This is a genomic window from Aeromonas sp. S9(2024) (assembly GCF_041403185.1).
Lineage (GTDB): Bacteria > Pseudomonadota > Gammaproteobacteria > Enterobacterales > Aeromonadaceae > Aeromonas > Aeromonas enteropelogenes.
Genome location: NZ_JBGLRE010000001.1, coordinates 341626 through 456968, shown reverse-complemented (window position 1 = coordinate 456968; position 115343 = coordinate 341626). Strand labels below are relative to the sequence as shown.

General features: G+C 56.4%; 111 protein-coding genes and 1 pseudogene (1 of these 112 running past the window's edge). 80 read left to right on the top strand and 32 right to left on the bottom strand.

What is annotated here, in order from left to right:
* Positions 1 to 7 precede the first annotated feature (7 nt).
* Positions 8 to 1246, top strand: a complete 1239-nt coding sequence (locus tag ACB028_RS02030) for a uracil-xanthine permease family protein (protein ID WP_268854985.1) — start codon at positions 8 to 10, stop codon at positions 1244 to 1246.
* Positions 1247 to 1362: 116 nt separating this feature from the next.
* Here the strand turns inward: ACB028_RS02030 and ACB028_RS02025 are convergent, their stop codons facing one another.
* Positions 1363 to 1809, bottom strand: coding sequence for a GNAT family N-acetyltransferase (locus tag ACB028_RS02025; RefSeq protein ID WP_371143372.1), 447 nt, complete (start codon positions 1807 to 1809; stop codon positions 1363 to 1365).
* 150 nt (positions 1810 to 1959) lie between these two features.
* Between ACB028_RS02025 and ACB028_RS02020 the strand changes: the two genes are divergently transcribed.
* Entirely contained in the window at positions 1960 to 2460 is a 501-nt protein-coding gene (locus tag ACB028_RS02020; protein WP_042024815.1) for an SRPBCC domain-containing protein, read from the top strand.
* Positions 2461 to 2656: 196 nt separating this feature from the next.
* Here ACB028_RS02020 and glk read toward each other — a convergent pair whose 3' ends face one another.
* A complete protein-coding gene (glk, locus tag ACB028_RS02015) occupies positions 2657 to 3697 on the bottom strand; it encodes a glucokinase (RefSeq protein WP_371143371.1) in 1041 nt (346 codons plus the stop codon).
* 277 nt (positions 3698 to 3974) lie between these two features.
* On the opposite strand from glk, the gene ACB028_RS02010 reads away from it, so the two are divergent.
* From ACB028_RS02010 to ACB028_RS01800, 43 genes are all read left to right on the top strand, one after another.
* Positions 3975 to 4832, top strand: a complete 858-nt coding sequence (locus ACB028_RS02010; protein ID WP_040096037.1) for a MurR/RpiR family transcriptional regulator — start codon at positions 3975 to 3977, stop codon at positions 4830 to 4832.
* Between the two features lie 163 nt (positions 4833 to 4995).
* A complete protein-coding gene (gene pyk / locus ACB028_RS02005) occupies positions 4996 to 6435 on the top strand; it encodes a pyruvate kinase (RefSeq protein ID WP_026456067.1) in 1440 nt (479 codons plus the stop codon).
* Between the two features lie 226 nt (positions 6436 to 6661).
* Complete coding sequence (locus tag ACB028_RS02000; protein WP_201976922.1) at positions 6662 to 7441, top strand: hypothetical protein; 780 nt, start codon at positions 6662 to 6664, stop codon at positions 7439 to 7441.
* Positions 7442 to 7590: 149 nt separating this feature from the next.
* Complete coding sequence (locus ACB028_RS01995) at positions 7591 to 7974, top strand: hypothetical protein (RefSeq protein ID WP_224211297.1); 384 nt, start codon at positions 7591 to 7593, stop codon at positions 7972 to 7974.
* 123 nt (positions 7975 to 8097) lie between these two features.
* The gene (gene fliE / locus ACB028_RS01990) at positions 8098 to 8415 is read left to right on the top strand and encodes a flagellar hook-basal body complex protein FliE (RefSeq protein WP_026456070.1); all 318 of its coding nucleotides are present in this window, start codon (positions 8098 to 8100) and stop codon (positions 8413 to 8415) included.
* A gap of 11 nt (positions 8416 to 8426) precedes the next feature.
* Positions 8427 to 10130, top strand: a complete 1704-nt coding sequence (fliF, locus tag ACB028_RS01985) for a flagellar basal-body MS-ring/collar protein FliF (RefSeq protein ID WP_042024819.1) — start codon at positions 8427 to 8429, stop codon at positions 10128 to 10130.
* A complete protein-coding gene (gene fliG / locus ACB028_RS01980; protein ID WP_026456071.1) occupies positions 10123 to 11184 on the top strand; it encodes a flagellar motor switch protein FliG in 1062 nt (353 codons plus the stop codon). The genes fliF and fliG overlap by 8 nt, the downstream gene beginning before the upstream one ends.
* Positions 11185 to 11253: 69 nt before the next feature.
* Positions 11254 to 12057 (top strand): flagellar assembly protein FliH, encoded by an 804-nt coding sequence (gene fliH / locus ACB028_RS01975; RefSeq protein ID WP_371143370.1) that lies wholly within the window; start codon positions 11254 to 11256, stop codon positions 12055 to 12057.
* Between the two features lie 57 nt (positions 12058 to 12114).
* Entirely contained in the window at positions 12115 to 13446 is a 1332-nt protein-coding gene (fliI, locus tag ACB028_RS01970) for a flagellar protein export ATPase FliI (protein WP_371143369.1), read from the top strand.
* 25 nt (positions 13447 to 13471) lie between these two features.
* Positions 13472 to 13912 (top strand): flagellar export protein FliJ, encoded by a 441-nt coding sequence (fliJ, locus tag ACB028_RS01965; protein WP_026456074.1) that lies wholly within the window; start codon positions 13472 to 13474, stop codon positions 13910 to 13912.
* A 66-nt stretch (positions 13913 to 13978) separates the two neighbouring features.
* The gene (locus ACB028_RS01960) at positions 13979 to 15973 is read left to right on the top strand and encodes a flagellar hook-length control protein FliK (RefSeq protein WP_371143368.1); all 1995 of its coding nucleotides are present in this window, start codon (positions 13979 to 13981) and stop codon (positions 15971 to 15973) included.
* Positions 15974 to 16030: 57 nt separating this feature from the next.
* Entirely contained in the window at positions 16031 to 16552 is a 522-nt protein-coding gene (gene fliL / locus ACB028_RS01955; protein ID WP_042072164.1) for a flagellar basal body-associated protein FliL, read from the top strand.
* Positions 16553 to 16559: 7 nt separating this feature from the next.
* A complete protein-coding gene (gene fliM / locus ACB028_RS01950; protein WP_042024822.1) occupies positions 16560 to 17630 on the top strand; it encodes a flagellar motor switch protein FliM in 1071 nt (356 codons plus the stop codon).
* Positions 17631 to 17679: 49 nt separating this feature from the next.
* Positions 17680 to 18072 (top strand): flagellar motor switch protein FliN, encoded by a 393-nt coding sequence (gene fliN, locus ACB028_RS01945; protein WP_011705280.1) that lies wholly within the window; start codon positions 17680 to 17682, stop codon positions 18070 to 18072.
* A gap of 112 nt (positions 18073 to 18184) precedes the next feature.
* Positions 18185 to 18568 (top strand): flagellar biosynthetic protein FliO, encoded by a 384-nt coding sequence (gene fliO, locus ACB028_RS01940; protein WP_042024823.1) that lies wholly within the window; start codon positions 18185 to 18187, stop codon positions 18566 to 18568.
* Positions 18555 to 19304: a flagellar type III secretion system pore protein FliP gene (fliP, locus tag ACB028_RS01935; RefSeq protein WP_371143367.1), complete on the top strand. Its 750-nt coding sequence runs from the start codon at positions 18555 to 18557 to the stop codon at positions 19302 to 19304. The genes fliO and fliP overlap by 14 nt, the downstream gene beginning before the upstream one ends.
* A gap of 27 nt (positions 19305 to 19331) precedes the next feature.
* Positions 19332 to 19601, top strand: a complete 270-nt coding sequence (gene fliQ / locus ACB028_RS01930) for a flagellar biosynthesis protein FliQ (RefSeq protein ID WP_026457793.1) — start codon at positions 19332 to 19334, stop codon at positions 19599 to 19601.
* A complete protein-coding gene (gene fliR / locus ACB028_RS01925; RefSeq protein ID WP_201976925.1) occupies positions 19598 to 20395 on the top strand; it encodes a flagellar biosynthetic protein FliR in 798 nt (265 codons plus the stop codon). The genes fliQ and fliR overlap by 4 nt, the downstream gene beginning before the upstream one ends.
* Positions 20388 to 21518, top strand: a complete 1131-nt coding sequence (gene flhB / locus ACB028_RS01920; RefSeq protein ID WP_026457795.1) for a flagellar biosynthesis protein FlhB — start codon at positions 20388 to 20390, stop codon at positions 21516 to 21518. Before fliR ends, flhB begins: the two co-directional genes overlap by 8 nt.
* A gap of 107 nt (positions 21519 to 21625) precedes the next feature.
* Positions 21626 to 23728, top strand: coding sequence for a flagellar biosynthesis protein FlhA (gene flhA, locus ACB028_RS01915; protein ID WP_124240498.1), 2103 nt, complete (start codon positions 21626 to 21628; stop codon positions 23726 to 23728).
* Positions 23729 to 23744: 16 nt separating this feature from the next.
* The gene (gene flhF / locus ACB028_RS01910; protein WP_371143366.1) at positions 23745 to 25169 is read left to right on the top strand and encodes a flagellar biosynthesis protein FlhF; all 1425 of its coding nucleotides are present in this window, start codon (positions 23745 to 23747) and stop codon (positions 25167 to 25169) included.
* Positions 25170 to 25203: 34 nt separating this feature from the next.
* Positions 25204 to 26046 (top strand): MinD/ParA family protein, encoded by an 843-nt coding sequence (locus ACB028_RS01905; RefSeq protein ID WP_371143494.1) that lies wholly within the window; start codon positions 25204 to 25206, stop codon positions 26044 to 26046.
* Positions 26039 to 26758, top strand: coding sequence for an RNA polymerase sigma factor FliA (locus ACB028_RS01900; RefSeq protein ID WP_201976927.1), 720 nt, complete (start codon positions 26039 to 26041; stop codon positions 26756 to 26758). Before ACB028_RS01905 ends, ACB028_RS01900 begins: the two co-directional genes overlap by 8 nt.
* Before the next feature lie 111 nt (positions 26759 to 26869).
* The gene (cheY, locus tag ACB028_RS01895) at positions 26870 to 27253 is read left to right on the top strand and encodes a chemotaxis response regulator CheY (RefSeq protein ID WP_026457229.1); all 384 of its coding nucleotides are present in this window, start codon (positions 26870 to 26872) and stop codon (positions 27251 to 27253) included.
* Positions 27254 to 27265: 12 nt separating this feature from the next.
* Complete coding sequence (locus ACB028_RS01890) at positions 27266 to 28006, top strand: protein phosphatase CheZ (protein ID WP_026457228.1); 741 nt, start codon at positions 27266 to 27268, stop codon at positions 28004 to 28006.
* Positions 28007 to 28017: 11 nt separating this feature from the next.
* The gene (locus ACB028_RS01885; protein WP_371143365.1) at positions 28018 to 30228 is read left to right on the top strand and encodes a chemotaxis protein CheA; all 2211 of its coding nucleotides are present in this window, start codon (positions 28018 to 28020) and stop codon (positions 30226 to 30228) included.
* 32 nt (positions 30229 to 30260) lie between these two features.
* A complete protein-coding gene (locus ACB028_RS01880) occupies positions 30261 to 31379 on the top strand; it encodes a chemotaxis response regulator protein-glutamate methylesterase (RefSeq protein WP_042072155.1) in 1119 nt (372 codons plus the stop codon).
* 2 nt (positions 31380 to 31381) lie between these two features.
* On the top strand, positions 31382 to 32119 hold the full coding sequence (locus ACB028_RS01875) for a flagellar motor protein (RefSeq protein ID WP_371143364.1): 738 nt from the start codon (positions 31382 to 31384) through the stop codon (positions 32117 to 32119).
* A 2-nt stretch (positions 32120 to 32121) separates the two neighbouring features.
* The gene (locus ACB028_RS01870; protein ID WP_371143363.1) at positions 32122 to 33039 is read left to right on the top strand and encodes a flagellar motor protein MotB; all 918 of its coding nucleotides are present in this window, start codon (positions 32122 to 32124) and stop codon (positions 33037 to 33039) included.
* Between the two features lie 4 nt (positions 33040 to 33043).
* Positions 33044 to 33838 carry a ParA family protein gene (locus ACB028_RS01865; protein ID WP_026456541.1) on the top strand — a complete coding sequence of 265 codons (795 nt, stop codon included), beginning with the start codon at positions 33044 to 33046 and terminating at the stop codon, positions 33836 to 33838.
* Complete coding sequence (locus ACB028_RS01860) at positions 33835 to 34701, top strand: chemotaxis protein CheW (protein ID WP_224211304.1); 867 nt, start codon at positions 33835 to 33837, stop codon at positions 34699 to 34701. Before ACB028_RS01865 ends, ACB028_RS01860 begins: the two co-directional genes overlap by 4 nt.
* A gap of 69 nt (positions 34702 to 34770) precedes the next feature.
* Positions 34771 to 35259: a chemotaxis protein CheW gene (locus ACB028_RS01855; RefSeq protein WP_026456542.1), complete on the top strand. Its 489-nt coding sequence runs from the start codon at positions 34771 to 34773 to the stop codon at positions 35257 to 35259.
* Positions 35260 to 35277: 18 nt separating this feature from the next.
* Complete coding sequence (locus ACB028_RS01850; protein ID WP_124240523.1) at positions 35278 to 35664, top strand: DUF2802 domain-containing protein; 387 nt, start codon at positions 35278 to 35280, stop codon at positions 35662 to 35664.
* Positions 35665 to 35829: 165 nt separating this feature from the next.
* Entirely contained in the window at positions 35830 to 36465 is a 636-nt protein-coding gene (gene ccmA / locus ACB028_RS01845) for a cytochrome c biogenesis heme-transporting ATPase CcmA (RefSeq protein WP_026456544.1), read from the top strand.
* A gap of 4 nt (positions 36466 to 36469) precedes the next feature.
* Positions 36470 to 37138: a heme exporter protein CcmB gene (ccmB, locus tag ACB028_RS01840; RefSeq protein ID WP_026456545.1), complete on the top strand. Its 669-nt coding sequence runs from the start codon at positions 36470 to 36472 to the stop codon at positions 37136 to 37138.
* A gap of 170 nt (positions 37139 to 37308) precedes the next feature.
* Positions 37309 to 38049 (top strand): heme ABC transporter permease, encoded by a 741-nt coding sequence (locus tag ACB028_RS01835; protein ID WP_026456546.1) that lies wholly within the window; start codon positions 37309 to 37311, stop codon positions 38047 to 38049.
* A 2-nt stretch (positions 38050 to 38051) separates the two neighbouring features.
* On the top strand, positions 38052 to 38258 hold the full coding sequence (gene ccmD / locus ACB028_RS01830; RefSeq protein WP_005298845.1) for a heme exporter protein CcmD: 207 nt from the start codon (positions 38052 to 38054) through the stop codon (positions 38256 to 38258).
* Positions 38255 to 38746, top strand: a complete 492-nt coding sequence (ccmE, locus tag ACB028_RS01825) for a cytochrome c maturation protein CcmE (protein WP_026456547.1) — start codon at positions 38255 to 38257, stop codon at positions 38744 to 38746. The genes ccmD and ccmE overlap by 4 nt, the downstream gene beginning before the upstream one ends.
* Before the next feature lie 76 nt (positions 38747 to 38822).
* Positions 38823 to 40778, top strand: a complete 1956-nt coding sequence (locus ACB028_RS01820) for a heme lyase CcmF/NrfE family subunit (protein WP_042024837.1) — start codon at positions 38823 to 38825, stop codon at positions 40776 to 40778.
* Positions 40775 to 41305, top strand: a complete 531-nt coding sequence (locus tag ACB028_RS01815; RefSeq protein ID WP_026458715.1) for a DsbE family thiol:disulfide interchange protein — start codon at positions 40775 to 40777, stop codon at positions 41303 to 41305. Before ACB028_RS01820 ends, ACB028_RS01815 begins: the two co-directional genes overlap by 4 nt.
* A gap of 11 nt (positions 41306 to 41316) precedes the next feature.
* Positions 41317 to 41796, top strand: coding sequence for a cytochrome c-type biogenesis protein (locus tag ACB028_RS01810; RefSeq protein WP_042072145.1), 480 nt, complete (start codon positions 41317 to 41319; stop codon positions 41794 to 41796).
* Positions 41793 to 43058 carry a c-type cytochrome biogenesis protein CcmI gene (ccmI, locus tag ACB028_RS01805; RefSeq protein ID WP_371143362.1) on the top strand — a complete coding sequence of 422 codons (1266 nt, stop codon included), beginning with the start codon at positions 41793 to 41795 and terminating at the stop codon, positions 43056 to 43058. The genes ACB028_RS01810 and ccmI overlap by 4 nt, the downstream gene beginning before the upstream one ends.
* Before the next feature lie 83 nt (positions 43059 to 43141).
* Positions 43142 to 43951, top strand: a complete 810-nt coding sequence (locus ACB028_RS01800; RefSeq protein WP_371143361.1) for a VacJ family lipoprotein — start codon at positions 43142 to 43144, stop codon at positions 43949 to 43951.
* A 122-nt stretch (positions 43952 to 44073) separates the two neighbouring features.
* On the opposite strand, the gene sodB is transcribed toward ACB028_RS01800, so the two are convergent.
* Positions 44074 to 44658 carry a superoxide dismutase [Fe] gene (sodB, locus tag ACB028_RS01795; protein WP_026455806.1) on the bottom strand — a complete coding sequence of 195 codons (585 nt, stop codon included), beginning with the start codon at positions 44656 to 44658 and terminating at the stop codon, positions 44074 to 44076.
* A gap of 287 nt (positions 44659 to 44945) precedes the next feature.
* On the opposite strand from sodB, the gene ACB028_RS01790 reads away from it, so the two are divergent.
* Positions 44946 to 45290, top strand: coding sequence for a Grx4 family monothiol glutaredoxin (locus tag ACB028_RS01790; RefSeq protein WP_026455805.1), 345 nt, complete (start codon positions 44946 to 44948; stop codon positions 45288 to 45290).
* A gap of 62 nt (positions 45291 to 45352) precedes the next feature.
* Here ACB028_RS01790 and ACB028_RS01785 read toward each other — a convergent pair whose 3' ends face one another.
* Positions 45353 to 46564 carry an RsmB/NOP family class I SAM-dependent RNA methyltransferase gene (locus ACB028_RS01785; protein WP_042024841.1) on the bottom strand — a complete coding sequence of 404 codons (1212 nt, stop codon included), beginning with the start codon at positions 46562 to 46564 and terminating at the stop codon, positions 45353 to 45355.
* 281 nt (positions 46565 to 46845) lie between these two features.
* On the opposite strand from ACB028_RS01785, the gene pdxH reads away from it, so the two are divergent.
* From pdxH to ACB028_RS01770, 3 genes are all read left to right on the top strand, one after another.
* Complete coding sequence (pdxH, locus tag ACB028_RS01780; protein WP_224211308.1) at positions 46846 to 47484, top strand: pyridoxamine 5'-phosphate oxidase; 639 nt, start codon at positions 46846 to 46848, stop codon at positions 47482 to 47484.
* Between the two features lie 42 nt (positions 47485 to 47526).
* Positions 47527 to 48141: a glutathione S-transferase family protein gene (locus ACB028_RS01775; protein WP_371143360.1), complete on the top strand. Its 615-nt coding sequence runs from the start codon at positions 47527 to 47529 to the stop codon at positions 48139 to 48141.
* A 233-nt stretch (positions 48142 to 48374) separates the two neighbouring features.
* A complete protein-coding gene (locus tag ACB028_RS01770) occupies positions 48375 to 48911 on the top strand; it encodes a GNAT family N-acetyltransferase (protein ID WP_026455800.1) in 537 nt (178 codons plus the stop codon).
* Positions 48912 to 48956: 45 nt separating this feature from the next.
* On the opposite strand, the gene ACB028_RS01765 is transcribed toward ACB028_RS01770, so the two are convergent.
* The 10 genes from ACB028_RS01765 to uhpT form a co-directional block, all read right to left on the bottom strand.
* Positions 48957 to 49364 carry a hypothetical protein gene (locus ACB028_RS01765; protein ID WP_371143359.1) on the bottom strand — a complete coding sequence of 136 codons (408 nt, stop codon included), beginning with the start codon at positions 49362 to 49364 and terminating at the stop codon, positions 48957 to 48959.
* Between the two features lie 245 nt (positions 49365 to 49609).
* Positions 49610 to 50740 carry a JmjC domain-containing protein gene (locus ACB028_RS01760; RefSeq protein ID WP_371143358.1) on the bottom strand — a complete coding sequence of 377 codons (1131 nt, stop codon included), beginning with the start codon at positions 50738 to 50740 and terminating at the stop codon, positions 49610 to 49612.
* A gap of 216 nt (positions 50741 to 50956) precedes the next feature.
* The gene (purB, locus tag ACB028_RS01755; protein ID WP_371143357.1) at positions 50957 to 52327 is read right to left on the bottom strand and encodes an adenylosuccinate lyase; all 1371 of its coding nucleotides are present in this window, start codon (positions 52325 to 52327) and stop codon (positions 50957 to 50959) included.
* Between the two features lie 121 nt (positions 52328 to 52448).
* Positions 52449 to 53060 carry a high frequency lysogenization protein HflD gene (gene hflD / locus ACB028_RS01750; protein WP_268854947.1) on the bottom strand — a complete coding sequence of 204 codons (612 nt, stop codon included), beginning with the start codon at positions 53058 to 53060 and terminating at the stop codon, positions 52449 to 52451.
* Between the two features lie 171 nt (positions 53061 to 53231).
* A complete protein-coding gene (mnmA, locus tag ACB028_RS01745; RefSeq protein ID WP_026455795.1) occupies positions 53232 to 54338 on the bottom strand; it encodes a tRNA 2-thiouridine(34) synthase MnmA in 1107 nt (368 codons plus the stop codon).
* 157 nt (positions 54339 to 54495) lie between these two features.
* Positions 54496 to 54963 (bottom strand): NUDIX hydrolase, encoded by a 468-nt coding sequence (locus ACB028_RS01740; RefSeq protein ID WP_342016902.1) that lies wholly within the window; start codon positions 54961 to 54963, stop codon positions 54496 to 54498.
* A gap of 26 nt (positions 54964 to 54989) precedes the next feature.
* Entirely contained in the window at positions 54990 to 55826 is an 837-nt protein-coding gene (gene rluE, locus ACB028_RS01735; RefSeq protein WP_371143356.1) for a 23S rRNA pseudouridine(2457) synthase RluE, read from the bottom strand.
* A gap of 76 nt (positions 55827 to 55902) precedes the next feature.
* Entirely contained in the window at positions 55903 to 56670 is a 768-nt protein-coding gene (locus ACB028_RS01730) for a PTS sugar transporter subunit IIA (protein WP_371143355.1), read from the bottom strand.
* The gene (locus ACB028_RS01725; RefSeq protein ID WP_216992775.1) at positions 56670 to 56975 is read right to left on the bottom strand and encodes a PTS fructose transporter subunit IIB; all 306 of its coding nucleotides are present in this window, start codon (positions 56973 to 56975) and stop codon (positions 56670 to 56672) included. The genes ACB028_RS01730 and ACB028_RS01725 overlap by 1 nt, the downstream gene beginning before the upstream one ends.
* A gap of 231 nt (positions 56976 to 57206) precedes the next feature.
* Positions 57207 to 58613 (bottom strand): hexose-6-phosphate:phosphate antiporter, encoded by a 1407-nt coding sequence (gene uhpT / locus ACB028_RS01720; protein ID WP_042024852.1) that lies wholly within the window; start codon positions 58611 to 58613, stop codon positions 57207 to 57209.
* 615 nt (positions 58614 to 59228) lie between these two features.
* On the opposite strand from uhpT, the gene ACB028_RS01715 reads away from it, so the two are divergent.
* From ACB028_RS01715 to ACB028_RS01705, 3 genes are all read left to right on the top strand, one after another.
* Positions 59229 to 60167, top strand: a complete 939-nt coding sequence (locus ACB028_RS01715) for a LysR substrate-binding domain-containing protein (protein WP_371143354.1) — start codon at positions 59229 to 59231, stop codon at positions 60165 to 60167.
* A 172-nt stretch (positions 60168 to 60339) separates the two neighbouring features.
* Entirely contained in the window at positions 60340 to 61443 is a 1104-nt protein-coding gene (locus ACB028_RS01710; RefSeq protein ID WP_371143353.1) for an NAD/NADP octopine/nopaline dehydrogenase family protein, read from the top strand.
* A 40-nt stretch (positions 61444 to 61483) separates the two neighbouring features.
* On the top strand, positions 61484 to 62890 hold the full coding sequence (locus ACB028_RS01705) for a YfcC family protein (RefSeq protein WP_371143352.1): 1407 nt from the start codon (positions 61484 to 61486) through the stop codon (positions 62888 to 62890).
* A gap of 196 nt (positions 62891 to 63086) precedes the next feature.
* Here ACB028_RS01705 and ACB028_RS01700 read toward each other — a convergent pair whose 3' ends face one another.
* From ACB028_RS01700 to ACB028_RS01685, 4 genes and pseudogenes are all read right to left on the bottom strand, one after another.
* The gene (locus ACB028_RS01700) at positions 63087 to 64994 is read right to left on the bottom strand and encodes a fructose-specific PTS transporter subunit EIIC (protein ID WP_371143351.1); all 1908 of its coding nucleotides are present in this window, start codon (positions 64992 to 64994) and stop codon (positions 63087 to 63089) included.
* Between the two features lie 843 nt (positions 64995 to 65837).
* Positions 65838 to 66353, bottom strand: a pseudogene (locus ACB028_RS01695) (AAA family ATPase).
* A 36-nt stretch (positions 66354 to 66389) separates the two neighbouring features.
* Entirely contained in the window at positions 66390 to 66926 is a 537-nt protein-coding gene (locus ACB028_RS01690; RefSeq protein ID WP_371143493.1) for a GNAT family N-acetyltransferase, read from the bottom strand.
* A 160-nt stretch (positions 66927 to 67086) separates the two neighbouring features.
* The gene (locus ACB028_RS01685) at positions 67087 to 68028 is read right to left on the bottom strand and encodes a hypothetical protein (protein WP_371143350.1); all 942 of its coding nucleotides are present in this window, start codon (positions 68026 to 68028) and stop codon (positions 67087 to 67089) included.
* Positions 68029 to 68419: 391 nt separating this feature from the next.
* Between ACB028_RS01685 and ACB028_RS01680 the strand changes: the two genes are divergently transcribed.
* Entirely contained in the window at positions 68420 to 68650 is a 231-nt protein-coding gene (locus tag ACB028_RS01680; protein WP_371143349.1) for a hypothetical protein, read from the top strand.
* 118 nt (positions 68651 to 68768) lie between these two features.
* Here the strand turns inward: ACB028_RS01680 and rimO are convergent, their stop codons facing one another.
* Positions 68769 to 70097 carry a 30S ribosomal protein S12 methylthiotransferase RimO gene (rimO, locus tag ACB028_RS01675; RefSeq protein ID WP_042072122.1) on the bottom strand — a complete coding sequence of 443 codons (1329 nt, stop codon included), beginning with the start codon at positions 70095 to 70097 and terminating at the stop codon, positions 68769 to 68771.
* A 244-nt stretch (positions 70098 to 70341) separates the two neighbouring features.
* On the opposite strand from rimO, the gene ACB028_RS01670 reads away from it, so the two are divergent.
* Positions 70342 to 71466: an HD-GYP domain-containing protein gene (locus tag ACB028_RS01670; protein ID WP_371143348.1), complete on the top strand. Its 1125-nt coding sequence runs from the start codon at positions 70342 to 70344 to the stop codon at positions 71464 to 71466.
* Positions 71467 to 71545: 79 nt separating this feature from the next.
* Here the strand turns inward: ACB028_RS01670 and ACB028_RS01665 are convergent, their stop codons facing one another.
* The 6 genes from ACB028_RS01665 to ACB028_RS01640 form a co-directional block, all read right to left on the bottom strand.
* Positions 71546 to 71731, bottom strand: coding sequence for a hypothetical protein (locus tag ACB028_RS01665; RefSeq protein ID WP_371143347.1), 186 nt, complete (start codon positions 71729 to 71731; stop codon positions 71546 to 71548).
* A complete protein-coding gene (locus ACB028_RS01660; protein ID WP_371143346.1) occupies positions 71713 to 72261 on the bottom strand; it encodes a NifB/NifX family molybdenum-iron cluster-binding protein in 549 nt (182 codons plus the stop codon). The genes ACB028_RS01665 and ACB028_RS01660 overlap by 19 nt, the downstream gene beginning before the upstream one ends.
* Positions 72251 to 72571 (bottom strand): DUF134 domain-containing protein, encoded by a 321-nt coding sequence (locus ACB028_RS01655; RefSeq protein ID WP_371143345.1) that lies wholly within the window; start codon positions 72569 to 72571, stop codon positions 72251 to 72253. The genes ACB028_RS01660 and ACB028_RS01655 overlap by 11 nt, the downstream gene beginning before the upstream one ends.
* Before the next feature lie 186 nt (positions 72572 to 72757).
* Positions 72758 to 73939, bottom strand: coding sequence for a dicarboxylate/amino acid:cation symporter (locus ACB028_RS01650; protein WP_042072117.1), 1182 nt, complete (start codon positions 73937 to 73939; stop codon positions 72758 to 72760).
* Positions 73940 to 74131: 192 nt separating this feature from the next.
* The gene (locus ACB028_RS01645) at positions 74132 to 74665 is read right to left on the bottom strand and encodes a class I SAM-dependent methyltransferase (RefSeq protein WP_371143344.1); all 534 of its coding nucleotides are present in this window, start codon (positions 74663 to 74665) and stop codon (positions 74132 to 74134) included.
* A 79-nt stretch (positions 74666 to 74744) separates the two neighbouring features.
* A complete protein-coding gene (locus ACB028_RS01640; protein WP_225633064.1) occupies positions 74745 to 75386 on the bottom strand; it encodes a TetR family transcriptional regulator in 642 nt (213 codons plus the stop codon).
* A gap of 140 nt (positions 75387 to 75526) precedes the next feature.
* On the opposite strand from ACB028_RS01640, the gene ACB028_RS01635 reads away from it, so the two are divergent.
* The 23 genes from ACB028_RS01635 to ACB028_RS01525 all read left to right on the top strand — a co-directional run bounded on the left by ACB028_RS01635 (position 75527) and on the right by ACB028_RS01525 (position 101906).
* Positions 75527 to 76708, top strand: a complete 1182-nt coding sequence (locus tag ACB028_RS01635; RefSeq protein WP_042024877.1) for an efflux RND transporter periplasmic adaptor subunit — start codon at positions 75527 to 75529, stop codon at positions 76706 to 76708.
* A gap of 17 nt (positions 76709 to 76725) precedes the next feature.
* Positions 76726 to 79875 carry an efflux RND transporter permease subunit gene (locus tag ACB028_RS01630; RefSeq protein WP_371143343.1) on the top strand — a complete coding sequence of 1050 codons (3150 nt, stop codon included), beginning with the start codon at positions 76726 to 76728 and terminating at the stop codon, positions 79873 to 79875.
* 604 nt (positions 79876 to 80479) lie between these two features.
* Positions 80480 to 81565, top strand: coding sequence for a dTDP-glucose 4,6-dehydratase (rfbB, locus tag ACB028_RS01625; RefSeq protein WP_371143342.1), 1086 nt, complete (start codon positions 80480 to 80482; stop codon positions 81563 to 81565).
* The gene (gene rfbD / locus ACB028_RS01620; RefSeq protein WP_371143341.1) at positions 81565 to 82452 is read left to right on the top strand and encodes a dTDP-4-dehydrorhamnose reductase; all 888 of its coding nucleotides are present in this window, start codon (positions 81565 to 81567) and stop codon (positions 82450 to 82452) included. Before rfbB ends, rfbD begins: the two co-directional genes overlap by 1 nt.
* A 122-nt stretch (positions 82453 to 82574) precedes the next feature.
* Positions 82575 to 83453: a glucose-1-phosphate thymidylyltransferase RfbA gene (rfbA, locus tag ACB028_RS01615; protein ID WP_371143340.1), complete on the top strand. Its 879-nt coding sequence runs from the start codon at positions 82575 to 82577 to the stop codon at positions 83451 to 83453.
* A gap of 5 nt (positions 83454 to 83458) precedes the next feature.
* The gene (gene rfbC / locus ACB028_RS01610; protein WP_371143339.1) at positions 83459 to 84016 is read left to right on the top strand and encodes a dTDP-4-dehydrorhamnose 3,5-epimerase; all 558 of its coding nucleotides are present in this window, start codon (positions 83459 to 83461) and stop codon (positions 84014 to 84016) included.
* Complete coding sequence (locus tag ACB028_RS01605; RefSeq protein WP_371143338.1) at positions 84007 to 84408, top strand: FdtA/QdtA family cupin domain-containing protein; 402 nt, start codon at positions 84007 to 84009, stop codon at positions 84406 to 84408. The genes rfbC and ACB028_RS01605 overlap by 10 nt, the downstream gene beginning before the upstream one ends.
* Entirely contained in the window at positions 84409 to 84876 is a 468-nt protein-coding gene (locus ACB028_RS01600) for an acyltransferase (RefSeq protein WP_129146710.1), read from the top strand.
* Positions 84873 to 85991, top strand: coding sequence for a DegT/DnrJ/EryC1/StrS family aminotransferase (locus ACB028_RS01595; protein ID WP_371143337.1), 1119 nt, complete (start codon positions 84873 to 84875; stop codon positions 85989 to 85991). The genes ACB028_RS01600 and ACB028_RS01595 overlap by 4 nt, the downstream gene beginning before the upstream one ends.
* A 3-nt stretch (positions 85992 to 85994) precedes the next feature.
* Entirely contained in the window at positions 85995 to 86942 is a 948-nt protein-coding gene (locus tag ACB028_RS01590; RefSeq protein WP_371143336.1) for a glycosyltransferase family 2 protein, read from the top strand.
* A gap of 1 nt (position 86943) precedes the next feature.
* Entirely contained in the window at positions 86944 to 88209 is a 1266-nt protein-coding gene (locus ACB028_RS01585; RefSeq protein WP_371143335.1) for an oligosaccharide flippase family protein, read from the top strand.
* Positions 88206 to 89354 carry a glycosyltransferase gene (locus ACB028_RS01580; RefSeq protein WP_371143334.1) on the top strand — a complete coding sequence of 383 codons (1149 nt, stop codon included), beginning with the start codon at positions 88206 to 88208 and terminating at the stop codon, positions 89352 to 89354. The genes ACB028_RS01585 and ACB028_RS01580 overlap by 4 nt, the downstream gene beginning before the upstream one ends.
* Positions 89355 to 89366: 12 nt before the next feature.
* A complete protein-coding gene (locus tag ACB028_RS01575; RefSeq protein ID WP_371143333.1) occupies positions 89367 to 90269 on the top strand; it encodes a glycosyltransferase in 903 nt (300 codons plus the stop codon).
* A 2-nt stretch (positions 90270 to 90271) separates the two neighbouring features.
* Positions 90272 to 91297: an acyltransferase family protein gene (locus tag ACB028_RS01570; RefSeq protein WP_371143332.1), complete on the top strand. Its 1026-nt coding sequence runs from the start codon at positions 90272 to 90274 to the stop codon at positions 91295 to 91297.
* A 395-nt stretch (positions 91298 to 91692) separates the two neighbouring features.
* On the top strand, positions 91693 to 92487 hold the full coding sequence (locus ACB028_RS01565) for a hypothetical protein (RefSeq protein WP_371143331.1): 795 nt from the start codon (positions 91693 to 91695) through the stop codon (positions 92485 to 92487).
* Positions 92488 to 93143: 656 nt separating this feature from the next.
* On the top strand, positions 93144 to 94043 hold the full coding sequence (locus ACB028_RS01560) for a glycosyltransferase (protein WP_371143330.1): 900 nt from the start codon (positions 93144 to 93146) through the stop codon (positions 94041 to 94043).
* Positions 94044 to 94057: 14 nt separating this feature from the next.
* On the top strand, positions 94058 to 95017 hold the full coding sequence (locus ACB028_RS01555; protein ID WP_371143329.1) for an NAD-dependent epimerase/dehydratase family protein: 960 nt from the start codon (positions 94058 to 94060) through the stop codon (positions 95015 to 95017).
* A complete protein-coding gene (locus ACB028_RS01550) occupies positions 95011 to 95568 on the top strand; it encodes a sugar transferase (protein WP_371143328.1) in 558 nt (185 codons plus the stop codon). The genes ACB028_RS01555 and ACB028_RS01550 overlap by 7 nt, the downstream gene beginning before the upstream one ends.
* A gap of 59 nt (positions 95569 to 95627) precedes the next feature.
* The gene (locus ACB028_RS01545) at positions 95628 to 97589 is read left to right on the top strand and encodes a polysaccharide biosynthesis protein (RefSeq protein ID WP_371143327.1); all 1962 of its coding nucleotides are present in this window, start codon (positions 95628 to 95630) and stop codon (positions 97587 to 97589) included.
* Between the two features lie 97 nt (positions 97590 to 97686).
* Positions 97687 to 97815 (top strand): dTDP-4-dehydrorhamnose 3,5-epimerase family protein, encoded by a 129-nt coding sequence (locus ACB028_RS01540; protein ID WP_371143492.1) that lies wholly within the window; start codon positions 97687 to 97689, stop codon positions 97813 to 97815.
* Positions 97816 to 97939: 124 nt separating this feature from the next.
* Positions 97940 to 99058, top strand: coding sequence for an LPS O-antigen chain length determinant protein WzzB (locus ACB028_RS01535; RefSeq protein WP_371143326.1), 1119 nt, complete (start codon positions 97940 to 97942; stop codon positions 99056 to 99058).
* A 117-nt stretch (positions 99059 to 99175) separates the two neighbouring features.
* Positions 99176 to 100891 (top strand): Wzy polymerase domain-containing protein, encoded by a 1716-nt coding sequence (locus tag ACB028_RS01530; RefSeq protein ID WP_371143491.1) that lies wholly within the window; start codon positions 99176 to 99178, stop codon positions 100889 to 100891.
* A 607-nt stretch (positions 100892 to 101498) separates the two neighbouring features.
* Positions 101499 to 101906 carry an H-NS family nucleoid-associated regulatory protein gene (locus tag ACB028_RS01525; protein ID WP_371143325.1) on the top strand — a complete coding sequence of 136 codons (408 nt, stop codon included), beginning with the start codon at positions 101499 to 101501 and terminating at the stop codon, positions 101904 to 101906.
* A gap of 411 nt (positions 101907 to 102317) precedes the next feature.
* On the opposite strand, the gene ACB028_RS01520 is transcribed toward ACB028_RS01525, so the two are convergent.
* From ACB028_RS01520 to ACB028_RS01495, 6 genes are all read right to left on the bottom strand, one after another.
* Complete coding sequence (locus ACB028_RS01520; RefSeq protein WP_371143324.1) at positions 102318 to 103682, bottom strand: efflux transporter outer membrane subunit; 1365 nt, start codon at positions 103680 to 103682, stop codon at positions 102318 to 102320.
* Positions 103683 to 103684: 2 nt separating this feature from the next.
* Positions 103685 to 105643 (bottom strand): MacB family efflux pump subunit, encoded by a 1959-nt coding sequence (locus ACB028_RS01515; protein WP_371143323.1) that lies wholly within the window; start codon positions 105641 to 105643, stop codon positions 103685 to 103687.
* Complete coding sequence (locus ACB028_RS01510) at positions 105640 to 106803, bottom strand: efflux RND transporter periplasmic adaptor subunit (protein ID WP_371143322.1); 1164 nt, start codon at positions 106801 to 106803, stop codon at positions 105640 to 105642. Before ACB028_RS01510 ends, ACB028_RS01515 begins: the two co-directional genes overlap by 4 nt.
* A gap of 206 nt (positions 106804 to 107009) precedes the next feature.
* A complete protein-coding gene (locus ACB028_RS01505; RefSeq protein WP_371143321.1) occupies positions 107010 to 107900 on the bottom strand; it encodes a manganese-dependent inorganic pyrophosphatase in 891 nt (296 codons plus the stop codon).
* A gap of 230 nt (positions 107901 to 108130) precedes the next feature.
* Positions 108131 to 109795, bottom strand: coding sequence for a DNA repair protein RecN (gene recN, locus ACB028_RS01500; protein WP_371143320.1), 1665 nt, complete (start codon positions 109793 to 109795; stop codon positions 108131 to 108133).
* A gap of 138 nt (positions 109796 to 109933) precedes the next feature.
* Positions 109934 to 111247: a 6-phospho-beta-glucosidase gene (locus ACB028_RS01495; protein ID WP_371143319.1), complete on the bottom strand. Its 1314-nt coding sequence runs from the start codon at positions 111245 to 111247 to the stop codon at positions 109934 to 109936.
* A 162-nt stretch (positions 111248 to 111409) separates the two neighbouring features.
* On the opposite strand from ACB028_RS01495, the gene ACB028_RS01490 reads away from it, so the two are divergent.
* Positions 111410 to 112342 carry a LysR substrate-binding domain-containing protein gene (locus ACB028_RS01490; RefSeq protein ID WP_371143318.1) on the top strand — a complete coding sequence of 311 codons (933 nt, stop codon included), beginning with the start codon at positions 111410 to 111412 and terminating at the stop codon, positions 112340 to 112342.
* Here ACB028_RS01490 and nadK read toward each other — a convergent pair.
* A complete protein-coding gene (nadK, locus tag ACB028_RS01485; protein WP_026457306.1) occupies positions 112339 to 113223 on the bottom strand; it encodes an NAD(+) kinase in 885 nt (294 codons plus the stop codon). The genes ACB028_RS01490 and nadK overlap by 4 nt on opposite strands.
* 281 nt (positions 113224 to 113504) lie before the next feature.
* Here nadK and grpE point away from each other — a divergent pair, with 281 nt between their 5' ends.
* Positions 113505 to 114080 (top strand): nucleotide exchange factor GrpE, encoded by a 576-nt coding sequence (grpE, locus tag ACB028_RS01480; RefSeq protein ID WP_371143317.1) that lies wholly within the window; start codon positions 113505 to 113507, stop codon positions 114078 to 114080.
* A 312-nt stretch (positions 114081 to 114392) separates the two neighbouring features.
* Positions 114393 to 115343 carry the 5' portion of a molecular chaperone DnaK gene (gene dnaK / locus ACB028_RS01475; protein WP_042028401.1) on the top strand. 978 nt of this gene lie beyond the right edge of the window, so the window shows 951 of its 1929 coding nt (coding positions 1-951); its start codon is at positions 114393 to 114395; its stop codon lies beyond the right edge, outside the window.

Here is a 115343-nt window from a genome sequence, read left to right as displayed (position 1 = left end):
GACATCCATGTTTTCCTTAGTCAAGCAAAGCGTCGCCGGGCTGCAAATCCTGTTTGTCGCCTTCGGTGCCATGGTTCTGGTGCCCCTGCTCACCGGACTTAACCCCGCCATGGCCCTGCTTGGCGCCGGTGTGGGAACCCTGCTGTTCCAGCTCTGCACCCGCCGTCAGGTTCCGATCTTCCTCGGTTCCAGTTTCGCCTTTATCGCTCCCATCATCTATGCCACCCAGACCTGGGGTCTGCCATCCACCATGTTCGGCCTGTTTGCCGCCGGTTTCATGTATTTCATCCTGGCTGCCATCATCCGGGCTCGCGGCATGGGGTTTGTGCACAAATTGTTGCCGCCGGTGGTGATTGGCCCGGTGATCATGGTGATTGGCCTCTCCGTCGCCCAGGTTGCCTGCAACATGGCGATGGGCCGTGCCGGTGGTGAACAGGTAGTGCCTGCCACCACGGCGCTGACCCTGGCGGGCATCTCGCTGGCGGTGACCCTGATTGCTGCCGTGTTCTGCAAGGGCTGGATCAAGCTGATCCCCATCCTGTGCGGTGTGATTGCCGGCTATGTCTCTGCCGTGCTGATGGGTCAGGTGAGCTTCGATGGCATGGCCAATGCCCCCTGGCTGGCGTTGCCCCACTTCGAAACTCCCGAGATCAACTGGGCTGCTGCGCTGTTCATGCTGCCGGTGGCCATCGCCCCCTGCATCGAACATATCGGTGGCGTGCTGGCCATCGGCGGCGTGACCGGGCAGGACTACACCAAGAATCCGGGTCTGCACCGCACCCTGGCCGGTGACGGTATCGGGGTCTGCTTCGCCGGCCTTATCGGTGGTCCTCCCGTCACCACCTACGCGGAAGTGACCGGCGCCGTGATGATCACCCGCAACTTCAACCCGGTCACCATGACCTGGGCCGCCGTGTTCGCCATCATTCTGGCCTTCTTCGGCAAGTTCAATGCTCTGCTCACCTCCATCCCGATGCCGGTGATGGGCGGTATCATGCTGCTGCTGTTCGGATCCATCGCCGCCATCGGTCTCAAGACCCTGGTGGAGTCCAAGGTGGACCTGGGGTTGTCGCGCAACATCGCCATCGTGGCCGTGACCCTGACCGTGGGTGTCGGCGCGCTGGAGATGAAGATCGGTGACTTCGCCCTGGCTGGCGTAGGCCTGGCGTCCGTTGCCGCCATCCTGCTCAACCTCATCCTGCCCCAGCACTCCGAAGAGGGTGCCATGGAGTCCGCCAAGGATTGAGTGGCAACTTGATTGTTCGCATTGAAGGCCACCCTTGGGTGGCCTTCTTTATTGATGTGCTCCGGGGAATAATCAGGAGCGCCATAAAAGATGAGAGGCAAGAAGGCGTCGGGTAGTCAGGCTTGCAGAGTATCTTCTGACCAGGGGGCGACCAGTTTGCACCAGGGGCCGGTTATCTCGCAGTATCCGGTCTCTTCAGTCGTCTGCCACCCCAGGCGATGATAAAACGCCACGGCTGCAGTATTGCGGGTCGCCACCTTGAGACTGGGTTGGCGCCGCGCACTGGCCAGGCCCTGTTCGAGCAGGGCTCGCCCTATCCCCTGGCCGTGCCAGTCTGCGCTGACATAGAGATGATGCACAAAGTCATCGGGTTGCCAGATGGCAATGAAGCCACACAGAAATCCCCCTCGCTCTGCCACCCAGATGGTTTCTCCCTGGGTCTGGGTTGCAAAATCGTCGGCTCTGAAGCAGGCTGGATCGACCCAGTGAAAGGTGTCCCGACGGCTCTTGAGAAACAGGTTGGCAAGATGATGCCTGTCTTCTGGTGCCATGAGTCGGATCATGATGATCTCCCTGTTGAGGTGGTTGAGCGCTGGCAATACTTTGCAGCACGAGGCAGATAAGAAGGGTGTGATTAAGCGCTGTCCATTGTCTTTGCCCTGAGGCTATACTGCCGGAGTCCCCTGTATGGATGGCTTGAGGATCGCTGATTTATGGAAAATAAACAGATAGAAGGCAACATTTTTGTTCCTGCTCACATCGACGATGTCTGGCATGCCTGGACAACCGAGAGCGGTCTGCGCAGTTTTCTTGCTCCCGAGTGCCTGATGGTGGCGGAACCGAATGGTCCTTTCGAGATCTATTTCAGGCCAGATGCTCCGCTGGGAGAAAGAGGCAGCGAAGGGTGCAGGGTGATGGCGGTCATGCCCTATGACCTGCTCAGTTTCAGCTGGAATTTTCCACCTTTTCTGTCTCATATCCGCCAGCAAAAAACCCAGGTCAGCCTGCGTTTCGTGCCCGAAGGGCAGGGGACCCGGCTCTATTTCCTGCAAACCGGCTGGGCCAATGATCCTGATTGGGAGCAGGGCTATGCCTATTTCAGGGAGGAGTGGCTGGAACTCAGCCTGCCAAGGTTGCAGTACCGGTTTACCCACGGGCCCATCGACTGGAACAATCCCCCCGACAAATCCCAGCTCAAATCCCTGGCCCAGTAAGCCGAACATAAAAAAAACCGGCCAAAAGGCCGGTTGAAACAGTTCAGGCTTGTCAGGTGACAAACGTAACCAGTGGATGAGAGAGGTTTCCACTCCATGTGAAGTCCTGCCCTCTTGATTACGTGACGTCACTTTATGTCATGGTCACTGAATCGAGGCTGAACCATGGCATGATCCTTGCGGTGACAGGCTTTGCTCAGATCTTGAGTCCCATCGACTGGCGCAAATAAGCTCCCGCGCCGAGTAGTCCCGGACCCTCATGGGTGATCAGAAATACCGGGATATCCTTGAGGTAGGATTTGAAACGCCCCTTGTCTTCAAACGCCACCCGAAAACCCGAGCCGGTAAAAAACTCCTGGAAGCGCGGCACTATGCCGCCCGCAATATAGACGCCGCCAAAGGTGCCCATGTTGAGTGCTAGGTTGCCGGCAAAACGGCCCATCAGCACGCAGAACAGGCTCAAGGTGCGGCGACAGTCCAGGCATGAGTTGGCCAGGGCGCGCTCGGTAATGTCTTTCGGCGCCAGTGCTTCGGGTTCGCGACCATCGGATTTCACCAGGCCGCGATAGAGATTGACCAGCCCTGGGCCAGAGAGGAAGCGCTCGGCCGAGACATGACCCAGTTCGCCACGCATCACCTGCAAAACGGCGTCTTCCTCTTCGCTGTTGGCGGCAAAATCCACATGCCCCCCTTCGCCCGGCAGGCTCAGCCACTGCTCACCGGCCTTGACCAGATGGGCCACGCCAAGGCCGGTACCAGCTCCATAGATGGCGATGGGTTTGCCTGCCACGGGGGCACCTCCGCCCAGCTGGATGCGATCTTCTTCCGGCAGCACGGGAACAGCCATGGAGACGGCGGTAAAGTCGTTGATCACCAGCAGGCGCTCAAGACCGAGATTGGTCTGCATCTCCTTGATGGAGAATTCCCAGCTGTGGTTGGTCATGGCGACCCAGTCACCATTGATGGGGCAGGCAATGGCGATGCAAGCCTCGCTTACTTTTGCTGCGTGCTCATCCAGATAGAGGCGTACGACGGCTTCGAGAGAGGGGTGGGCAAGACCTGAATAGGTTTTTGCCTGGGAGATAGTGCCGGTGGCCAGCTCACACAGGGCCAGACGCGCATTGGTACCGCCGACATCGCCGACCAGCGCATGGGTATGCTGCATAACAACTCCTTCGTTACAGGCTTCGGACGACCATTGGCGTCCCGAGATTATTGTTGGATTGTGACGGGCCATTCTATCCGAGCCAGGCCCCGCTCACCCACCGGAACGGCACAAACGTGCGCCTGCTCACAGTGTTGTTGCTTTGCAACATTTGTAAGCGCTTTCAGGGCTAGGTGACGTTTTGTAACGAAAAGTACGAAATAATTAGAGATGAGTCATACTTTGTATGGCAGGTGTTAGTTGCGATAACCACTTGTCTTGTATAGTCATCAGGTTGATTGGAAACCTGCTTAGCCGTAAGTTGAGTGCAAAGACACTGAAGCTAAATTACAAAAAATGCCTGGTGGTGATGATGAATACCCTTGATAAAATTACAAATAACTTGGAAAGTTTCAGTAAATCAGAACGCAAGGTCGCCGAGGTGATCCTGGCGTCTCCCCAAACTGCCATTCACTCCAGCATCGCCGCCCTGGCCAAAATGGCCGACGTCAGTGAACCGACCGTCAACCGTTTTTGTCGTCGTCTCGATACCAAGGGTTTTCCCGATTTCAAACTGCACCTGGCCCAGAGCCTGGCCAATGGTACACCCTATGTGAACCGTCACGTAGAGGCGGAAGATGGCCCCGATACCTATACCGCCAAGATCTTCGAATCCACCATGGCCTGCCTGGATGCGGCCAAAAACAGCCTGGATATCTCAGCCATCAATCGCTGCGTCGATATCTTGACCCAGTCCAAGAAGATCAGCTTCTTCGGCCTTGGCGCCTCTTCGGCCGTCGCCCGCGATGCCCAGAACAAATTCTTCCGCTTCAACATCCCGGTAGTGAGCTTCGATGACATCGTCATGATGCGCATGAGCTGCATCAACAGCTCAGAGGGGGATGTGGTGGTGCTCATCTCTCACACCGGCCGCACCAAGGCGCTGGTCGAGATTGCCGCGCTGGCCCGCGAAAACGATGCCACCGTCATCGGCATGACCGCCAAGGATTCGCCGCTGGCCCGCGAGTGCAACCTGGTGCTCTCCATGGATGTGCCGGAAGACACCGATGTCTATATGCCGATGGCTTCCCGTATCGCCCAGCTGGCGCTGGTGGATGTGCTGGCGACCGGTTTCACCCTGCGCCGGGGGATGAAGTTTCGCGAAAACCTGAAAAAAGTGAAAGAGGGACTGCGCGAATCCCGCTTCGATACACCGCACTCTTCCTGAATCGTCGGGGGGTGACCCCCCGGCTGTCTATGCCACCCTGCTTTGGTGTAGTATTGTAATTTAATAACAAAAGCCACCCAGATGGCTGGCAAACGGATGCCTGTCGGCATCCGCTTGATGGGGCAGAATTTCAAGTCATATCAACTTCATATTGGAGTCTTTCATGCCTAGACGTACAAAGATTGTAACCACACTCGGTCCGGCTACCGACCGCGAAGGGATCCTGGAAGGGATCATCCGCGCCGGCGCCGACATGGTGCGGATGAATTTCTCTCACGGCACTCCTGAAGATCATATCCAGCGCGCCAACCAGGTGCGTGACATTGCTGCCAAACTCGGCCGCCACGTGGCCATCATGGGTGACCTGCAGGGCCCGAAAATCCGTGTTTCCACTTTCAAGGATGGCAAGATCTACCTGGCCATCGGTGACAAGTTCGTATTGGACGCCGCCCTCGGCAAGGGTGAAGGCTGCCAGGAGCAGGTGGGGATCGACTACAAGAGCCTGCCCAATGACGTAGTGCCTGGCGACATCCTGCTGCTGGACGACGGTCGTGTGCAACTGAAGGTAGAGCGTGTCGAAGGTACTCGCATTCACACCACAGTGACTGTTGCGGGCCCGCTCTCCAACAACAAGGGCATCAACAAGAAAGGGGGCGGCCTCTCCGCGCCGGCTCTGACCGAGAAAGACAAGGAAGATATCAAGACTGCCGCCCGCATGAATGTGGACTACCTGGCTGTCTCCTTCCCCCGCTGCGGCGATGACCTGCGCTACGCCCGCGAGCTGGCCCGCGAAGCCGGTTCCAACGCCAAGATCGTGGCCAAGGTCGAGCGCGCCGAAACCGTCGCCACCGATGAGGCGATGGAAGACATCATTCTTGGCTCCGATGCCGTCATGGTGGCTCGTGGCGATCTGGGTGTCGAGATCGGCGACCCCGAGCTGGTGGGTGTGCAGAAGAAGCTGATCCGCTACTCCCGTCGTTTGAACCGGGTGGTGATCACCGCGACCCAGATGATGGAGTCGATGATCAATGCGCCGCTGCCGACCCGTGCCGAGGTGATGGACGTCGCCAACGCCGTGCTGGATGGTACCGATGCGGTGATGCTCTCTGCCGAAACCGCCGCCGGCCAGTTCCCCATCGAGACAGTGACCTCCATGGCCAGCGTCTGCGTGGGCGCCGAGAAGCACCCGAGCCTGAACGTCTCCAACCACCGCATGAGTTACACCTTCACCTCGGTGGAGGAAGCCGTCGCCATGTCCACCATGTATGCGGCCAACCACCTGGAAGGGGTCAAGGCGATCGTGGCGCTGACCGAATCCGGTACTACCCCGCTGCTGATGTCTCGCATCAGCTCCGGTCTGCCGATCTTCGCTCTGTCACCGCACAACAAGACACTGGCCTGGACCAACCTCTACCGCGGCGTGACCCCGGTGCTGTTTGACGGCGACGAGACCAAGCCGGTCTACGAAGTGTGCCGCGATGCGCTGGACGTGCTCAAGGCCAAGGGACTGCTGCAAAGCGGCGACATGGTACTGCTCACTCACGGCGACAAGATGGAAACCGTCGGTAGTACCAACACCTGCAAGGTGATGATGGTCGAATAAGGCCTTTCATCCGCCAAGGCAACCAGAAAGCTGTTCACCGCGAGGTGAGCAGCTTTTTTATATTCGTCTGCCGTACCGGTTACGAGGACCCATTGGCGAAGAGGCCGGGGATATAATGTGGCTCTCTGGCCTAAGCGGCACCCCACGGCTAAAACATGGTATGGTTTGCTGTCACAGCTGAAGACAGATTGCTTGTTACACCGCGAAGCATACGAGGAGATCTGGCATGAATCCGGGTAAAAAATGGGTGATGGCCCTGTCGCTGGGGCTGGTGTTGTCACCGGCTCACGCGGACTGGGCCAAGTTGAAAGAGGCGGCGTCCGATCTCGGCACTGCGGTCAGCGAGACCAGCAAGGAGGTCTGGCAGGATGTCAGCGATTTTTCCAAGAAGAGCTGGGCCTCCGTCTCCGCCTGGGGCGAGGATGCCTTCAATACCGCCGGGGTCTGGACTGACAAGAGCATCGCCACCGGCAAGGAGTGGCTGGCGGTCGCCGACAAGAAGCTCGACGAGATGCTCGAACCCGAGACCCCGGAAGAGGCGCGCCTTGCCCTCAACACCATGGCCGATACCGCGCTGGTGAGGTTGTTCAACGAGCAACCTTCGGCCAAGTTGCTGTTTGACAAGGCATATGGCTATGCGGTGTTCGATTCGCGCAAGTTCTCCCTGATGCTCCATACCAACCAGGGGGCCGGGGTGGCAATCGATCGCACCACGGGCAAGCACACCTACATGAAGATGTTTGGCGCGGGTATTGCCGCGGGTCTGGGAGGCAAGTTTTACCAGCAGGTGATCCTGTTTGAAGACAAGGCGCGGTTTGATGCCTTCGTCACCCAGGGATGGGAAGCGACCTCAGAAGTGGGGGCCGTGGCCGGCAAGGAGAGCGCCGAGCTCACCGCCAAGTACAACGGTGGCATGGCCATCTACCAGATCGGCGAGAAGGGGTTGCTGCTGGACGCCAATATTTCCGGCTCCAAATACTGGATAGACAAGGATCTGACCCAGTGATTGCGCAGGCTTTGAGCAACCGCATCTTTTTCTTCGCTCACAGTGAATTGTTGTCTGTTTAAATGACGCAACTTGCAGTAAAAAGAGGGCCATCGGCCCTCTTTTTCATGGGCGCAAGCAGGATTTGTCAGCAGAACAAGGAGAGTGGCATGGCACAAGCAGCAGAACAGGGCGGGATGGACGCGGCCCCGAGCTGGGACAAGCAGAGCGTCTATCTGCGTCTGCAGGATGGGATCCCCATGGCCTTCTGGGTCAAGGGGGAGCAGGTCTCTCCCCTCGAGCCCAGCCCTGAAGGATCGCAATATCGTGGGCATTTCGGCTGGGGGCGTGCCGATGAGGCGACCATGGCCCTGGCGGATGCCATCGTTGCCAGGCTGGTGGTGGAGAGACTGATCCCTCCCGAGCTGGCGGCGAGCCGCGCGGGTTACCTTCACAACGAAGTGTTGGTCAAGCTGCCCGCCGGGGAACACTACGATCTGCATCTGAGCTATCTGAGGCTGTTGTTGGGCGAGGGGGCCGTGCCGCGGCCGTGACTGGCGCCGGTTCGTCATCGCCCTCTGCGACCACCCATTCCCCTGGCTTGAGGGCATTTTTCCTAATTGGCACTTTTATTGCTTGGAGCCTGTCAGCGTCAATGATTTGTCTGGGGATGAAAAATGGAAATTAGTGCAAGCAGCCTGATGCAAGAGATGCAGGCCCTCAAGATTGAGGCAGGCGCCACACCGCTGACACAACCCGGTCGCCAGGTGACTTCCGATTTTGGCCAGTTGCTGCAGCAGGCACTTGGCAACGTCAACGAATTGCAAGGGGCTGCCAACGATCTGCGCACCCGTTTCGATATGGGTGACAAGTCGGTGGATCTGTCGGAAGTCATGATCGCAGGCCAGAAGTCCTCCATTGCCTTCGAGGCAACGGTACAGGTCCGCAACAAGATGGTCGATGCCTACAAGACCATCATGAACATGCCAGTGTAAGGATTTGAATCGTGGCTACTGACCAAAACGGCGAACTGCTGATGAACGATGAGGGCACCGCCGCCCTCGATGAAAATGAGCAGAAGAGTTCGGCGCTGGGCTTCTTGTCCAACACCGACGTGCTGCGGCAAATCACCCTGATCCTGGGGCTGGCCATCTGCCTGGCCATCGCCGTCTTCATCCTGTTGTGGGGCAAGGAGCCGGACATGCGTCCCCTTGGCACCTACACCACCCAGGAGCTGGTCAAGACCCTCGATTTTCTCGATCAGCAGAAGATCCCCTATCAGGTAGATGGCAAGAGCGTGCTGGTCAGCGCCGAAAACTACCCCAGCATCAAGCTGGCCCTGACCCGTGCCGGTCTGGTCAATGCGAGCGACATGACCAATGACGGCGAAGATATTCTGCTCAAGGATTCCAGCTTCGGCGTCAGCCAGCGGATGGAGAGCGAGCGCCTGAAATTGAGCCGCGAGCGTCAGCTGGCCAGCGCCATCGAGCAGTTCCAGAGCGTAGCCAGTGCCCAGGTGCTGCTGGCCATCCCCAAAGAGAACGTGTTTGCCCGCAACGAGCGCAAACCCAGCGCGACCGTGGTACTCAAGCTCAAGGGCGCCGCCCTCAATCAGGGGGAGGTGGACTCCATCGTCGACATGGTCGCCTCCGCCGTGCACGGCCTGGTGCCGACTCGCGTCACTGTGACCGATCAGAACGGTCGTTTGCTCAACTCCGGTTCCCAGGATCCTGTCTCTGCCCAGACTCGCAAGGAGTTTGCGATGCAGCAGAAGCAGGAACTCGAATACAAACAAAAAATTGACGCCATCCTGATCCCGGTGCTTGGCGCTGACAATTATACGGCGGAGGTCGATCTCTCCCTCGACTTCTCCCAGCAGGAGCAGACCCGCAAGACCTACAATCCCGACTTGCCGGCGGTGCGCTCCGAAATGACTCTGGAGGAGAACAGCTCCAGCGGCAGCAACGGCGGCATCCCGGGGGCCCTCTCCAACCAGCCGCCTGCCGCCTCCAATATTCCCGAACAGGCGACCGGTGGCGAGTCCGGCTCCGCCGCCTCGGGTCGCTCCCGCAAGGAGGCGACCCGCAACTTCGAACTCGATACCACCGTCAGCCACACCCGTCGCCAGATGGGGGGCATTCGCCGCATGACCGTCTCGGTCGCGGTGGATTACAAGTCGGTGACCGGTGCCGATGGCAAGGTCACCCGCGAGGCGCGCACCCAGGCCGAGCTCGATACCCTGCGCCGTCTGCTCGGCGGTGGCCTTGGCTTTGACGTGACCCGGGGTGACACCCTGGAAGTGGTCGCCATTCCGTTCAACCGTCCCGAGCTGGAAGTGGTGGGTGAGCCGCCGCTCTACGAACAGCCCTGGTTCTGGCGCGCAGTGCGCATCGCTGCCTCCGTGCTGGTCATCATCGTCCTTATCGTCACCGTGGTGCGCCCCATGCTCAAGCGCCTGCTCTACCCGGATGCCAAGCCGGAAGGGGAGCTGGATTTCGACAACCACACCGTGCTGGGTGGCGACGACGAACTGAGCTTGTTGGCGGCCCAAGCAGAAGCCGAGCCTGTGTTTGGATTGCGCGATGGTCAGCTCAAGCTGCCTGATCTGCACCGGGATGAAGACTTGCTCAAGGCGGTCCGTGCGCTGGTGGCGAACGAACCGGATCTGGCCGCTCAGGTCATTAAAGAATGGGTAACCAAAGATGCCTGAAGAGAATAAAAGCCAGGTCACCGGCAACGATATCACCGAAAGCCAGCGTCTGATCCTGGATCAGATGTCCGGCATGGAGATGGCGGCGGTATTGATGCTGAGCCTCAACGAGGAGGATGCAGCCCAGATCTTCCGCCACCTCGAACCCAAGCAGGTGCAGCGGCTCGGCATGTCGATGGCCTCCATGTCCGACTTCAGTCACGATCGGGTGGCGGCGGTGCACCGCCAGTTTATCGACGACATCCAGAAGTACACCAATATCGGTATCGGCAGCGAAGACTTCGTGCGCAAGGCTCTGGTGGCCGCCCTTGGCGAAGACAAGGCGAGCAACCTGGTGGATCAGATTATCCTGGGGTCCGGTGCCCGCGGCCTCGATTCCCTCAAATGGATGGATGCTCGCCAGGTGGCCAGCATCATCCAGAACGAGCACCCGCAGATCCAGACCATCGTGCTCTCCTATCTCGAGCCCGAGCAGTCTGCCGAGATCCTGAGCCAGTTCCCGGAGCAGGTGCGCCTGGATCTGGTGATGCGTATCGCCAACCTGGAAGAGGTGCAACCGGCGGCGCTGCAAGAGTTGAACGACATCATGGAGAAACAGTTCGCCGGTGCGGCGGGCGCCCAGGCAGCCAAGATGGGCGGCCTGAAGGCGGCAGCCAACATCATGAACTACCTCGATACCAACATCGAAGGCCAGCTGATGGACTCCATCCGCGAGTCGGACGAGGAGATGAGCCAGCAGATCCAGGATCTGATGTTCGTGTTCGAAAACCTGATCGATGTGGACGATCGCGGCATCCAGACCATGCTGCGGGAAGTGCCCGGCGATCTGCTGCAACGGGCCCTCAAGGGCTCCGACGATCAGATGCGCGAGAAGATCTTCAAGAACATGTCCAAACGGGCCGCCGAGATGCTGGCGGACGATCTGGAGGCCATGGGCCCGATCCGGGTCTCCGAAGTGGAGGCCGCCCAGAAGGAGATCCTCTCCATCGCCCGCCGTCTGGCGGATGCCGGCGAGATCATGCTGGGCTCCGGTGGCGGCGACGAGTTCCTCTAAGCCATGATCAACAAGTGGTATGGTGATGGCGGGCCAGCAACTGGTCGCGACGAGGAGCGCTGCTGAAAGATGAACAACAAACTGCGTGGCTATGTGCGCCCGGACAACGACAACACCCAGGTAGAGACCTGGGGCTGGCCCGAGATGGAGGTCGAGTCCGAAGTCGAGACCAATGCGCTGGGACTCTCCCCTGACTGGTACCAGCAGGAAGAGGAGGTGGTGGAGCCTGAGCCCGAACAGGAGCCGACCCCCAGCATCACCGCCGAGGAGCTGGAGGCCATTCGCCAGGCCGCCTGGGAAGAGGGAATGGCCGAAGGCCGTGAGGCAGGATTTGCCAAGGGGCTGGAAGAGGGCAAGCTGGAGGGCTTGCAGCAGGGTCATGCCGCCGGTCTCGAGCAGGGACGTGAGGAGGGGCTGGCCATGGGCCGCGAGCTGGTGGAGCAGGAGATAGCCCACTGGCAGGAACTGGCCTCCCGATTGGCCAATCCCCTGAATGAGCTGGATCAGGCCGTGGAGCAGCAGCTCATCGCTCTGGTACAGCAGCTGGCCCGAGCGCTGATTCGCCATGAGGCCGAGACCTCGCCCCGCATGCTGCTGGAGGCGCTCAAAGAGGGGCTGGCCCTGCTGCCCGCCGCCGAGCAGGGAGTCACCCTGATGCTCCATCCCGACGATGTGGCCCGGGTCGAGCAGGCGTTCGGGGCCGAAGAGTGCGCCAAGCGCCACTGGCGACTGCAAAGCGATCCCACCCTCTCCCCCGGCGATCTGCAGCTGGCGACCGAACTCTCCAGCATCGATCTGACCCTGGCTGGGCGTATTGATCAGCTGCTGCGCAACTTTCTGCGGGACAACGCATCCCGGGATCCCCATTCATGACAGCGTCCGGGTTGGCCGAGGCCGGCCCGGGCGTTTTTTCGTATCAGAGGAGGCCAGATGAGCGACTCGTTGCTCAACCGGTTGCAAGGGTATCGGGTTCGCGATAGCGCGCCCAAGCCGCCCGTCGCCGGAAAATTGACCCGGGTGGTGGGGCTGACCCTGGAGGCCATAGGTTGCCGCGCCGCCATCGGGGCCCTCTGTCGCATCGATACCCTGGATGGCACCCTGGAGGCTGAGGTAGTCGGCTTTTCCGGCGATCGCCTCTATCTGATGCCGAGCGAGCAGCTCAAGGGGGTGATCCCGGGTGCCCGTGTGGTGCCCATCACCGAGGAGCACGGCATCCCGGTCGGCATGAACCTGCTCGGTCGGGTCATCGATGGCATCGGTCAGCCCCTCGATGGCTTAGGTCCCATCCTCTCCTCCCACTCGGTGCAGTTTGCCCAGCATCGCATCAACCCGCTCTCCCGCCGTCCCATTCATCAGCCGATGGATGTGGGGGTGCGCGCCATCAACGCCGTGCTGACCGTGGGTCAAGGCCAGCGGATGGGGCTATTCGCCGGCTCCGGCGTCGGCAAATCCGTGCTGCTTGGCATGATGACCCGTGGCTCGGTGGCGGACGTGGTGGTGGTGGGCCTCATCGGTGAGCGGGGCCGGGAGGTGAAAGAGTTTATCGAGGAGATCCTAGGGGAGGAGGGGCGTGCCCGCTCCGTGGTGGTGGCGGCCCCTGCCGATGCCTCGCCCCTGATGCGCCTCAAGGGGTGCGAGACGGCGCTCGCCATCGCCGAGTATTTTCGCGATCAGGGGCTCAACGTGCTGCTGCTGATGGATTCGCTCACCCGCTATGCCCAGGCCCAGCGCGAGATCGCACTGGCGGTGGGTGAGCCCCCGGCGACTAAAGGGTATCCGCCCTCTGTGTTCGCCAAATTGCCGGCGCTGGTGGAGCGGGCGGGCAACGGCAGCGACGGCCAGGGCTCCATTACGGCGTTTTTTACCGTGCTGACGGAAGGGGACGATCTGCAGGATCCCATCGCCGATGCGGCGCGAGCCATCCTCGATGGCCACATAGTGTTGTCGCGCGAACTCGCCGACTCGGGCCACTACCCGGCCATCGACATCGAGAAATCCATCAGCCGGGTCATGCCCATGGTCACCTCGCCGGAGCACATGGAGCTGGCCCGTACCCTCAAGCAGTTCTACTCCCTCTATCAGCAGAACCGGGATCTCATCACCATCGGTGCCTACAGCCAGGGCTCGGATCCCCGCATCGACCGCGCCATCATCCAGAAACCCTATCTGGATCAGTTCTTGCAGCAGGGTATGCGCGAGGTCATCCACTATGACGATGGCCTGCAAGCCTTGCAGATGGTGGCCATGCCGCTGATGCGCTGACGACGGATGAGGGGAGAGAGCGGCGATGAGTAAAGGGTTGGTGTTGCTGGCCGAGCGGCTGGTCGAGGCCGAACAGCAGTGTGCGCTGGCGCTGGTCAAGGCGCAGCAGGATCTGAAGCTGTTCATGGATCAGCAAAACGCCCTCAACCAGTACCGCCAGATCTATCACCAGCAGTGGACCGATCGCGGCCTGCAGGGGATCAGCGCCCAGCAGAATACCCAGTATCACGCCTTCATCAACAAGCTCGAACAGGCCGCCACCCAGCAAAGTGAAGGGGTGCAGCAGGTGCGCCAGGCGCTGGAGCAGCGGCGGGAAGCCTGGCTGGCGGCCCAGCAGCGGCGCAAGGCGGTGGAGCTGCTGCTGGAGAAGCAGGCCAGCCGCGAGCAGCAGAAGGCCCAGCGTCAGGAGCAGAAGATGCTGGATGAGTACGCCATACTGAGGCGTTTCCATCAATCTGGCCTGTAACTTGCTTTGAACTGAACATTGCCGGTGGCCCTGACGTGGGCACCTCCAGAATTCAGGGATCCCATCATGATGCAGACAGTGTTGACACAGGCGCCTTCGACTCTGACGAATGGCTTGGAAAATGCCTCCCTGAACGGCGTGGCGGAAACCGGCGGCAGCGATGGCGGCAATCCGTCCGGACAGAGAGGGGATTTCGCCACCGAGATCGCCAAGGCTCAGGGGACGGGCTCGGCGCCAGAGCGCGTAAAGAGTGCCCCCGAGGCTTCTTCTTCCCAGACAGCCAAATCTTTGGCGACCGATGAGGTGTCGTCCGAGGTGGAGGCTGCCGGCTCTGACAAACCCGCCAAATCCGATAAATCCGACACGAAAGCAGAGGATCTCCCCGCCAGCGATTTTCTGCTCCGTCTGCAAGACTCCCTCAAGCTCGACACCACCCTGGTCACGGCGCCGGCGGTGCCCTTGCCTGCACAAGTGGTGGCGGAACAAGACGCGGCCATCGACCCCGCTTTTGTGGCGAACGGCAATCTCTTGCCGCAAGAGGGGGAGGGTGACGTGCTGGCCGATAACGACGGGCTCTCGTCATCAGCGGGCAAGCTGGCCCAGACTCTGGCTGCCAAAGGCGGCGAGACTTCCTTGCCAGCTTCGAGTGCAACGCCAATGCCTTCCGTGTCGTCAGCCCTGACGGAGGGAAGCCTGCCTACCGCGTCCCTGGCGGATGAAGCCGAGGCTGTGCAGTCCAAGATGGTCCCGGCAGATGAAGGAAAATCCATATTGGCTGATGCCGTATTGGAGGGGGAAGATGACAAGGTCTCTCTCAAGGATGATCCGCGACTGTCTGGTGCCGTGAAAGGGGACAAGCCCCTCTCTGCCCAGGATCGTCTGGCCCAACTGGCTGGTCGCCTGCCCGGCGAGGAGCAGACGCCTCCCCTGAAGCAGGGTGAGGCGGTGCAGGGGAAAGAGGGCGAAGAGAGCAAGAGCAAACCCGACATCCCCCCCATGGCGAGCAAGGTGTCACCTGGCCAGGGCGCGCACCTGCAGGGGCCGGCCGCGGCGGCCAGGGCGTTCGGTGAAGGCATCAAGCAACCTGATGCCAGCGTGCAGGCCAGCGCCTCCGAGGCTCGGAGCAAGGGAAAAGAACCCGCGCAGAGTGGCCAGCAGGTCGTACCCGCCAATTCAGCCAGCAGTGATGCCAGCGCGGCCAAGGCGGCCAGCGCCAATGCCGCGGTACAGAGCAGCCCGGTGGCCGCCGGCGATGCGGGCACCACACCTCCTGTGATGACGGCGCCGCAACAGGCATTGGCCCAGGCTCAACCCCAGGGGCCCCAGGCACCGCTGTCGACCATCTCGGCCGGTATCCAGCAGATGGAGGTGACAGGTAGCAGCGAGCTGCGCAAGGCGATGGCCCAGGAGGTGAAGCAGAAGGTCGCCGAGGCGAGCAAGAGCCGGCCGGGCGCCGCCTCCGCCAGCACTGGCAATGATGCCCAGAGCGTGCAGCCGGGGCAGGGCAGCCAGCCGCAACCCCAGGTAACGGAGAGCAAGGGGCCAACCATGCCGGAGGCTGGTGTGCGCCGTGAGCCGCAATCCTTGCCCCATCTGAACCTGGCCAGCAAGGATGCTCCCGCCGAGCTGCACCAGAAGGTCAATGTGATGCTGGCGGACAAGCTGCAACAGGCGGAGATCCAGCTCGACCCCCTCGGCCTGGGCAAGATGAAGATCCAGATCCAGATCGGGGCCGATAGCCAGGCCAACGTCCATTTTGTGGTACAACATGGTCAGACCCGCGAGATGCTGGAGCAGACCATTCCCCGGCTGCGCGAGATGCTGGCCGGTCAGGGTATCCAGCTCGGTCAGACCCAGGTGCAGCAGCAGGCGCCCCAGCAGGGCCAACAGGGGCAGCAAGGCTTCAGCGGACAGGGTCAACAGGGTCAACAGGGTCAACAGGGCCAACAGGGTGGCCAGTCAGGCGCTTCCGAGGGACAAGGTGGCGTCGAGGTGGCGAGTTCCGGCCGAAGTTTGCTGGCGGAATCGACAAACGGTTCCGGAATTGATTTCTATGCTTGATGCAATCCCGAGTAAGTTTATGATACCGAACAAGTTTGAGACTAGGGTGGACAAGGGATGGCTGACGATAACGAACTGACGCTAAAAGACCCCGCTGCGGGCAAGAAAAAAAAGCTGATCATTATCATTGCCCTGGCCGTCATCTTGCTGGCCGGTGGCGGTGCAGGGGCCTGGTTTATGCTCTCCGGCTCTGACAAACCGGCAGAGGGTGAGCAGAGTGAGCAGGCCGATGGCGCAGCGGCGAAGGATGCGGCGCCCCAGCCGTCACTCTATGTCGGTATGCCCCGCCCCTTCGTGTTCAACGTGGCGGGGGCGCAGCGTGATCGACTGGTGCAGATCAAGATCCAGCTGATGGTGCGCGGCACCGCCGACGAGGCCCTGGCCAAGCAACATATTCCACTGATCGAAGGGACCCTGCTGCGGGTCTTCAGTGCCGCACCCGCCGAGCAGTTGATGACCTTCGAAGGCAAGGAGAAGCTGCGCAAGGATTCACTGGAAGAGTGCCGTCGGGTGCTCAATGACCTGGTCTCTTCCCCCGTTATCGAACAAGTGCTGTTTACCGGCTTTGTAATGCAATAGGTGAAGCGTGAGCGATCTGTTAAGTCAGGACGAAATTGATGCCCTCTTGCACGGTGTCGATGATGTCGAAGAGGAAGAGATAGGGGCGGCGGGGGATCCCGGCGTTGCCCAGTTTGACTTCTCCTCCCAGGACCGCATCGTCCGTGGCCGAATGCCGACCCTGGAGCTGGTGAACGAGCGTTTCGCCCGCCATATGCGCATCAGCCTGTTCAACATGATGCGCCGCACCGCCGAGGTCTCCATCAACGGCGTGCAGATGCTGAAATTCGGCGAGTATGTCCATACCCTGTTCGTGCCGACCAGTCTCAACATGGTGCGCTTTCGTCCCCTCAAAGGCACGGCGCTCATCACCATGGAGGCGCGTCTGGTCTTCATCCTGGTGGAGAACTTCTTCGGCGGCGATGGTCGCTATCATGCCAAGATCGAGGGGCGCGAGTTCACCCCGACCGAGCGACGCATCATCCAGATGCTGCTCAAGCTGGTCTTTGAAGATTACAAGGATGCCTGGGCGCCGGTGATGGACGTGGGCTTCGAGTACCTCGACTCCGAGGTGAACCCGGCCATGGCCAACATCGTCAGTCCCACCGAGGTGATCGTAGTGAGCTCGTTCCACATCGAGCTGGACGGCGGCGGTGGCGACTTTCACGTCGCCATGCCCTACTCCATGCTGGAACCGATTCGCGAGCTGCTCGATGCCGGTGTGCAGAGCGATAAGGGCGACACCGACGTGCGCTGGAGCAAGGCCCTGCGCGACGAGATCATGGACGTCAAGGTGGAGCTGAGGGCCAAGTTGCTGGAGACCGAGCTCACCCTGCGCGAACTGATGGAGCTGCAGCCCGGTGACATCATTCCGGTGGAGATGCCGGAGAACCTGCTGGTGTTTGTGGAGGATCTGCCCACCTTCCACGCCAAGATGGGTCGCACCAAGGACAACGTGGCGCTCAAGATCACCGACAAGCTCAAACGCCCGGAAGGGGTCAAGACAGAGATGCATCTGGTGACCCGGGGCGGTGTACGCATCGATGGCGAAGCCGAGCTGGAAGAGCTCGAGCGCAGCATCGAAGATCAACAGCCATAATCGGCCCCTGAAGCGATTCAGGGGTCACGAAGTAGCATAAGGAACCAAGATGAGCGGAACTGATGAAGAGGATCTGATGGCGGATGCCTGGGCTGCCGCGCTGGAGGAGCAGGTAACGGCTGAAGCCAAACCGGCCCCCCTCGAGGAGCTGAAGGACGATGCGCCAATCAGTGCCGAAGAGCGGCGCAAACTCGACACCATTCTGGATATTCCGGTCACCATCGCTATGGAGGTGGGCCGCAGCCAGATCAGCATTCGCAACCTGCTGCAGCTGAACCAGGGCTCCGTAGTGGAGCTGGATCGCGTGGCGGGCGAGCCGCTGGACGTGCTGGTCAACGGCACCCTGATCGCCCACGGCGAGGTAGTGGTGGTGAACGACAAGTTCGGTATCCGTCTGACCGATGTCATCAGCCAGATAGAAAGGATCAAGAAGCTCAAATGACAAGATTCATAGTGTCGCCGATATGGGCTCCCCGGATGCTGACCAAGAAGTTCGGCATCCCTTCTGTGTTGGCCGATGCCATCAGTCAGATTGAACGGATCAAGAAACTCAAATGATGCGCCTGCTCCTGTTACTGCTGTTGCCCCTGCCTGCGCTGGCCGACGTCGGGGGCGCGGCCAATCCCCCCAGCCTGAGCTCCTGGCTGCTCTCCAGCCTGATGGTGATCGGCCTCATTTTGGTGCTGGGCTTTTTGCTCAAGAAGAGCAAGATTGCCAACGCCATGGGGGGCGGGCAGATGCGGGTCATCGCCAGCCTGCCAGTCGGCTACAAGGAGAAGCTGATGGTGGTCAAGGTGGGCGAGCAACAGCTGCTGATCGGGGTCACCCCGCAGCAGGTCAACTTCCTCTATCGCCTGGAGGAGCCGCTGGACGAGAGCCAGCCCCAGGCGTTTTCCCAGCAGCTCGGCAAATTGATGGGCAAGCATGAACAAAGCTAACTGGATCTGGCTGCTGGTCGGCCTGCTGTCACCCCTTGCCATGGCCCAGGACGGCGGCATGTCGGCGGTGACCGTCAAGACCATGGCGGACGGCAGTCAGGAGTACAGCCTGACCCTGCAAGTGCTGGCCTTGATGACGGCGCTCTCTTTCCTGCCGGCCATGGTCATCATGATGACCTCCTTTACCCGCATCGTCGTCGTGCTCGGCATCCTGCGCCAGGCCATCGGTCTGCAGCAGAGCCCCTCCAACCAGGTGCTGATCGGCATCGCCCTGTTCATGTCGTTCTTCATCATGTCGCCGGTGCTGGATCGCATCAACAACGAGGCGCTGCAGCCCTATCTGGCGGAGACCATCCTGGCCAAGGAGGCACTCGAGCGGGCCCAGTTGCCCATCCATCAGTTCATGCTGGCCCAGACCCGGGTCAAGGATCTCAATACCTTCATGGAGATCGCCAACGTCCAGGTGGCCAAGCCCGCCGACGTGCCGCTGCGGGTGCTGATCCCGGCCTTCGTCACCAGCGAACTCAAGACAGCCTTCCAGATTGGCTTCATGCTGTTCCTGCCGTTTCTGGTCATCGACCTGGTGGTAGCCAGTATTCTGATGGCCATGGGTATGATGATGCTCTCCCCGATGATCGTCTCCCTGCCATTCAAGCTGATGCTGTTCGTCATGGTGGATGGCTGGAACCTCATTCTGGGATCGCTGGCCAACAGCTTCGGACTGGGTGCCGGCTAAGCCGGCCAAGCGCAAGGAGCCCTGCATATGAGTCCGGAAACTTTTGTCGACGTCTTTCGTGAGGCGCTTTGGCTGGTGAACATCATGGTGAGCGCCGTGATCCTGCCCAGCCTGTTCGTCGGCTTGATGGTCGCCATCTTTCAGGCTGCCACCTCCATCAACGAACAGACTCTGAGCTTCCTGCCACGTCTCATCGTCACCCTGTTTGCCCTGGGGGCGGGGGCCCACTGGGGCCTGCAGAGCCTGATGGACTTCTTTATCCTGATGGTCAGCCAGATCCCCGAGGTGGTGGGATGACCTATACAACCGCTCTTATCATGGAGTGGTTGTCTTCCATCCTTTGGCCACTGGCGCGGGTGAGCAGCCTCCTGATGGTGATGGCGGTGTTTGGCAGTCGCCTGACGCCGGCGCGCGTGCGCATGGGGCTGGCGCTGGCCATCACCTTTCTGATCTCGCCACTACTACCCAAGATGCCGCCGGTCGAGCTCTTCTCCGTCGGCAGTTTTCTGGTGCTGGCCCAGCAGCTGCTCATCGGTGTGGCGCTGGGTCTGATGACCCAGTTTCTGATGGAGAGCTTCGTGATGGCCGGCCAGGTCATCGCCATGCAGACCAGCCTGGGTTTTGCCACCCTGGTGGATCCCATGAATGGCCAGTCTGCCCCCGTGGTAGGCCAGTTTTATCTGATGCTGGCGACCTTGGTCTTTCTCGCGGTGGATGGCCATCTCATCATGCTGCGTCTGGTGATCTTGAGTTTCGAGACGCTGCCGGTATCGGACACCGGGCTGTCGCTCCCCTCCATCCGGACCCTGATCGGTTTTCTCGGGGTCATGTATCAGGCCTCTCTGGTGATGGCGCTCTCCGCCATCGTTGCGCTGCTGCTTATCAACTTTGCGTTCGGCGTCATGACCCGGGCGGCCCCCCAGCTCAACATTTTCAGCATCGGCTTTGCGGTCAGCATGATGTCGGGTCTGCTGATCCTCTGGCTCACCATCGGCGGCTTCCTCGGTCATTTCGATACCATGTGGGAGAGGGTGCAGGAGGTCAGCTGCGAGCTGATCGGCACCCAGTGCTTCGGAGGCACCCATGGCTGATACCGATCAGGAACGTACCGAACAACCCACGGGCAAACGACTGCAACAAGCCCGTGAAAAAGGGCAGATTGCACGCTCCAAGGAGCTGGGTACCGCCAGCGTGCTGCTGGCGGCCGTGTTCGGATTGCTGATGATCAAGGCTTCCCTGGCGACCGCCATGATCAAGGTGCTCACCATGGGATTCACCCTGGATCGGGATCAAGCCTTCGATCCCGCAGCCATGATCGCCATGGTGCCGGCCCTGTTGTCGGAATTGATACTTCCCTTGGGGATGCTGTTTGCGCTGGTGGCCATCGCCGCCTTCGTCGGCAACATCTTGATGGGGGGGATGAACTTTTCCACCGAGGCCATGATGCCCAAGTTCAGCAAGCTGAGCCCCATCAACGGCTTCAAGCGGATGTTCGGCGTTCAGTCCCTGATCGAGCTGGTCAAGTCCATCGCCAAGGTGGTCTTCATCAGCCTGTTCGCCTGGTGGATGCTGTCGAGCCAGTTCAACCACCTGCTCAACCTCTCCCTGGAGGGCTTCCCCGGTGGCATCATAGACGCGCTGGAGCTGTTTTTGTGGATGCTCATCATCCTCTGCTGCGCCCTCATTCCCATCGTGGCCATCGACGTGCCGTTCCAGCAGTGGAACCACATGCGCCAGCTCAAGATGACCAAGCAGGAGGTGAAGGACGAATTCAAGGACAGCGAGGGCAAGCCCGAGGTGAAGGGGCGGATCCGCCGTCTGCAGATGGAGATGGCAATGCGGCGCATGATGGGGGAGATCCCCAAGGCCGATGTGGTGATCACCAACCCGACCCACTATTCGGTGGCGCTTCAGTATGAGGCGGGCAAGCCCGGTGCGGCGCCCAAGGTGATCGCCAAGGGGACTGACGAGATTGCAATGAAAATTCGGGAAATTGCGCGGGAATATGAAATTCCCATCATGCCCTCTCCCGAACTGACCCGGGCCATCTACCACTCCACCGAGCTCGGGCGCGAGATCCCGGAAGGGCTGTTTGCCGCTGTGGCCCAGGTGCTGGCCTATGTCTTCCAGCTCAAGAAATTCCGCCGTGGCCAGGGGCGTCGTCCGCAACCGCTGGCCAAGGATCTCCCCATCCCGCCTGAATATCGCAAATGACAAACTTCTGACGTCGTCAAAATAAAATCATTCAAAATCAATGCATTGAATTGTTGGCTCAATGTTTGCTTTAATTTGCTATCTGCGAGTTGATATTGAGAATGACGATGGAATTCAAGGCATCATTGGGCCGCTTAAAAGAGTACAGAGGGCTGCTTGGCAAAGGGTTTGGCACCCCCTTGCTGGTGCTGGCATCCCTTGGCATGGTGGTGCTGCCCATCCCGCCGCTGATGCTGGATATCCTCTTCTCCTTCAACATCGCCCTCTCCATCGTCGTGTTGCTGGTGGCCGTTTATACCCGGCGCCCCCTGGAATTTGCAGCCTTCCCGACCGTGTTGCTGGTGGCTACCCTGTTGCGACTGGCCCTCAACGTCGCCTCCACCCGGGTGGTGCTGCTGGAAGGTCATAACGGTAGCGCGGCGGCCGGTCATGTGATCGAGGCCTTCGGCAACGTGGTGATCGGCGGCAACTATGCGGTCGGCATCATCGTTTTCCTGATCCTCATGATCATCAACTTCGTGGTGGTCACCAAGGGTGCGGGACGGATTTCAGAAGTTAGCGCCCGCTTCACCCTGGATGCTATGCCCGGCAAGCAGATGGCTATTGATGCCGACCTGAACGCCGGCCTTATCAATCAGGAAGAGGCGAAGAAACGCCGTCAGGAAGTTACCCAGGAAGCGGACTTCTACGGCTCCATGGACGGTGCCTCCAAGTTTGTGAAAGGGGATGCCATCGCGGGCATCATGATCCTCTTCATCAACATCCTGGGTGGTTTCATCATAGGGATGGCCCAGCACAATCTGACCTTCGGCGAATCGGCCGAAATCTATACCCTGCTCGCCATCGGTGATGGCCTGGTTGCCCAGATCCCTTCGCTGCTGCTCTCCATCGCCGCCGCCATTATCGTAACCCGCCAAAATACCGATCAGGACATGGGCACGGCCGTGCTGGGACAGCTGTTCGATAATCCCAAGGCGCTGATCATCTCCGCCGCCATTTTGCTGATGATGGGTCTGGTGCCCGGTATGCCGCACTTTGCCTTCCTGAGCCTGGGCGGCCTGGCGGCGCTGGGGGCCTGGTGGCTGCTGCGCCGCGAGAAGCTGGCTGCGGCCAAGGCGGCCAAGGGCGAGCTGATGCCTGCTACCGCAGAGCAGCCCCACGAGCAGAAAGAGTTGAGTTGGGATGACGTAATGCCGGTGGACATCATCGGTCTCGAGGTGGGTTATCAGCTCATCCCGCTGGTGGATCGCAATCAGGGCGGGGAGCTGCTCAACCGGATCAAGGGGGTGCGCAAGAAGCTCTCCCAGGAGCTGGGCTTTCTGGTGCCGGCGGTACACATTCGCGACAACCTGGATCTGGCACCCAACCAGTATCGCATTACCCTGATGGGGGTCAGCACCGGCGAGGCCAATGTCTACTATGACAAGGAGATGGCCATCAACCCGGGTCAGGTCTTTGGTCAGGTGCAGGGGATTGCCACCCGGGATCCCGCCTTCGGGCTGGAGGCGGTCTGGGTAGCCAAGGAGCAGGTCTCCCATGCCCAGACCCTGGGCTATACGGTAGTGGATACCGCCACCGTGGTGGCGACACATCTGAGCCAGATCCTCGCCAACCATGCGGCCCTGCTGCTGGGTCATGACGAGGTGCAACAGCTGCTCGACATGATCGGCAAGCATCAGAGCAAGCTGGTGGAAGGGTTGGTGCCCGAGGTGATCAGCATGGGCAACCTGGTGAAGGTATTGCAGAATTTGCTCAATGAGGGCGTGCCAATTCGCGACATGCGCACTATCCTGCAGACCCTGGTCGAATACGCGCCGCGTAGCCCGGATCCGGAAGTGCTCACGGCCGCCTGCCGGATTGCCCTGCGCCGCCTCATCGTCCAGGAGATTGCCGGTCCCGATCCCGAGCTGCCGGTGATCACCCTGGCTCCAGAGTTGGAACGTATATTGCATCAATCACTGCAGGCAGGTGGTGGTGATGGTGCAGGGATTGAACCTGGCCTGGCGGAGCGGATGCAGCGCTCGCTGGTGGAAGCCACACAACGGCAAGAGCTGGAAGGTCAGCCGGCCGTGCTTCTGACATCGGGGATCTTGCGCAATACCCTGGCCAAATTTGTCAAGAATGCCATTCCTGGATTACGTGTTCTGTCTTATCAGGAAGTGCCTGACGACAAGCAGATTCGCATCGTCAGTGCGGTGGGACAGAACTAGTTAGCGGAGACGACGGGTGAAGATTAAGCGGTTTTTTGCCAAGGACATGCGAACGGCTCTGGCCGAGGTCAAGGAGACTCTCGGGCCCGATGCCGTCATCATGTCCAACAAAAAGGTCACCGGTGGGGTGGAGATAGTCGCGGCTGTCGATTATCAGTCCCAGGTACCGGGGCCCAAAGATGCGCCAGTTCGCCGTCAGTTGAACGATGAGAGCGTCAATATTTCGTCTGCCGCGCGGCAGATGAATCGCCCCGAACCTGCCCAGCCTCAGGGGCAGAACGAACATTATGCCGATACCCTGGCTGCCCTGCTGGCCCGCCAGCAAAAGCTCAAACCGGCCAGCCAGGCACCGCTTGGTGGCCAGCAGTCCGCCGGCCTGGCGGCGGCGAGTAGTGCTCCCAAAACCCTGGCCGAACAGGGACAGTGGGGGGCGGCTCCCGAGCCTGCCAGGCCCAAGCCTCGGATGGTGGCCGGTGGGCGTTCTTCTCAGCCTGCCCAGCGGGATCAGGAGATGGAAGGGATGCGCAAGGAGATGGCCAGCATCCGCAAACTGCTGGAGCACCAGATCTCCGGACTGATGTGGCAAGAAGTGGAGCGCCGCGAGCCGATGCGGGCTTTGCTCATCAAGGAGCTCAAGAAAATGGGCTTTGATGACGCTTTTGCTGATCAGCTGGCAGGCCTCATCCCGGAAGACATGCCCATTCATCAGGCGATGGCCCAGCTGGCCGAGGTGCTCACCGCCCAGCTCAAGATCAGCGAAGACGAGATCTTGCGCCAGGGCGGGGCCGTGGCTCTGCTTGGCCCGACCGGGGTGGGCAAGACCACCACCATTGCCAAGCTGGCGGCCCGTTTTGCCATGAAGTATGGCGCTGAGCAGGTGGCGCTCATCACCACCGACAACTACCGGATCGGTGCCCATGAACAGCTGCAGACCTATGGCCGCATCATGGGCTGCCCGGTTCGCCAGGTGCGGGATGCCGAGGAGCTTGCCAATGCGCTCTATCAGTTCCGTCATCGTCGTCTGGTATTGATCGATACCGCCGGGGTTGGCCAGCGGGATGTGCGGTTGACCGAACAGCTCGATACCTTGGTCAAGAATGCCAAGGTACGGATCCGCAACTATCTGGTGATGTCGGCGACCTCGCAACGCCGGGTGATGCAGGAAGCGGTAGACCATTTCCGGCGGATCCCGCTCAGCGGCTGCATACTTACCAAATTGGATGAAAGTCTGAATCTGGGCGAAGTGATTAACGTGTGTATCCAGAACGCCTTGCCGATCAGTTACATCACTGATGGCCAGCGGGTTCCGGAAGATATTCAGGTTGCCGATGCGGCGCAGCTCGTCGGCGCGGCCATGGGTTCGCTGGAGCGAGAAACGCAAGAGCCCTATTTCTGGGGCACGGGCTTTGGCGAAGCCGAAGATTCGGAGTTTTATGAGTAACATGTATATGGATCAGGCAAGTGGTCTGCGCAAAATGCGTCAAAACAATCGAGTGAAAGTGATCGCCGTGTCCGGCGGCAAGGGTGGCGTGGGTAAAACCAACGTGACACTGAACGTGGCGGGCGCCATGGCGGCACAAGGCAAGCGGGTGATGGTGCTGGATGCCGACCTGGGTCTTGCCAACGTCGACGTCATGCTGGGGCTGAGGGTGCATCGCAACCTCTCTCACGTATTGGCCGGCGAGTGCACTATAGACGACATCATCGTTGAGGGGCCCTACGGCATGATGATAGTGCCGGCGACCTCGGGTACCCAGTCCATGGTGGAGCTTACGCCGGTGCAGCATGCCGAGCTGATCCGTGCCTTCAGCGAGATGAAGACCCAGGTCGACGTGTTGCTGGTGGATACCGCAGCCGGTATCTCCGACATGGTGCTGAGTTTCACCCGTGCGGCCCAGGACATCATGGTAGTGGTGTGTGATGAACCCACCTCTATCACGGATGCCTACGCTCTCATCAAGATCCTCTCCAAGGAGCACGGGGTGTTCCGCTTCAAGGTGGTCGCCAACATGGTGCGCAGCCTGCGGGAAGGACAGGAACTGTTCGCCAAGCTGACCCGGGTGACGGATCGTTTCCTGGATACCTCACTCGAGCTGGTGGCCTGCGTGCCTTATGACACCAACCTGCGGGCGGCAGTGCGCAAGCAGAAGCTGATTGTCGAGGCGTTTCCGAAGTCGCCGGCCGCCCTGGCCTTCCGGGCCCTTGCCAACAAGGCCGCCAGTTGGCCGGTGCCGAACCAGCCGGGCGGTCACCTGGAGTTTTTCCTGGAAAATCTGTTGCAAAAACCGGCCACCACACAGGAAGGTTCCCGTGAATAAAGCCCAAGCGTACTTGCGTCATCAGGATTCCTATGCGCTGGTGGAGCGTCACGCTCCCCTGGTCAAACGGATTGCCCAGCACTTGTTGGCTCGCCTGCCAAGCAGTGTCTTGCTGGATGACCTGATCCAGGCAGGTATGATTGGGCTGCTTGAAGCCTCCCGCAATTTTGACGGCAGCAAGGGCGCCAGTTTTGAAACCTATGCCGGGATCCGCATCCGCGGCGCCATGCTCGACGAGATCAGGCGTGGTGACTGGGTGCCTCGTTCCGTGCATCGCAACAGCCGAGCGATCGCCGAAGCCATCGAGAATGTGGAGCAGTCGCAGGGGCGAGATGCGCGTGATAGCGATGTCGCGGCTCATATGGGGGTCTCGATCAACGAGTACCACGCCATGTTGCAGGATGTTTCTTGTGGAAAAATTATCGGTATCGAGGATCTCGGGGTCAGTGAAGACGTGATCGGGCAGCCCGATGACACTCCTGCCGGATCCGGATTCGATGAATTGGCTGCAGAACGATTTCAGATTGAATTATCCGAGCAAATTGGTCGCCTGCCAGAGAGAGAAGCCTTGGTCCTCTCTCTTTACTACGACGAAGAGCTGAATTTACGCGAGATTGGCGAGGTTTTGAGCGTCAGTGAGTCCCGGGTGAGCCAGATCCATAGTCAGGCAATGCACCGACTGCGCGCCCGTTTGCGAGATTGGCATCTATAAGTGTCTGTACTGGCTACACTGAGGTGAAACACTAAGGCATAATCCGCAGGACACAACCCGTTTTTAGCATCATGTAAGTGAGCCGCCGAGGCGGCTATTTAGGAGGGAATTTTGGACAAGAACATGAAAATCCTCATTGTTGATGACTTTTCAACGATGCGCCGGATTATCAAGAACTTGCTGCGCGATCTGGGATACAACAATACCCATGAGGCGGATGATGGCAATACCGCATTGCCGATGCTGAAAAATGGTGATTTCCAGTTTGTGGTAACCGACTGGAACATGCCCGGCATGCAAGGTATTGACCTGCTCAAGGCCATTCGTGTCGATGACAAACTCAAGCACCTGCCGGTATTGATGGTAACGGCGGAGGCCAAGCGTGAGCAGATCATCGAAGCCGCTCAGGCTGGGGTCAATGGCTATATCGTCAAGCCTTTCACTGCTGCGACGCTCAAGGAAAAGCTCGATAAAATTTTTGAACGCATTGGCTAAGGGGTGGCAGGGATGATGGCCAAAACGAGAGCAATGATTTCGCTCGACCAGGCAAGGATGCTTGTTGCTCATCTGGAGCAAGGCGAATTTGAGTTGGCCGACGATTTGCTTGCGCAAGTGTGTGCCCCCAATGCCTCCGATCTGTTCGACAAGGTCGGTCAGCTGACACGACAACTGCACAATTCCCTGCAAGAATTTCGTCTCGATCCCCGTATTCCCGATCTGGCTACTCACGAAATTCCGGATGCGCGGGAGCGCCTCAGTTACGTCATCGACATGACGGACAAGGCTGCCAACCGCACCATGGATGCCGTAGAAGCCAGTTTGCCGATAGCGGATCGCCTCAACGACAATATCCAGCTGGTGTTGCCAAACTGGAATGCATTGATGTCCCGTGACATGAGCGTGGGCCAGTTCAAGGCGTTATGTCACCAACTCGATGATTTTATTAAGGCTTCTGAGGCTGATGCCGATAAATTACGGCAACTGCTGACTGAAATTCTGATGGCACAAGATTTTCAGGATTTGACCGGGCAGATGATCCGCAAGGTCATCAAGCTTGTTCAGGAAGTTGAAACAAAATTAATAGAAATGCTGACCATGTTTGGTGAAGCCTCTGCCGAGCATTCAACTCGTAGCCTTCCTGTCAACGGGATTGAAGCAGAAGGTCCCATCATGAACCCGGAAGCGCGTTCCGATGTGGTTAATGGTCAGGATGATGTGGACGATCTGCTGTCTAGCCTGGGATTCTAATGGAGTGACGCATGGCCTTCGAAGTTGATGAAGACATACTGCAAGATTTTTTGGTCGAAGCCTCCGAAATATTGGAACAGTTGTCTGAGCAGCTGGTCGACTTGGAAAAACGGCCAGATGACAAAAACCTGTTAAATGCCATCTTCCGCGGTTTCCATACCGTGAAAGGGGGCGCCGGGTTCCTGTCGCTGGGAGAACTGGTTGACGTATGCCACGGTGCGGAAAACGTCTTTGATATTTTGCGCAACGGCAAGCGTACCGTCACCGCAGAGCTGATGGATGTCATTCTGCAGGCACTGGATGCGATCAACGTTATGTTTGCCCAGGTCCAGAATCGCGAAGCACCAAGCCCTGCCTCCGACGATCTGCTCCATGACCTGCATGAGCTGTGCAAGCCTGAAGGGGAAGAGCAGTTGATCACTTCGGGTGGTGGTGCTGCGCCTGCTGTGGCAGAACCGGAGCCCGTAGTAGAACCTGAGCCCGTCATGGCTTCAGAGCCTGACGTCGCGGCTCCCATGGTTGACGATAATGAACCCGCACCGGTCAATGGCGGTGGTTCAATAGATGAAATTTCTGCGGACGAATTCGAACGTCTGCTGGACGAGTTGCATGGTGTCGGCGGCGCACCGACCAAGGTCGTTTCGGCCTCGGCCCCCGCTCCCGTTGCCAGCGATTCCGGTGATATTACCGATGATGAGTTTGAAGCTCTGCTGGATCAGCTTCATGGCCAAGGCCAGCATATTGGGGCGCCAGACATCAATCCGTTGAAATCGGTTCAAAAGGAAGTCGATGAACTGATTGATGATGACGAGTTTGAGCGCCTGCTGGATGAACTGCATGGCCGCGGCCAGGGGCCGCAGAGCACAATGGCATCTGCAGCCAAGACCTCTTCACCTGTAACATCATCGGCGGCGCCCGCACCTGCTGCACCGACACCTGCTCCAGTCGCCAAACCGACTCCAGCCGCTCCGGCGAAACCGGCCGAGACGCCCGCCAAAGCGGCACCAGCGCCTGCGAAGGCGCCTGCGCCGGCTGAAAACAGCGCGGTACAAAGCGATACCACGGTACGAGTCGACACCAAGACCCTGGACGTCATCATGAACATGGTGGGAGAACTGGTGTTGGTGCGCAACCGCCTGGTGAGTCTGGGGATTGCCAGCAATGATGAAGAGATGTCAAAGGCGGTCGCCAACCTTGATGTCGTGACTGCCGACTTGCAGGGTGCGGTCATGAAAACCCGCATGCAGCCCATCAAGAAGGTGTTTGGCCGCTTCCCCCGGGTTGTGCGCGATCTTGCCAGAACCCTCAAAAAAGAGATCGAACTGGTGATGGTCGGCGAAGATACCGACCTGGACAAAAACCTAGTTGAGGCGCTGGCGGATCCGCTGGTGCACCTGGTGCGCAACTCTTGCGACCACGGCGTCGAGATGCCGGATGTGCGCGAGAAAGCGGGCAAGCCGCGTCAGGGTACCATCACCCTGAGCGCTTCCCAGCAGGGAGATCATATCCTGCTGTGTATCGAAGATGATGGCGCAGGTATGGATCCCGAAAAACTCAAGTCCATCGCCATCAGTCGTGGTGTGCTTGATGCGGATACTGCTGCTCGCATGAGCGATAACGATGCTTATAACCTGATCTTTGCCCCCGGTTTCTCGACCAAGTCGGAGATTTCCGATATTTCCGGTCGAGGGGTCGGCATGGACGTGGTGAAGACCAGCATCGTCAGTCTCAACGGCTCTGTGCATATCGATTCCACCTGGGGCAAGGGCACTCGTCTTGAGATCAAGGTGCCACTGACATTGGCTATTCTACCGACCTTGATGGTTGAGGTTGGGGAACAGACCTTTGCACTGCCCCTTGGTTGTGTGAACGAGATTTTCCATCTGGATCTGAATAAGGCCAACATGGTCGATGGTCAGCTCACCATCATAGTGCGCGAGAAAGCCATTCCGCTGTTCTACCTGCACAAGTGGCTGGTGCGGGGGCCTAACAAGCGTTCCCGTCAGGATACGGGCCATGTGGTCATCGTCCAGATCGGTACCCAGCAGATCGGCTTTGTGGTCGACAGCCTGATTGGTCAGGAAGAGGTGGTCATCAAGCCGCTGGACAATCTGCTGCAGGGGACGCCGGGCATGGCAGGGGCAACCATCACCAGTGATGGCGGTATCGCCCTGATCCTGGACGTGCCGAGTCTGCTCAAGGCATATGCGCGTAGACATTAATCACCCAGCTCCGAGGAGTTAGAAAAATAACAATGGCAGTCAAGGTATTAGTTGTCGACGACTCGAGCTTTTTTCGCCGTCGAGTGAGCGAAATCATCGGTCAGGATCCCATGCTGACGGTGATCGATACAGCCCAGAATGGCCGTGAGGCAGTCGAGAAGGCGATGTCACTGCGTCCTGACGTGATCACCATGGACATCGAGATGCCCGTGATGGATGGCATCAGCGCGGTGCGGGAGATCATGGCCAAGTGCCCGACTCCCATTCTGATGTTCTCCTCACTGACCCATGAGGGTGCCAAGGCGACGCTCGATGCCCTGGATGCCGGTGCGCTCGATTTTCTACCGAAGAAATTTGAAGATATCGCCCGGGATAAAGATGAGGCGGTCAGGTTGCTGCAACAGCGGGTAAAAGAAATCTCCCGCAAGCGTTTCATGATGAGCTCGGCAGCTCGTCCCAAGGCTCCCGAGCCTGCCACTCGCAGCCCGCTGGGCGGGGTTGCTCCGACTCGTGGTATTGAACGTCAGGCGGAGCCGACCCGCGCAGCTCCCGCTGTGGCGTTTAAACGTAGTGGCAAGAGCTACCAGTTGGTGGCCATCGGTACCTCGACCGGTGGGCCCGTTGCTTTGCAAAACGTGTTGACCAAGTTGCCAAAGGATTTCCCTCATCCGATTTTGCTGATCCAGCATATGCCGGCGACTTTCACCGCCGCGTTTGCTGCACGCCTCAACGGCTTGTGCCAGATTGGCGTCAAGGAAGCCGAAGATGGCGACGTACTCAAACCGGGACATGCCTATCTGGCGCCGGGTGGCCGGCAGATGCTGCTGGAAGGCCGAGGTGCCGGCGCACGCATCCGGATTGTCGATGGCAATGACAAGGTCAACTACAAGCCTTGTGTCGATATCACCTTTGCCTCCGCCGCCAAAACCTATGCCGACAAGGTATTGGCCATCGTCCTGACCGGGATGGGTGCCGATGGCCGGGATGGCGCACGCCTGCTCAAAGAGCAGGGATCCACCATCTGGGCTCAGGATGAAGCGTCCTGCGTGGTGTATGGCATGCCCCAGGCCGTTGCCAAGGCAGGCATTGCCAGCGAATCACTCCCTCTGGACAAGGTGGCTCAGCGTATTCTGGTCGAGTTGGGGCGCTGATCATGGGCCTGCTCGGTCTGCTCCTTGCGCTGGGAGCCATTGCCGTTGCCCAGGTTTGGCATGGTGGCTCCCTGCTCACTCTGGTTGACGGACCCGCGTTTCTCATCGTGGTGGGCGGCACAATCGGTGCCGTGACACTGCAGACTCCCGCAAAATACATCATGCTTGCCATCCGGCAGACGTTATGGATGTTTTCCCCGCCCCATCAGGATCTCGCAACCCAGGCCGAGCGGTTGCAATCCTGGGCTGCATTTGCCCGGCAACAGGGATTGTTGGCGCTTGAGAACCAAGCGGAGCAGGAAGAGGATGAATTTACCCGTCTGGGGCTCGGCATGATAGTCGATGGGGTCTCGACGGAAGATATCCGCATGTTGCTGGAGGCGGATATCGATATCGAACAGGAACGCAACGAGCATGCCGCCAGAGTGTTTGAAGCCATGGGGGGATACAGCCCGACTATCGGCATCATAGGTGCCGTCCTTGGGCTTATCCAGGCCATGTTTCATCTGGAAGAGCCGTCAGCGCTGGGGGCGGGCATCGCGGTTGCGTTCGTGGCGACCATCTATGGGGTGGGGTTTGCCAACCTGATCTATCTGCCGCTCGCCAACCGGCTACGGGCTTTTCATTATCATTACGCGCTGTTCCAGGAGCTGACCCTGGAGGGGTTGATTGCCATTGCCCATGGTGAAAACGGCCTGCAGGTTGAACGGCGCCTCAGGGCCTATCTGAAAGGAGAGTAGCCATGCGCAAGCGCTATCGGTTGCACTTGCAGGGGCGTGAACACCTCGATCGCTGGCTGGTCTCCTATGCCGATTACATGACGTTGATCTTTGCCCTGTTCGTGGTGCTCTACTCGGTCGCGCTGGTCAACAAGGACAAGTATCGCGCCGTCATCGATGGCATGAGCCAGGCATTCAGTGTCATGCAATCTCCCACAGATGGTTTGCTGGAAGGACAAGGGGATTCACTGCTCTCCAACCCCGTTTCTGCGGCCCCCTCCATTCTGGATGGCGCCACGGCGCCAGCTCCGTCGCTTGCGCCTGTCTCGGGTGTACCGATACTGCAGGATGGTACTACGCTGGCCAAGCTCGACCTGCAACTGCAGGAGAACATGGGCTCTCTGGTGGACGCGGGGATCGTCAAGCTGACTCAGGATGAAAACTGGCTGACCATCGAATTGAGTGCCGGGCTGCTGTTTGGCAGCGGTAGCGCCTTTTTGGGCACAAATGCGGCACCCGTCATCAATACCATTTCAAGTATTCTCAAACCGGTCGATAACTATGTGAGAGTCAGGGGTTATACAGATAACCAACAGATTCATAATGAAATTTTTCGTTCAAACTGGGCTCTCTCAGCCGCCAGGGCCGAAGCGGTACTCAATGGGCTGATTGCCAATGGCATCGCGCCCGAGCGGCTTGCTTTCGAGGCATATGGCGAGTTCTCACCGTTTGCCGACAATGGTAGCGAACAGGGGCGAGTGCAGAACCGCAAGGTGGTGGTGGCAGTATCCAAGTTTGCATGGGTACCGCCCGCACCGGCCAAGGTCTCGCCGAGGACCGTTGAACCCGTGCCAGAGGTTCAGAAGGCGGTGGATGCAGGAGAGGTCAGGGTGATCGCCTTGCCCGGTGGCGGCATACGTATAACAACAAGGCAGGATTGATACAGTGATTGTTTGGACGGTTGCCAACCAGAAAGGCGGGGTGGGAAAAACCACCACAGTGGTCTCACTTGCCGGGATCCTGGCCCAACGTGGCCAACGAGTGCTGCTGATTGACACCGATCCGCACGCCTCACTGACATCTTATCTGGATTATGATTCCGATCGTCTGGATGGCACTCTCTATGAACTCTTCCAGTCGGTGAAGCCTACCGCCGAGCTGGTCAATAAACTGACACTCAGGACCAAGTTCGAGAATATCCACTTGTTGCCGGCCTCCATCACGCTGGCGACCCTGGACAGGGTCATGGGCAATCGGGAAGGGATGGGGCTGGTGCTAAAGCGGGCTTTGCTGCGCATTCAGGATCAATACGATTACGTGTTGATCGATTGCCCGCCCGTGCTGGGGGTCATGATGGTCAACGCGCTGGCGGCCTGCGATCGCATCCTGGTGCCGGTCCAGACCGAATTTCTCGCCCTCAAGGGGCTGGAGCGCATGATGAAAACATTCGAGATCATGCAGCGCTCCAAGCGGGACAAGTTCCGTTATACCGTGATCCCGACCATGTTTGACAAGCGGACCCGTGCCTCCCTGATGACCCTGAAATCGATCAAGGAGCAATACGGTGATGCGGTGTGGAACGCGGTGATCCCCATCGATACCAAATTCAGGGATGCCAGCTTGCTGCATATTCCGCCTTCCATCTATTCACCTGGCAGTCGGGGAACCTATGCCTACGAGACACTGCTCAACTATCTCGATGCCCTTGAACGGCAGCGGGCGCAGGAGGTGATGGCATGAGAGACACCATTCAAGTCCGTGCTATGGACGACTATTTCCACTCCCTGCTGCTGGATGAAGCCCTCTCGCTGGATGAGGCCGACGAGCCTGAGCTGGCTCCCGTGGTGCAACTGCAGCGCCAGAGTGTGGTTGAACCACTGGTTGAGGCAGCCCCTTATCTGGAGGCGGATGCACGCCTGGCCCAGTTGAGTGAATTGCTGGCGCAAGTGGGTCAGGTGCAGTTCGAAATTGACGCCCTGTCCCATGAGGAACCCGTCAGCGAGCCGCTTGAAATCGTCGCCGAAGAGTCCTTGCTGCCCGTCGAGCCTGCCTGGCCTGAAGAGGTGGTGGCTGTCGCTGAACCTGTGACTACTGTCATCACCGAGACGGCGGTGGAGCTTGCGCCCGAACCGGCCCCCGAGCCGGTCAGCTGGCAGAATATCGATAGCGGCAATGAGTTTCAGGCCCTGTTTTTCGAAGTCGCCGGGGTGACCTTTGCGGTTCCCCTGACCGATCTTGGCGGGATCCACCAACTGGGGGAGGTAACCTCCCTGTTTGGTCAGCCATCCTGGTACAAGGGGTTGATGACTTCCCGCGAGCAGAAGATGAATGTGGTCGATACGGCTCAGTGGGTCATGCCGGGTCAGCATCTTGAGATGGACGAATACAAGTATTTGATTATGCTTGGGCAATCCCCTTGGGGCCTCGCCTGCCATCATCTCAGGGGAACCGAGCTGCTGCACCGGGATCAGGTCAAATGGCGCCATCAGGCGGGCAAGCGCCCCTGGCTGGCGGGCATGGTCAAAGAGAAAATGTGTGCCCTGCTGCATGTCAGCGAATTGCTCCTGTTGCTGGAGCGCGGGGTAAACATAGAAGGTCGCTGATAACTTCTGCAGTCGAGTTGTTTTATTGCTAGTTTTTAGCAGTAGACGTTTATATAAAAGGAATAAAACATGACAGAAAAGCGCAATATTGCACAGAATCTGGCCGAAGATGAAGTGCTGCAATGGGTAACCTTCCAACTGGAAAACGAGACCTACGGCATCAACGTGATGCAGGTCCAGGAAGTGTTGCGCTATACCGAGATCGCGCCTGTGCCTGGGGCTCCGGATTATGTGCTCGGTATCATCAACCTGCGTGGCAACGTGGTGACTGTCATCGATACCCGTTCCCGCTTCGGTCTGCCGTCCGGGGATGTCAGTGAAAACTCCCGTATCGTCATCATCGAGGCTGAAAAGCAGGTGATCGGCATCATGGTGGACAGTGTGGCGGAAGTGGTTTATCTGCGTTCTTCCGAGATCGATGCCGCACCGGCGGTAGGGACCGAAGAGAGCGCCAAGTTCATCCAGGGTGTGAGCAACCGTGATGGCCAGCTGCTGATCCTGGTCGATTTGAACAAGCTGCTCTCCGATGAAGAGTGGGACGAGATCGGTTCTCTCTAACAAGAAGGTGATGTTTTGATCATTGAGATTGTTGCCTTGGGGTTGTCCCTGATTGCACTGGCGTTTGCCTGTTTCATCTGGTTCAGGAGCAAACGAAGCAAGCAGGAGTCCGAGGCCAGCGTGGCGGCGCTGCAAGGCCAGCTCGAGAGTCTGCGCAAGCAGATGATGGAGCTTCATACCGGGGCCATCGGCATGGGCCAGCGGTTGCAGTCGGTGGAAGGAGCAATGCAGCAGATCAACGATCGTCAGCAGGAGCTGACCCTGCAGGATCCGGAACGCCGGCTTTACAGCCGTGCCGCCAAGATGGTCGAGCTGGGCGCCGATATCGACGAGGTCATGAGCGAGTGCGAATTGCCGAAGGCAGAAGCTGAGCTCCTGATTTCATTACGAAAAGGGCGCTCTTGATGAGTCAGGAAGGCAACTGCCTTCCTGATTTGTTTTGGCTGTTTTTCTAAGCGTTTGTGGCGCGATCTTCGCCACAAATCCTGCTGATTATTGGCATCTTTGAAAAGACCCCCTCCAATACTGTGTTAATATGCAGGCCGCTTCTTTCCACCTGACAACATCCTCATGCTGCTTCAAGTCAACAATCTGAGCTGCGTGCGTGAAGATCGCACCCTGTTTGAACATCTCTCCTTTACGGTAGCGCCTGGCGATCTGCTGCAAATCGAAGGTCCGAACGGAGTCGGCAAGACCAGCTTGTTGCGTCTGCTGACCGGGTTGTCACAGCCATTTGCCGGCGAGGTGTGCTGGAATGGAGAGAACATTCGCCACTGCCGCGATGAATATCATGCCAACCTGCTCTATCTGGGCCACCATGCCGGGGTCAAAGCGGCATTGACACCGTTTGAAAACCTCAAGTTCTATCAACAATTGCATCACCCTCAGCAACAGGACCGCGACCTGTGGCAGATCCTGGCTCGGGTGGGACTTGCCGGTTTCGAGGAGAATCCAACTGGCCAGCTCTCTGCCGGTCAGCAGCGTCGGGTCGCCCTGGCCCGGCTGTGGTTGTGTGACAAGCCGTCACTCTGGATCTTGGACGAGCCGTTTACCGCCATCGACAAACAGGGGGTCAAGGTGCTCGAGCAACTGTTCCTGGCCCATGCGGAGCGGGGGGGCATGGTGATCCTGACCACCCACCAGGATCTCACCCTGATGCAGGGACGTTTGAAAACCCTGTCGCTGACCCCTCTGTTGCAGGAGTAAGCCCATGCTGCGCGCCGTTATGCACCTTATTCACCGTGAACTGCTGATAGCCTTGCGCCAGCGCTCCGATATTCTCAACCCTATCTGGTTTTTCCTGATCGTCATCACCCTCTTTCCCCTTGGCATAGGGCCGGAGCCCAAGTTGCTGGCCCGTATCGCTCCGGGGATCATCTGGGTGGCGGCCCTGCTGGCGGCCATGCTGTCGCTGGAGCGGCTGTTTCGCGATGATTTCAGCGATGGTTCGCTGGAGCAGATGATGTTGATGCCTCATCCACTCGGGCTGCTGGCGCTGGCCAAAGTGGTTGCTCACTGGCTGTTGACCGGCTTGCCCTTGCTGCTGATCTCCCCCTTGCTCGCCATCTTGTTGTCGCTGGACATGAACACCTATCTGGCGGTGGTGGCGACCCTGGCACTGGGTACTCCAGTACTGAGCCTGCTCGGCGCAGTCGGGGTAGCCCTGACTGTCGGTCTGCGCAAGGGCGGCGTCCTGCTCAGCCTGCTGATCCTGCCGCTCTATATTCCGGTACTGATCTTTGCAACATCGGCCATCGATGCGGCTGGAATGAGCTTGCCCTATGGCGGCCAGCTCGCTATTTTGGCCGCCATGCTGGTGGGGGCCCTGACCCTGACCCCGCTGGCGGTCTCGGCAGCCCTGCGGGTCAGCCTCAACTGACTTCACAGTTAGTCAGATTGCAGAAGTCCCGAATGGGACGCTGTTTGAAAAAATTAAGTTGCGGTGGATCAAGGAGAGGCTCGCTTATCGCTTTCGGGGTATTTGATGTAAACCCGTGACAGGTATGGTAGGCCTCGCCAAACGATTAATAACAAAAGGTTTTGTGAGCTATGTGGAAATGGTTGCACCCTTACGCCAAACCGGAGCGGGCCTACCAGCTGGCTGGTACCCTGCTGCCCTGGTTTGCGGTGATTAGTCTGCTCTCGTTTATCATCGGCACCATCTGGGGATTGGCATTTGCCCCCGCCGATTATCAGCAGGGGGATTCTTTCCGGATCATCTATATCCACGTGCCTTCCGCGATCCTCTCCATGGGGGCTTACTCCACCATGGCCGTCGCTGCCTTTATCGGACTGGTATGGCAGCTGCGCATGGCCGACATGACGGTGGCCGCCATCGCGCCGGTCGGGGCCGTGTTCACCTTCATCGCGCTCTTTACCGGCGCAGCCTGGGGCAAGCCCATGTGGGGCACCTGGTGGGTATGGGATGCTCGCCTCACCTCGGAGCTCATCCTGCTGTTCCTCTACCTTGGTGTCATCGCACTTTACAACGCCTTCAGCGACAAGGTGCTGGCAGGTCGCGCCGCCGGTATCCTGGCGCTGGTGGGGGTGATCAACTTGCCCATCATTCACTACTCGGTGGAGTGGTGGAACACCCTGCACCAGGGCGCCACCATCACCAAATTCGACAAGCCCTCCATCTCGGCCGAGATGCTGTGGCCCTTGCTCATCATGATCCTGGCATTTGCCACCTTCCTCGGGGCTTTGACCCTGATGCGTTTTCGTAACGAGCTCTTGATGCGGGAGTGGCATCGCCCCTGGGTCAAAGAGATTGCCGAGCAGGAGAAGTAAGCATGCACTTTGCCTCTTTCAGTGACTTTCTGGCGATGGGCGGCTACGCCTTTTACGTCTGGCTCTCCTTCGGCCTGACCCTGCTTTGCCTGGTCGGTATCGTCATTTCTACCCGTATGAAAACCCGCAGCCTGCTCGGCGAATTGCGCAGCAAGCAGGCACGCGAGGCCCGTCGCAAGGCGGCCCAGCAGATGGAGAACACCCTATGAACCCGAGACGAAAAAAACGCCTCACCATCATCCTCGCCATCACCCTGGGACTGGCGACCGTGAGCGGCCTGGTGCTCTATGCCCTCAGCCAGAATATCGATCTCTTCTATACCCCGAGCGAATTGGTTGAAGGGAAAGGACCGGACAAGATCAAGCCGGAAGAGGGCCAGCGTCTGCGCATCGGGGGCCTGGTGGTGCCCGGTTCGGTGAAGCGGGATCCCCAGAGCCTCAGGGTGGCCTTCCAGCTGGTGGACAACGGCGGCCATCTGGTGACGGTCGAATATGACGGCATCCTGCCGGACCTGTTCCGCGAGGGGCAGGGCATCGTCGCCCAGGGCACCCTCAAGGATGCCACCACGGTGGAAGCCTTCGAGGTTCTGGCCAAGCACGACGAGAACTACATGCCGCCGGAAGTGGCGGAAGCCACCAGCGGCATGCACTACAAGCCGGAATATACCGACGCGCAATTGAAGGGCTCCAAGCAATGATCCCCGTCGCTTTCGTTTCATCGTTTCGTCTCCGTGCCCCTGTCAGGGGCACGGCTCACCTGAAAGGAACCCGTCCATGATCCCGGAATTAGGACAGTTTGCTCTGATCATGGCTTTTGCCACCGCCCTGTTGCTGGGGAGCTACCCGCTGCTTGGCGCAAAATGGGGCCGTCTTGGCATGATGTCGGCGGCTCGCCCGCTCGCCTATGCCCAATTTTTGCTGTTGCTGTTGTCGTTCCTCTGCCTGACCTGGGCTTTTATCGACAATGATTTCACCGTGCAGTATGTGGCCACCAACTCCAACAGCCGCCTGCCACTGGCTTATCGCATCTCCGCTGTGTGGGGCGCCCACGAGGGTTCCCTGCTGCTGTGGGTGCTGACCCTGGGGGGCTGGACCGCGGCCGTCGCCCTGTTCAGCCGCCGTCTGCCGCTGGATGCGGTGGCGCGTGTGCTCGGCGTGCTTGGCCTCATCTCGGTCGGCTTTACCGCCTTCGTGCTGTTCACTTCGGATCCCTTCACCCGCACGCTGCCCTACTTCCCGGTGGATGGGCGCGACCTCAACCCGTTGCTGCAGGATCCCGGTCTCATCTTCCATCCGCCCATGCTCTACATGGGATACGTGGGCTTCTCTGTCGCCTTCGCCTTTGCGATTGCTTCCCTGATGACCGGGCGCCTTGATGCTACCTGGGCCCGCTGGTCCCGCCCCTGGACCATGGCGGCCTGGGTCTTCCTGACGCTGGGTATCGTGCTCGGCTCCTGGTGGGCCTACTATGAGCTCGGCTGGGGTGGCTGGTGGTTCTGGGACCCGGTAGAAAACGCCTCCTTCATGCCCTGGCTTGCGGGGACCGCGCTGCTCCATTCGCTGGCGGTGAGCGAGAAGCGCGCTACCTTCAAGGCCTGGACCGTGCTGCTGGCCCTGTCGGCCTTCTCCCTGAGCCTGTTAGGTACATTTTTGGTGCGCTCCGGTGTTCTGGTGTCGGTGCATGCGTTTGCCTCTGACCCGACCCGCGGCCTGTTCATTCTCGGCTTCCTGCTGGCGGTGATCGGCTCCTCCCTGCTGTTGTTCGCCTTCAAGGGTTCCCATGTGAAGAGCCACGGCAAACACGAGCTGTGGAGCCGCGAGACCCTGTTGCTCGCCAACAACATCATGCTGGTGGCTGGCCTGCTCACCGTGCTGCTGGGCACCCTGTTGCCGCTGGTGCACAAGGAGCTGGGGCTTGGCAGCATCTCCATCGGGACGCCCTTCTTCAACCACATCTACAGCTGGCTGATCATCCCGTTTGCCCTGCTGCTGGGGGTTGGCCCGCTGTTTCGCTGGCGTCGTCAGGAACTTGGCGAGCTCAAGGGCAAGGTGATCCTGGCCCTGCTGCTGAGTCTGGCTGCCGCCTTGCTGTTGCCGCTCGCCTTTGCCGAGGCATTCAAGCCCTGGGCTGCTGTGGGCATTGGCCTGGGTGTCTGGATCATCGTCACCAGTGCCCAGGAAACCTGGGCCCGTGCCACCCACAAGCACAGCTTTGCAGTCGGCGTGCGCCGCCTTGGCAACAGCCACTGGGCCATGATCCTGGGTCACGTGGGCCTTGCGGTCAGCATCATCGGCATTGCCTGTACCCAGAACTACAGCATCGAGAAGGACCTGCGGATGCAGGCCGGAGACAGGGTGCAGTTTGCCGATTACGAGTTCGTCTTTACCGGCATTGCCGAAAAGAACGGCCCCAACTACGACGGCTTCAAGGGCGTGCTGGAAGTGCACAAGAACGGCAAGCATGTCGGTACCCTCAAGCCCGAGAAACGGGTCTATACGGTGAGCCGCATGCCGATGACCGAAGCCGCCATCGATGCCGGCGTGACCCGGGATCTCTATGCCGCGCTCGGCGAGCCCCTCGACAACGGGGCCTGGGCGGTACGCATTTACTACAAGCCATTCGTTCGCTGGATCTGGTTCGGTGGTGTCTTCATGGCCATCGGTGGTGTGCTGGCGATGCTCGACAAACGCTACCGCTTCGGCCGTCGTGAAGAGGAGGTGAAAGCATGACTCGCAAGACCTGGCTGTTTCTGATCCCCTTCGTGGTCTTCCTGTTGGGGGCCGTGTTCCTGTTCAAGGGGCTCTACTCCGATCCCACCAAGCTCGAATCCGTGATGGTGGGCAAGGAAGTGCCCGAATTTACCCTGCAGGACATCTACGATCTCGACAAACGGTACGATCGCAACATCTTCAAGGGTCGCCCCATGCTGCTCAACGTCTGGGCGACCTGGTGTCCGACCTGCTACGGCGAGCACACCTACCTCAAGCAGCTGGCGGGGCAGGGGATCACCATCGTCGGCATGAACTACAAGGATGAGCGGGACAAGGCGATCAAGTGGCTGGAAGAGCTCGGCAACCCCTACCAGATCAACCTGTATGATCCCGATGGCATGCTGGGGCTGGATCTGGGGGTGTATGGCGCGCCGGAGACCTTCTTCATCGATAGCCAGGGGATTATCCGCTACCGCCACGTGGGGGACATCAACCCCCAGAACTGGGCCTCGACCCTCAAACCCATCTTTGATGCCATGAAGTGAGGGCGCCCCGGATGAGAGTATTGATAGCATCCCTGTTGTTGCTGCTGGGTCTGGGCGTGCAAGCCCCGGCCATGGCTGCCATCGATGTCTACACCTTCGACAACGACAATCAGGAGCAGGTATTTCGCGAGCTGACCAAGGAGCTGCGCTGCCCCAAGTGCCAGAACCAGGACATCGCCGACTCCAACGCCGGGCTGGCCAAGGATCTGCGTGACAAGACCTACCAGATGGTGCGCGAGGGCAAGGACAAGGAGGAGATCGTGGACTACATGGTGGCCCGCTATGGCAACTTCATCCTCTACAACCCGCCGTTGATGGCTTCCACCCTGATCCTCTGGCTTGGCCCCCTGCTGGTCATCGTCATCGGCCTTGCCGTGGTGGTGATGCGCAGCCGCCGTCCCCCCGTGGCCGACAAGCAAGTGGATAATCACCTGAGCGAAGAGGAGCAGCGCCGCCTGGCCAAGCTGCTCAAAGAGGAAGAGAAACAATGACCGCCTTTTGGATAGTGATCGCGGCTCTGCTGGTGCTGACGAGTCTGGCGCTGGTACTGCCCCTGTGGCACGGCGAGGGCAGGCAGAGCATCAGCCGTTCGGCCCTCAACAAGCAGCTTTATCGTCAGCGTCTGCTCGAAATTGGCGAAGAACGGGAACAGGGGGTATTGGCGGAGGAGCCGGACTCGCTGGTCGAACTGCAGCGCAGCCTGCTGGACGATATTCCCGACGTGGAGCAGACCGCCCGGGCTGGCAAGAGTCTGATCTGGATCCCCGGTGTACTGGTGCTCCTTATCGTGAGCCTGGGACTCTACTACAAGCTGGGCGCCTGGCAGGAGGTAGCCCGCTGGCAGGATGCCAGCAGCCGCATCGGTGAGCTCAGCAATCACATTCTGGTGGAGCGCAATGCCGAGGTGACCGAACAGGATCTGCTGGACTTCACCCTGGCCCTGCGCACCCGCTTGAAAGACGAGCCGAACGATTACCGCGGCTGGCTGCTGCTGGGTCGCCTGTCACTGGATGGCAACGATCCCGAGATGGCCCGTGAGGCGCTGGCTCATGCTTATGATCTGGCACCCCAGAAAGCCATGGTGGCGGTACCTTACGCTCAGGCCCTGATGATGACCGGGGATGAAGCTCAGGCTGATAGTCTGCTGAAGGCGGCTATTGCCGAGGAGCCGGGCAATATCGAGGCGCACTCCGTCTATGCCTTCATGGCGCTGCAAAAAGAGGATTTCCAGACCGCGCTGGCGCGCTGGCAGGCCATGTTGCCGCTGATGGAAAAAGGGACGCCTCGCTATGTGATGGTGGAGCGCTCCATGGAATACGCCAGAGCGCAGCTCAAGGCGCGTGGCATCGCGGCGGTGCCAGTAGCCGAATCTGCCGGGCAGGCACAGGCTTCCCAGAGCCAGGTGAAGGAGGGAGAGTTCCCTCTGCACATCACCCTGGCCGAGGGCATTCAGTTGCCGCCTGATGCCCATCTGTTCGTGTTTGCGGTGGTGCCCAATGGGCCGCCCATGCCCATCGCGGTCAAGCGTATCGCCGGCCCCACTCTGCCTCTTACCCTCTCCCTCGGGGACGGGGATGCCATGATGGAAGGGAGCAAGCTGGAAGCCTATCCCGAGCTGCAATTCAAGGCGCGTCTCTCTCGTGGTGGCAACGTCATGAACAAGGAAGGGGCCTTTGAAGGGAGCTCTGCTCCGGTCAAAACGGCGACTATCCCATCAGCGCCGATTGACATCCGTATCGATCACGCCCTCTAATATACCTCTCTACCCGGCTCCCATCATGGGAGCCGGGTTGCCTATAATTCTGATTAATCAAAATAAAAATCTAGGACTTCCATATGTATCTGCGTTCAGGGGCCGTGCTGGCAGCCCTCTTGATAACAGGTTGCGCCGGCGGGCCGCCCAAGCCCGGCCCCGAGAGCCTGGATCTCAATCCCGGCATGAATGTGCCGGGGGCAACCAGTACGGCGGCCGATCCCCGCGACCCTTTCCAGGGGGCCAACCGGGCGATGTGGGCGGTCAACTACGACGTGCTTGAGCCTTATGTCGCCCGTCCCGTGGTGCATGCCTACGCCAACTATGTACCCGAGCCGGTCAAGGTTGGCATCGAAAACTTCGTGGAAAACTTCAACGAGCCGAGCAGCATGGTCAACCACCTGCTCTCGGGCGATCTGAAGGGGGCGGGCACCAACCTGGGGCGCTTTACCCTCAACACCACTGTGGGTCTGCTGGGTATCTTCGATGTGGCCAAACACGCCGGGCTTGAGCGCGACAAGCTGGAGCTCTCCACCGTGTTCGGGCGCATGAACATTGGCGAAGGAGCCTATGTCATGGTGCCTGTCTATGGCCCCACCACCACCCGCGAGATAGTGGGGGATACCATAGACGTGCTCTACTTCCCCTACGCACTGCTCACCTTCCCGCTCAAGGTGGCCCACTGGGCGCTGGATGGGCTGGGCTCCCGTGCCAAGCTGATCGATCAGGAACGGATCATCGACAATGCACTCGACCCTTACGCCCTGACCAAGGACTTCTATCTGCAATACAACGAAAACAAGGTCATGGGCAACCAAGGGGCTCCCAAGCAGGATGAAGCCAGTGGCGATGATGCCAATCTGGACGAGTATCTGGATGAAATAGACCAGTAACTGCACATGCAGGAACACATGTACAAAAGAGGGCGCCTTCAAGCGCCCTCTGTGTTTTCATCGCCGAATGTCAGACATAAAAAAACGCCCTGCAATGCAGGGCGTTTTGGCAAGATCGGCTATCAGGCAGCCAGATTCTTGGCCACGAATTCCCAGTTGACCAGGGCCCAGAAGGTTTCCATGTACTTCGGACGCAGGTTGCGGAAATCGATGTAGTAGGCGTGCTCCCACAGGTCGACGGTCAGCAGCGGAGTAGTACCTGCTTCGGTCAGCGGGCAACCGGCGTTGGAGGTGTTGACGATGGCCAGGGAACCGTCAGCCTTCTTGACCAGCCAGGTCCAGCTGGAACCGAAGTTGCCGATGGCAGACTTTGTGAAGGCATCCTTGAACTCGGCGAAGGAGCCAAAGGATTTGGTGATGGCGTCGGCCAGGGCGCCAGTGGGCTCGCCACCGCCGTTCGGGGAGAGGCAGTGCCAGTAGAAGGTGTGGTTCCAGATCTGGGCTGCGTTGTTGAAGATACCGCCGCTGGAGGTCTTGATGATCTCTTCCAGAGACTTGCCTTCAAACTCGGTACCCGGCACTAGGTTGTTCAGGTTGACCACGTAGGTGTTGTGGTGCTTGCCGTGGTGGTATTCCAGAGTTTCCTGGGAGATGTGCGGTTCCAGAGCATTGATTGCATAGGGCAGAGCGGGAAGTTCGAATGCCATTTTCTACTCTCCATTGGCTGGACCGTGCGAAAGCGACGGTTGCAAGACATTGCGTGCTCTTTTCTTATTTGAAAAGAGATGTTTATAAAATGATGAGGCAGGATAGCCCAAAGCCAAGGGATTGTAGCAGCATCAAAGATGGGCTAACAACTCCTGATTGGCGCCATGATCGCGATCAATGCAGGTGCAATTCTCTGTGCAATTCATATGCACATTTCCCTTTGTGAGTTTGTGCTCAGGCCAGATTGCAGTAGAATGGCCGCCGAAATCGCTCTAGTGAGGCATCTATGGAAACTATTGAAAAGATTAAGCAGCAGTTGGCTGACAACCCCATCATCATCTACATGAAAGGGTCTCCCAAGCTGCCCAGCTGTGGCTTCTCTGCCCAGGCCTCCCAGGCGCTGATGTCCTGTGGCGAGCCGTTTGCTTATGTCGATATCCTGCAAAACCCGGATATCCGTGCCGAATTGCCGAAATTCGCCAACTGGCCGACCTTCCCCCAGCTGTGGGTCGAAGGCGAGCTGATCGGCGGCTGCGACATCATGATCGAGATGTTCCAGGCCGGCGAGCTGCAGACCCTGATCAAGGAAACTGCCGCCAAGTACAAGAAAGATGACGCGGCCGCCGAATAAGGCTGCTTCAGTATCATGAAAAAGGGGAGCCAATGGCTCCCCTTTTTATTGTGGCGGTACTATCAGGCGATCCGCTCGATACGCGCCATATAGAAGCCATCGAAACCGGTGGCGGCGGGGCTCACGGTGTGATCGTCACGCAGTCGGAAATTTTCGTTGGCGGCGAGGAACTTGTCCACTTGCTGACGGTTCTCCTGGGGCAGGATGGAGCAGGTGGCGTAGACCAGCAGGCCGCCGACCTTCACCATCTGGCTGTAACGCTGCAGGATCTCTTCTTGCAGGGCCACCAGCACCGGCAGGCGCTCGGCGGTGTCGCGCCACTTGGCATCCGGATTGCGCTTGAGTACGCCAAGACCTGAGCAGGGCACGTCGAGCAGCACGCGATCCGCGCTCTCTTTCAGGCGCTTGACTGTCTTGCTGCTGGTGATGACCCGGGTCTCCACGTTGTGAGCCCCGGCGCGGCGGGCGCGCTGCTTGAGGTTCTCCAGCTTCCACTCTTCCACATCCATCGCCAGCAAGCGGCCCTTGCCGTTCATCATGGCGGCCAGATGCAGGGTCTTGCCACCGGCACCGGCGCAGGCGTCGATGACGCGCATGCCCGGAGTGACCTCCAGGGCGGCAGCCACCAGCTGGGAGCCGGCATCCTGTTGCTCGAACCAGCCATCGGCGAAGGCGTTGGTGCGGAACAGGGCGGCATCCGAGGTGACCTGCAGGGCGCTCTCGACCCCTTCTACCGGGACTGTGGTGACATGTTCTTTCGCCAGTGCGGCCTGCAGCTCATCCTTGTTGCACTTGAGGGTGTTGACTCTCAGGTAGCGCTTGGGCATGGCGGTAAGGGCGGCACGCTCGGCAGGCCAGGCTTCACCCAGCTGCTCGCTGCCGAGTTTTTCCAGCCAGCCAGGGCAGCCATCCATCAACACCGGATTCTTCTTGGCCTCGGCCAGACGACGGCGAAACGCCTCTTCATTGAAGCGATCCAGGGTCGGATGGTTGGGTTGGGCAATCTTGTGGAAGGCGTGCCAGCTGTGCAGCAGCGGCCAGACGTTCTTGGCGGCCTGACGGACCTGAATGCCGGTCAGGGCGCAGTAGAGACTGAGACGACGCAGCAGGTCGCCGGTGACCAGGGCAATCCTTGCCTGTTCTTGCGGTTTGAGATCGATGCCGGAGAAGTGACGGGCATAGGCGCGATCGAGGGTCAGGCCCTGCGCCAGTACATCGTCAACGATGGCAACGACCAGATCCCCGAAACGGGGCAACAGTGGGGATTTGAGCATGAGATTAACCTTGGCCAGATAAGGATGAACCGCCTTCTCGCGAGCGCGGTTCTAAAACGGATAAATCCGCGCAATGATAGGGGGAAGGGTCATGGTGTGCAAGGTGGATGTACGTTGTGCTCTCCGCTTGCATCCCTTGCTCGGCTCCCTGAATGTGGCGCCAGTCATGATGGTTAAGACATTGGCCTGTTATGGCTTGTCACTGGGAAGTTGCCGGAGCACAATGCCTGCATCGCTCTTTTGATGGTTGTGGAGCCATCATTTACTTAAGGAAAATCAAGATGATGGATGTGGCTGATCTGCGCCGCGAATATACCCGGGGCGGATTGCACCGGGCCGATCTGCCGGCCGAACCACTGGCGTTGTTCGAGAAGTGGCTGGCTCAGGCCTGCGAGGCCAGATTGACGGATCCGACCGCCATGGTGGTGGCTACCGTGGATGCCGACGGCCAGCCCTGGCAGCGTACCGTACTGCTCAAGCACTACGACGCTCAGGGGATGGTGTTCTACACCAACATGGGCAGTCGCAAGGCACATCAGCTGGAGGGTAATCCCCGCATCAGCCTGCTCTTCCCCTGGCATCCCCTGGACAGGCAGGTGCACGTGACTGGCAGGGTGGAGAAGCTTGGTACCCTCGAGGTGATGAAGTATTTCCACAGCCGTCCCAAGGACAGTCAGATAGCCGCCTGGGTCTCCAAGCAGTCGACCCGCATCTCGGCACGCGGCGTGCTGGAAGCCAAGTTTCTCGAGCTCAAGCAAAAATTTGCCAGCGGTGAAGTGCCCCTGCCGAGTTTCTGGGGCGGCTACCGGGTGGTGATCGACACGGTCGAATTCTGGCAGGGGGGCGAGCATCGCCTGCACGATCGTTTCTACTACACCCGTGAGGGGGATGGCTGGCACATCGAGCGTCTGGCACCCTGATTATTCAACCTGGTTTCAACCCCCGTTTCACAAGGAGTGTGTATGCGTCTGTATGGTGATTTGCGATCCGGCAACTGCTACAAGGCATGGCTGCTGGCCCGTTGGCTCGAGTTGCCCCTGACCTGGGTCAATGTGGATATTCAGGCGGGGGATACCCGAACTCCCGAGTTTCTGGCACTCAACCCCAACGGCAAGATCCCGGTGCTGGCCATCGGGGAGAAGGACGCGCTGGCCGAGTCCAATGCCATTCTCTTTTATCTGGCGCAGGGCTCCGCGCTCTGGCCATCGGATCCTCGCCAGCAGGCGGAAGTGCTCAAGTGGATGTTCTTCGAGCAGTACAGTCACGAGCCCTATATCGCGGTCGCCCGTTTCATCGTCCACTATCTGGGCCGACCGGAATCCCAGGAGGCGCGACTCGATGGCCTCAAGGCTGGCGGTGAGAAGGCTCTGGCGGTGATGGAGCGGCAGCTTAAACAAAGCCCCTATCTGTGCGGCGAGGCGCCGACCATCGCCGATATCGCTCTCTACGCCTACACCCATGTGGCGGAGGAGGGGATTTTCTCCCTGCAGGGGTGGCCGGCCATTCGCGCCTGGATCGACCGTATCGAGTCACACCCCCGCCATCTGAGCCTGCCGGCTGCCTGTCAGGCAGAGTAAGGCGAGTCTGACAAAACCATCGGGCGCACCCAGGGTGCGCCCGGCATTTCCATCTCATCCCTTTGTGTTGAAGAGCCTGGCCACGGGTCGATCCGCGTTCACTTTCTCTCCCTCGTCAGAGGTATACCAATCGTTTTCCTGAGTGCACACTCCCATTTCTGGATAAAGGCGCTCAGGCCGCTCGCCACTTGTGTGGAATAATGGCCGCTCCGCTGTACGAGGAGTAACGCTGTATGTTGAGAACCGAGCGCCCTGGCGACATGTTGCCGGTCTACGAGCTGGTGAGCGCCGCCTTTGGCCGTTGCGATGAGGCCGAGCTGGTCAACCGTTTGCGCGAATGCGGCGCCGCCGTGGTGACCATGGTCGAGGAGGAGGAGTACGAGTTCATGGGGCACCTGATGCTGAGCCCGATCACCATTGCGGGTGAGGAAGGTCCCTGGCTCGGGCTGGCTCCGGTGGCGGTACATCCCGACTGGCAGGGGCAGGGCATAGGTTCGGATCTGATCCGCGAAGGACTGGATACGGCGCTGGAGATGGACTGGAAGGCGGTGGTGGTGCTCGGTGACCCGGCCTATTACAGCCGCTTCGGGTTTCGTCCGGCCAGCGAGTTTGGCCTGCACTGCATCTACGAAGTGCCCGCCGACTGCTTCATGGCGATGGAGCTGCAACCGGGGGGCCTTGCGGGCGTTGCCGGGGAAGTGCTCTATCACCCCCTGTTTGATGAACTGCCTGATGAAGTGGCGGAAGAACACCAGGAAGCGTGTGAATAGCAAAAAGCCCTCGATGAGGGCTTTTTTCATCTGCATTGATGGGGATCAGGCCATGATGTCGAGCAGGTTGCCCCGCTTGTCGCCCTGACCGACCATCTCTCCCATCTGCTGGCCGAGGGGGCTCTGCCTGAACTGCAGGTAGTCGCCGAGCTGCTGTTGCTGCTGGTGGCGCGCTTCCATCCGGTAGATATCGGCGGCCGTCGGGGCGCTCTGCCCGTCGCTCTCCTGGCCGCTGGCTTGCAGATAATGATCCACCGCGGCCTTGTCCTGCTGCTGCTCGGTATAGGAGACGGCCAGGGTGCGGCGGGTAGTCTCCTTCTCCTCCTGCTTCGCCACATACTCATCTTTCTTGTCCAGCGCCTTGTCGCGGCCCTGGTTGATCTGCTCCGGGGTCACCTTGGGATAGGCGTTGTCATAACCGGGCAACGGCATGGGACGAGTGCTGATCTGCATGGGATACCCTCTCTCTTGAACCTGTCTGCTTGGACAATGACCGCATGATACGGATTTTTGCCTGCTCAAAAAAGCATCATCAGGTGCGCCGTCAAGAGTGGGTTCAGCTTTGAAAGCCGGTTGTGGATCAGGCAAGAAGTGAAAAGAGCCGCTGGGGTCGACCTTGTTGGCAGCAAATGATGTGAGGTCGGTGGCAACAGAGATAAAAAAGGCGCCCGAAGGCGCCTTTTGTCACAGCGAGAGGATCAGTTGAAGAACCAGTAACCGCGGTTGACCAGCCGGGTCAGCAGCTGCAGGAAGCCGGCCTGATCGGCAAGTTCCACCATGTCGGCCTGGGTGACCATGTCCTTGTCGCACAAGAGCGAGATGGCCGCAGCATCCTCGCTCGGCAGGCTCCAGGCTTCGCCGTCGATGTAGCAGGTCTGGCTCTCGCCGCTGAACCAGACAGAGCGCAGCCCCGGCACCTTGATGGCGGGCTCGCCCTGGGTCAGCAGATCGGCCACCTCGTCGGCGCTGTAGTCCGGCTCCACCGGATTGACGTCCAGATCGTGCTTGGCCTCGGAGATCATGGTACCGAACCACTCCTTGAACAGGGTCTCGTCATCGAGGGCCTGTTGCATCAGCTCGCGCAGGCGGTGCAGCTCGTGGGGTTGGATTTCGCCGTGGCGGGCGCGGGGCTTGAGGTCAGGATCACCGTAGCGCTCGGTACGCAGGTCGTTGTCGATCAGGTGATCGGCGAAGGAGGAGATAAGCGCCTTGGCGTCCGGTGCACGGAAGCCCACCGAGAAGTTCAGGGAGGGCTCAATGGCGTAGCCCTCGTGGGGGAATCCGGGCGGAATGTAGAGGATATCGCCCGGCTCCATGATGACGTCGATGATCGCCTCGAACGGCTCGCAGTGCAGCAGGGCGGCATGGGCGGCGAACTCATTGCGCGGTGTGGCATCGCCAACCCGCCAGTGACGCTTGCCCTGACCTTGGGTGATGAAGACGTCGTAGTTGTCGATGTGGGGGCCGACACCGCCATGGGGGGTGGAGAAGCTCACCATCACATCGTCAAAACGCCAGCCCGGGATGAACTGGAACGGCAGTGCCAGCTCGTTGACCTCGGGCGCCCAGTGGTTGCAGGCCTGCACCAGAATGGTCCAGTTCTCCTCACCCAGGTGATCGTAGGATTCGAAGGGGCCGTGGGCTGCCTCCCACTTGTTGTTGAAGCGGGTGACGAGGCGCGATTCAATCACCTCTTCCATGGCCAGACCCGCCAGCTCGTCCGGGCTGATGGGATCTTGAAAGTCGGTGAAGCCGCCCTTGATAAGGAGCGGGCGCTTCTGCCAGTAGTGCTCAAGGAAGTGAGCGATATCCAGATTGAGTTGGTACATGGTGCTTCTCGTATCTTGTGAGAGAGGGCTTGCCCAAGACGGGCTTGGGCAAGGCCACTCGGTTGAACATAACTACGTAGTTGAACACAGCTACGTAGTTGAGCATGGCTGCGTCGTTGAACATAGTGACGCAGGTCGAAAATAGTGACCCGGGTCGAAAATAACAGGGGCCCTGTGACAGAGTATGCACAGGGCCCCTGTTCGTTGGTTATCCGCTTATTTCAGCAGATCGACCAGACGCTGGGCGTCACCGATATAGTTGGCCGGAGTGAGCTTTTTCAGCTCGACCTTCACGTCCTCGGGCAGTTCCAGGGTGTCGATAAAGGTACGCATCCCTTCGGCGTCCACGCGGCGGCCACGGGTCAGTTCTTTGAGCTTCTCATAGGGCTTCTCGATGCCGTAGCGGCGCATCACGGTCTGGATCGGTTCGGCCAGCACTTCCCAGTTGGCGTCCAGATCGGCGGCCATGGCATCGCTGTTGGCTTCCAGCTTGGAGATCCCCTTCAGGGTCGCCTGATAGGCAATCAGGGAGTAACCCACTGCCACCCCCAGATTGCGCAGCACTGTGCTGTCGGTCAGGTCACGCTGCCAGCGGGAGATGGGCAGTTTGCTCGCCAGGTGCTGGAACACGGCGTTGGCCAGACCCAGATTGCCTTCGGAGTTTTCGAAGTCGATGGGGTTGACCTTGTGCGGCATGGTGGAGGAGCCGATTTCGCCGGCGATAGTGCGCTGCTTGAAGTGGCCCAGGGAGATGTAGCCCCACACATCGCGGTCAAAGTCGATGAGGATAGTGTTGAAGCGCGCCATGGCGTCGAACAGCTCGGCGATGTAGTCGTGCGGCTCGATCTGGGTGGTGTAGGGGTTCCAGGTCAGGCCGAGGGAAGTGACGAACTCCTCGGAGAACTGGTGCCAGTCCACATCCGGATAGGCGCTGAGGTGGGCGTTGTAGTTGCCCACGGCGCCGTTGATCTTGCCGAGGATCTCGACCGCCATGATCTGCTTGAGCTGGCGCTCCAGACGGTAGGCGACGTTGGCCATCTCCTTGCCCATGGTGCTCGGGGTGGCCGGCTGACCGTGGGTGCGCGACAGCAGCGGCATGTCGCGATACTCGGCGGCCAGGCGCTTGATCTCACCGATCAGCTTCTCGCAGTAAGGCTTGATCACCTCTTCCCGGGCAGTTTTCAGCATCAGGCCGTGGGAGTTGTTGTTGATGTCTTCGGAGGTGCAGGCGAAGTGGATGAACTCGCTGACGGCGGCGAGCTCAGGGTTCACTTCCACCTTCTCTTTCAGGAAGTACTCCACCGCTTTCACATCATGGTTGGTGGTGCGCTCGATCTGTTTGATGCGCGCGGCGTCGGCTTCGTTGAAGTTGCTGACAATACCGTCGAGCAGGGCACTGGCGGCCGCGCTCAGGGCAGGGACTTCCGGGATCCCGGCGTGGTTGGCCAGTTTCTGCAACCAGCGCACCTCGACTTCGACGCGAAAACGCAGCAGGCCGAATTCGGAGAAGATGGGACGCAGGGCATCGGCCTTGTCGCCATAACGACCGTCAATCGGGGAAACAGCAGTCAGCGCTGACAGCTCCATGTGGTGAACTCCTGATGTGTGTGGGGGATTCGAATCCACTCGCGCGCTTGCAGTGGTTATCAAGGCTGATGTGCGGCTGTTCACCTTGATGTCGACCTCTCTGCCCGGGCGCGAGCGATGATTAGTAACGTTTGGCCAGTTCGACCATCTTCTTGCGGGCGAAGATGATTTGGGTGCGGCTGCCGCCCAGCTGGCGCCACAGCACCACGGCGCGAATACCGGCCAGCAGCAGGGCGCGCACCTTGTGTTGCACCAGCGGCTGTTGCAGGAACAGCGGGGTGCCCGCTACCTGGATGCGCGGCCCGATGGGGCTGATAAGATCGCTGTAGATGCTCGCCATGTTGGCCAGGATCTGCTCGTCGAGCAGGTCGAAATGCTGTTGCTGGCGGCCGATCTGGCCGATCCGCTCACCCAGCATGTTGAGAATGTCCTTGCGCTTGGCCAGCTTGCGCTCAAGCGCGATCAGGCTCACCACGTAGCGGGTCAGCTCGGCATTTTTCTGGCTGCCGTCGGCGCCCAGTTGGTCGACCAGGGCGCGGTAGCCATCGCGAATGGCCAGGTGGTTGCCGAATACGTCCAGCGGCTGCTTGGGATCGGTGACCAGGATGCTTTGCAGGCTCTCGCGCAGGGAGGCCTCGTCGCAGGTACCGTCACGGGCCACCTTCTGTACCAGATAGGCGGCCTGGCAGATGCCGGCGAAGGCCATGGTTCTGTCTTGGAATTTGTCGCTCATAAGTTCACGGCCCTATTTCATTCGTTCACTGGCTGATACCGCAGCAGGCCATGATCCGGCCTTGGAATTTGTCGCTCACGTATGCTGCCTTCTATTTGTGCTGTTCAACCGGATGACGGGTTTCGGGGCGCTGGCGCCAGGCGCTTTGCCCCGAAACGGCAGTCTCATCCCTTAGACCGGATGGCTGAAACGTTGTTCGATAATGCCACCGCCCAGGCACACTTCCCCGTCGTAGAAGACGGCGGACTGGCCCGGGGTGACCGCTGCCTGCTTCTCGTCGAAGATCACCCGGATGGTCTCGTCGTCGATGGGCTGGATCAGGCAGGGGATATCCTGCTGGCGGTAACGGGTCTTGACGGTGCAGCGGCGCGGCTCGCGAATGGGGGTGCGATCGACCCAGTGCAATTGGCTGGCGATGAGGCCGTCGGAGTAGAGACGGGGATGTTCGCCCTGGGCGACCACCAGCACATTGCGCTCCACCTCTTTGTCCACCACGTACCAGGCCTCTTCGGTGGCATCCTTGCGGCCACCGATGCCGAGCCCCTTGCGCTGGCCCAGGGTGTGGTACATCAGCCCCTGGTGGGTGCCGATCACCTTGCCATCCACGGTCTCGATGTCACCGGGCTGGGCAGGCAGGAACTTGGCCAGGAAGTCCTTGAACTTGCGCTCGCCGATAAAGCAGATACCGGTGGAGTCCTTCTTCTTGGCAGTAATGAGATCCAGCTGCTCGGCGATGCGGCGCACCTCGGGTTTTTCCAGATCGCCGACCGGGAACAGGCTTTGGCCCACCTGCTTTTCACTCAGGGTGTAGAGGAAGTAGCTCTGATCCTTGTTGGTGTCGAGACCGCGCAGCAGGCGCGGCCGGCCGGTGCTGTCGTCACGGCGCACATAGTGGCCAGTGGCGATGTAGGTGGCACCCAGCTCTTCGGCGGCAAACTCGAGGAACGCCTTGAACTTGATCTCCTTGTTGCACAGGATATCGGGGTTCGGCGTGCGGCCAGCCTTGTACTCTTCCAGGAAGTGCTCGAACACGTTGTCCCAGTACTCGGCGGCGAAGTTGATGGTGTGGAGTTTGATCCCCAGCTTGTCGCAGACGGCCTTGGCATCAGCCAAATCCTGGGCGGCAGAGCAGTACTCGTCCGTGTCGTCTTCTTCCCAGTTCTTCATGAACAAGCCTTCGACCTGATAGCCCTGCTGCTGGAGCAGGTAGGCCGAGACGGAAGAATCCACGCCGCCGGACATGCCGACGATCACCTTGATTTGGCTGTTGTCTGTCATTAGTCGAAGTTACCAGTTCGTTTAAACGGGGCGTATTCTACCAGAGTTTTGCGCCCCCGGTCACATCTCCATGCCGCCGTTCCCATCAGGAACCCGACGACAGGAAATCGTTTTTCTCTTCATTGCCCCACGGGTCGGCAATCGGCGTCAAATGGCCTCAGATAAAGGCCTTGAGCGCCGACAACGGCAAGCGGGTGCCCGCCAGATAATCCTGGATGCACTGCCACACCAGGGGGCTGCGCAAAGAGGACTTGCACTCACCAAGCTCCTCTTGCGTCAACCAGTGGCAGGCCAGCACGTCGCCGTCGGGATCCTCTGGATGGTGCTGGCCCGGGGCTTTTTCAAGGTCGAACACCATGGCGATGCGCACATAGGTGGCCTCGCTGTCCGCCGGCTTGTAGAGATAGGTACCCAGCCAGGCGGTGGGGCTGGCGATAAGCCCGGTCTCTTCCTTCAGCTCGCGGCAGGCCGCTTCAAGCAGGTTTTCCCCCGGCTCCACATGGCCGGCAGGCTGGTTGAAGCGGCGCTGACCCCTGATCTCCTCTTCGACCACCAGAAAACGGCCCTGCCAGTGCACCAGGGCGGCGACGGTGAGGCGGGTGGGCAGCGGTGGATGATCGCTCATAGGGACTCCTTGTCTCGTTGATTCATTCAGGATTGGCCGCCGCGGGCTGGTCGGCGCGCTGTGCCCCGGCCACCGCTGCGGGGCTTGTTGCCGGCAGGGGCCGGGTTTGTGGTTTGAGTTTGCCCCCCTGGTTTGCTGCCTGCGGGGCGCACTGCCCGGGGGTTATGCGGCTGGCCGGTCTGGCCGCTGCGACGGGGCGGTGGGTTAAGGGGAACCAGTTCCGGCGCCGGCAGGCTGCGGCTCTCGCCGGGCGCCAGATCATCAAGGGTCCAGTCGCCGATGGCGTAGCGGATAAGACGCAGGGTAGGGTGGCCGATATGGGCGGTCATGCGCCGTACCTGACGGTTGCGCCCCTCCACTATCTTGATCTCCAGCCAGCAGGTGGGGATCTCCTTGCGCTCGCGAATGGGCGGATTGCGTGGCCACACGTCGGGTTCATCCATGATGCGCGCCCCGGCGGGCAGGGTCATGCCGTCGTTAAGCTCCACACCGGCGCGCAGGGCCTTCAGTGCCGCTTCGCTCGGCACTCCTTCCACCTGCACCCAGTAGGTCTTGGGGGTCTTTTCCCCCGGCTGGGTGAGGCGTGCCTGCAACTTGCCGTCATTGGTGAGCAGCAAGAGCCCCTCGCTGTCGCGGTCGAGCCGGCCTGCGGCATAGATGCCGGGCTCTTTGATGTAATCCTTGAGAGTTTCCCGCCCGGCCTCGTCGGTGAACTGGCAGAGCACCATGTAGGGCTTGTTCAGCAGCAGTAGCTTGCGATCGGCCGGGGCCACCTGTGGCTTGCGAGGCGCGGAGGAGACTCGGGGCCCCTTGTCACGAGGTGGGCGCGCAGAGAGGGAGAGGCGGGAGCGGGCAGATTTCATCGGATACACACGTCAAACGAACAATGGCAGCGAGTGTATCACAGGGGCTTGTCGGCGAGATGAACGGGGGCGCTTTTCAGCCGAGCAGGCTCTCGACGACGATGGCCTGGCGGGCAGGGGCTGAACTTGCTTTGAGCAGGGCGCTGGCGATGACGTCGTCCAGCATGGCGCGGGCCAGTCGGGTGAGGGGAAGCAGGGTCTCGCGCGGGCTACCGGCGGGGATCGCCAGCAGGATGAGGGTCTGCACCGGCCCTATTCTAGAGCCCCACTCGATGGGGGCCTTGCTGGCAAGCAGGGCCAGCGCTGGCCGGGTTACCCTTGCGCTCAGCACATGGGGCATGGCAAGCCCCGGTCGTATGATGGTGGCGGCGATCTGTTCGCGCGAGGCAATCTCGTCAGCCAGCCCGGCGCTGTCGGTGACCAGTTGCGCAGGCAGCAGATCGATAAGCTGCGAGAGGGCTTGGGGCTTGTCCAGCCCTGTCTGGCAGTGGCCAAGCTGGGCCAGAGTAAAGCAATAGTCGGGCAGGGCGTCGGCCAGGCGCTGCTCGGCCAGGGCGGCGGTTGCCGGGCGCACCAGTGGCTGGCCCAGCTCGCCGCACCAGCAGGTAAAGGCCATGTGGGCCAGCTCGGCGTCGTTCCCCTCTATCTGCAACTGGCAGAGATCCCCGGGCTGGATAGCCAGGGTGAGCAGGGAGAGCTGGTTGCTCACTGTCACGGTTTGGCGGCGGGTGAGATTGGCGCCGCGAATGCAGGATTTGAACATCCCCGCCAGCCGACTCAGTTGCTTGGCCTGGGTGATGCTCATGCCATGATGGCAGTAGAAGGTGATCTCGCGGGTCAGCATCAGGCCTGCAGCGGCAGCCCCCTGAGCACGGCCTGGGCATTGAGCAACACTGTCTCGAGGCGCACCTGATGGGTGCGACAGCCGAGAAAGCGCTCTTTTTGCTCGATCTCGATGTCCGAGGCGATCAGCACCAGTTCGGCGGCGGCGATGTCCCGGGCGGTCAACATATTCTCCATCCCCATGGCTCCCTGAGTCTCGACCTTGATCTTGAGACCAAGGGCGGTAGCGGCTTTTTGCAGGGCCTCGGCGGCCATGTAGGTGTGGGCGATGCCGGTGGGACAGGCGGTGACGGCGACGATCTTCATCAGCTCTCTGTTTTGTTGGCAAAAGGGTGCCACAAGATAGCGCCAACTCCGGACGCTTGCCAAAGGCGGGGGCTGAAAATGGGATCTGGAGTGGGACCTGACCTTGTGTCTGTACACGTAGTGTGCAGGGGCGGGGTCATTTGATGATGGCAAAGACTGATAAAAAACCGGCCCGTCAACTGGACGGGCCGGATGGACACAAGAGCGTGTATGGAGTAGGAACTCTGTCCCTTAGGCGGACTGGGTCGCCAGCTCGGCGGCTTTCAGCTCGCGCTTGAGGCGGCGGATCTTGCGCTCTTCCGCGATGGCCACGCAGGCCATCAGCACCAGACAGGCGGCTGCGGCAATGTCGAGCGCGGCGAAGGTGCCGCTCCAGCCGGTCAGGCCGAAGATGGGGGTGCCGTCGGCGATCATGCCCAGACCCAGCTTGGCGAAGCTGTCACCGATGAGGTAGGCGAAGGTGCCCTTGACGCCATCGGCCACGCTGATCCCCTGCTTGGGTACGAAGCCCACGGCGGCCACGCCGATCAGCAGTTGCGGACCAAACACCAGGAAGCCCAGCAGGAACAGGGAGCCCAGGAACATGAACTGGGTGGTGGCGTGCTGGTAGAGCCCCAGGGTGGCGATGATGAGCGCCAGCGCCACGCAGGCCACCAGACCACGGCGACCGTTCGCCAGATCGGAGAGGTAACCCCACATCAGGGTGCCGACCAGGGCGCCCACTTCGAAGAAGGTAAAGCCCTGGATGGCGACGTCCTTAGAGAAGCCGAGCTCCTGGTGGGCATAGACGGTGGACCACTGGTCGATACCGATGCGCACCACGTAGAGGAAGATGTTGGCAAAGCAGAGCAGCCAGATCACCTTGTTCATCAGCACGTACTTGACGAAGATCTGCCACTTGGTCAGCTTCTGCTCTTCGGTGGCGACGTCCTCTTCGCTCGCCGCTTCGTCAAACAGCTCTTCCACCTTGCCAAGGCCGTAGGCTTCCGGTGAATCGCTACCAAAGCGCAGGCCGATAAAGCCGACGATCAGCGCAATGATGGAGGGGAAGATGAACATGCCGAGCACGTTGCCATCGAACAGGTAGTTGGCACCGAACAGCGCCACACCGGCCGCACCGGCGCCACCCACGTTGTGGGAGAGGTTCCACATGCCGAGGTAGGTGCCGCGCTTGTTGCGGGGGGTCCACTTGGTAATGGTGGAGTAGCTGCAGGAGCCGCCACAGCTCTGGAAGAAGCCGCTCAGGGCGTAGAAGAAGATCATCAGGTAGAGGCTAAAACCCGTGCCACCCATGCTGGCACTGAAGCCCAGCATGCACAGGGCTGAGAGGATCAGCATCAGCGGCAGGAACTGCTTGGTGTTCTTGCCGTCGGCATAGTAGGAGAGGATTGTCTTGCCCACGCCGTAGGTGATGGAGAAACCAAGACCGATCATGCCAAGCTCGGTCATGGAGAGACCGTAGGTCTGGATCATGTCGTTCTGCGCAATGTTGAAGTTCTTGCGGATCAGATACATGGTCAGATAGCCGATGAATACAACCAGATAGGATTGCATAAACGGCTTGAACCAGAGTTTGCGCCGGGCTTCGACCGGCAGATCCAGGGTGGGCACCCGGACCTGTTGGAGCAGTTTCAACATCTTCGTTCATCCTCTGCGAGATAGACGCTATTTCCGCCGTGCCTCCCGCCTGTTTATTGGTCGTTGTTCAAGCGTTGGAAGAGGTCACGTCATGAAAGGGGGTGGCAAGTGCGGCGTTCGGCCGTCGCTTTGTCCATATGAACCCGGGCCTGCACGGGAGCTGCGGGGCTTTCGCCACGCGCTGTGCGGGTCACGACATCAGGTGAGCTGACTCTAGTCAGGGGGGAAATAAATGGCTTGAGAGCCATCCCTAGCAGGGGTAGGAAATTTTCCTAGTTTTCCCGTTTTCCTGGGCAAAGCGTGAGACGTATCACAGGGACTGCGGCGCAGGTCTCCCTTTTTGGCGACGAGAAGGGCTGCGGCGGGACTCGTATTGCAAGGGGAAGGATGGCCGGCACCATCGATGGGAGCCCCGGCTCTTGCCAGTAACGACATTGAGTGTGTCATGGCGACCGTTGCCGCAGTGACGCATCAGCACAACAAGGCGCCGGCCAGGCTTGGCACCGCCGTGATCGGATCCGGATAGTGGGGCTGCGCTCAAAACGGGTTGACCAACATGGTGTCATTTTTCCCCTTTTGATAGGGTGCTCACTCTTTGCCATTCCTGAGGCAGCCATGAAGCTTTCACAACTCAATGCCTTTCGTGCCATCGTCGAGTGTCAGACGGTGACTGCCGCCGCCGAGCGCCTCAACCTGAGCCAGCCCGCAGTCAGCCGATTGCTGAGCGCCCTCGAGGGGCGCCTCGGCTTCACCCTGTTTGTGCGCAAGAAGAATCGCCTCGAGCTCAGCGACGAGGGGCAGGCCTTCTATCTGGAGGTGGCCCGGGTGTTCGAGGCGGTGGCCGGGCTGGATCACGCGGCCGACGCCATTCGCACCCGCCACTTTGGCTCCCTCAACATCGCCGCCATGCCGCTGCTCTCCAACGCCTTCCTGCCCCGGGTGGTGGCGGGCTTCCTGCGCGGTAGCGAGGGGCTCAAAGTGGGGCTCAAGACCTATCGTTCCGAGGAGGTGCTGCGCCGCATCCAGAGCCAGACCACCGACATCGGGGTCGCCTTCGTGGAGGGGAGCTGGCCCGGGGTGCAGGCCCAGCGGGTGAGTTGCGAGAGCGTCTGCCTGCTGCCGGCGAGCTCCCCCCTGGCGGCGCTGACGGCACTGGATGTGGCCGATCTGGCGGATCAGCCCCTCATCCGCCACGAAAAGGATCCCCAGCAGCGCCGGCTCGACGCCCTGTTACACCGCTATGGACTAGCCACCCGCCAGCAACTGGAAGTGTCGCTTGCCAGCACGGCCGCGGCCCTGGTGCGCGAGGGGGTGGGGATGGCGGTGACCGACCCCTTCACCGCCACCCTGGCCTGCGAGCAGTCGAGCCTGGTGATGCGCCCCTTGCGCTTCTCCCTGCCGTTCGAGTTCGACATCCTCTATCCGGGGATGAGGCCCATCCATCGCCACGCCGAGCAGTTTGTTGAGCGCTTCTGGCTGCTGGCCGACGAGCTGGGGATCCTGCTCCATATCGGGGCCATCCGCGAGCTGGGGGATGCGCCAGATCACAGTTAGCCGCTCTGGACCTGTTCAGTGGGTAAACGTTTTTATTCTTGTTTTTCAGTTGGTTGTGTCGCGCCGCCCGGTCACCATGCGCTTTTTGCATGGTGCCCACCGCCTTCGTCATTGGAGGGGCGCGATCCTGCGCTCCTACTCTGGGCCCTCACCCATGAGGAGGAGTGCACACATGCGAGTATCGATCTTCGGCTCGGGCAACGCCGGGCTGACGGCGGCCTACCACCTGACCCTGCAAGGGGCGAGTGTCTGCCTGTTTGGATCCGAGGGGTTTGACGGCCCCCTGGACGAGATTGCCGCCGCCGGCGGCATCCGGGCCCTGGCGGAGCATAACGGGGTCGCCCTGACCTACGCCGGTTTTCAGCCCGTCGAGCGCCTCACCCGCCGGGTGGAGGAGGCGGTGGATTACGCGGATATCCTGATCCTGCCGGTTCCCTCCTTTGCCCAGGAGCCCCTGTTTCGCCAGATGCTCCCCCACCTGCGTGATGGCCAGCTGATCCTGCTGATGCCGGGCAACTATGGCTCTTTGGTGCTCAAACGCATTCAGGAGGAGGAGGGGTATGGCCATCTCGATCTCACCTTCGTCGATGCCATCTCCATCCCCTGGGCGACCCGCATCGTCGGCCCGGCCCAGCTCGCCATTCTCGGCATGAAGCGCTTCCTGCCCCTCGCCGCCCTGCCGGCGAGCCGCACCGACGAGGCGATCGCCCGGCTGCAGCCGGTGATGCCACTGCCCCTCACCGCCCTGCCCAACGTCATCAGCGCCGGGCTCGAGAACATCAACTTCGGCGGCCACCCCCTGCTGACCACCCTCAACATGGGGCTGCTCGAGAACTTCGGCGGCGAGTTCAACTACTACAAGGATTGCTGCTCACCGGCCACCGCCCGCGCCGCGGCAGCCATGGAACAGGAGCGTCTGGCGGTGGGACAGGCGCTGGGACTTAAGCTTATGCCCGAGCTTGAGGCGATGAACGCCCTCTATGAGATGGAGTGCGAGAGCGTCTACGAGGTGAACCGCACCTCCGAGACCCACGGCAAGCTCAACAGCGCCCCCGACTCCTCGGCGAGCCGCTACATCACCGAAGATGCCGCCTACCTGCTGGTGCCCTGCTACGAGCTGGGCCAGCTGACCGGGGTCACCACCCCGCTGGTGGAGTCCTGCCTGCGCATCGACGGGGCCTATAACGATACCGACTACTTCCGCGCCGGCCGCACCCTCGAGAAGATGGGGCTGGGGGGGATGACGGTGAACGAGATCATGGCCAAGGTGGCCTGAGCATGGCGGGGGGCCCGGCCCCTCGCGAAGGAGCAAGACGATGACCCGATTCAAGTTTCCCTCTGCCTATACCATCCTGATGCTGCTCACCGTGCTGATGGCCACCCTTACCTGGGTGATCCCGGCCGGCCAGTACCGGATGGAGAAGAACGAAACCCTGGGGCGCATGGTCCCCGTGGTGGGCTCCTACGCCCCCGTCGAGGCCAACCCCCAGGGGCCCCTCGAGGTGATCATGGCCCCCATCCAGGGCTTCTATGATCCCGCCGACTATGCCGCCCGGGCGGTGGACGTGGCCCTCTTCGTGCTGGTGATCGGCGGCTTTCTCGCCGTGGTGACCCGTACCGGCGCCATCGACGCCGGGATCAGCGCCACCATGGGGCGCCTGGCGGGCCGCGAGAAGTGGATGATCCCCATTCTGATGGGGCTGTTTGCCCTGGGGGGCACCGTCTATGGCATGGCCGAGGAGACCATCCCCTTCTATGCCCTGCTCATTCCGGTGATGATCGCCGCCGGCTACGACAGCATAGTGGGGGTCGCCATCATCATGGTGGGGGCCGGGATCGGCTGCCTGGGGTCGACCATCAACCCCTTCGCCACCGTCATCGCCTCCAATGCCGCCGAGATCAACTTTATGGAGGGGGTCTGGCTGCGACTGGCCATCCTGGTGCTGGGGTGGCTCGCTTGCGTCGTCTATGTGATGCGCTATGCCGAGCGGGTCAAGCAGGATCCCTCCCGCTCCATCGTCGCCCGTCAGCGGGAAGAGAACCTGGCCCACTTCCTCCACTCCCGTCAGGAGCAGGCGCCCGAGCTCACCCCCATCCGTCAGGCGGTGCTCTTTATCTTCGCCGTCACCTTCGCCGTGATGATCTGGGGGGTCTCGGTGGGAGGCTGGTGGATGGCCGAGCTCTCGGCCCTGTTCCTCGCCTCGAGCGTGGTGGCCGGTCTGGTGGGTCGCCTAAGTGAGGTGGAGCTCACCGAGAGCTTCGTGGGCGGCGCCCGGGATCTGCTGGGGGTGGCCCTCATCATCGCCATTGCCCGCGGTCTGGTGGTCGTGATGGACAGCGGCAATATCACCCACACCATACTGCACTACGCCGAGGGGCTGCTGGCGGACCTGCCCAAGGTGGCCTTTATCAACGCCATCTACTGGGTGGAGGCGGTGCTCTGCCTGGTGGTGCCCTCCTCATCAGGGCTGGCGGTGCTCTCCATGCCGGTGCTGGCGCCGCTGGCCGACTTTGCCGGTGTCGGGCGCGATCTGGTGGTGACCGCCTTCCAGTCCGCCTCGGGCCTGCCCAATCTGGTCACCCCTACCTCGGGCGTGGTGATGGGGGGGTTGGCCATCGGCCGGGTGGCCTACGGGGATTGGCTGCGCTTTATCGGCCCCCTGCTGGGATTCCTCACCCTGATGGTGATGGCCCTGCTGAGCCTGGGGGTCATGCTGGGTTGACTCAAAAGAGGGAGTCGTATTGGAAACTCGGAAACTGATGCCTGCGCATAGCCATAGTGGCGCACATTGGCAGGGAGCAGGAGTATGTCAATCGCGCTGATGAAGTGATGAAGTGATAAAAGAGAGTTATCAACGCAAAGAGGCCACCCAGGGGTGGCCTCTTGTTATGACTGACGGTCACTGATGGGTAGAGCACTCAGGCTGCTTTGGCGAGCATGGCCTCATCGCTCTTCTTCATGCGCAGTTTTTTGAGGGCTACCGCCACCACGCCGGTGACGATGGCGCCGCAGATCATGCAGAGCAGGGCCAGCAGCGGCTTGTTAACTGCACCCAGCAGGGCCACGATGGGGCCACCGTGAGCGACGCTGTTGGTGATGCCAAACAGGAAGGCCATCACGGCGGCGGTCATGCTGCCCAGCACGTTGGCCGGAATGACGGCGAGTGGGTCGCGGGCGGCAAACGGGATGGCGCCCTCGGAGATCCCCACCAGACCCATGGCACCGGCGGCCTTGCCCGCTTCGATTTCAGAGGCATCGAAGATGCCGAGCTTGCGACCGAGCACGGTAGCCAGCGACATGCCAAGGGGGGCGACCGGGATGGCGCAGGCCATGGCGCCCATGAACTGGGTCTGGCCGGAGGCGATCATGCCCACCGAGAACAGGAAGGCTACCTTGTTGACCGGGCCACCCATGTCAAAGCCGGCCATGCCACCGAGCACAATCCCCAGCAATACTAGGCTGCCACCGCTCATGGAGAGCAGCATGGCGTTCAGACCCGTCATCATGTCGGCGATGGGGGCGCCGATGATGAAGATAAAGACGGCGGCGATAAAGAGCGACCCGACGATGGGGGCGATCAGGATCGGCACCAGCGGTTGCACCATCTTGTGGTACTGGCGAGTCGCAATCCAGCGCACCAGATAACCGACCAGGAGGCCCGCTATGATGGCGCCGATAAAACCGGTGCCGGCGTCGGCGCCGTAGAAGCTGCCGTTGTTGGCGATCCAGCCGCCGATAAAGCCCGGCGCCAGCGCCGGACGGTCACCGATGGCATAGGCGATATAGCCGGCCAGAATGGGGATCATCAGGGTAAAGGCGGCCACGCCCACGTTGAGGATCTGGTTCCACATGCTCCCTTCCGGGATCTGCATGCCGCTTGGGGTCGGGTTGCCGCCGATGGCGAGCGACAGGGCAATCAGCAGGCCTCCCGTGACCACAAACGGGATCATATGGGAGACGCCATTCATCAGATAGCGATAGAGATCCGAACTGCCGCCGCTGCTCTTCTCCTCGCTCTTGCGCTCATCCTTGTCCGCAACAAAGGCGGGGGCCTTCAGGGCCTGCTCGATCAGCCCTTTGCCATCCTTGATGGGCGCCTTGACGCCGGTTTTGATAAGCGGTTTGCCATTGAAGCGGGCCATGTCCACCTGCTTGTCGCAGGCCACCACGATGGCGCTGGCGCGGGCGATTTCGTCCGCGGTAGGGCTGTTCTTGACGCCGATGGAGCCGTTGGTCTCCACCTTTACTTCGTAACCGAGTTCACGGGCGGCGCGCTCCAGGGATTCCGCCGCCAGATAGGTGTGGGCGATACCGGCCGGGCAGCCTGTGACGCCAATGATCAACCCCTTGCTGGTGGTCGTAGTGACGGCTTGCTCCTCTTTTTTCTCAAGCAGCAGCGCCAGTGCCTCGGCCGGCGTCTTGGCCGCCAGCAATGCATCGATAAAGCCCTCTTCAATCAACTTGGCGGAGAGCTCGGCCAGCACCTCGATATGGTGGTTGGCGCCCCCGTCGGGGGAGGCGATCATGAAAAAGAGGTGGGACGGCTTGCCATCCTCGGCGCCGTACTCGATGCCGGCGCGGCTGATGCCGATGGCCACCGCCGGGGTGCTCACCGCCGCACTCTTGGCGTGGGGCAGGGCCACTCCTTCCTCGAAGCCGGTGTTACCGAGTTCCTCACGGGCCCACAAGTCCTTGATAAAGGCCTGCTGGTCGCTGACCTTGCCTTGCGCCGCCAGCAGGGCGGCCATCTCGTGGAAGACCCCCTCCTTGTGCGTCACTTTCAAATCGAGATTGATCAGATGTTCATTGATCAGTGTGGTGATCATGGCGCTCTCCCCGCTCCCTTGATGGAGCTGTTGGTATGCCGCCCTTGTGCGGTCGGCATGCAGACAAAACTTGACCCCACCATTATCGCGCCGGGGAGTCAGTCACCCTATCGGACAAATGTGCGAATAACTGGATTTTTGTGCGGTTATGGCCTGAGTGTGACCCTGATCTCACCGCAGAGCAGCTGACAAAATGGGGCTGAAATGAATCGCGACATTAATTTTTATAGTTAAAAATCAATTTGTTATGATTTTACTTGTCGAAATGTATTTGCCATGGCACGTGCGGCCCTCCGGACGAAAGCAGGCAGGGGTCTGTAAATTTGTGAGGTAAAAAGGAACCAAAAGGTGTGAGCCACCGCACACAAATGGCGGTGATGGAACGAGTGAGAGGGGAAGTAAGCGAGGAGAAAGGTGGAGAAATGGGTTGAACCATCAGAGGGGGATTGACCACCTTTGTGGGCATGTGGAGCCATAGGTATGGTGCCCGTAGCCCGTAGGGTGCAATGAACGGAGTGAATTGCACCGCTGATATGGTGGCTGGGATGTAGAGGTGTAATGCGCTGCGCTTATTACACCCTACCGGGTTGATTACGCGAATATCCGAATACGCTTCGTGACTCGAAACTAAGCACTAATTCTTTGCGATTAGGGTATTCCCCTCGACTCTGAGAAGAGCCGGTGTGTTAACCCCGTGCAAATGGGGGGCTGCGCGTTGGTAGAAATGGCGTTCGACCGGTGATGCATAGCTTTTCCTGATGCAGGGAGTGCCATCCAGCATGTGGATATTGACCGAAGCGCTTCCCATCTTTGCCAGCTCGTGTTGTGTCACCCAGTTCCCCGTTAGCTATGAATGGCCATTTGAGTGAGATAGCGATTTACCTCGGCGCGAGTCGTGAAGTGGCGCTTGTCGCTTTGGCATCGTTCAAACAGCTCGCGATGGAATTGGCGGGAGCTTTTGCTGGCTCGTTGCTCATATTCCGATGCCCACACCAGCAGTTGTTGAAAGTTCTCTTCGGCTGCCATTGCATCGTGCTGCTTGGCGCTTTGTGAACTGCGCAACAGCAGTGAATCACGGCATACAGACCAGTCGAGATCCAGAAATAGCAGGGTGTCGGCGGCATCAATTAGCTGTTCGGCCAGGGCACCAAATACCCCTTCGACCACCCATGAGGGCTCTTGGGCAAGTGTTTGAATTGCAAGGTCAATCTCATGCTAGGGCCGTTTTTGGTTAAAGCCGCCTGGTTGCCAGACAATAGTGTCCAGATTGACCTCGCGGATATTTAACCGCTCAGCCAGCTGAGCTGCCAACCAGCTCTTGCCAGATCCCGAGTTGCCAATAATCAGAATGCGTTTCATCTATGAGTGCTCTTTAAATATCCAATTGGCCGGTGACTATATCTGTTTCCACTCACTCTGGAGGACGGCCAATACCACGGTATCCCACCACTGATCTTTGAAGAAACGGTGTTTGCGAAACTGCCCCTCTTGTTTCATGCCTAACGCCTTGCATAACCGAATTGCAGCGCGATTCTGGCTGATGGTTTCTGCATAGATCCGGTGTACACCCAATTCGCGGAAACCAAAGCTTATCAAGGCGTATGCGGCTTCATGTATGAGTCCATGCCCCTGATATTCTCGGGCCATGCCACATCCCATCGATGCCTGATTATCCGCTTCAAGTCGCAGGCAGACCGTGCCAATAAATTCTCCGGTCGCTTTGTACTCGATGGCCAATTGATAGGCAGTGCGAGGATATTCATTCGCCTGTTCGATAAACAGTCTGGTGAGCTGCCGATGTTTATCCGGGTCGCAATCTGACTCGCTGTAAAACCGCTGGTACTTGCTCTCTTGCGAGATGGCGACAAACGCCTCTTCATCCGCTGGCTGCATATCGCGCAGAATAAGGCGTTGGTTTTCAAGTTTAAATATAACTTCCCTGTTAATCGCAGAGGTGCGTATCAAGTACCGTAGGGAGCAATGAACGAAGTGAATTGCACCGCTTGTTTGTGCAGATAGAGTGGTGGCTGAAAGGTAGAGGTGATGACGCGAATGTCCTAATACGCTTCGTTATTCGAATCTACAAGTACTGTTAGGATAATTTTGCATAGCGACCATCAGCAACAATTCGATCATATCGTTTAACAAACTCAACTAATTTTTCTGAGTTTTCAGTGTATGAATTTAGCCATTTCTCCATCGCTTTCTTTAATTCTGCAATCAAGTCTACAAAGTTGAAATATTTAGTGTCGTGGTCTGAGAATGTTTTAGTTCCAGCTGGTGCTATGGTAAAGCTGATTCTATCTACTTTGCCTTGTTGTACTTTACGAGAATCTAAGTTTGTCATATGTAAAATTGAATTGCGAAATTCCCATAATTCATCTTCACTAATATTTAGTTCAGCAAGTGTTGCGTACTTTTTCAACCAAAGGATAAAAACATTACCACTTTCCTCACCGAAATCTAAATAACCCATAGTGTCGATAAATGAGACTAATAATTTCATCGAAGATAAATAATGCTGGTTGTTAAAAAGAAGTTTAATCGCTATGTAGTGATCATCATGGATTAAGGTCGCTATATTGAATTGCCCATTGATGAAATATTTTTCAAGATAATCACTCATGTAGCCCGCACCTAGTTTTGGATGGCCTTGGTGCTTAGAAAGGTATAATACACCATGGTCTGATTGAATATCATATTGGGGAGTGTTGTTTATTACAGGCGTTGATATATAAAGAACATTTATTGGTGCATTAAGATATTTAAAGATATTTTCGAACAATTCAATGCTTTTACCCAGTCTAATCATGCCATTGAAATGGGCCATGGAAAGTCTTCCATTTTGATCGCATAAACCTTTCGGAACTGAGTGGCGGCTACAAATTAATAAATCGCTTTGTATGTTTTGTTGTAAAAACTTAAGTTTTTCTTCGTCAGAGCCAGAAATATCATGGGAGACAACTCCGAGCTCCATAATGTATTTTTGGTCATTGGAGACAAAATAGAAAATGTTGTAAACTATTTCACGCATAAAAATCCCTCTCAAAATGTATTATGCGGACTTTTGCTATCTAACGAGCAGTAGGTTAGGAGTAGTTCGCGATACACTTATCAAAATGGGTATTATCTCTCCCACCCGACAATAACCACGCTAATTAATCTTTCATCTATTCATATCTAGTTTAACCACCCCTGAAGCTGGTGGTAAACATCATTGTTATTAAAGTCATCCACATTCTGGCTGGAGAAGATTAGCGGGATACAACTTATACCAGCGCCTGTTTCTGCGCTTCGACCACCCACGTATTGATCAGCACCATGTTAGAGATGGAGCATAAATCTCACGCTACCGCCCCTGAGTTTCAGCCCTCAGCCTGCTGCTTTTGACTTGTGAGTAGCCCGGTAAGGCTGGATGACTGACCGTGCTGGAAACAACGTTGAGTCATAGAGATGACTCCAATGAAGCTTTGGTTGCCAAGTGGGTCATATTAGTCAAGACGGTGGGGGAGCAAAACAGGGAGCCGATAAAAACCGGCTATAGATCAATAAATAAGTTATTAGCCGACGATTATTTGCTCGCCCATGACTGGCGAGAGTGGTTATCGGTGGAGCTCGATGGGCAAAGTGGTATCTGGTTACCGGCCTTGATGTGAGGGATGTTTTGGCTTCACCTTGAATGGTTGATTCATTTGGTTGCAACCCTAACTGATCGCCACTGATAGTCAGGCAATAAAAAAGCGCCCTCGGGCGCTTTTTATTATTCAGAGGGGGTTAGCCGATCAGGCTGGCCCACAGGTCATATTCGTCGGCTTCGTCGATGCGAACCTTGACCATGTCGCCGGGCTTGAGGCTGGTTTCACCGTTGAGGTAGACCAGACCGTCGATCTCGGGGGCATCGGCGGCGGAGCGGCCGGTGGCACCCTCTTCATCCACTTCGTCGATGATGATGGTCATCTCCTGGCCGACCTTGCGGGCGAGCTTGCGGATGGAGACCTGCTGTTGCAGCTCCATAAAGCGCTGGAAGCGCTCTTCCTGTACCTCTTCGGGCACGGGATCCGGCAGTTCGTTGGCCTTGGCGCCCTCGACCGGGCTGTATTTGAAGCAGCCGACCCGATCCAGCTCCGCCTTGTCGATAAAGTCGAGCAGCATCTGGAAGTCCTCCTCGGTCTCGCCCGGGAAGCCGACGATAAAGGTGGAGCGCAGGGTGATCTCGGGGCAGATCTCGCGCCACTTCTGGATCCGCTCCAGGGTGCGCTCGACGGTGCCGGGACGCTTCATCAGTTTCAGGATGCGCGGGCTGGCATGCTGCAGCGGGATATCGAGGTAGGGCAATACCTTGCCATCGCGCATCAGGGGGATGACGTCATCCACGTGCGGATAGGGGTAGACGTAGTGCAGACGCACCCAGATATCGAGCTTGGCCAGCTCTTCGCACAGGGCGACCATGCTGGTCTTGACCGGCATGCCGTCGTAGAAGCCGGTGCGGTGTTTTACGTCGACACCATAGGCGGAGGTGTCCTGGGAGATCACCAGGATCTCCTTCACGCCGGCCTCTTTCAGGCGCTTGGCCTCGGCCAGTACCTCGCCGATGGGGCGGCTCACCAGATCCCCACGCATGGAGGGGATGATGCAGAAGGTGCAGCGGTGGTTGCAGCCTTCGGAAATCTTCAGGTAGGCGTAGTGACGCGGGGTCAGCTTGACGCCGTGGGCCGGCACCAGGCTGGTAAAGGGGTTGTGTTGCGGCTTCTCCACGTATTTGTGAACGTGGCCCAGCACCTCTTCATAGGCGTGGGGACCGGTGATCTCGAGCACCTTGGGGTGGATCTCGCGGATCTGGTTCTCTTTGGCGCCAAGGCAGCCGGTGACGATCACCTTGCCGTTTTCGGCCAGGGCTTCGCCGATGGCTTCCAGAGACTCCTGCACCGCGCTGTCGATAAAGCCGCAGGTGTTGACGACGACCAGCTCGGCATCGTCATAGCTGGGCACCACGTCGTACCCTTCGGTACGCAGCTGGGTCAGGATGCGCTCGGAATCGACCAGGTTTTTGGGGCAACCCAAGGAGACGAATCCTACTTTGGGGGCCTGTTTTGTGTTGGACATCGCTCAATCACTCTTAGGTGGCTTTACTTCAAGGGCGCGGATTTTACCTAAATGGCTAACCAAAAACTATACAGCCGACACACTGGAGCGGAACTATCTCTGTCGTCCGGGGTAATAACGGCACGGTGCGCGTTCCCCGTGACGACCCGGTGGCACAGATATCTTGTTGAGTCATATATTATTTGAGCCGGGATAGTAGAGTAGATTCACTATACTTCCAGCAGATAAAGGGATGGGGGAAGGGATGGATAACTCATTTGGTGATCGCATGCAGAGTATGCACGCCACCCTGCGCCAGCGTTTTGACAAGCTGAGCCGGGTGGCCATTGCGATTTACGATCAGCATACGGATCAGCTCAAGACATTCAGCCACAGCACCGACGGCCCCTCTCCCCTGATGCAGTACGAGATCAAGTTGAGCGACGTGCCCTCCCTGAATTATCTGGCCACTCATCAGCAATCCCGCGTGCTCGATACCCTGGCATCCTTAAAAGGCTCCCCCGCGGAGCACAGCCGCAAGCTGCTGGAGGCGGGGTTTGCCTCCAGCTATACCGAGCCGCTGCTGTTCAATGACAGGCTGTTCGGCTTTCTGTTCTGCGATGCCAGGGAGCCGGATTATTTCAGTGTTCCCCTGTGCAACGAGCTGGCAGCTTATGCCCAGATGCTGGCGGCCATCATAGCGGTGGAGTTTTTCTCAATTCAGACCCTGAACGGGGCCCTGACCACGGCGCGGGAGTTCAGCCGCTATCGGGATGAGGAGACGGCCAACCACTTGCGGCGGATGTCGGCCTATGCCCGCCTGATCGCCAGGACCCTGGCCCCGAGCCATGATCTTAACGATGAAGAGGTGGAGTTCATTCATCTCTTTTCGGAACTTCACGATATCGGCAAGATTGCGGTGCCCGATGCCATCTTGCTCAAGCCGGGCAAGCTGACACCGGAGGAGTTTGCAGTCATGCAGACCCACACCCTCAAGGGGGAGGAGATGATAGCGCTGATGATCAAGGAGTTCGGCCTCGATGGCATTCATCACATCGACATGTTGAAGCACATCATCATCCATCATCATGAGCGTTTCGATGGCACGGGCTATCCCTATGGGCTGACCGGCGAGGCCATCCCGCTGGCCGCACGGATAGTGACGGTGGCCGACGTGTTTGATGCCCTCACCAGCAGGCGCCCCTACAAGGAGCCCTGGGATTTCGACACGGCCTTTCATTATCTGGAAGAGTATGCCGGCAGTCAGTTTGACCCGGCTTGTGTTGCGGCAGCGCTGCACAACAAGGCGGCCTTTCTTGCCATCCATCAGCAGTATCAGGATCCGGCCTTCACGCTCGGAAAAACGGTAGAGCAGGCCAATCCGGCATGATGAAAGGGGGCACTGTCAGGTGCCCCCTTCTCCTTTCTCTATACGGCCTGTGCCGGTTGCCCGATAACCTTTGGGGACATCAGGATTTGGGCGGCGGTTCGCTTATCTGATGCAGGTGATCCGCGCAGGCGCTCGAGCAGCCGCAAGGGCGTACCTCTTTATCCCCCCGTTTTTGTGCCAGCTTGTACTGACGCCACCAGACGATGGTGCCCATGGCGACGATAAGGACAAATGAGGCGAGCAGGCTCAACAGCCAGATTGACATGATTTCCCCTCCCTGTGGTGGCAGCAGGGGTGATCAACGCCCTGGCCGCTGTTTTGAGTATTGCGGCAATGGCCATGCGCCGCCCCGCTATTTCGCCGGCAGGCGTGTGCCCCCGGCTGTTGGCCGGCGGGACGGATCCCGTGGATGGATGGTGCGCCTTGATGGTGTCGTGACGGGCGGCCCTGACTTGCCTCTGTCAGCGGTATCAAGTTGGCGGGGGCCAGCAGTGCAGGCAGGGGCAAACGGCCCGAACGGCACTGCATGACCCGGATGCCGGCAGCCAGCAGGCGACCCAGCATCTGCTGGCCGATGTTGCGCACCATCACTTGGCCGACGCCATGTTCGGCCAGCGTCGCCAGCAGTGCCTGTTTGCCGCCGCATCCGGTCGTGGCCGCCGGATTGGCCAGAGTGGCCAGTACGGCTCCAGCAGGGCTCAGGATTTGCAACTGCTCGGCACGGCTGAAATGGCCGGCCAGCAGGCCCTGGCTCAGCATGATGGCACTATTGCCGGGGGTTGTTTCATGGTTCATCACGATCTTCTCCACTGGTTTTCTGGTCGGGCTCGGCAGGCTGCATCATCAGCGCTTTGCCCAAGCTCAGACATTCCACCACCTTGTAACGGCCTTTTTTCAGGATATTGGCCAGGGTCTGGCGGGAGACACCCATCACCCGCGCGGCCTCCTGTTGCTGCATCCCCTGCAGGTCGACCAGTCGCAGGGCCTCGAATTCATCGGCCGCCAGGGCGACTTGCTCCAGTTGGTGCATGGGGCGGCCATTGGGTTTGAAGCAGCTGTTGGCGGGGCGGCCACAGATCTGGCGGGCAATCTTGGGTCTTGGCATGGTGGCTCCTAATTAGCATATGCCATTTATACGCCTGTAAATGGCATATGCCAATTATTTTGTCGGATTGAGTCATGGATGACGTCTTTGCGAAGAGGGAAGAGAGATGCATGAAGAGGGAGAAACAACACGGGCCCAAACCGAAGTTTGGGCCCGTGGGGGCATGTCGGGATTTTCGCCGGTTGCTTACGCGGCTTCAGATTGGCGAGTCACTCCGGTGGCTTCACTGCCATTGGCGAAACGGTCGGCCCACAGGGCGATGACGCCATCGCCGGTCACGTTGCAGGCGGTGCCGAAGCTGTCTTGCGCCAAGTAGAGGGCGATCATCAGGGCGACGGAGGCCTCACTAAAGCCGAGCATGGAGGTGAGCAGGCCCAGAGCCGACATCACGGCCCCCCCCGGTGCGCCCGGTGCGGCTATCATGATCACCCCCAGCATCATGATGAAAGGCAGCATGGTGCCATAGCCCGGGATCGCCAGATGCTCGGAGAGGAACATCACGGCGGTGGCGCAGGTCACCAGGGTGATGGTGGAGCCGCTCAGGTGAATGGTGGCGCACAGAGGCACGGTGAAGTTGGCGATCCCCTCGCTTACCCCGTTGTTCTTGCTTGAGCGCAGGGCGACCGGGATAGTGGCCGCGCTGGACATGGTGCCCAGGGCTGTGAAGTAGGCGGGCAGCATGTTCTTGATGAGGGTGAGCGGTGAGCGGCCAAGGGCCAGACCGGTACCGATGAAGAGTACGGAGAGCCAGATCCAGTGCATCAGGATGGCCATCACCAGCACCACGCCAAAGGTCTTCAGGGTGGCGAATACAGTGCCGACTACGGTCATTTCGGCGAAAACACCGGCGATGTAGATGGGCAGCAGCGGGATGATCACTTTGGCCAGCAGGCGGTCGATAATGTCTCGGCCCTGATCGACTACCTTACGCAGGTCGGTGGCCTGGGTCGCACTGATACCGATGCCGAACACAAAGGCGGCGACCAGAGCGGACATCACCCCAAAAAATGGCGGGATCTCCAGATTGAGGTAGGAGGCAAGCTCGGTAGCTGTTTCTGCCGTGGGCTCGGCGGCGCTGGTCAGCTGCGGGATCAGGTGGCTGGCCACAGTGAAGGCGAACAGACCCGCGAGTATGGTAGAGCCGTAGGAGAGGGCAACCGTCTTGCCCAGCAGCTTGCCGGAGTTTTTCGGCAGGCTGGCGATGCCGCTCATGATGAAGAACAGGATGATGAGCGGGATGGTGAAGGTGATCAGCTGGCCTATGACTGTCTTGGCCGTGAACAGCACGCGCGCCACCCACTCAGGGGCGTAAAGACCGAGCAAGAGGCCTGCAAGGATGCCAGCAATGAGTTTGAGGACAAGTTTCATAATAAAATCCGCCTGAATATGTATTGTCTGGTTTGTTATTTAATTTCTATATTAATCGTGTTTTTTTAACATTAAATCCGTGCTATGTCTGCCTATTTCGTTAAATCTCCGAGTTAAATATTGTCAATCACCCCAAACACCGAGTGGAACCCTTTGGACTCAGTTGCCGGAAATATGTGATGAATTAATTCGTTAGGGAATGGGTTGCGGGATCCGCTGCAGGTAGAGAAGGGTTTGCGGTTGCCCTATAGCAGAGGGGGGCTGACAGTGAGTCGGTACTAATGGCAGGCTTGTTTGCTCGATAACCAGCTGAATCCTGTCTCTTGCCTGGGTCATATCATCTTGTGGCAAACGGATGCACAGCAGAGCCCCCGGTTTGAGCAGGCTTGCCAATCGCTGCAATTGGGTGGTAAGGGTGGAAACATGGTGGCCAAACTGGCCACTGATCCAGATGCCGTCATAGGGCAGCACAGAATGTATCTGCTCGATATGACAGACACGTACCGCTTGTCCGGTTTGTTGCGAGGCGAGCTTGGCCTGTCCCAGTCTGGGCTCGCAGGCGGTCACCACATGGCCCAGTTGGCGAAAATGCGCCAGATCTTCGCCGCTGCCGCAATTGGCGTTGAGCAGGTGAGCCTGTTTGGGCAGGGCGGCGAGAAAGTGGGCGCACACCGTCTGCACTTGGGCAGAGTGTGGCGCCGACAAGGGGCTGACGGGGTGTGACACTGAGGGACCTCCAACAAAGGGGGGCATACTCTAGCAAACTTGGCTGTGACCAGCCAAAGGTTGTGGCGTCAGGGGAAGGTTATGGGCGGGTGCTGGCCGGGCCGTCAACCAGCTGCAACATGGCGAAGATACTGTCGAGCAGGAAGTCTGCTTCCTTTATAAGGTCAATTCTGGCCGGAAAGTGCAGCCAGTTGACTATGTAGCCATCCAGGGTGCAGTGCACCAGGGTGGTGGCCCGCTTCAGATCCAGGGTCGCCGGCAATTGCCCCTTGTGGATGGCATTGGTGAGGGCCGTCTCCAGATCCTGGAAGAAGTTGCCCGACTCGCTGCGGATGTGTTCGCGCAAAGAGAGCGTCTCGCCATCGAGCGATTCCAGATTGAACAGTATGGTGAACATCTGCTGGTGAGCCGGATCCGTGGTGATACGGACAAGGACCCCTTTGAGAAAAGTTCGCAGTTTGCCCAGGGGGTCGGGCTCCTGCTCGGAGATGCAGGCATCAAGTTGGTGGGAGAGCGGCTCGCACAGCTCTTTCCACAGTGAGAAGAAAAGCTCTTCCTTGTTCTTGAAGTGCCAGTAGATGGCACCGCGAGTCAGCCCGGCGGCCTTGGCGATATCGGTCAGGCTGGTTCTGGCCAATCCCTGGGCACAGAAGAGCGCCAGTGCGGTCTTCATGATATGGCAACGGGTCTGCTGCGCCTCTTCTTTGGTTCGTCTGGCCATGGGGTGATGCACCTCGATATAAGCAAAAAGTCACTTACATACATTTATGAATGTATGTATATTGCCTCATCTTCCGATTTTTTTCCAACGGGGCCGTCTGGCCCTGCCTGTTCATTGACTGGCTGAGATTAAGGTGTTTCATGCATAAACATATTCTTGCTCGTTCGGTGGGCCTTGCCTTGCTGGCAACGGGCCTGCTGGCAGGTTGTGGTGACAAGGACGGGATGCCGCAAGGGCAGGGGGGCATGCCTCCGGCTGCGGTCGATGTCGTCACGCTGCAAAGCGGGCCGCTGCAACTGACCACAGAATTGACCGGCCGCAGCGCAGCGCTGCGCATCGCCGAAGTTCGCCCCCAGGTGAGCGGTATCCTGCTCAAGCGTCTCTTTACCGAAGGAAGCGACGTGAAGGCGGGCGATCTGCTTTATCAGATCGATCCGGCTATTTACCAGGCGGAAGTCGCCAGCGCCAAGGCCAATCTGGCCAAGGCCGAGGCCAACGAGCGCAGCGCTCGCCTCAAGGCCAAACGTTATCAAGAGCTGCTCAAGGTCAAGTCCATCAGCCGTCAGGATTACGATGACGCCGATGCCAGCTGGAAGCAGGCCCAAGCCGAGATCATGGCGAGCAAGGCAGCCCTGCGCACCGCAGAGATCAATCTGGGCTACACCCGGATCACGGCGCCCATCAGCGGCCGCATTGGCAAGTCAGCAGTGACCGAAGGGGCCCTGGTGACTGCCCAGCAGGCCAGTGCACTCACCACCATTCAGCAGCTCGACCCCATGTATGTGGACGTGCGCCAGTCCACCGCCGATCTGCTGCGCCTCAAGCGGCTGGTGGCCGAGGGCAAGCTGACCCAGGACGAGCAGAAGGGAGCCAGGGTGAACTTCCAGCTGGAGGATGGCTCCAGTTACGGGGAAGCAGGTTCACTGCAATTCTCCGATGTGACCGTGGACGAGAGCACCGGCATGGTGACTCTGAGGGTCATAGTGCCCAATCCTCACCAGTTGCTGCTGCCCGGTATGTTCATGCGCGCCACCTTGCAAGAGGGTGAGCGGGCCCAGGGGCTGCTGGTGCCGCAAACTGCCGTCAGCCGTACCCCCAATGGCGGCGCGACCGTGCTGGTAGTGACAGCCGACAACAAGGTCGAGCTGCGCAATGTCCAGCTGAGCCGGGTCGTCGGCAGCAACTGGGTGGTGGAGTCCGGCCTCAAATCAGGTGAGAAGGTGATCGTCGCCGGTCTGCAGAAAGTGCGTCCGGGTGCTGAGGTCAACCCGACTGAGCAGGCGGCCACTGTGTCTGCCGCCCAGACTCCGGCCAACAAGTAGGATGGAGTAGTCACTTCATGGCTCGATTTTTTATAGACAGACCCATTTTTGCCTGGGTGATTGCGCTGGTGATCATGTTGGCGGGCAGCCTGGCCATCATCAAGTTGCCGGTGGCCCAGTACCCGAGCATAGCGCCACCGGCGGTGAGCATCTCCGCCAGCTACCCCGGCGCTTCCGCCAAGACGGTGGAAGATTCGGTGACCCAGATCATCGAACAGAACATGACGGGGTTGGATCACCTGCTCTACATGTCCTCCCAGTCTGACTCCGCCGGCCGGGTGTCGGTGACCCTGACGTTCCAGCCGGGTACCGATCCCGATATCGCCCAGGTGCAGGTGCAAAACAAGTTGCAACAGGCGATGTCGCTGTTGCCACAAGAGGTGCAGCAGCAGGGGATCCGGGTCCAGAAGACCTCCAGCAGCTTCCTGATGGTGGCGGCGTTCATCTCCAGCGATGGCAGCATGAACAACGACGATCTGGCGGATTATGTGGTCTCCAACATCAAGGAGCCCCTGAGCCGTCTGGACGGTGTGGGCGAGATCACCCTGTTCGGCAGCCAATACTCCATGCGAGTCTGGCTCGACCCGCACAAGCTCAACCGGGTACAGATGACCCCGGGGGACGTGCAGGCCGCGATCAAGGCGCAGAACGCCCAGGTGGCCTTTGGCCAGCTGGGGGGCACCCCTGCGGTCAAGGATCAGCAGTTCACCGCTACCATCATGGGGCAGACCCGCCTCTCTGCCCCCGAGCAGTTCAACAACATTCTGCTGCGGGTGAATCAGGATGGTTCCAAAGTCCGTCTGAAAGATGTGGCACGGGTCGAGCTGGCGGGTGAGAGCTATGATGCCGATGCGCTCTACAACGGTCAGCCGACTGCCGCCATCGCCATCAAGCTGGCGACCGGTGCCAACGCGCTGGATACCGCCGAGAAGGTGCAAGCCAAACTGGATGAGCTCTCCGAGTACTTCCCGGCCAACATGGAGATCGTCTATCCCTACGACACCACGCCGTTTGTGAAGATCTCCATCGAGGAGGTGGTGCAGACCCTGATCGAAGCGATCATCCTGGTGTTCTGCGTCATGTACCTGTTCCTGCAGAACTTCCGCGCCACCCTGATCCCGACTATCGCTGTGCCCGTGGTGCTGCTCGGTACCTTCGGCGTGATGGCAGCCTTCGGTTTCTCCATCAACACCCTGACCATGTTCGGCATGGTGCTGGCCATCGGCCTCTTGGTGGATGACGCCATCGTGGTGGTGGAGAACGTGGAACGCCTGATGAGCGAGGAGGATCTCTCCCCGCTGGAGGCAACTCGCAAGTCGATGGATCAGATCACCGGCGCCCTGGTGGGGATTGCCCTGGTGCTGTCGGCAGTGTTCGTGCCCATGGCCTTTTTTGGCGGGTCGACCGGTGCCATCTATCGCCAGTTCTCGCTCACCATCGTCTCGGCCATGGTGCTCTCGGTGCTGGTGGCCCTGATCCTGACGCCAGCTCTGTGTGCCACCCTGCTCAAGCCGCTGAAACATGGCGAGTTTGCGGCCCAGCACGGCTTCTTCGGCTGGTTCAACCGGGCCTTTGATGCCAGTGCCAGCCGCTATCAGAACGGGGTACGCAAAGTGATCAAGCAGGGCGTACGCTACAGCCTCATCTATGGCGCCATGCTGGTAGTGCTGGGTGTGCTGTTTATGCGGATGCCCACCTCCTTCCTGCCTGAGGAGGATCAGGGGGTCGTCATGTCCATGGTGCAACTGCCGGTCGGTGCGACCAAGCAGCGTACTGAGGTGGTGTTGGCCCAGATGCGCGATTATTTTCTCGAGAATGAGAAGGAGAATGTGGAGTCGGTACTGACAGTGGCGGGCTTCAGCTTCGCCGGTAGCGGTCAGAATGCGGGCATGGCCTTTATCAAGCTCAAGGACTGGAGCGAGCGGGAGAGCCCGGATCGCAGCGCTAATGCCATCATTGGCCGTGCCATGGGTTATCTGTTCAGCATCAAGGAGGCACAAGTTTTTGCCTTCAACCTGCCGTCGATCCCGGAACTTGGAACGGCTACCGGTTTTGACTTCTATCTGCAGGATCGTGCTGGACTGGGCCACGACAAGCTGATGGCGGCGCGTAATCAGCTGCTCGGCATGGCGGCGCAGGATCCGAACTTGGTGCGGGTACGCCCGAACGGGATGGAAGATACCCCCCAGCTCGATATCAAGCTCGACTATGAGAAGGCATTGGCGCAGGGGCTCTCCATTTCGGACATCAACAGCGCCCTGTCGACGGCCTGGGGCTCTTCCTATGTGAACGACTTCGTGGATCGTGGCCGGATCAAGAAGGTCTACATGCAGGCCGATGCCCCCTTCAGGATGAATCCGGAAGATCTCAAGCTGTGGTATGTGCGCAACAACGCCGGCCAGATGGTGCCTTTCTCCGCTTTTGCCACGACGGAGTGGAGCTTTGGTTCGCCGCGCCTCGAGCGTTACAACGGTGTGCCAGCCATGGAGATCGTCGGTGAAGCCGCGCCCGGCAAGAGTACCGGTGATGCCATGGCGGCTATCGAGCAGATGGTGAAACAGCTGCCAGAAGGGGTGGGTATCGAGTGGACCGGGCTCTCCTTCCAGGAGCGCCAGGCCGGCTCACAGGCTCCCGCGCTCTATGCTATTTCCCTGCTGGTGGTGTTCCTCTGTCTCGCGGCCTTGTACGAGAGCTGGAGCATTCCGTTCTCGGTGATGCTGGTGGTGCCGCTCGGCGTACTGGGCGCCATTCTGGCAGCGACCCTGCGCGGGCTGGAGAATGACGTTTACTTCCAGGTAGGGCTGCTCACAACCATTGGCCTGTCGGCCAAGAATGCCATCCTGATCGTCGAGTTCGCCAAGGAGCTCTATGACAAGGGGATGGGGCTTGGTGAGGCGGTGGTGGAAGCGGCACGTCTTCGTCTGCGCCCCATCTTGATGACATCCCTTGCTTTCATCCTCGGCGTATTGCCGCTAGTGATCAGTACCGGTGCCGGCGCCAGCAGCCGTAACGCCATCGGTACCGGCGTGATGGGGGGGATGATCAGTGCTACCGTCCTGGCCATCTTCTTCGTGCCGCTGTTCTTCGTGCTGGTGATGCGCTACTTCACCAAAAATTCTTCAAAAGAGGCGCGTTTGGCTGCGGTGGGTGAGACGAAACATGACTGATGGATGCTAGTTGGTTTGAACTGACAGGTGGCTAATAAAGCGCCAGCTCTGTCAGGTTTTATTGGTCTTTAAACAGGGCAACTTCAGGGTTGCCCTATTTTTTGCTCTGATTAAGGTATCAATTGGTTATCAATAGCGGTTGTTTGTGGCATGTGCGTCAAGTTTGTTCAACTGAGCGTGTTCTCTATCGAATCCTTATCGAAAACCCTCATAGTGAGTAGTTTTTACTGTTCAGTTTGGTCTGAAACGGGATAGAATCCGGACTCCAATCGGGCTAAGACTGTCGGGTATATCACATTCCTCATGAGAATATTCTTGTGCAAGAGGGTGGGGAGCGTACCGACAGTCAAGATAACAAGAGATGCTGAAGGACACGATGACCAACAGCAGACACAATCTGGTTAAAAGCAGTAAACTGGGGGCTGTAACCCAGGGGCGGTAGCCATCATTTTTTGTAATAAATGCAATGAAATGAGTTGCTAGCGAGTATCCCCTGCTCTGGATATATCAATCCAAGATTGAGTGTCTATTACGCCGCCTTGATACCTTCGGTTTGATTCAGTCCGCTTTTTTCGTCCAATTACTCGCAAGAGATACCACATCTATGAAAATTCTCGTCACCGGTGGCGCAGGCTTTATCGGCTCTGCTGTCGTGCGTCACATTATCGACAATACCCATGATTCCGTGATTAACCTCGATAAACTCACCTATGCAGGTAATCTGGAATCCTTGTCCAGCGTTTCTGACAGTGAGCGGTATGCGTTTGAGCAAGTGGATATCTGCAATCGCGGTGAACTGGACCGGGTATTTTCTGAACATCAACCGGATGCGGTGATGCACCTGGCCGCAGAGAGCCATGTCGATCGCTCCATCACGGGCCCAGCCGACTTTATTGAGACCAATATCGTCGGTACCTATATGCTACTGGAAGCAACGCGGACTTATTGGAATGGTCTGGACGATACACGCAAGAGTGCGTTTCGTTTTCACCATATCTCTACTGATGAGGTGTATGGGGATCTGCCTCATCCGGATGAAGTAGCTGCCGGTGAGCCATTGCCGCTCTTTACCGAAACAACTCCTTACGCCCCCAGCAGCCCCTATTCTGCCTCCAAGGCATCCAGCGACCATCTGGTTCGCGCCTGGCGCCGCACCTATGGCTTGCCGACCATAGTCACCAACTGCTCCAACAACTACGGTCCTTACCACTTCCCCGAAAAACTCATTCCCCTGGTCATTCTCAATGCGCTGGATGGCAAGCCGCTGCCGGTCTATGGCAAGGGCGACCAGATCCGTGACTGGCTCTATGTGGAAGATCACGCCCGTGCACTCTATACCGTGGTCACGACTGGAGTCGTAGGGGAGACTTATAATATCGGCGGTCATAACGAGAAGCAGAACTTGGAAGTGGTACATACCATCTGCGATCTGCTAGATGAAGTGGTGCCCAAGGCTGGCTCCTACCGCGATCAAATCACCTATGTGGCCGATCGCCCTGGCCATGACCGCCGTTATGCCATCGATGCCAGCAAGATGAGCGCCGAGCTTGATTGGCAACCGCAAGAGACCTTCGAATCAGGTATCCGTAAGACTGTGCAGTGGTATCTGGATAACCAGCAGTGGGTTAACAACGTCAAGAGCGGTGCCTACCAATCCTGGATCGAGCAGAACTACGGGGAGCGAGCCTGATGCATATCCTGCTGTTTGGTAAAAATGGTCAGGTGGGGTGGGAACTGCAGCGTGCGCTGGCACCTTTGGGCCGTATCACAGCCGTTGATTTTGACTCGACCGACTATTGCGGTGACTTCAGCAATCCAGCTGGCGTGGCCGAGACTGTGCGCCAGGTTAAGCCAGATGTGATTGTCAATGCTGCAGCCCATACTGCGGTAGACAAGGCGGAGAGTGAACGTGAATTTGCCAAGTTGCTCAATGCCACCAGTGTGGCTGCAATAGCACAAGAAGCTGAGGTGTTGGGAGCCTGGTTGGTGCACTATTCCACCGACTATGTGTTCGATGGCAGTGGTGATCGTCCCTGGGTGGAAACCGATGCCACAGCACCACTTAACGTTTATGGCGAAACCAAGCTGGCTGGCGAGCAGGCTGCGGCCCTCTGCGCCCGCCACCTTATTTTCCGTACCAGTTGGGTCTATGCCGCCCGCGGTGCCAATTTTGCCAAGACCATGCTGCGTTTTGGCAAGGAGCGCAGCGAAATGTCGGTTATCAATGACCAGTTCGGTGCCCCGACCGGCGCGGAGCTGCTGGCTGATTGCACCGCTCATGCGATCCGCGTGGCGCAATACAAACCTGAAGTGGCGGGCCTTTATCACCTGATAGCCTCCGGCACCACAACCTGGTTTGAGTACGCCCAACTAGTGTTTGCCAAAGCCAGAGAGGCTGGGGTTGAACTGGCGGTCACGCAACTGAATGCCGTGCCAACCAGCGCCTTCCCGACTCCAGCCAAACGCCCCCATAACTCCCGCCTTGATACCAGCAAATTCCAGCGCACCTTCGACCTGGTACTGCCGGACTGGACTGTAGGTGTCGAACGGATGCTAACCGAGATCATGGGAAAATAAGAAAATATAGGTCGCGTGGGTATACTATCCCACGCTCCAGTAGGGATAAACGCAAAATGAGAGTTATTTAAGCGCACTCACTTTGCTGGGTTACATCATTCAAAGATAAGAAATCAAACACGATGACCAAACGTAAAGGCATTATTCTGGCCGGTGGCTCTGGCACCCGTCTCTATCCAGTCACCATGGCAGTGAGCAAGCAACTACTGCCCATTTATGACAAACCGATGATCTACTATCCGTTGAGCACCCTGATGCTGGCGGGCATTCGCGATATTTTGATCATCAGCACCCCGCAAGATACCCCCCGTTTTGAGCAACTGCTGGGGGATGGCAGCCAATGGGGCCTGAACTTGCAATACAAGGTACAGCCAAGCCCGGACGGGTTGGCACAGGCCTTTATTCTGGGTGAAGAGTTCATCGGCTCAGACCCCTGCGCGCTGGTGCTGGGCGATAACATCTTCTATGGTCACGACCTGCAGAAGCAATTGGAGGCGGCTGCGGCCAAAGAGAGCGGCGCCACTGTATTTGCCTACCACGTGCAAGACCCGGAGCGTTATGGGGTGGTGGAATTTGATAAAGAGGGAACCGCTATCTCTCTGGAAGAGAAGCCGCTGGAGCCCAAGAGCAACTATGCGGTCACCGGCCTCTATTTCTACGACAACAGCGTGGTGGAGATAGCCAAGAATCTGAAGCCATCGCCCCGCGGTGAGCTGGAAATCACCGATGTAAACCGAATCTACCTAGAGCAAGGCAATTTGTCGGTGGCGATGATGGGCCGTGGTTATGCTTGGCTTGATACCGGCACTCATGAAAGCCTGATTGAAGCGAGCAACTTTATTCAGACCATTGAGACCCGGCAGGGGTTGAAAGTGTCTTGCATAGAAGAAATAGCTTATCGAAAAGGTTTCATTGATGCAGAGCAGATCAGAAGATTAGCAGCACCATTAGCTAAAAATGCTTATGGACAGTATTTGCTGAAAATGATTAAAGGGAAATAATTCTCATGAGAGTTATTAAAACTGAAATTCCTGATGTTCTGCTCTTTGAACCCAACGTTTTTGGTGATGAACGAGGCTTTTTCTTTGAAAGTTTCAATCACAAAAAGTTTGAACAAGCCGTGGGATATCCCGTTACATTTGTACAAGATAATCACTCCAAGTCGAGTAAAGGCGTCTTGCGTGGTTTGCATTATCAGTCATCCCCTCATGCTCAGGGAAAACTAGTCAGATGTGTTGCTGGTGAGGTGTTTGATGTTGCTGTCGATATTCGTTTTGGAGCGCCAACCTTTGGGAAATGGGTGGGTGTTCATCTATCGGCAGAGAATAAAAAGCAGTTATGGATTCCCGAAGGATTTGCACATGGATTTGTGACACTAAGCGAAACGGCAGAATTCTTATATAAAACAACAGGGTACTATCATCCCGAAAGTGAAGCGTCAATCATCTGGAATGATTCTACTTTGAACATAAAATGGCCCATGTCAGATATAAAACTTTCAAAGAAAGATCAAATAGCAATGACGTTATCAAGCTATGTAGAGGCGATGAATAAATGCAAGTAAAATTAATTCCCTTGCAAGCTCATGGTGATGAACGAGGTTCATTAGTCGCGTTGGAAGAAGGAAAAAACATTCCTTTTGAGATAAAGCGTGTCTACTACATGTTTAAAACCAATCCGGGGGTTAGGCGCGGGTTTCATGCACACAAGACTCTGAAGCAGGTCGCAATCGCTGTACGTGGATCCTGTCGTTTCATGCTTGATGATGGCCGAGAGCGAGTAGATATATTACTGGATAACCCGGCGCAAGGGCTGCTGATTGAATCATTCATGTGGCGTGAAATGTATGATTTTTCAGATGATTGTGTACTGATGGTGTTGGCTGATCAGTTGTATGATGAGAGTGATTACGTAAGAGATTATGAAACGTTTATCTCTCAGGTTCAGGAGGGATGAATGTTTATTCACCCACTAAGTGATGTACATAGCAGTTCTATTGGTATTGGAACCCGTATTTGGCAGTATTCAATCATTCTGGAAGGCGCCGTCATTGGTGAAAATTGCAATGTATGTGCACACACATTGATAGAAAGTGACGTTATCGTAGGGAATAATGTGACGATTAAGTCGGGTGTGTACTTGTGGGATGGCATTACTATAGAAAATAATGTTTTTCTGGGGCCATCTGTCAGCTTCACCAATGATAAGTATCCTCGCTCAAAAGTATATCCAGATGAGTACATGAGGACTTATATTAAGGAGGGAGCTTCTCTTGGTGCAAATGCAACTATTTTACCGGGCATAACAATAGGGAAAAACAGCATGGTAGGTGCCGGTGCTGTTGTAACTAAAGATGTACCAGATAACGTGCTTGTGATTGGTAATCCTGCAAAAATAGTAAAAATTCTCGACGGTGATATATGATAAACTTCCTTGATTTAAAAGAAATAAACGCACAACATGCTGACGAACTTAAGGCTGCTTGTTGCAGAGTAATTGATTCCGGTTGGTATATTGCAGGGGAAGAATTATCCTCATTCGAGAAAGAGTTTTCAACATACTGTGGTGTTAAGCATACTATTGGTGTTGCTAATGGATTAGATGCTTTAATCTTGGTATTGAGAGCATGGAAAGAAATGGGCTTCCTTTCTGAAGGCGACGAAGTCATTGTCCCGGCAAATACATACATAGCCTCGATTCTGGCCATTACTGAGAATAGATTAACACCGGTATTAGTCGAGCCCGATCTGAATACTTACAATCTCTCTCTGGAAGGCGTTCGTTCGGCTATTACAAGTAAAACAAAGGCTATACTAGCAGTCCATCTATATGGCCAGTTGGCACCGATGCCAGAGCTAATGGCACTAGCAAACGAGCATAGCTTGTTGGTTCTTGAAGATTCAGCACAAGCACATGGCGCACAGTTGAATGGAAGAAAAGCGGGCAACTGGGGACATGCTGCTGGATTTAGTTTTTACCCAGGTAAAAATCTTGGTGCTTTAGGTGATGCTGGAGCAATAACCACAGATAATGATGAGCTAGCGAATGTTCTTAAAGCATTAAGAAACTATGGCTCTCATAAAAAATATGAAAATATCTATCAAGGTGTTAATAGCAGACTGGATGAGATACAGGCTGCTATGCTTAGAGTCAAACTTCCCTATCTAGATGGTGAGGTTGCGCGCAGACAGCAAATAGCCAATTTCTATTTAAATGGAATAAAATCTAATGACAACCTTATCCTCCCCACTGTTGTAGAGCAAACAGCTCATGTATGGCATCTCTTTGTTATTAGAACAGCGAAGCGTGAAGAGTTGAGTGCTTATTTGATTCAGCATGGTGTGCAGACTCTGATCCATTATCCTATTCCACCGCATGCACAACAGGCATATAGGGGCAAGATCGAGCATAGTAATCTGCCACTAACAGAGCTGATTCACGAGAGTGTGATGTCATTACCTCTTGACCCGACCATGAGCGATGATAGCGTTGATCTGGTTATCAGACTCATAAACGATTTTTTTAGTGATAACGCATAAGATATGACGCCTCCAGTATTTAGTGTTGTGATTCCGCTTTATAATAAGCAGGATTTTATCTCAAAGTGCATAGAAAGCGTTCTCTCTCAAAGCCTCTCCTCTTTTGAGATTATTGTTATAGATGATGGTTCTAAGGATGACTCTGAAAACATCGTGAAAGAGATAAAAGATGACAGAGTCAAATATTTCCATCAAACGAACGGTGGTGTATCAGCAGCAAGAAACAGGGGAATTGAAGAGGCTTCGGGAGAATATATAGCTTTTCTTGATGCTGATGACTGGTATGAGGAAGATTTTTTAAATGTAGTGTATAGTTCGATATTAAAACATCCTGATGCTGATGCGTTTACAACAGGTTACTTTAAACATAAAAACGGTGCAGTGACTATATCTACACTATCAGTGACTCAGGAGCATCATCAATCCATCGTCATTAATGATTTCTATAAATCATGGGCCGATGGTGCATTTTTCTGTGCATCATCATGTGTAGTCAGGAAAGAATATTTTATAAAAAACCAGAGGTACTTCCCACTGAAAGAGTCTATGGGAGAGGATCAGGAGGTTTGGTTTCATCTCGCGGAGCATGGCCGTATAGTTTTTACTAATGTTGCGCTATCGAATTACAATATGGGCGTTGGTAATAGTCTCTCCTTCAGTAGTTGTTTGCTGGAAGAATTACCTTTTATTACAAGGCTTAAAGCCAGAGTTAACACCCCTGATTTTGGTGCGAGCAAAGAATCAGCAAATCGGTTCATTAGAAAATATGAGTTAGAGCGTGCAGTAAACAACGCAATTCGTGGCAGTAAAAAAGCAGCAATATTTTTATTATCGAGACACGTATTATCCAGGGGATTTAGCAAACTTAAACTGATTGCTATTATAGGCATCCTTATCCCAAGGAAAACACTCTTATATGTAAGTGCGTATATAAAAAGAAAAGTTGGATAACATGTCTGTGATTGTAATGAAAAGCAATTTGAAGAATATAATATGGGCCTTGGGTGAACGTGTTGTTCAAATATTATTATCCATGGTAGTGACGGGGCTTATCGCCCGTCACTTTGGCGTGGAGTTGTTCGGCGCATATCAGTTGGCAATGTCAGTGCTTTTTATTATCACCGCTATGACCTGGTTGTGTCCAGCTGAAATATTCTATTCCAGATTGAAAGAAAATGGCAGCTTGGACATATCTGTCATCAACACATCAATAGCCTATAGATTAGCAATATCAATCACGATATATATTGGCCTGTTCATTTATGTTTTTTTATCTATCTCTGGAGCGAATCAGGCTTATTTTATCATGATTCTATCCATTGGGATCCTGTATTCTGAACCTATGGGAATATTTAGGTTTCAGTTGGAATGCAGGGGCTACTATTACATAACCAGTCGAATAAGATTGTGCTCTCTTTTAATCAAGTGTGCCATGGTAGCCTTATTGGTTTTCATGGATGCCAGCCCATTTTTGATCCTGTTGGCATTGATATTAGAAAGCATCTTGGTGTCACTTGGATGTTATATTTTTTATAAGAGAGTTGATAAGGGATATTCATTTAAGTTAAGTACAATAGAAAAATCATTGATGTATGATATTTTCAATGATGGAGTAAAATTCTGGCTCGGCTTGATTTGTATGAATGCTTTCCTGAAATTTGACAGGATCTATATGGAAAGCCAGTTACCCTCAAACGATTTTGGACATTACGCGGCCGCATTCAGCGCTTTCGAGCAGTTTACTGCATTGGCAACCATGCTGCTAGCCGTGCTGGGGCCGATACTTGTATATCGTTCCTCCAGTGATAAAATTTTAAAAAATAGCATGTTGATGCTCCTTATATTTACGGCACTTGGTGTGATGGGGGCTGTTGTACTTTATATTATATCTCCATTGTTGATATCTATCTTGTATGGTGATGAGTATATCCAAAGCGTACCTATATTCGATAAGTTGATTGTTTTTTCCCCGCTAGTATTTATGGATGTGGCCTTGTCGTCTATCATCATAAAAAATAAATCATCTGTATTTTTCTCCGTGAAGTGGATCTCCGTGTTGCTTGCTGCCATCATAATAAACGTTATCGGCTATCCCCTCATTGGTTGGCAGGCTGGCTTGTTAGGATACATAGTTGGTTGGGCGATAGCATTCATGTTTTCACTAATATATTTAATTCTCTTTCAAAAGAAAAATGAATTTGAGGCTGCAATTCAATGAATAGAATAAAAAATTGGTTGAAAAAAAATAGCTTTTTATTGAGTTTGTATGAGTTGATATTTCAACGCCCCATCATAAATGTTTTCAATAAGGCCAATTCAAAAAAAGCCTTGCTATCGTATAGCACATACCATTTCAAGAAGAATGATTACAAAGCCCACTCAAATTATCAGGAATCAGTCGCCGTTGCGGAAATAATGGATTCACTCGGTTTCAATGTAGATGTAGTGAATAACAACCGTGAAACCAGACTAAGCCTGAATCAGTATGATGTGATCATTGGTGAAGGCATCCCATTATACCAAAGCCTAGTCAATAATATTTCTGGGAAGAAGATATATTATGCCACGGGATCTCATCCTTGGCAGTGTACTCAAGCTTCTCTGCATCGCCTGAGTGAATTCGCCAAGCGATATGGGTCAGTACCGCTCAAGTCCACTCGTGTGCAGGATTATAGATGGGGTGTTGCAGCATCTTGCGCCGACAGTGTTATTTGCATTGGAAATGAACAAACCAAACAATCATTTTTGGATAATGGCGTATCTCAAATAGATTTAATCAGACCCAGTTTTCATCAAGGAAGTATGCCCTATACTCGAACTCTGGATGATATAGTAACTGCTCGTAAAACAGCATTGTGGTTTGGTAGTTACGGCTTACTGCACAAGGGGCTTGATATTGCCATTGAGGCGTTCAGGTGTCGGCCTGAATGGACTCTTCATGTTTGTGGCTATACCAATGCTGAGCAAGATTTTTTGGATTCCCTTGATGTGCCGGGAAACGTAGTTATCCATGGTTTTTTAAACGTTGACTCTGATTTCTTTTCTGAACTTGCCGCTCGATGTCTCTACGTTATTTTACCCTCTTGTTCTGAAGGCATTGCTACGTCCGTTATTACCGCCATGGGGCGGGGGGCCATGATCCCTATAGTAACTAAAGAGTGTGGGGTTGATATAGATGATTTTGGCGTAAATATCAATGCGCTGGATAGTGATAGTGTCCGTGACTCATTAAATTTTTGTGATTCGTTCAGTGACAGTGAATTGCTGGCAAGGTCAATCGCTGCATATAACAATGCAAATACAATGTACACATTTGATGCCTATAAAAAAGATATAATGAGCATCTTAAAGAAGTTGATTTGATAAAGGGATAAAATGTCTAGCATACAAGGTTTGGTCAGCATCTTGATACCCGTGTTTAACCACGAGAAATACATAGAAGAGTGTTTAACGTCGATTATTAATCTGAATTACGATAACATAGAGACATTAATATGCGATGATGGTTCCACTGATAACTCCCTCTCTATAGTCAAATCGTGGTGTTCGCAACACCCTGGACTAGATGTAAAGATATTCTCCCAAGAGAATAAAGGCGTATGTCATACATTGAACCGTCTGCTCGATGAGGCATCGGGGGAATTCATCGCCATTTGTGCAAGTGATGACGCTTTACTACCAGACAGTATCTCCCTACGTTTGGATGTCATGCACTCTAATCCCGCGATAGAAGCGGTTATTGGCGATGCAGTTGTCATCAATGGTGATTCAGTCGAGGTTAATCGCTCGGCAATGAAGAGTCTCTACAATGCTGATTTCTCGGCGCTAGCTGTCCGGCCATCAAGAGAGCTGGTTTTTAACTGGTCTGTGGTGGGGCCAACGTTGCTTGTGAAGCGCTCCCTATATGATAAAATCGGTATGTATGACACCAATTTACAGGTTGAGGATAGAGATTTTTACCTGCGCTGCCTGGCAATTAACTGTTTGAAATTTATCCCTGATGCAGTTGCAAAATATCGAGTGCATTCAGACAACACAAGCCGCAAGTCATTGGCTGCTAGAGCAAATATATGGTATCAAGTCGCGCTATCAAATGTTAAAAATGCTCGATTATTCATTGGCATTGAGAAAATCTTTTTAAGATCACATAAGATCGATTTATTCTTGCTGTCTCTTAAGCGTAAATCACTTATCTTGATAATGATCTTTGGGGTCAGAGCCGTACGGCGAATTATTTTTGGGTTTATATATAAAACCTCTTTATTTTTTAGGCGATAAAAATGATTAGTGGAATTCACTTGCTGAGAGGTTTTGCTGCGTTTTTAGTTCTTATATATCATGTATATTACGTGAGCAAAATTTACATTGATTATAACGTACAGCTATTTGAAGTCTTATATATTGGTGTTGATATATTTTTTGTCGTAAGTGGTTTTGTGATGTTTTTTATTCTCCATAGAGGTCTGGATAAAGTATCTTTATCGGAATATAGAATTCAATTTATACGAGATCGCTTTTTTAGAATTGTCCCTCTATACTGGTTTTTTACGGCAGTCTTCTTTTTAGCCAACAATCTACTATATGACAATGAGAAATCTTTCAGCTTATTAGAGTTAGTTAAAAGTCTTCTCTTCATTCCTTATGGTAGTGATGGTAGTGTTTCTCCTCCAGTGCTTGGAGTTGGTTGGACTTTAAATTATGAGGTCCTGTTTTATCTTGTGATATTCATGGCTCTATTAATTACTAGACATGTTTTTCCCGTGGTGACAGTGACCTTTGCTGGATTTATATTACTAGGTCTTTCTGATAACTATCATAGTTCTATTTATATAACGTACATATCTAATCCTATAATAATTGAGTTTATCTTAGGTGCCTTGATCGCTAATCTATATATCATGAATAAACGCTGGCTGAAGATTACTGCTGTCGTATTAATTTTTATACCTGCTACTTTATTCGTTGTCGGATTGGAGCATTTTTCTATAGTAAGTCAAAGAGCTTTAATTGCCGGATCTTTTTCTGGTTGTCTAGTGTCGATAGCTCTTCTTGCAAGTAATAAATCCTTTATGAATTTCTCAATTGAAAATCGCTTTTTTTATTTTTTGGGTTCATCATCATATATAATGTATCTGATTCATCACCCTATACTATCTTTTCTGGGAAAGATATTTAATTATTTTGAGGTAACCAATAACCTTGTACTATTTTATGCAATTTCATGTATTGTTGTTTACTTTACATCATATATAGTAGAAGGACTCTATGATAAACATATAAAGCCTTACTTTTATAAGAGGGCATGATGCATATACTTTCTATATTAAGCACATTGTTTGTCATTTTTACCCTAGTTAGATACCTATATCAAAATCGTTATGCAGCTATAGCGAATCCATTGTTTTGGGTGGTGACATTATTTCTATTTTATTTTCAAATTCCATCTATCTTTGTCAACCAGATAAATGTTTTTTTTGGTTGGTTTATCCAACCGAATGATATTTTTATCTCATTACTAATATCAAATTCATTTTCAGTTTTTTTTGCATTCCTGCTGTTAATTGTTAAAGTAAAAAAACATTATATATTAGCAGAGAATACTAAAGCTCACTGCTCTGGCATTATTAAATTTATATGGTGGGGGATATTTCTTTACCTAATATTTGTGGTTGTATATAAATTTTATACAGGAAATCTGTATATGAATGACAACTATACAGGTGAAGTAGTAGATATATTCAAGCTGAAGAATATCGCATACTTATTACTGCCGGTGTCTATATATTTCTATTTTTATAGAAAGAGTGTTATTGTATTTACCCCAAATATATTGCTAGTTGTGTTGGATCTATTAACAGGTAGTAGAACGACAGCGCTGATAGCGATAGTGCCGATGGCTGTATCACTTTGCTTGAACAATAAGAAGCTCTATATAACGCCAATAACGATGCTGATATCTACACTTATTATTATTGGTATTCTTAGAAGTAGTAATGTCGTGCAAGATGTCCCATGGTATTTGAATTCGATTGGTGAATTTAGAGAAACATATATTACACTGCCTTTGTTGATTCGAAATGAAGGGTATATTGGTCATGGAGATCTATACACTCTAATTGCATCACCAATGTTAGCATTGTTGCAGCCGATGCGTGGAATCATATCCGAATCGATAGTACTTCCTGGTGAGTATATTTATGGCATTGTGGACCGTGGGTACGGATTGGGCGCTAATATAATAACAGAGTCGTTATTTTATGGGTATGTGCTATTGTTTTTTGTTCCAGTGGTGATTCTATGTCTTTGTATTATTTTTGATCGCCTTATCTCTGGTTCTGATATGCCTAAAGCCGCAATCCATATATCAATGTTTATTATCTTTATGCGACTTATTTTTAGAGAAGGATTTTATTACAATGCAGCCTTGTATCTCTTTGTATTTATAGTTTATGTTTTTCCTATTATTATGATAAACAAGACTAAGGTGAGTGAGTGAATTTTTACCTCCAGATTTAATATTGAGGTTGACGCTTTATTTTTTTGTTAGGAGTCTGTTTTCTTGGAGTGTTGTAATCGCGCTTAGCTTGGCAATATATTTTACTGCTTCATCTGTCAGTGACATAAAACAGGAGCATTCAGGTATGCCTCATGATATGGTTTTTTACTGACTAAGGCATGTCGTTGTATGAGTATATGTCTAGAAGTCTGATCTTAATTCTTGTGGTCTTGGTCTTGGTCTTGGTCTTGGTCTTGGTCTTGGTCTTGGTCTTGGTATTAGTTATTTGTTCTGCTCTAATTTCTCTTTTTAGAGAGAAAAATAACCGTATATATTCAGGCGGGGCATTTTTGCTTGCATACTGCGAATGTTGATGTTGTGCAAAGCCTACTGTATAAACTATGTAAATGAGACAGTAGAAATAGACCTTTTGATTTTATGGGGGGGGGTTATTAATCAAAAATTATGCCAAGTATCGATTGTCAAGCCCATGCAGGCTTATATCGAGATACTCCAGAAACTATTGTAAGTAAGTTATCTAGTAAGGGATCTTGCTCTAAGATAACTAATGATGTTTGTTCAGTGTTAGATTTGAAGGGAACGTTTGATTTGCAACTGTATTCAGAAAGACTTTTTAATCTATGTTGGATGGTGAAATGTACCCAAAAGTAGCAGTTTTATTGGCGGCATATAATGGTCTGAAGTACCTTCCTGAACAGTTGGATAGCATATACCGTCAGGTCGGTGTGCAGGTTGACATTTACCTGAGCGTTGATGCATCAGATGATGGAACCGAGGCATATATTGCATCACTTGCCGTTGAAAGAGACGATGTAAGACATCTTGAATTTGGATCTAAGTTTGGTGGTGCAGCAAAGAACTTTTTCCATTTAATTAGAACTGTTGATTTTTCTAGCTACGACTACGTTTCCTTGGCCGATCAAGATGACATCTGGGCTAGTGATAAGCTTGAACATGCTATAAAGAAATTGAATGAGCATTCTGCATCATGTTATTCTGGAAGTGTTACGGCTTTTTGGGAAAATGGTCGTTCAGAGTTTATTGATAAAGCTCAAGAACAGCGTTCCATGGATTATCTGTTTGAGGCCGCCGGCCCTGGTTGTACTTATGTTTTTAACTGCGATGTCATGAATCGTTTTAAACACTGGCTAACCACTTCTTATGAAGAAATTGTGGAAGATATTGCATTGCATGATTGGCTTTTGTATGCATTTGCTCGGAGTCAGGGAGAGCGTTGGTTTATCGATCCAGAGCCCAAAATGCTATATCGTCAACACGCGAATAATCAAGTTGGTACAAATAATAACATTAAGGCAGCTAAAAAAAGATTGCAATTAATTAGGACTAAATGGTACCGACATCAAGTGATGCATATAGTTGATTACTTGCAATTAAATAATGACCCTGTTGCTAAATATGGATTAAAAAATGGATATTTAGGTAACCTTTATTTACTGTTCTATGTGTACAAATTCAGGCGGCGACTTCGTGATAGATGGGCATTAGCGGCAATACTGTTTTTTAACATTTTTTAAAATCTGAGAAATATATGATTCTATTAACCGGTGCCACTGGGTTTGTGGGGAGTGCGGTGTTAACTCAGTTAACCTTGAATTCGGGTGTGGCAGTGAGAACTTATGGTAGACGAACACCCGTTGGTTTGTCGCTTGGTTCTTCTGCAAACAATGTTTCTCATATCGTTGGTGAGCTAGGCTCGGCGGTTGATTATACGTCAGCGTTGCATTCTGTTGATGTTGTTATTCACTGCGCGGCACAGGCGCACATTGGTAAAAATTGCATTGATCGTCAAGTTGCATTTAACCAGATCAATTGTGATGGCACGCTCAAGCTGGCTCGCCAAGCAAGCGATGCTGGTGTTAAGCGATTTGTGTTTATTAGCTCTATAGGTGTGAATGGTGGCCATAATCAAAAAAGGCCATTCAAATATGATGATGTCGCTGCGCCTTGGGATGAATATACCCAGTCAAAATATGCGGCTGAGTTGGGGTTACGTCAGTTAGCTAAGGAGACGGGTCTTGAAGTTGTCATCATTCGTCCGCCATTGGTTTATGGTGTAAATGCACCAGGTAATTTTGGTAAGTTAACTCATGCCGTAAGGCATGGTCGTTGGTTACCGCTTGGAGCAATTCATAATCAGCGTAGTTTTGTCGCAGTTGATAACCTGGTTGATCTGATTATCAACTGCGTTACCCATCCTCATGCTACCAATCAGACCTTTTTGGTTAGTGATGATCAGGATATATCTACCACTGAGTTACTTGAGATGATGAGTCGTGCTGCGGGTAAATCTCCACGATTATTGTCGGTGCCAATGAGCTGGTTACGATTGGCAGGCAAGCTAACGGGTAAGCAGGCGGTGATTGAGCGGTTGTGTGGTAATCTGCAGGTCGATATCAGCCACACCAAAACAACATTGGGTTGGCAGCCACCGATATCGCTGGAGGAAGGGATTAAACGTTGTTTTATTGAGGATAAAGAAGGATGTTGATTCGAGCGCTTGATTTTTGTGCAGCATTTTTGGGCTTGTTATTGATTTGGCCTATTTTGTTGGTCGTCACCTTGATTGGCCTGTTTGATACTGGCTCGCCAATTTTTATACAAGAACGTGTCGGACGACATAAGAAGCCTTTCAAGTTGATTAAATTTCGCACCATGTCGGTCGATACCCAGTCGGTGGCTAGCCACTTGGCGAACACAAGTTCGATCACCAAGCTAGGAGCTTTTTTACGCAAGACTAAAATTGATGAACTTCCACAGCTGATCAATGTGCTTAAAGGTGAGATGAGCTTGGTTGGGCCGCGACCGAATCTCTTTAATCAGGATGAGCTGATTAAAGAGCGTGACGCCTTGGGAATTTATGAAGTATTACCAGGGATTACCGGCTTGGCACAGGTACAAAATATCGATATGTCGACCCCTGCGCTGCTCGCCAAAACAGATCGGCATATGATCGATACCCTCACCTTAACTAGCTACTTTCGTTATATTATTATGACAGCAACTGGCAGTGGCGCTGGCGATGCGGTTGGATCGAAATAGTATTGCGTCGAGTTGCTCCACCTAATATTCCTTAACGTTATTAATGAGATGGTGCTATTATGTTGACCTCTTTCTTGGCTATCCCCCGTGTTTATAAACGGGGGATTAGTGTCTGCGCTGATCTGCTATTGCTAACTTTGGCATTCTGGGGTGGTTATTGGGTGCGGCTGGATGCCAATATTCCATTGCAGAGTGTGTTGCACTGGCAAATGCTGGGGTTGTTGCTGCCGATCACCATCGTAATCTTTATACGCTTAGGGCTGTATCGCGCGGTATTGCGCTATGTAGGTTTCAAGGTGTTGTGGACGGTGTCACTTGGTGTTCTCCTCTCGACCATGTCTTTGGTCATGCTTGCGTTTTTTATGGGGGTTCCACTTCCTCGTACGGTATCTGTTATCTATTTTGCTTTTTCGGTGTTGCTAATCGGTGGTGTGCGGCTGTTTTTCCGGGCGCTGGTTCAACGCAGTGGACAACAACGAGTGGCGGTACTTATTTATGGTGCAGGTTCTTCCGGGCGGCAGTTGCAACTTGCGTTGAATCAAGGTCAGGAGTACCTGCCAGTGGCGTTTGTTGACGATGATTCCGCATTGGTTAAGACCGTGATTCAGGGGGTTAACGTTTACAGTACTGACTCTATCGAGGCATTGATTGAGCGCTTTGATATTAAAAAGATTTTGTTGGCCATGCCAAGTGCTTCGCGTAGTGTCAGGCAAGCGGTGATCAATCGACTGGAACAGTGCCCATGTGAAGTTCTCTCTATCCCTGGTATGGCAGATCTGGTTGAGGGGAGTGCTCATATCGATGAGCTCAAAGAGGTCAGTATTGAGGATTTGTTGGGGCGTGATGCGGTTGCCCCAATCCCTGAACTGATCAATGCCAATATATCTGGCAAACGGGTGATGGTGACGGGAGCGGGTGGCTCCATCGGCTCTGAATTGTGTCGCCAGATAATCCGTTGCAACCCTGCGCAACTAGTGTTGTTTGAGCTTTCTGAATATGGCCTATATGCCATTGATAAAGAGCTGCAAGAAATCAGCCGGCAAGAAGGGTTGCAGGTTGAGATAGTGCCACTGCTGGGGTCGGTGCAGCGGCAACATCGCTTGCAAGCGGTTATGAGTACCTTCCAAATCCAGACTGTTTACCATGCAGCTGCTTACAAGCATGTCCCCTTGGTTGAATACAACGTGGTGGAGGGGGTGCGCAATAATGTTTTTGGCACTCTTTATTGTGCACAGGCGGCTATCAGGGCCAAGGTTGAAACCTTTGTGTTGATTTCGACTGATAAGGCGGTGCGTCCCACTAATACCATGGGTACCACAAAGCGATTAGCCGAACTGGTGCTGCAATCGTTGGCTGCTGCGCAGCAGCAAACCCGTTTTTGCATGGTGCGTTTTGGTAACGTTCTGGGCTCGTCTGGTTCTGTTGTGCCACTGTTTCGTAAACAGATCCGGGATGGTGGTCCTTTGACTTTGACCCACCCAGACATCATTCGTTATTTCATGACCATTCCTGAAGCGTCACAGCTGGTGATCCAGGCTGGTGCCATGGGGCAGGGGGGGGATGTGTTTGTGTTGGACATGGGGGAGCCGGTCAAAATCATTGATTTGGCGCACCGGATGATCCGTTTGAGTGGCCTGAAGCTCAAGAGTGACAAATACCCCACTGGTGATATCGAGGTTAAGATCACCGGCTTGCGCCCCGGTGAGAAGCTGTTTGAAGAGCTGCTAATTGGTGAGCAGATTGAGGGCACTGCCCATCCCCGGATCATGAAAGCCTCAGAGTCGATGTTGCCATGGCCACAACTGCGGGCGTTTTTAGCCGAGCTCGATAGCGCGTGTTTCCGCTTCGATCATGAGCAGATCCGTAGCCTGATGTTAAGTATGCCGACCGGTTTTAATCCTACCGACGGGATCTGCGATCTGGTATGGCAGGCAAAAAACACTTTGCCGTATGAACCCTGTCTGAGTGTGGTCGAGGATATTGACTTTCTGAATTCAGAGAGTCATCAGCCAATATATTAAGCAGTATGTTTGTTTCGTGGTGACGGATGAACGTCTTACGTAATCAACGTATAACCATCGGGTAGACCATATCTTGGATGCAGATTTGGGCGAATTGATGTGGATCCCTCTTGGGTTTGCTCATGGTTTTTATGTACTCAGTGATAGTGCAGATGTCTTTTATAAGTGTACCGGCTATTATCAGCAGGGTGATAAGGTATGCATCCGTTGGGATAACCCCCGCTGATAATAGATTGGCCTCAGTGGTCACTCTCTTTATCTGATAAAGACCACCAGGCCCGAATTTTGTTGGGTGCGTTTAAGCACACACCATGTTTTCATATTTTATTATTCATAACCAAGAGAGATATATGAGCGAAAAAACGCCGGTCATTCCCAATCAGTGGGGACAAGTACAAGCCTCAGACGAGATCGATCTGCGCGAGTTGATGTCGGTGTTATGGCGACAGAAGGTATTTATCCTGCTGGTCACTCTTCTATTTGCTGTTGCAGGTATTGTTTACGCCATGACTGCGCGTCAGGTATGGACCAGTCAGGCCCTTATTTCGGAGCCGTCAGTTTCTCAAGTTGAGGCCCTACAATTGGCTGTAGATAAAATACAGGCAATAATGTCCAGCAACAGCAACAGCAACAGCAACAGCAACAGCAACGGAGCGCCTCCATCGACTGCTGCATTTTCTTCGCTTGAGAAACCCGCCATTTACCAGAGCTTTATTTCAGCTTTTAATAGTATGAATAATAAGCGGGCCTTTCTGACGCAAGAAGGTGTCTACGCAGCAGAGATAGAGAAATCTGAGGTTTCCGATAAGCGTAGTGAACGTGCACTAATGAGTAAGTTAGCTGAATCCATATCTGCTAGGGCTATAGATAAAGCAAGTCAAGATATGACGTTGAGTTTTGCTGCTGAAACTCCTGAACTGGCTCAACAGCGATTGGTGAAGTACATCGACTTTGTCCAGCAGCAACAACTTAAAAGCAAAAATGCAGAATTGAAATCTATATGGCAAAACAAAATAAAGGCTCTGACCACACAATACGATAGTGTCAAGGCTGATACGTTGCTTAGAAGACAGGAGGAACTCCAGCGGGTTGGCTATAGTCTGCGTATCAGTAAGGCTGCTGGTGTGGATACGCCTCTTGAGAGGATTGATAGTCAAGAGATTTTCAACATTCAGCTAGGTGCGAAAGGTTTAGCTGAAAAGCTAAGCATATTGAATGAGATTAAAGATCCTGAACTGCTTAACCCGGAATTAGGACTGATTCGTCTGCAATTAAGTAGTTTAAAAGCGTTGAAACTTCAAGATGCCGAATTTGTATCGTTTAACATGATCGATTCACCAGAAGAACCGTTTACTCGTGATAAACCCAAGCGTCCATTAATTGTTGTATTGGCCACTCTGCTTGGTGGCATGCTGGGTGTTGCTATCGTGCTGGTACATCATGCTTTTCGTCGGCCAGAAGTGGCGTAATGTTAGTGGTTGATTGAATGGAGGGGGGCTGTTTGCCCCCTTTCTTTTTATCTATCTCTTCGGTGCCTTGACAATGTTGGGGGCCTAAGGAGCTGGGTTGTGACGTTAACGCGAATTATGGTGATTTTAAGCATGCTCTATTGGTTGTTGGGCATGCACTTTTTTATGCACAACCCCGGTGGTGCTGGACTCTATCTGCCCTTTAATGCATGGGGATGGGTTTTTGCCAGCCTGATGATTGGCATGGGGTTGTGGCAGGTGACTCTGCGTCAACATATCACTTTTTCTCCATTGCAGGCTGCACTATGGTTTGGGGCCTTGCTGCTGCTGTTGCCCATGGTTTACCCGGGATTTGAGCTGAAAGATTATGCCATTCCCCGTTTACTGGGATTATTTGCTGGCCTGCTGTTTCTATTTGGCTTTTACCAGTGGAGATTGACGCGCCAGCAGCGTGATAGCTTGCTCTATCTCATATTGATTGCGATAGCGATAGAGGCGCTGCTAGGGCTTGTTCAGTTTTATCTGCTGACTCCCGGAAACTGGATTGGGTATGACACCAAGGTAAATCGTCCCTACGGTATTTTCCAGCAACCTAATGTGATGGCCATTTTTATGGCAACGGGGATGGCTCTGGCGATCTGGTTGGAGTTACGAAGTGATGACTCACGAGTACTGATGGGTTTGCGTTATGGTGTCATATTCTCAACTGTATTGCTGTTGGTGGTGTTGCAATCTCGAGTAGGCCAGTTGGGTGGATTGTTGGCGCTGCTTATGTTGCTGCCACAACTTAGGCAACAACGAAAAATTAGACTCATATTGGGCCTTGTGTTCTTGGGCATTATTTTAGGCCTTTTATCCCAGTATTTGATGGCAGGCGTAAAGCGTGGGTTGGAGATCTACCAGTCTGGCGGAATGCGCTCTATTTACTGGCCCTACGCATTGAAGCTGGTGAGTGAACAACTTTGGACAGGATGGGGCTACGGTAGCTTCGAGTCCGTTTTTCTCCATCATTATATGGCCGATAAAGCAGTGAATCCGGCCATGGTACAAATTGAGTACAACCTGGATCATCCCCACAATGAATTCTTGTATTGGGCTGTGGAGGGAGGACTCGCTCCGATGCTCGGTATGCTGATAATGGGCGGAGCGTTGTTATGGCGTCTTTCGTGTGCACCGGGGAAAAATGCCATGGCCATGCTGGCTCTGGTGACTCCTATTTTGCTTCATTCCCAGACTGAATACCCCTTTTACCATGCCATCGTATTGTGGTGGTTGCTATTGACGCTTGTCTATTTAATTGATGTTGAAGTGGAAGAGGTGAATATAGCAACCAGAAGCCAAACAACTTGGTGGGAGTGGGCTTATCGGCCCTGGTTCTTGCTGCGTTTTGTGGCGATTACCATCCCTTTATTGATTGTTCCCTTTATGCTAACAGCTCTGCATACCGCCTGGGTGGTGACCAAGTATGAAAGAGGGGGCTATAAGGAACCGACTCTGCTGCTGGATATCGTCAATCCCATGGCGTGGTTGACTCGGGTCGAATTTGACGTCAATTCGGTGCGGTTGATGGTGGGTCTGCAAACCAATAACAAGGCTGAACTGGAGGCCTATCTGGAGTGGGGGCAGGCTTTTGTACGACATACACCACGGGCCAATATTTACGCCAACATGGTGGTTGCCCTTAATGCCCTCGGGCGTACGGATGAAGCAAACACCATGCGTCGGGAAGCTCTGCAACTCTATCCTGATGATCCTCTGCTCACAAAATCAGCGGCCAAGTCGGTGATCACCGGCGTTGATCAGCCTGCTGAAAGTGACGCCAGGGCTAAATAAAGTAATTGTTGAGCTACCAAAGCCTGCTTCTGTCAAGAGCAGGCTTTTTTTGTTGTCGTGCTTGAGGGACGGCTGCCATATTCTTCTGGTCGGGCTGGCTGTGTCGGGTAATGATGCTTGATGCCTGCCATTAATCGCAAAGGTTACCCCAAAAGGAGTGGGTGAGTATTCAACGGATTGATTTTAATCGGTTATTGCCAGGGTTTCATTTGGTTGCTATATATTGAGGCTCAGCCTCGCAATAGCGGCATGCAAATCAGAGATAAGTAAAACACAGGTGTTTAATATGCTGGTGATGTTAAAAAGGAGCTGTGTTATCTAGGGCGAATGATTGCCTGGCATCTGTTGTGACATTGCTTCAGCGCCCCTGTGGCTATGCTGAATGGAGTATTAATGGGGTATGTAATAGTGTGCTTTGCGATGAATCCGATGGTCATTTCTGATTGACGCCGAACTTTTTCTTTCTATGGTTTTGTTATCAATCGTGGTTGCTGTCGATAGACTATGGTAAAAATGGACTCTAATACAGAAAAACTGTATGTCGTTATGAATTGTCCATGCTATTCTGAAACTGTTATCCCTGTGATCGATTTTTTGTGAGGAAATAATGAACGAGTTTCTGAAAGTTCTGCTGAACATTCGCAGTCTGCGTGCCGCTATTCGTGAGCTGCCATTTGAGCAGCTGCTGGAAGCTAAAGAGAAGTTTGATCTGGTTTATCAAGAGCGCGCCGACTCTGTTGAGCAGGAGCGTGCCGAGCAGGAAGAGCGCCAGCGCAAACTGAATGAATTCACCGAAATGCTGCAGCAAGCAGGTATTGATCCCCGTGAATTGCTGGCTACTGCGGCTGCTCCGGCTGCTACTGGTACCACCAAGAGCAAGCGTGCTCCGCGTCCGGCCAAATACAAGTATGTAGAAGATGGCCAGGAAAAAACCTGGACTGGCCAGGGCCGTATGCCTAAAGCCATTGCAGCTGAAGTTGCACTGGGCAAAGATCTGAGCGAGTTTCTGCTCTAATTTGTTGCGCCAAGCAATCTGATAATGCCGCCTTTGAGCGGCATTATTTTTGTGCGTTATTAATGTTAACCGATGTCTCTATTCGTTATTTGATTCTCTCTTGACTCCTCTCCATTCCTTTTCTTTCGGCTTTCCCTCCCCAGGATAAATATCTGTGTCGTGATTAATTTTATGATGCGTTCCGGTATCGGCGAACCATGTAGTTTTGCAGGAGACAAAAGAGGCTGTACATTCGTAGCCATTAGCGCTTGCGTGCTATTGCACGTTATCTCTGACTTTTTTGATGGGGTTTGGTAGAAGAAAAAAGGATGGGATGTTGAAGAACCGGCACACTCGCCAAGGATAATGAGTAATGTGCGGGGGAGTGGCAATAATAAGGCCCCGATCTGGCAACAACGCGGGGCCTTATGTTTATTGGGCGAGTGGGGCGTCTGTGCCCCCAATGGCCTGGTAAATTCTGGTCATCACGTTGAGTAGCTCTTTTTGTTGGGCGAGCAGGCTCTGTTCTGCCTCCCACAAGCGATTCTGCTCATCCAGCCAGGTCTGCACACCGGTGGCGCCCGCCTCGAAGCGCGCTCGGGCCAGCCGTTCAGACTCGTTGGCATAACCCAGCTGTTCCTGGAGATAGGCGAGTCGTTGCTGGCCATGATGGCGGGCCGCCAGATTGTCTTCGACTTCGACCAGCGCCGTATAGAGCTGCTTGCGAAACTCGGTCTCGGCGATCTGGTAATCAAGCGCTGAGCTGTCGATGGCGAGCCGGGTGCGGTTGTACTCAAGGAAGGGAAGAGCCAGGCTTGCCCCCAGTGTCCCGACCGGATTTTGCAGCACCTGAGCCAGCCTGTCCGACGCCGTGCTGGCGTTGCCGGTCAGGGTCAGCGACGGGTAGAAGCTGGCGCGGATCTCATCCCCCTTGGCGAGGGTCTTGCGCAGTCGCAGCTCCGCCGCCTTCACATCCGGGCGACGGGCCAGCAGATCGGCGGGAATGCCGACAGCCAGTTCGGGGATGGGCTGAAGCGCAAGACTGGTGGGGGCATACGCCAAGGGGCCGCTGTTACGCCCCAGGAGTAGCCTCAGGGCGTTGCTGGCCTGCTCTTGCTGGGTTTTCAGCGACGCCAGCTCGGCGTGCTTGCCTGCAACCTGTTGACGAGTCTGGGCCAGATCGAGCCGGGTTATGGCGCCGGCGCGGTATTTGGCCTCGGTCAACCGTTCGGTGCGCACCAGGTTGGCCAGTTGCTGCTCGCCAAGGGTGATGGCCGAGCCGAGATAACCCTGCTGCCAATATTGCTCCAGCGTCTTGCCAATCAGCATCAGACGGGTACTGGCCAGATCCTGTTCGCTGGCGGCTGCCTCCCAGCTTGCCTGATCCCGCACCGATGCCAGCTTGCCCCACAGGTCTACCTCATAACTGAGGCCGAGAGCGGGCCCCAGTGTGCTGCTGGAACTCCCCGTCTTCAGGTTCTTGTTAGCGCTGGCATCAAGGCTGCCAGTGACCGAGGGGGTGAGGTTGGTATAGGCCTGCTCTGCGCCAAGCTGTGCGTTTTTGAGCTTGAGTGCGGCGACGTGCATATCCGGATTGGCGGCCAGCACGGTCTCGACCAGGCGGTCGAGCTGAGGGTCATGGAATCCCTGCCACCAGGCCCCTGATTGCGCTACCTGTTGGGTGTCATACGCCTGTTGCCACTGGGGCGCGATAGCCAGCTCGGGTCTTTGATAGCTGCTGTGCTGGCTGCAGCCGCCGAGGGCCACGCACAGAGCCAACCAGGATAATTTGTACATTGTTATTCCCTCGCCAGTGCGACCACGGGGTCGAGCCGCGCCGCATTGCGCGCCGGCAGATAACCGAACAGGATCCCGATGAGTGACGAGCAGCCGAAGGCCATCAGGATGGAGAAGAGCGAAAACTGCATCTGTATGGTGTCGACCAGCAGGGAGAAGACCACACCAATGCCGAGCGCGAGCGCGACGCCGAAGATGCCCCCCAGCAGGCTGACCATCACGGCTTCGATCAGGAACTGCTGCAAGATGTCCGATTGACGTGCCCCCACGGCCATGCGAATGCCGATCTCGCGGGTGCGTTCCACCACGGAGACCAGCATGATGTTCATCACCCCCACACCGCCGACGATCAGCGAGATCACGGCGATGGCCGAGACCATCAGGGTCATGGTGGCCGTGGTTTTCTCCACCGACTTGATGATGCTGTCGCTGCTGAAGGTGAAGAAATCTTTCACTCCGTGGCGCTTGGTGATCAGCTCGATCACCGCCTGTTCGGCCAGCGCCGGCTGGATGCCATCCTTGACCCGTATGGTGATTTGGCTGAAGTGGCGCTGGGAGATGAGGCGGCTCATCACGGCGCTATAGGGGAGCCAGACATTGACCGACTGGCTGCTGGGGCCAAAGCCGGTCTCCTGGGAAACGACCCCAATGATGCGTACCGGCAGGGTGCCGACCAGCACCACCTTGCCAATGGGATCATCCTTGCCGAGCAGGCTGGGAATGCTCTTCTGGTCTACCACGGCCACGGCCGAACGCTGTTGTATGTCTCGCCATTCCAGTAAGCGACCACTTACCAATGTCATGCCCTTGACCTTGAAGTAGTCGTTGCCGACCCCGGTTACATTGCCGCTGCTGGTCTTGTTGCGATAGCGAAGTTGTCCCGAGCTGATGATCTCCGGGCTGGCACCTGCCAGATAGGGTTGTCCCAGCAAGGCATCGAGATCCCCCTGGTTGAGGGTCTGGATGCTGGCCATCTTTTCATCTCCCCACCCCTTGCCCGGGAAGATCTCTATGGTGTTGGTTCCCATCGCATTGATCTGCTCGATCACCTTGGTGCGGGCTCCCTGGCCGAGGGCCACCACGCTGACGACCGCCGCGATGCCGATGATGATGCCCAGCATGGTGAGAAAGGTGCGCATCCGGTGGGCCAGCATGGCATGCAGGGCCATCCGGCCAGCTTCCCGATAGCGATCCCAGTCAAGGCTGGCTCCTCCCTGACTGGCAACGGGGAGGGGGATGGTCGATGGGGAAGCCTGTTCGCGCTGACCACTGTCCTGCTGAATGCAGCCATCCTTGAGGGTGATGATGCGATCCGCATGGTTGGCGACCCCCATGTCGTGGGTGACCAGTATGATGGTGTGGCCCAGGGCATGAAGCTCCTTGAGGATGGCCATCACCTCCTTGCCGCTCTGGCTGTCCAGCGCACCGGTTGGTTCATCGGCCAGGATCACCTCGCCACCATTGGCCAGCGCCCGGGCGATACTGACTCGCTGTTGCTGGCCGCCGGAGAGCTGTCCCGGGGTATGGTGGCGACGCTCGTCAAGACCCAGTCGCTCCAGCAGCTGCTTCGACCTGGCCTGACGAGCCTGACGTTCGGTGCCGGCATAGACGGCGGGGATCTCCACGTTGGCGGCGGCGTCCAGATGAGGCAGCAGGTGATAGCGCTGAAAGATAAAACCGAAGTGATGGCAGCGCAGGCGCGCCAGTGCCAGGGCATCCAGGGTCGCCGTGTCCTGGCCACGAAACAGGTACTGGCCGCTGCTGGGCCGATCGAGACAGCCAAGCAGATTCATCAGGGTCGACTTGCCGGAGCCGGAGGCCCCGACGATGGCGATCATCTCGCCAGCCTGAATGGTCAAGTCGAGGGGATGGAGCACGGTGACTTCCTGCTCGCCGCTCTGGTAACGGCGCTCGACCCCTTTTAGCTGGATCAGGGGCGGCTGGTTCAGCGGCTCGCTCATAACATCATGCCTTCTTCTTTTTCCGCTACGGGCGCGCCGTGGTTGAGCTGCACTTCGTCCTGCTCCGTCAGCCCGCTTACCACCTCGATGCGGATCTCGTCCTTCATCCCGGTCTTGATGCGGCGAGTCTCACCGGGAGCGCCGTCCCTGACGAGGGTTACTTCATATTCGTCGTTAGCCACCTGCTTTCCGAGCGCGGTCTGCGGCAGAGTGAGTACCTGCTTGCGCTCGCCGAGCACTATGGTCACCTGGGTGGTCATGGCCACGCGCAGAGCATGATCCGGATTGGGCACATCAAACAGGGCGTAGTAGTAGACGGCAGCATTGCTGGTGGTACTGGTGGTGGTGACCTGTTCGTTGATATTGGTGGGGGCCAGCTCCACGGCTCGCAGGGTGCCCTGATAACGGGTGTCCGGATCGCCTATCAGGGTGAAATAGACCGGCATGCCCGCTTTCACCTTGGTAACGTCGGCTTCCGAGATCTGGGCCTTGACCGTCATGGTGTCGAGATTGGCCAGTTTCAGCAGGGTTGGTACCGTCTGGCTGGCGGCCAGGGTCTGACCCTGACGGGTGACTATGCTAATGACGGTGCCATCCATGGGGGCCAGGATCTTGGTGTAACCCAGCTCGGTCTGGGCCCGTTCCACCTTGATACGGGCACTGTCGATATTGGCCTGGCTGTTTTGCAACTCGGCGCGCGTGACGGCGAGTTGAGCTTCGGCACTCTCCAGATCGGCGCGAGAGCTGGCCTCCTGCCTGAACATCTCTACCTGACGGCGCCAGGCCAGCTCGTACTGTTTGAGCTGGGCTTGCTTGATCTTGAGTTGGGCGAGGTTGCTGGCGAGCTCGGCTTCGGCCGTTTTCAGATTGTTCTGGGCGATGAGAGGGTCAATCTCGGCCAGCAGATCCCCCTTGTTGACCTGAGCGCCATCCTCGACGGCCAGGCGGGTCACCTGACCGGAAACCTGTGCTCCCACATCCACCTGCTCGATGGCTTGCAACACGCCGCTAGCCAGTACGGTTTGGCTAATGTCTTCCCGGGTGACTTTGGCGGTGAGCATCTCGGTGGCTGGTTGGCTTGGCCAGGCCAGCCAGCCGATGAGGGCCGCGACGAACAGGGTAGAGAGCGCCAGGGCTGTGCGCTTGGGACTTGGGGTCATGGATCACCTGACTGAAAACGGAATAAGAGAAGTGCCGCGAGTATCCTGCAGCAAAGCCTTGCCAATGAACAGCCACAAATATGTAAGCAAAATTATGCGCTTATCTGTCAGTAAGCGAAGTAATTGGGAAGGGGAAGCTGATAGACGGGGATTGAGAGAAAAAAGCCCCGCCATCAGGCAGGGCTCGGGAGAGTTCAGGCTGTGGCTCAGGCCTTGGCCAGCAGCTCCATGACCCAGGGCAGGCCCTGCTTCTTGCGGCTGACGAAGCCCGGATGGAAGCAAGATTCGGTGGGGACCTTGGGATGGGCGGTAAAGTGAATGCGGCTGGCGGCAGCGGTAAGATCAGTCACCATCAATACGAAGAAGTCGAGCCCTTCGCTTGCCACGCGCGCGGCCATCTCTTGCTGCAATGCCGGGAGATGTTCGGCCAGCTGCTGCTCACTGCCCACCTCGATCTGGCTCATGATGAAGCTGCAACCTTCGGCCTGGAACGCTTTCTCGTCCTGTTGCAGCAACTGGGCCGGAGTCAAGCCGCTCAAATCGGTCTTGGCTATCAGCAGTTGTTGGCCAAATTCGGCCAGAGAGACCTCGGCCAGCTCGGCCAGACGCTCGCAGGCGATCTTGTCCTGCTCTGTGGTGGTGGGGGAGGTGAGGCAGAGGGTGTCACTCATGATGGCACCCAGCATCAGGCAAGCCTGGCTGCGGGTCACTTGACCCTGTTGGCTCAGCAGCTCGAAGGCGATGGTGCAGGTGCAGCCCACGGCGCGGATCCAGGCATCCAGCGGCGATTGGGTGATCAGGGTGCCGAGGCGATGGTGATCCACCAGGCCCAGTACGTTGGCCTGTGCCAGGGTCGCGGGGCCCTGTTCCAGATCACTGAAATCCACCAGCCAGACATCTTCACCGGCAAGATCCCGGGTCAGCAGTTCGGGTTCGGCAACGCCGGCTTGCTCCAGGATGAAACGGGTTTCGGTGCGCAGGTCGCCCAGGCGCCATGGGGTGGCTTGACGCCCCTGGGCATTGAGCCAGTCGGCGATGACCAGGGCGCTGCAGATACTGTCGCTATCAGGATTCTTGTGACCAAAAACGTGGATCATAGACAAAGCCTCACAATGGGATACCCAAAAAGGGGGCGGGTACTATGCGAAATCCCGGAAATGAAGGCAACCTGAACCCCCTTGGATGTTGCTGCCTGCTTGGCCTTACTCGCACTTTCATTGATCTGGGTCGGTGATCCGGCGACTCAGGGTCGTTGTGAACAGGCACCATGACACCCCCTTGGTGCGGGTCGTCATGGTGCAGGGAGGAGGATGAGTCGTGTAGGAGATCAGGCCCGCAACAACTCGCGCGCATTGGCCAGGGTAATGTCGGTGATCTGATCGCCTCCCAGCAGGCGGGCCAGTTCATTGAGGCGGGCCGACTGATCGAGGGCACACATCTGGGTTTCGGTGGTTTTGCCATCGGTATGCTTGCTCACCACCATGTGCTGGTGGCCATTGCCCGCTACCTGGGGCAGGTGCGTGACCACCATCACCTGGGTCGACTCGCCGAGCTGGCGCAACAGGCGCCCTACCACGGCGGCGGTCGGGCCGCTGATCCCCACGTCAACCTCATCGAAGATCAGGGTGGGAGTGGAGACCTTGCGGGCGCTGATCACCACGATGGCGAGGCTGATGCGCGACAGCTCGCCGCCGGAGGCCACCTTGCCAAGGGGCTGGATCGGCTGGCCCGGGTTGGTAGTGACCATGAACTCCACCCGATCGATCCCCAGAGGCGAGAGACTGCTCTGGGCATCGGGGCGCACCTCGATGGCGAAACGGCCATCTGGCATCGCCAACTCGTGAATGCTGGTGGTGACCTGGGCGGCCAGCTCCTGCGCATAGCGCTGACGGCTCTGACTCAGGGCCTCGGCCGACTGCAGAAACGCCTGGCGGGCGGCGGCCAGTTCATCTTCCATTCCTTCGAGGCGCTCCTCATCGGAGTTGAGGCGGGCGAGATCGCAGGCCAGCTCCTGATGGTGCAGCGCCAGCTCCGCCGGTTTGACATGATGCTTGCGGGCCAGGTTGATCGCTCTTGAGAGGCGGGTCTCCAGCTCGTTGAAGCGCTCGGGATCCAGCTCCAGCCGATCCAGATAGCTGCGCAGCTCGCTATGGCTCTCCTGCACCTGGATGAGAGCATTGTTCAGCATCTCCAGCACCGGATTGAGGCGGCTGTCCATACCAACCAGTCCCTCGGCCTTGTCGACGGCGACCTGCAGCAGGCCGGCGATGGTGGTGTCATCGTTGTCATAGAGCAGATCCAGGCAGAAGCCGCACTCCTGCATCAGCTCGGTGCCGTTGGCCAGGCGCTGGTGCTCTTCCTCTATCTCTTCAAACTCCCCCGGTTGCAGGGCAAATTCATCGAGCTCCTGCACCTGGTATTCGATGAGCTGGCGGCGGGCCTCCCGCTGCTGCTGCTCGGCTTTCAATCGGTTGAGCTCGTTTTGCAGCTGGCGCCATTGCTGGTAGTGCTGGCGTACCTCGTCGAGCAGCAGGTGATGGCCGGCGTAGCCATCCAGCAGGGCGAGCTGGTAGTCCGGCTTGAGCAGCAGCTGGTGGGCATGCTGGCCGTGCACGTTGACCAGCCGCTGGCCGAGGTTCTTGAGCTGGGTGAGGGGCACGGGCACCCCGTTGATGTAGCTGCGCGAGCGTCCCTCGGCGGAGATGACCCGGCGCACTATGCACTCCCCTTCGTTTTCCAGCTCGTTGGTGGCAAGCCAGGCGCGGGCGGCCGGGTTGCCATCGAGCTGGAAGCGGGCACTGACTTCGCTTTTGTCGCTCCCCGGGCGCACCATGCTGGCCTCGGCCCGCTCGCCAAGGCACAGGCCGAGGGCGTCGATGGCGATGGATTTGCCGGCGCCGGTCTCGCCTGTGATGCAGGTCATGCCCGGTTGCAAATCGAGTTCGAGAAACTTGACGATGGCGAAGTTGTTGACGGTCAGCTGGGTCAGCATGGTCTCATCCTGTATGGGTCAACATTACTGTTTATGTATCCAGTATATACTGGTCTTATATACAGTAAAGAGGCGCTGCCATTTTTAACAGGGCAGGCCACCAGACGGGTGGCCTGCGGGATTGCAGAAAGGTGAAGATTAGTGGAAGGCTGACATCAAATCTGGGTGGGCGGCGATCACCTCGTCCAGTGCCTGTTCCAGTCGGTGGCCGCTGGTAATGAGGGGATTCAGTACCAAGGCACGCCAAGCCGTATGGCGATTGCCGGTGATGGCGGCCTCGATGGTGAGCTGCTCGAACTCCTTCATCAACTGCAGCAGGCGCAAGGTGTCTTGCGGGAAGGGGGCCACATTAAGCGGAAGCGGACCCGACTTGGTGATGAGAGAGCTCACTTCCACGGCACTCTCGTCCGGCAGACCGCTGATAGCGCCGTTGTTGCGGATGTTGACGTGCATGATGATACGCTTGTCGTTGTGGATGGCACTCATCAGCTCACACGCGGCCTCCGAGTAATACTGGCCGCCGCGTCCTTCCAGCGCTTTGGGCTTCTCGGTGAGATCCGGGTTGCGATAGAGCTCGAACAGCTGCTGTTCGATGGTCTTGACCACCTCACCCCGGGTGCCTTCGCCGCTGGCCTCCCCGAGCTCCTGTTTGAGGATATCGTCGCTCATGTAGTAGTAGCGCAGATAGGCACAGGGGATCATGCCCAGATTGGCCAGCAGATCCTTGGGCCAGGCAAAGGGGGGGATATTGCGCGGTACCAGCGGATCGTGTCCTTGTGCGATCCGGGCAATCACCTCGCCGAGTTTGTTCTCGCCCTGATGCTGAATCTGGCGCACGAAGATGAAATGGTTGAGTCCGGCCACCTGCATGATGAACTCCTGCTCGTCATGACTCTCCAGCAGAGTGGCGACCCCTTTTTGCATGATCACTGGCACGTTGCACAGCCCAACCGCCTTTATCTTGCTGTGGCGCAATATGGCTTCGGTCACCATGCCCGACGGGTTGGTGAAGTTGAGCAGCCAGGCATCAGGGCAGAGGCGTTCCATGTCGGCGGCGATCTGCAGAGCGATGGGGATAGTCCGGCAGGCGTTGGCAAAGCCGCCCAGTCCGTTGGTTTCCTGGCCGATCAGGCCGTATTTCAACGAAATCCGCTCATCGCTGATGCGCGCTTCCAGGCAGCCGGCGCGAAACTGGGAGCAGACGTAGTCGGCCCCGTACAGTGCCTCTTCCCGATCCAGCCGGGTTTCAACCCGTACCGCCAGCCCAGCCTTGGCCAGCATGCGGCGGGTGAGGGCTGCGATGATCTCCATTTTCTCGCGACCATCGTCGATGTCGACTAGCCAGAGTTCGTGCAGCGGTAACTCGTACTGACGCTGGAGCAACCCTTCGATCAGCTCCGGGGTGTAGCTAGAGCCTGCACCGATGATCACAATCTTGAGTCCGTTTTTCATTGTCCACCTCATGAACAGGGATAGGGATGGACCCTATTAAAGGGGGAGCCTGGCGGGCGGACAAACGAAATAAGGGGTGGTATGGATTAGCCTGTTTAATGCATAAGGAGAAATGTCATACTGATGACCTGCGTCGCAACAAGCGTCATTACGAGGTTATCCATGCTGGTACAACAGAATACCCTGGCCCTGCTGCACACCTTCGAGAGCACGGCCCGTTACCTCAGTTTCACTCGTGCCGCCGAGGAGATGAACCTCACGCAGGGGGCCATCAGCCACCGCATTCGCCATCTAGAAGGGTTGTTGGGTTTTCGTCTGTTTATTCGCCTGACCCGCAAGTTGGAGTTGACTGAAGAGGGGGCACGACTGCTGGCGACCCTGAGCCATTCTCTGCGCCAGATCAACGAAGAGATTGAAGATATCCGGGCTCAGGATCTGCGAGGGACGCTCCATGTCGGTGTTGCTCCGACGCTGGGGCTCAACTGGCTGATGCCAAGGCTACCCCGTTTCCAGCAGCGCTGGCCCGGGCTGAACGTGATGATGCGGGTTCGGGCCGGGGCGGTGGATTTCAACGAGGAGCGGGTGGATCTCGCCATCTACTACGGTGCGATCCGCTGCAGTGATCTGCACCGGGAGCTGTTGATGGAGGAGCGTCTGGTACCCGTCTGCTCCCCTGCCTATGCCGAGCGGCTGGGGTTGCTGCAGGAACCGGCACGGTTGACTGAGGCCTGTTTTATCCATGCCTCGGAATCGACCGATGTGCAGCAGCTCTTCTCGGAGTGGCGCCTCTGGTGCGATGGTTCTGGTATGACATTGCCCTACGATCAGTGTCACTACGGTTTCAATCACTACCAGATGGCCCTGCAGGCGGCGCAAGGTGGCATGGGGGTCGCTATGGGGAGGGAGGTTCTGGTGCGCAACTTGCTGGAGCAGGGCGTGCTGGTGGCGGTAGGAGGCCCGGCGGTGGCTGCCGGGCGCAATTATGAGCTGATCTCTCCATTGGAGAACCGCGAGCGACCGCGCTTTCGTGCCTTTAGCGACTGGCTGCGCAGTGAAGTGGCGCTCAGCCAGTCAGCTCATGACCTTGCCCCTTAAAACAGCTTGCTGCCCCAGCCGAGCTTGTTGCGCAGTACGTGGAAGTAGCTGTAATCGAGGGGATGTACCAGATGCAGCTGGTGGTGGCTCTTCTTGATGAGGATCTCGTCCCCCGGGTGCACCGCCAGGGTGACCTGGCCGTCGCAGCTCACCTGCATGGCGTCATCCTGATTGTCGGGCGAGACCAGCAGGCGCACTTCGCTGTCGGCATCCAGTACGATGGGACGGCTGCTCAGGGTATGAGGAAACATCGGCACCAGCGTGATGGCGTTGAGCTTGGGGGTGAGAATGGCGCCACCGGCCGAGAGTGAATAGGCGGTGGAGCCGGTTGGAGTGGCCACTATGATGCCATCCGAGCGCTGGCTGTACATGAAGCTGCCGTCGATATAGACCTCGAACTCGATCATGTGGGCAATCTTGCCTGGGTGCAGCACCGCCTCGTTCACTGCCAGGTTGCTCGACTTGCGCTCGCCGTGGCGATAGACGGACGCCTCCAGCAGGAAGCGGTGCTCGCTCTTGTAGTGACCGGAGAGCACCTGCTCGAGGGGCAGCAGGTAATCCTGGGGGGAGAGGTCGGTCAGAAAGCCGAGGTTACCCCGGTTCACCCCGATCACCGCCACATCGAAGCGAGACAAGACCCGGGCCGCCCCCAGCATGTTGCCGTCACCGCCGACCACGATGGCGAGATCCGCCTGCTGGCCCAGCTGTACCAGATCCATCACGTCCTCTTCGAGGATCGAGAGGGTCTGGGCGACCCGGCTCTCGACCAGCACCCGGAAACCGCGGGTCGTCAGGTACTGATGCAGGCCGGTCAGCGTCTGGTTGGCTCCTTCATGATGGGGTTTGCCAATCAGGGCGATGGTTTTGAACGGAGAATCCATAGTCTGTCTGATCCACTGGGGTATTGCGGGCCAGTATACAGTGGTTTGTCCCGCTTGTGAGCCGTACGCATGGGATGGAGGGTCTCTATCTCCTTGAACCAGATGGCGAAAGCGTGAACGGGGTCGCAAGGAAAGGCGCACATCCGGCGCCATGAATGACCTTTTTCCCTTGAAAGCCGGGGATCCATCCCCATAATAGCGCCAACATAGTCGGTCTGTTGCCGTCTGGTCGCTCAGCCAGAGGTCAGACCCTCATAAGTAACCCCGCAATTGGAGATGTCATGAACCACGAAGAGCAAAAGGTTGAAGCGATGGAGCAAGTTGAAGCCCAGCCAGTCGAGCCGACCGATGTAGACAGTGAAGTGACAGCCGAGCAGGCACGTATTGCCGAACTGGAAGCGCAGCTGGACGCGGCCCAGCAGGCCTCTGCCGAAGAGCGCGAGCGTGCTATTCGTGCCGTCGCCGAGATGGAAAACCTGCGTCGCCGCGCGGCCCAGGATGTCGAGAAGGCACACAAGTTTGCCCTCGAGAAGTTTGCTGGTGAACTGCTGCCGGTGCTGGACAACCTGGAGCGCGCCATCGAGCTCGCCGACAAGGAAAACGACGCCCTTAAGCCGATGATCGAAGGTGTCGAGCTGACCCTCAAGTCCATGCAGAGCGGCGTGGCCAAGTTCGGTCTGGTGGCGCTGGATCCGACCAACCAGCCGTTTGACCCGAACGCCCACCAGGCGATGAGCATGGTGCCGAGTGCCGACGTGGCACCCAACACCGTCATCGCCGTGATGCAAAAAGGCTACGAGCTGAACGGTCGCGTCATCCGTCCGGCCATGGTGATGGTGTCCAAGTCTGCTGACTGATCATCGTATCCTCACCAAGCCCGCCGCTTGGCGGGCTTTTTGTTTGTCGCGATGCTGTTGCTGGTCGCCAAGGGTATCGGCAAGCCTCCCCTGGCAACGAGCAAGGCGTTCACAGCGGATAAAGAGTACGGTTTTTTAGGGAGAGGGGCTTGAAGCGGCATCTGGCGACCCCATATAGGGAACAAGGCCACGGCGGCACAAAAAAATTTGATGCCGGGAGCTTGAAAGCCGAATTGGCAGCCCCCACCTAGCCGTTAACGCATTGAGGCGAGTCTCTCGCCGGTTTATTCAAAGTATTTGGAGATTTCTCAAATGGGTAAAATCATCGGTATTGACCTGGGTACTACCAACTCCTGCGTCGCTATTTTGGATGGCGACACTGCTCGCGTGATCGAAAACGCAGAAGGTGATCGTACTACTCCGTCCATCATTGCCTATGCCGATGATGGCGAGATCCTGGTTGGTCAGCCGGCCAAGCGTCAGGCCATCACCAACCCGAAAAACACCCTGTTCGCCATCAAGCGTCTGATCGGTCGCCGTTTCGAAGATGACGAAGTGCAGCGTGACCTGAAAATCATGCCGTACGCCATCGCCAAGGCCGACAACGGTGACGCCTGGGTCGAGGTGAAAGGCAAGAAGATGGCACCGCCGCAGATCTCTGCCGAAGTGCTGAAGAAAATGAAGAAGACCGCCGAGGACTACCTGGGCGAGCCGGTGACCGAAGCCGTTATCACTGTTCCGGCCTACTTCAACGACGCCCAGCGTCAGGCCACCAAGGATGCCGGTCGCATCGCGGGTCTGGACGTCAAGCGCATCATCAACGAGCCGACTGCGGCTGCGTTTGCCTACGGCGTGAACAAGGTCAAGGGCGAGCGCAAGGTTGCCGTATATGACTTGGGTGGCGGTACCTTCGATATCTCCATCATCGAGATCGACGAAGTGGAAGGCGAAACCACCTTCGAAGTACTGGCTACCAACGGTAACACCCACCTGGGTGGTGAAGACTTCGACAACCGCGTCATCAACTACCTGGTTGACGAATTCAAGCGCGAGCAGGGTATCGATCTGCGTAACGACCAGCTGGCTCTGCAGCGTCTGAAAGATGCCGCCGAGAAAGCCAAGATCGAGCTCTCTTCTGCCCAGCAGACCGACGTGAACCTGCCGTACATCACCGCAGACGCCACCGGTCCGAAGCACATGAACATCAAGGTGACCCGCGCCAAGCTGGAATCCCTGGTAGAAGACATGGTGAAAGATTCCCTG

Coding starts and splice junctions, on each gene's coding strand:
- ACB028_RS01635 (WP_042024877.1), top strand. CDS start 75,527: ATGCATAAACATATTCTTGCTCGTTCGGTGGGCCTTGCCTTGCTGGCA.
- fliJ (WP_026456074.1), top strand. CDS start 13,472: ATGAGTAAAGGGTTGGTGTTGCTGGCCGAGCGGCTGGTCGAGGCCGAA.
- ACB028_RS01820 (WP_042024837.1), top strand. CDS start 38,823: ATGATCCCGGAATTAGGACAGTTTGCTCTGATCATGGCTTTTGCCACC.
- ACB028_RS01710 (WP_371143353.1), top strand. CDS start 60,340: ATGCGAGTATCGATCTTCGGCTCGGGCAACGCCGGGCTGACGGCGGCC.
- ACB028_RS01560 (WP_371143330.1), top strand. CDS start 93,144: ATGTACCCAAAAGTAGCAGTTTTATTGGCGGCATATAATGGTCTGAAG.
- ACB028_RS01860 (WP_224211304.1), top strand. CDS start 33,835: ATGAGAGACACCATTCAAGTCCGTGCTATGGACGACTATTTCCACTCC.
- ACB028_RS01730 (WP_371143355.1), bottom strand. CDS start 56,670: ATGCTGACCCGCGAGATCACCTTCTACTGCCATCATGGCATGAGCATC.
- rimO (WP_042072122.1), bottom strand. CDS start 70,097: ATGTCCAACACAAAACAGGCCCCCAAAGTAGGATTCGTCTCCTTGGGT.
- pdxH (WP_224211308.1), top strand. CDS start 46,846: ATGATGGATGTGGCTGATCTGCGCCGCGAATATACCCGGGGCGGATTG.
- uhpT (WP_042024852.1), bottom strand. CDS start 58,613: ATGTTGAAACTGCTCCAACAGGTCCGGGTGCCCACCCTGGATCTGCCG.
- fliG (WP_026456071.1), top strand. CDS start 10,123: ATGCCTGAAGAGAATAAAAGCCAGGTCACCGGCAACGATATCACCGAA.
- ACB028_RS01605 (WP_371143338.1), top strand. CDS start 84,007: ATGCAAGTAAAATTAATTCCCTTGCAAGCTCATGGTGATGAACGAGGT.
- fliL (WP_042072164.1), top strand. CDS start 16,031: ATGGCTGACGATAACGAACTGACGCTAAAAGACCCCGCTGCGGGCAAG.
- ACB028_RS01565 (WP_371143331.1), top strand. CDS start 91,693: ATGAATGACAACTATACAGGTGAAGTAGTAGATATATTCAAGCTGAAG.
- ACB028_RS02025 (WP_371143372.1), bottom strand. CDS start 1,809: ATGATCCGACTCATGGCACCAGAAGACAGGCATCATCTTGCCAACCTG.
- ACB028_RS01960 (WP_371143368.1), top strand. CDS start 13,979: ATGATGCAGACAGTGTTGACACAGGCGCCTTCGACTCTGACGAATGGC.
- ACB028_RS01700 (WP_371143351.1), bottom strand. CDS start 64,994: ATGATCACCACACTGATCAATGAACATCTGATCAATCTCGATTTGAAA.
- ACB028_RS01880 (WP_042072155.1), top strand. CDS start 30,261: ATGGCAGTCAAGGTATTAGTTGTCGACGACTCGAGCTTTTTTCGCCGT.
- ACB028_RS01875 (WP_371143364.1), top strand. CDS start 31,382: ATGGGCCTGCTCGGTCTGCTCCTTGCGCTGGGAGCCATTGCCGTTGCC.
- ACB028_RS01740 (WP_342016902.1), bottom strand. CDS start 54,963: ATGAGCGATCATCCACCGCTGCCCACCCGCCTCACCGTCGCCGCCCTG.
- ACB028_RS01525 (WP_371143325.1), top strand. CDS start 101,499: ATGAACGAGTTTCTGAAAGTTCTGCTGAACATTCGCAGTCTGCGTGCC.
- ACB028_RS01655 (WP_371143345.1), bottom strand. CDS start 72,571: ATGCCAAGACCCAAGATTGCCCGCCAGATCTGTGGCCGCCCCGCCAAC.
- ACB028_RS01520 (WP_371143324.1), bottom strand. CDS start 103,682: ATGTACAAATTATCCTGGTTGGCTCTGTGCGTGGCCCTCGGCGGCTGC.
- fliP (WP_371143367.1), top strand. CDS start 18,555: ATGAACAAAGCTAACTGGATCTGGCTGCTGGTCGGCCTGCTGTCACCC.
- ACB028_RS01535 (WP_371143326.1), top strand. CDS start 97,940: ATGAGCGAAAAAACGCCGGTCATTCCCAATCAGTGGGGACAAGTACAA.
- ACB028_RS01540 (WP_371143492.1), top strand. CDS start 97,687: ATGTGGATCCCTCTTGGGTTTGCTCATGGTTTTTATGTACTCAGTGAT.
- ACB028_RS01785 (WP_042024841.1), bottom strand. CDS start 46,564: ATGCTCAAATCCCCACTGTTGCCCCGTTTCGGGGATCTGGTCGTTGCC.
- ccmD (WP_005298845.1), top strand. CDS start 38,052: ATGCACTTTGCCTCTTTCAGTGACTTTCTGGCGATGGGCGGCTACGCC.
- ACB028_RS01685 (WP_371143350.1), bottom strand. CDS start 68,028: ATGCGTGAAATAGTTTACAACATTTTCTATTTTGTCTCCAATGACCAA.
- ACB028_RS01760 (WP_371143358.1), bottom strand. CDS start 50,740: ATGTACCAACTCAATCTGGATATCGCTCACTTCCTTGAGCACTACTGG.
- ACB028_RS01660 (WP_371143346.1), bottom strand. CDS start 72,261: ATGAACCATGAAACAACCCCCGGCAATAGTGCCATCATGCTGAGCCAG.
- ACB028_RS01770 (WP_026455800.1), top strand. CDS start 48,375: ATGTTGAGAACCGAGCGCCCTGGCGACATGTTGCCGGTCTACGAGCTG.
- ccmB (WP_026456545.1), top strand. CDS start 36,470: ATGCTGCGCGCCGTTATGCACCTTATTCACCGTGAACTGCTGATAGCC.
- ACB028_RS01490 (WP_371143318.1), top strand. CDS start 111,410: ATGCTGGTACAACAGAATACCCTGGCCCTGCTGCACACCTTCGAGAGC.
- ACB028_RS01530 (WP_371143491.1), top strand. CDS start 99,176: ATGGTGATTTTAAGCATGCTCTATTGGTTGTTGGGCATGCACTTTTTT.
- sodB (WP_026455806.1), bottom strand. CDS start 44,658: ATGGCATTCGAACTTCCCGCTCTGCCCTATGCAATCAATGCTCTGGAA.
- ccmA (WP_026456544.1), top strand. CDS start 35,830: ATGCTGCTTCAAGTCAACAATCTGAGCTGCGTGCGTGAAGATCGCACC.
- ACB028_RS01775 (WP_371143360.1), top strand. CDS start 47,527: ATGCGTCTGTATGGTGATTTGCGATCCGGCAACTGCTACAAGGCATGG.
- ACB028_RS01705 (WP_371143352.1), top strand. CDS start 61,484: ATGACCCGATTCAAGTTTCCCTCTGCCTATACCATCCTGATGCTGCTC.
- ACB028_RS01595 (WP_371143337.1), top strand. CDS start 84,873: ATGATAAACTTCCTTGATTTAAAAGAAATAAACGCACAACATGCTGAC.
- ACB028_RS01580 (WP_371143334.1), top strand. CDS start 88,206: ATGAATAGAATAAAAAATTGGTTGAAAAAAAATAGCTTTTTATTGAGT.
- hflD (WP_268854947.1), bottom strand. CDS start 53,060: ATGAGCGACAAATTCCAAGACAGAACCATGGCCTTCGCCGGCATCTGC.
- ACB028_RS01765 (WP_371143359.1), bottom strand. CDS start 49,364: ATGCAGATCAGCACTCGTCCCATGCCGTTGCCCGGTTATGACAACGCC.
- nadK (WP_026457306.1), bottom strand. CDS start 113,223: ATGGATTCTCCGTTCAAAACCATCGCCCTGATTGGCAAACCCCATCAT.
- grpE (WP_371143317.1), top strand. CDS start 113,505: ATGAACCACGAAGAGCAAAAGGTTGAAGCGATGGAGCAAGTTGAAGCC.
- ACB028_RS01495 (WP_371143319.1), bottom strand. CDS start 111,247: ATGAAAAACGGACTCAAGATTGTGATCATCGGTGCAGGCTCTAGCTAC.
- ACB028_RS01885 (WP_371143365.1), top strand. CDS start 28,018: ATGGCCTTCGAAGTTGATGAAGACATACTGCAAGATTTTTTGGTCGAA.
- fliE (WP_026456070.1), top strand. CDS start 8,098: ATGGAAATTAGTGCAAGCAGCCTGATGCAAGAGATGCAGGCCCTCAAG.
- ACB028_RS01870 (WP_371143363.1), top strand. CDS start 32,122: ATGCGCAAGCGCTATCGGTTGCACTTGCAGGGGCGTGAACACCTCGAT.
- ACB028_RS01815 (WP_026458715.1), top strand. CDS start 40,775: ATGACTCGCAAGACCTGGCTGTTTCTGATCCCCTTCGTGGTCTTCCTG.
- ACB028_RS01905 (WP_371143494.1), top strand. CDS start 25,204: ATGCGTCAAAACAATCGAGTGAAAGTGATCGCCGTGTCCGGCGGCAAG.
- fliN (WP_011705280.1), top strand. CDS start 17,680: ATGAGCGGAACTGATGAAGAGGATCTGATGGCGGATGCCTGGGCTGCC.
- pyk (WP_026456067.1), top strand. CDS start 4,996: ATGCCTAGACGTACAAAGATTGTAACCACACTCGGTCCGGCTACCGAC.
- ACB028_RS01640 (WP_225633064.1), bottom strand. CDS start 75,386: ATGGCCAGACGAACCAAAGAAGAGGCGCAGCAGACCCGTTGCCATATC.
- ACB028_RS01835 (WP_026456546.1), top strand. CDS start 37,309: ATGTGGAAATGGTTGCACCCTTACGCCAAACCGGAGCGGGCCTACCAG.
- rfbD (WP_371143341.1), top strand. CDS start 81,565: ATGCATATCCTGCTGTTTGGTAAAAATGGTCAGGTGGGGTGGGAACTG.
- ACB028_RS01790 (WP_026455805.1), top strand. CDS start 44,946: ATGGAAACTATTGAAAAGATTAAGCAGCAGTTGGCTGACAACCCCATC.
- fliR (WP_201976925.1), top strand. CDS start 19,598: ATGACCTATACAACCGCTCTTATCATGGAGTGGTTGTCTTCCATCCTT.
- ACB028_RS01585 (WP_371143335.1), top strand. CDS start 86,944: ATGTCTGTGATTGTAATGAAAAGCAATTTGAAGAATATAATATGGGCC.
- fliH (WP_371143370.1), top strand. CDS start 11,254: ATGAACAACAAACTGCGTGGCTATGTGCGCCCGGACAACGACAACACC.
- fliQ (WP_026457793.1), top strand. CDS start 19,332: ATGAGTCCGGAAACTTTTGTCGACGTCTTTCGTGAGGCGCTTTGGCTG.
- flhA (WP_124240498.1), top strand. CDS start 21,626: ATGGAATTCAAGGCATCATTGGGCCGCTTAAAAGAGTACAGAGGGCTG.
- rluE (WP_371143356.1), bottom strand. CDS start 55,826: ATGAAATCTGCCCGCTCCCGCCTCTCCCTCTCTGCGCGCCCACCTCGT.
- ACB028_RS01715 (WP_371143354.1), top strand. CDS start 59,229: ATGAAGCTTTCACAACTCAATGCCTTTCGTGCCATCGTCGAGTGTCAG.
- rfbC (WP_371143339.1), top strand. CDS start 83,459: ATGAGAGTTATTAAAACTGAAATTCCTGATGTTCTGCTCTTTGAACCC.
- fliI (WP_371143369.1), top strand. CDS start 12,115: ATGAGCGACTCGTTGCTCAACCGGTTGCAAGGGTATCGGGTTCGCGAT.
- recN (WP_371143320.1), bottom strand. CDS start 109,795: ATGCTGACCCAGCTGACCGTCAACAACTTCGCCATCGTCAAGTTTCTC.
- ACB028_RS01855 (WP_026456542.1), top strand. CDS start 34,771: ATGACAGAAAAGCGCAATATTGCACAGAATCTGGCCGAAGATGAAGTG.
- ACB028_RS01890 (WP_026457228.1), top strand. CDS start 27,266: ATGATGGCCAAAACGAGAGCAATGATTTCGCTCGACCAGGCAAGGATG.
- mnmA (WP_026455795.1), bottom strand. CDS start 54,338: ATGACAGACAACAGCCAAATCAAGGTGATCGTCGGCATGTCCGGCGGC.
- fliO (WP_042024823.1), top strand. CDS start 18,185: ATGATGCGCCTGCTCCTGTTACTGCTGTTGCCCCTGCCTGCGCTGGCC.
- ACB028_RS01995 (WP_224211297.1), top strand. CDS start 7,591: ATGGCACAAGCAGCAGAACAGGGCGGGATGGACGCGGCCCCGAGCTGG.
- rfbA (WP_371143340.1), top strand. CDS start 82,575: ATGACCAAACGTAAAGGCATTATTCTGGCCGGTGGCTCTGGCACCCGT.
- ccmI (WP_371143362.1), top strand. CDS start 41,793: ATGACCGCCTTTTGGATAGTGATCGCGGCTCTGCTGGTGCTGACGAGT.
- ACB028_RS01670 (WP_371143348.1), top strand. CDS start 70,342: ATGGATAACTCATTTGGTGATCGCATGCAGAGTATGCACGCCACCCTG.
- ACB028_RS01650 (WP_042072117.1), bottom strand. CDS start 73,939: ATGAAACTTGTCCTCAAACTCATTGCTGGCATCCTTGCAGGCCTCTTG.
- ACB028_RS01550 (WP_371143328.1), top strand. CDS start 95,011: ATGTTGATTCGAGCGCTTGATTTTTGTGCAGCATTTTTGGGCTTGTTA.
- ACB028_RS02030 (WP_268854985.1), top strand. CDS start 8: ATGTTTTCCTTAGTCAAGCAAAGCGTCGCCGGGCTGCAAATCCTGTTT.
- ACB028_RS02000 (WP_201976922.1), top strand. CDS start 6,662: ATGAATCCGGGTAAAAAATGGGTGATGGCCCTGTCGCTGGGGCTGGTG.
- ACB028_RS01515 (WP_371143323.1), bottom strand. CDS start 105,643: ATGAGCGAGCCGCTGAACCAGCCGCCCCTGATCCAGCTAAAAGGGGTC.
- ACB028_RS01725 (WP_216992775.1), bottom strand. CDS start 56,975: ATGAAGATCGTCGCCGTCACCGCCTGTCCCACCGGCATCGCCCACACC.
- ACB028_RS01555 (WP_371143329.1), top strand. CDS start 94,058: ATGATTCTATTAACCGGTGCCACTGGGTTTGTGGGGAGTGCGGTGTTA.
- rfbB (WP_371143342.1), top strand. CDS start 80,480: ATGAAAATTCTCGTCACCGGTGGCGCAGGCTTTATCGGCTCTGCTGTC.
- ccmE (WP_026456547.1), top strand. CDS start 38,255: ATGAACCCGAGACGAAAAAAACGCCTCACCATCATCCTCGCCATCACC.
- flhB (WP_026457795.1), top strand. CDS start 20,388: ATGGCTGATACCGATCAGGAACGTACCGAACAACCCACGGGCAAACGA.
- ACB028_RS01575 (WP_371143333.1), top strand. CDS start 89,367: ATGTCTAGCATACAAGGTTTGGTCAGCATCTTGATACCCGTGTTTAAC.
- ACB028_RS01510 (WP_371143322.1), bottom strand. CDS start 106,803: ATGACCCCAAGTCCCAAGCGCACAGCCCTGGCGCTCTCTACCCTGTTC.
- ACB028_RS02020 (WP_042024815.1), top strand. CDS start 1,960: ATGGAAAATAAACAGATAGAAGGCAACATTTTTGTTCCTGCTCACATC.
- glk (WP_371143371.1), bottom strand. CDS start 3,697: ATGGCCCGTCACAATCCAACAATAATCTCGGGACGCCAATGGTCGTCC.
- ACB028_RS01630 (WP_371143343.1), top strand. CDS start 76,726: ATGGCTCGATTTTTTATAGACAGACCCATTTTTGCCTGGGTGATTGCG.
- ACB028_RS01505 (WP_371143321.1), bottom strand. CDS start 107,900: ATGATCCACGTTTTTGGTCACAAGAATCCTGATAGCGACAGTATCTGC.
- ACB028_RS01570 (WP_371143332.1), top strand. CDS start 90,272: ATGATTAGTGGAATTCACTTGCTGAGAGGTTTTGCTGCGTTTTTAGTT.
- ACB028_RS01665 (WP_371143347.1), bottom strand. CDS start 71,731: ATGTCAATCTGGCTGTTGAGCCTGCTCGCCTCATTTGTCCTTATCGTC.
- ACB028_RS01800 (WP_371143361.1), top strand. CDS start 43,142: ATGTATCTGCGTTCAGGGGCCGTGCTGGCAGCCCTCTTGATAACAGGT.
- ACB028_RS01810 (WP_042072145.1), top strand. CDS start 41,317: ATGAGAGTATTGATAGCATCCCTGTTGTTGCTGCTGGGTCTGGGCGTG.
- ACB028_RS02010 (WP_040096037.1), top strand. CDS start 3,975: ATGATGAATACCCTTGATAAAATTACAAATAACTTGGAAAGTTTCAGT.
- ACB028_RS01600 (WP_129146710.1), top strand. CDS start 84,409: ATGTTTATTCACCCACTAAGTGATGTACATAGCAGTTCTATTGGTATT.
- ACB028_RS01590 (WP_371143336.1), top strand. CDS start 85,995: ATGACGCCTCCAGTATTTAGTGTTGTGATTCCGCTTTATAATAAGCAG.
- purB (WP_371143357.1), bottom strand. CDS start 52,327: ATGGAGCTGTCAGCGCTGACTGCTGTTTCCCCGATTGACGGTCGTTAT.
- ACB028_RS01545 (WP_371143327.1), top strand. CDS start 95,628: ATGTTGACCTCTTTCTTGGCTATCCCCCGTGTTTATAAACGGGGGATT.